The following is a 97,013-nucleotide window of genomic DNA, read 5'->3' on the forward strand; positions in this document are numbered from 1 at the left end:
CCATAAAGAAAATGGAGGAAAGTACACCGCCCTAAATTACGGCCTAACACATTCACACGGAGAATTTGTCGGTTGTCTGGATGCGGATTCTTTTGTTGAGCCGAGCACCCTTTCCAATATCATCTCGTATTTTGAAGATAAGACGATAATGTCGGTAGTTCCATCAATCATCGTTCACAGCCCGTCGACCGTCATCCAGTCGTTTCAGCAAGTCGAGTACCAATGGGGTATATTTTTGCGTAAAGTTCTTTCATATCTTGGAGCGTTATATGTTACTCCGGGTCCATTTTCTATTTTTCGCAGAGAAATATTCAATGTAATAGGAACATATACGGAAGGACACAAAACGGAAGACCTTGAGTTTGCTCTTCGTCTGCAAAAAAATCATTACAGAATCGCAAATGCTCATAGTGCGTATGTTCATACTGTGGCTCCGAAAACGCTCAAGACCCTGTATGCCCAACGTCTCCGATGGACGTATGGATTTCTTAAAAACGCTTTTGATTATCGGGAACTGTTCTTCAAGAAAGAATACGGTCACTTAGGGCTCTTTGTTCTTCCAATGGCAGCGGGAACTATTTTTACAACTCTGTATACGGTAGGAAACGTCATTTTTGAAATGCTTATGAAGGGCGTTGAAAAGTGGGTTGAAATCGCCACGGTAGGAGTGGATATCTCCTGGAAAGGCTTTCATTTTGATTGGTTTTTTCTCAATACCGACGGGATTTTATTCCTCAGTACGATATTGTCGGTCATAACCGTATTGCTTATCCTTATTGGGAAAAAGCTTGCTGTTGGAAAGATGACTTTCTCAAGAGACCTTGTTTACTTTTTTCTCCTCTTCCCTTTTATTACACCTTTATGGCTTGGAACAGCGATTTACCGCGTCGCCTTTTCAAAAAAGGTAAGTTGGAGATAGAATCATGCGAGAAGGGATTGAAATAAAAAAATATTTCTTTGTGTTGCTTATAACCACGGCAATTTTTTTTACTGCTTTTTATATTTCAAACTACCTCAATGACAAGAAACTGACCGAACTGAAAACCATTGAAAACAGAATCGCCATAGATATTCTCTCCTCCGAAACTCAGTATTCACTCCTTGCCGAGTCGTCATGTCAAAATATAGGAGCGTCTGTTCTTTCCGAGGAGCTTGGTCCTCTCGGGGAAAAACTGGCCTTCGCGGAAGAAAGCCGCGGGACAGATAATCCGGAAGTGATCGCTCTCAAAAAATCCTACTCTCTTCTTCTGATCAAAGACTACTTGCTCATGAACAAAATCAGCGAAAAATGTAAACTTGACCCTGTTTTTATTCTTTATTTCTATTCAAACGAAGGCGATTGTCCGGACTGTGTACGGGAAGGATACGTGCTTACCCGTTTGCGGGAAAAATATCCGACCCTTCGTATTTACGCGTTTGACTACAATCTCCCTCTTTCAGCGGTAAAAACACTTGTTTCGATCAAACGTATTGGCAAGGACTTGCCTGCCCTTGTTATCAACGATAAGGCCTATTATGGGCTCAGGAGTGTTGAAGAAATTGAAGCCATCATACCGGAAATCAAGGCGCTGGCGGAAACCGCCTCATCGACTCCGGGAAGATAGCATTTTGACCGGTTCACTTTCAGTGAGCCGCCTCCCAGACTTGAACTGGGGACCTTCGCTTTACAAAAGCGTTGCTCTACCAACTGAGCTAAGGCGGCGTGTTCTAAACAGTACCAAAAAGAAAAGCTTATTTCAAAGTTTCCGTTTCTTTCTCAACATTTTTCTCACTTCTCCCCTCATTCCCGTTCTTATATTCGGAAACCTGTTTCAAAAAGTCGGAATTTGTTCCGTTGTTTTTGAGGGGGTATTGCCCCCGGGAAGATTCTTTGAATGTATTATATTTTTTTTGAAGATTGTTGAGAAAATTCAAAGCGGAATTTTTTATTCTTTGAAACGCCAACTTCAGTTGGTGTTTCAAACTCCCCTCCCCTTCTCCCCGAAAAAAGAAAAAGAACGCGCTGATTTTCGGAGCAAAATAGTTATCGAAGTTTGCCAACCACAGAGAAAGCCCGAACGAGCGGCCTTGTCTGCGTTCAAACTCTTTTAGAACAAACAACCCGACAAGACATGTAAGGGAGAAAACGAAGAGTGTAAAAACTATTTTCTCCATTAGTCGATGGAAAAACGCGTAAAACGGACGACTTCCGTTTTTTCTCCGAATTTCTGAACCGCTTCTTCAATAAGATTTTGAATCGTTACTTCAGGGTTTTTAATAAATGCCTGGGCAAGCAGAACTCTTTCATTGAAATACGCATCAAGTTTCCCGGAAAGAATTTTTTCCTGAATTTCTTTCGGTTTTCCCGAAACCTCCTCGGAAAATACTTCCGTTGCCTTTGCCTTTGCGGCTTCGGGAATATCTTCTTTTTTCAAATATTCAGGATTAAGTGCCGCAACATGCATGGCAATATCATACGCAAGACGCTTGAATTCCTCGTTTCGGGCAACAAAGTCCGTTTCACAGGCAAGTTCAACAAGCACCCCCACCATTCCCGTATTGTGGATGTAAGCGGCAACGGTACCCGATTTAAGCTCGCGCGTCGCCTTTTTATCGGCAACAGCTTTGCTCTTTTTACGCAGGATGATAATCGCCTTTTCCTTGTCTCCTTGAGCTTCCTCAAGAGCCTTTTTGCATTCCATAACGGACACTCCGGTAATGTCTCGTAATTCTTTTATTTGTTCCGTAGTAATCATAGTTATTTGCCTAAAGAACCAAAAAACGTGCGCGGAAGATTAAAGATTTATTGAGATTTGACGCTTTTACCTTCCTTAAACGCTTTAATAATAGTGTCTACAAAGAAAGAGATACTTGCGATCGATGCATCGTTACCCGGCATTGCGTGTTCAACATCTTTAAGATTACAGTCGGAACCGCATAGGGCGATGACAGGAATTTTTTTGGCCTGAGCCTCAGAAACGGCAATATGCTCGCGGCGAGGATCTATTACAAAAAGCGCTGCAGGCATGTCCTTGAGAGGAACAAGTCCCGAAAACAGTTTATGCATTCGTTCGATTTTTCGGTCGAGAAGAAGCCGTTCCATTTTTGTATATTTCACAAATTCCCCTTTTTCCCTTTTGGAAAGGTGGTCTTCATACGCGGATACCTGTTTTCTTATTTGGCTGAAATTGGTAAGAATACCCCCGAGCCAACGGCCAGCGATATACGGCATTTCGATTGATTCCGCCGCTTTTCTCACAATGTCTTGTGACTCCTGTTTTCCGCCTACAAACAAAATGACACCTCCATTTCGGGCAATGTCTTTTACAAAAAGACCCGCTTCCTCGAGAGACTCGCTTGTTTTTTCAAGATTGAAAATTTCTATTTTGTTTTTAACTCCCCAAAGATATGGCTTGACCGAAGGATGACGACGAGAGCGCGTATAACCGAAATGCGCGCCGGCTTTAAACATCGCTTCAATCAAAGGATTTGGTTTTGTTGTTGTTTCCATAAGGGATTTTAATTTCTTGCTTTAGTTTTGTTGAGGATGGAATGTCGATTAAAAACTATCGGCACCCACTTCATTCACCAAAATAAAACAAGATATGGGCAAGTGTAACAGATTGTTTTTCCTTATGCAACCTGCGACTCGGGCGCGTCTTCAGGCGCGTCCAACACTTCCCTGTTACGCAATGATTCAATAATCGGACTGATATTTCCGGCGAGAATCAAGGCGATATTGTGCCATGATTCCTTTATTCGATGGTCGGTAATACGGTCCTGCAGAATATTATAGGTGCGGATTTTTTCCGACCTGTCAGCCGTCCCAACCTGGCTTTTTCTGTCTGAAGAAAATTGGGAACGCTGTTTTTCTTCTTCCATCAGGACAATCTTTGCCGCTAAAATACTCATCGCTTTTTCGCGGTTCTTAAGCTGAGTCCTTTCGGAGGTGCATCGCACGTCGATTCCGGTTGGCTTGTGTATAAGACGGACGGCCGTTTCCACCTTGTTAACATTTTGACCACCCGCACCGCCTGAACGTGAGAACTCCATTTCCAGGTCAGAAGGGTTTATTTCAATAGTCACTTTCTTCGGTATCGGCAAAATGGCAACCGAAGCGGTTGAGGTGTGAACACGTCCGGATTTTTCTGTTTCGGGAACTCTTTGGATTCGGTGAACCCCCGTCTCGAAACGTAAATCTTTGTAGGAGTTTTTCCCCTTGATTTCGAAAGATGCTTCTTTGTATCCGTTAAGCGCGCTTTTTGATTCGTCAATTACCCTGACTTCCCACCCCTGAAGTTCGGCATATTTTCTATACATTGAGGCGAGTTCAAAGGCAAACAAGGCAGCTTCTTCGCCGCCCGCACCGGCTCTAACCTCAAGAATAATCTCGTCAGGAAACGCTTCCGTTTTCTTTTCAACAAAAAGAATGTCTTCCATTTGTTTCCAGAGATTATTTTTCTGTTCCCGTATCTTTTTCAGTTCCTCATCGGCAAGCTCCTTCATGGATCCGTCTTCTGAAAGGACCTCCATTTCCTTCTCCTCTTTTTCAAAGGAAAGGAACATATCTGCAAGATATTTCGTTTTTTCGTTTGATTTGAATGCGTCTATATCCATAGCACGGACAAAACACCCGCTTGGGAGCGGGCGTGTAGTGAGTTATTTTTTCCCCGAAGAAGCTTTCTTTGTCTTCTTTTCTGATGCGGCAACACGGGCTTTGAATCGTTCCACGCGCCCTGCGATGTCTAGAACTTTTTCTTGGCCGGTATAGAACGGATGGGAAGCGCTTGAAATTTCAACTTCGTATAGGGGATATTCCTTTTTGTCATCCCACGTTCCTTTTTTGTCGGTTTGCACAGTGGAAGAAACAAGGAAACGCGTTCCGCTTGAAACGTCTAAAAAGATGACGGGTCGGTAATTTTTCGCGTGAATATCCTTTTTCATAAGGCCTCACTATATCAAAGAAAAGAATGGCTCGCAACCCGCTAAAGATTAAGCGGGTCTATCATGGTTTCCTGGATATTTTGGGCCTTTTGCATAACACCGTCGCCATAAAAGGCGTTTTGAGGTTTGTTCCAGTTTCCGCCCGCATAATATTTGAGAGCGGCTCTGCGCTCGGCGGTATACCCGCCTTCGGAAGCCCCCAAATCGGAAAGAAAGATTGCCGATGCCATAAAAGCATCACGGGGATCCCATGGATTAGGCACGCTTTTGCCAATGGCAGCCGCTATGCGTGATTTATACATACTCCACGTAGAAGGAATAAACTGTGCCGGACCCATTGCTCCTCCCCACCCTCCTTGCCACGGACAAGATAAAGGCATCGAATCAGGGTCCAAACCGAGTTCTGCGGTAATTTGAAGAAACTTCGTTTCATCGTCGCGGTTTGATTTATCATTCGGTCCCGGCATAATCGCCCGCCAGTTTTTTTCAGGCGGGTCGCCGGGACGGTTGCACGTTCCGACATTTTGACCAAGGTTCGATTCCTGCGTCAGGATGGCAAGAAGAAAAGCAGGACGGACACCGGTTTTTGCATATGCTTCGTTCGCATAATTGAGAGCTGTCCCGAACGGAATGGCTGCGGTATCACGCAGACTGAACAAGGCGGAACGGATTTGGGCGGCCCTTTTTTCACGCTCTTTAAGAACCGTTTCATAGGCCTTTTCCTGGTTTTTACTGATTGAGAGGAGGGCTTGTTTTTCGTTCTCTTTTTTCTCCACCAAGCGTTTGTCTGCTTCTATACCGGCTCTAATGTCTGTCTCTTTATCACGCCGGCTGCTTAATGTGTTTTTTTCGGTTTCCTGGATTATTTTTGTTGTCCGCAATTCCTCAAATCGTTCACTGAGAGACCGTTTAACCGAAGAATAGGCGTCGAGGTCTGAAAAAAAATCTGAGAAATTTTCTCCCGCAAGTATCACCTCTGCAAGGGAAAAAGAATCTATTTCGTTTGTTTTTCTGACAAGTTCGGCAAGAGACTCTCGTCCTTGTTCAAGATGCTCTTCAAGCTCTTTTATCGTTGCTGTTTTGACAGTGATGTCTTTGCCTAATTGCTGAATAAGAATATTCTGCGCTCGTATGTTCAATTGCGCCTTTGTGATTTCGGCATTAAGAATGGCAACATCACGTTCCAAAGAAACAGACTCTTTTTGTTTTTCACTCAAAATCCCCTGTTGTGCTTTGATCTCCGCCTCAAGAGAGGCCAGTTCCGCTCGCAACTTCGCCTCTTGGGCGGCAACCGCTTCGTCTACGGAAGTCTGCGCGGATGCCGGAAAAACAATTGCCAGGGAAAGAAACAGTGAAATAGAAATTAAACGAAAAAAATACATAGACGTATGCCTATGTATTATACCGTATGGGAAAGAGAAAACTTACCCTTTTTTGTCAGACTTTTTTTCGGACTTTTCGGCAACAGCCGGGGTTTCACCTTCAACGGCTTCTTCCTCGCCTTCCTTGGCTTCCTTTCCTTTCTTTTCAACTTCAATTTCTGAAATATCCATCGGGGTTTCTTCAATCACCTCTTCCTTGGGTTCATCCACGAGAACAATCACTTCTTCCGGGTTTTCTTGAAGGGTGACTCCGGCGGGAAGAACGATGTCTTTCGCGGTTATTTGGCTTCCAAAATTCGAAAGAGAAGAAATGTCGACTTCTATACTGTGCGGCAAATCTTTCGGAAGAGCTTCAATATGTACCTCATATAAGACCTTAACCAAGACGCCTCCGAGTTCCTTAACGGCAGTGGAAGTACCGACAAATTCAAGCGGTACATCAACGTCGATTTTTTTGCCTTTTTCAAAAACGTAAAAATCGGCGTGGCGGGGTAAGTCCGTTACCGGATCTATATCAATATCGTGTATGAGAGCTTCAAATTCCCCTTCGGGAGTTTTCACGGACACAACAGTGGACTCACCAGCATCCTTCCAAATGGAAAGAAATTGTTTCTGGGAAAGGGTAATTGGTGTTGAGGGTGTTTTCTTACCATACAGGACAGCCGGAATAAAACCCTTTTCTCTGAGAGTTTCATTTTTATCCGTTTTGATATTTCTTTTTTGTGCTTCCAACGTCAACATAAATAAAAGATATGAATTTTTGCTGCCGTTACTCGCTTGGTCCGCCTTAAGCGGATTTCGCTGCGCTAGGCAATAATGGGGTTATTATAACGGGGAAATTGGAAATGTAAAGGACGTTCACAGTCTCTTTTCCAGAGTACGAATATTTTCCTACTGGAAAATTCCTCGAGCTCCCGCCAGCCGCAGTCGCTAGTCTCTGAAAAAGAAACTGCTCACTCTCACGAAAAGAGAGATTGCGTAAGATTTTCCAAAAGAGAATACTTACTTTGACTGGGAGGAAGACTGACAAAGACTATATGTATACCAAATGCTGTTTGAGGTATTTGATTTCCCGCGCACCTTTTTTGCCGGGATTGAAAATATCAAGCGGGTCAAAGATAAGATTTGTCTCCTGAAAGAGCGCAAGTATCTTTTCGCCAAACATTTTTTTGAGATACGGCGTCCGTATGATGCCATCGTTGTGCTCGGCCGTAATCGAACCCCCATACGCAAGGACCAAGTCATACACTTTTTCAGAAAGTTCAATCACAATTTTGTGATTTTCTTCCTTTTTCATATCCATTAAAGGGATGACGTGGAAGTTCCCGCTTCCCGCATGACCGGCAACGGTGTAGACAAGTTTGTAGTCATCGAGCAGTTTCATCAACTTAGGCCAAAATTCTGGAAGATGTTCCGGATTTACAACTATATCGTCAATAAATGCTGCGGTGCGTCTGCCATGGACATGCTGGCGTAAAAGATTGAAACTTTCCCGACGAATGGTCCAGTACTTCGATGCTTCTTCGGGAGAGCGGGTAATGTGGGTTTTGAGATGGAATTTTTTTATTTGCTCCTCGACTTTTTTAAGAGTTTCCTCAAGCTGGTCTTTATCATTGCCTGCAAATTCGGCCAGTACGACAAGTTTTGGCAGACCACCCGTTAAAACCATTCCGACTTCGGGAAGGAAACTTAATATAAACTTTAAGAAATTTTTTGCCTTCATTGATTTCCAGATTCCGGGAAGAAATCTGATTGCCAATTTAAGGGTGTGGTCGTCGTAGGATTCAAGGCTTTCAGGTTGGAATTTCAAAAGTTCATTTACCAGAGGCGCTACCGGTTTTAAATCGTTGAGGAAAATGACATAGAGAAGCGAGTGTTTTTTTGTCGGTACGAGATTTAATGTCGCCTCCGTTACAATACCAAGTGTTCCTTGGGAACCGACAATTAAACGACAGAGATTGAATTTTTCTCCTTGCCACACATTCCACAGGTACAGACCCGAGGAATTTTTTTTAACCTTCGGTTTCGCCGCCATTATTGCTTCTTTATTCTGCTCAATCAGTTCATATATTTTTTTATATACATCGCCCTCAAAATCCCCCTGGCTCATTTTTCTTTGCAGTTCGTCTCTGGACAGTGGCCGCACTTCGTACTCATTGCCGTCCGCAAACACGACTTTAAGCGACTCTATGTAATCTTCCATTTTTCCGTATACAAGTGTTTTCTCACCGGCACAATTATTCCCTATCATCCCGCCGATGGCGCAAAGATTTTTTGAGGCTGGGTAGCACGGAAGCAACAAACCATGCTTAAAAGTTTCTTTTTCGAAGTCCCTATAAAATGTCCCTGGCAATACTTTAACCGTCCGAGTCACCGTATTAACCGAGGGGACACCCGATATGTGTTTACTCACATCGGCGATAATCGATTCATTGAGCGGCCCGCCCGACATATCGGTCCCGGCCGCACGGACGGTTATTGAAAGGGTTGGGTCCTCTTTTCTGTGTTCGTTTACGAATCGCACAAGATTCTTTATGTCCTCCGTGTCTTTGGGAAATACGACCAGTTTTGGCCGTACATTGATAAGGCTTGTGTCTACACTGTACGTGGCGAGTGTTGCTTCATCCTGCAACACCTCTCCTTTAAAAAATTCTTTTATCTGTTTGGAATAATCCATATTATTTTGCTGTTAACGGTTCTCTTATTTTACCACGCATCCGCGCACCACCATGCTATAATTTTTTATATGTCAAAATCCTTTGACCTCATTGCTATCGGTGACGTGGTATCCGACGCGTTCATACGCATCAGGGACGCATCCGTCAATTGCGACCTCAACACAGAGCACTGCCTTCTTTCGTTTCGCTTCGGAGACAAGATTCCGTATGAATTCGTGGAAGTTGTGCGAGCCGTGGGAAATAGCGCCAATGCCGTGGTGTCCGCCTCGCGGCTTGGTTTAAAAACCGCCTTTATATCCGATATCGGAAGCGATGAGAACGGCGAAGGATGCCTTGAGGAGTTGAAGCAAAATGCCGTTGACACGACATATATCACCACTCACTCAGGAAGAGAAACAAATTACCACTATGTACTATGGTACGAAGATGAACGAACCATCCTTGTTAAACACCAGGAGTATGAGTACGTTTTGCCGCAGTTTGAAACACCGAAATGGATTTATTTGAGTTCTCTTGCCGAAAATTCCCTGCCCTACCAGGAAGAAATTGCCGAATACCTTAAGGGACACCCTGAGGTTAAGCTTGTTTTTCAGCCCGGGACGTTTCAAATAAGACTTGGATATAAAAAACTTCAAGAGTTGTATTCATTATCATATCTCTTTTTCTGCAACGTCGATGAAGCAAAACGAATACTGTCGCTTACGGAAGAAATCGAAATCTTTCCCCTATTGAAAAAAATGCGCGAATTGGGGCCAAAAATTATGGTAATCACCGACGGACGCAAGGGTGCATACGTTTATGATGGAGAGACCGCCTGGTTTATGCCCACCTACCCGGATCCCAAACCAGCCTACGAAAGAACCGGCGCGGGGGATGCATTCGCTTCTACATTCACAAGCGCTATGATATTGGGGAAAACTATACCGGAAGCGCTTTCATGGGCTCCTATAAATTCAATGTCGGTTGTGCAGGAAATCGGAGCTCAAAAAGGACTCTTGACCCGAGAGACTCTTGAAAATTATCTGAAAATTGCCCCCCCCGATTACGCACCCCGAAAAATCTCGTAAAGAGAAAAACACTGCTTGACTCTACGTGTAAAATCTGTTTGTATATACATAGATTTCAATATCTTGGCTTGTTTAATTTGTAAAAAAGGAGGAGCGAAATGTCGTTATCGTTTTTCTTGTGCTGTACAGGTGTAGTGATAGCCACTATGGGTTTGTTGATAATGAAACTGTCTGACTTTATTGCAGAGAAAATAGAGTCTCGAAGCAATCTGAAGGGATTAGGGGAAGAAAGAATTAAAAAACTGCAAGACTATGTTGACTTTTGGGAAATTGATGTAAGGTCCGTAGTTGGAGCTCCTTTGTTCATTATAGGTGTCTTTTTGAGTTTAGGTGTTCTAATTGTAGTAGGCCGGGATGTTTTAGGACTTATAAGTTTTGTATTAGTGTCTTGTTTTTCTCCATTTCTTCTCGTTGGTCTTCTCGTTAGAAAGAAGTTAGCCGAGAAAACATGATGTGTCAGACGACCTTTGCAAGTATTGCAAAGGTCGTTTTTTTAGTCATTACAATTAGTAATCAGTTATTCCGTGGACAACAAACTCATAACAATTCTTACACAAGTGAAATTTTTTCACTTTGTTTTGTTCATCAGGTGGGCTCAAAAGAATTCCTCCAAACTCTTTAAGTTCTTGTTTGCACCTGTCGCAACGAGGAGTGATTACCATTATTATTTTTTACGCTTAATCACTTTGCGGACGGCTTTTATTATCGATTCGGTATCCATCCCATAATGCTTAATCAGCTCTTCGGGAGTGCCCGATTGACCGAAATGATCGTCGACGCCCACGAATTCAATAGGGACGGGATGATGTTTTGAAACGGATTCCGCAACAGCGCTCCCCATACCCCCGCGTATCTGGTGTTCTTCAACGGTAACAAGTGCGCCCGTTTCCTCAGCCAAAAGAGCGATACTGTCCTCATCAAGCGGTTTAACGGTTGAGAGGTTTATTACTTTTACGTCAGCCCCCTCTTTCTCTTCAAGAAATTTTGCCGCCTGCAGCACGCTATGCAAAAGTGCTCCCGTCGCAACGATTCCGACAACGGCATCGTTTCCGTGTTTGGGGACAAAATAAGTTTGAGCGCGCCCAAGAATAAAGGGGGTTTCCTTGGTGGTGATAACGGGAGTTTTTTCGCGCGCAAGACGGATATACACCGGACCGTCAATCTGCGCCGCAATCAAAGTGGCCTTTTTCGCTTCCAGCGCATCGCACGGAGAAATAACGGTAAGACGAGGAATAACACGCGTTAAGGCAATGTCTTCTATTGCCTGGTGCGTACCGCCATCAGGACCCACCGATATGCCCGCGTGCGAGCCGGCAATTTTTACGTTGCGGTCGTTATAGCAGATAGTCGTTCTGATTTGTTCCCAATTTCGTCCAGGTGAAAACATTGCGTAGGAACTTATAAAAGGAATTTTTCCCATAGCCGCCATACCCGATGCGACGGTGGCAAGGTTTTGCTCCGCAACACCGATCTGAACAAATCGTTCGGGAAATTTATTTCTGAAAAAATGCATTTGAGTTGATTCCGTGAGGTCCGCGCACAAACCGACCACACGAGTGTCGGCTTCTCCCGCGGCTAAAAGTCCCTCTCCAAATCCTTTTCGGATGGGAATTTGTTCGACATCTTTATCGAACATTTTTACATTAAGTTTTAAATCGGGATTAAGCATTTTTATTTATAGTAAGCATAGCCGAACTATTCGTGTTCACTGCGAATGCGCCCGCCGAGAGTACGAAGTTCCGCCAGCGCTTTTTGCGCCTCTTCTTTATTCGGCGGTTTTCCGTGCCATTCATACTTTCGTTCAAATTCGGCAACACCTTTTCCTGGAATTGTGTGAGCAATAATCACACTGGGTTTTTCAAAAATGGCTTTGGCTTCGTTAACCGCGTCAATAATTTCTTCAAAGTTATGTCCATCGATTTCCAATACGTGCCAGTTCCACGCTTCCCATTTTGCACGCAATGACTCAAGGGGCATGATGTCTTCGGTAAAGCCGTCAATTTGGATATTATTACGGTCCACAAAGGCAATGAGGTTACGGAGTTTTTCTTTGCCCGCAAGCATCGCCCCCTCCCACATATTTCCCGCATCATGTTCCCCATCACTCAATAGGCAGTAAATGTATCGCTGTGAAGTTTTTCCATTATCGATCCTGTCGGCAAGGGCCATGCCAACGGCTTGAGAGAGACCCGACCCGAGGGGACCGGAGCTGTTTTCAAGGAATGGCAAATATTCACGATGAGGATGCCCTTGTAACCGGGTTCCGAATTTTCTTAATGTCTTAAGCTCATCCAGGGGGAAATATCCCGCATGCGCCATTGTCGCGTAGAGTACGGGACAGATATGCCCGTTTGAAAGCACGAGCCTGTCGCGCTCCTCCCATTTCGGATTTTTCGGGTCGTGTTTAAGAATGTGAAAATAAAGAGCGGTAAAAATATCCGCCATGCCCAAAGGGCCGGCGGTATGTCCCGAACCGGCTTCAACAAGCATTCTGATTATCGATTGACGAATTTCGTTCGCCTTGAGTTCCAATCGCTTAATTGTGGAGTCGGTGATTTCGGTCATATGAGTCTACTACGGCAAGCGAGCGGCATTATGAAAGTCCTATCCTCATAATCCGCAAGTGAAGACGTAGCGAGAAGCATTCACGTATGTGAATACTTCTTATTTTAACAGATTTTGAAACTCTTCTATAGTTTCCTCTACATTTTCGCTTCCGAATATGGCCGAACCGGCAACAAGGCGGTCTGCGCCCGCCGAAATGAGTTTTTCGGCCGAATCGAGACTTACTCCCCCATCAACAGATATAAGTATTTCGGGATAAGATTTTTTTATCTGTTTGATTTTTTCTATAACCCGTTCATCAAAAGGCTCTCCCTGAAATCCGATATGCTCAATACCCATGCACTGCACGAAATCCGCATCGACAATTATGGGTGAGAGCACTTCGTTCGGCGTACCGATATCTATGGCAAATCCAATCTCAGTATAAAAAGGCAAATCTTTTCCAACCGAATGTTTTTTAAACTCTTCAATCAAAAGAGGCCAGTTGGTTTTTGATTCGATATGAAAAATAATGCGCTTTGCCCCTGCGTTAAACCAGTCTTGCCATAGGGTAAAAGGATTGAGAACCATAAGGTCCGCTTCAAAATCCATTCCTTCCCAGTGAGGAAAGCCCTTTTTTTCTTTTGCGATTTCCTGAAAGTCTTTGTCGTATGAGACGTTGTATGGCCAGGAAGGCTCGGGAGTCAGTTTGCCATCCATGACGTCAATCTGGATAAGAGGAACGAATTTGCGGACAAGAGACATTTTTGCCTGCAAGTCGTAAAAATCTTTTGGTATGATGGCCGGAATAATTTCGCGCATAGGCTTTAATGAGAAACAATGCCGTCAACCTTTCTTACACGGCGAATGTGGCGTTCTTCGGTCGGTCCCGGAAGTGCGAGCCATGTGAGTACCGCTATCCGCGCTTCTTCTTCGGAAAGAAAGCGGGCACCGAGAGAAAGAACATTCGCATCATTATGCTCACGGCTTAATCTGATTATGGAATCATTGCCTCCGTAATAAACCACTGCTCGGACTCCCTGAAAACGATTGGCAACCATTGCCTCGCCTTCCCCGGAACCCCCGAGAATGATCGCGCGGTCCACTGTGCCGCCCACAAGCGCTTGGGCCGCGGGAGCGATGTATTCCGGATAATCGTCTTCTTTATTCAACTCAAACGCCCCGCAATCGGTAATTGTGTGCCCCTCATTTTCAAGAACCAATTTGAGTTTTTCTTTAAGTTCAAAACCGGCGTGATCGGTTGCGAGAGCAATTTTCATGTCTATTTGGCAAAATGCCCTGTTTTTATCACATGCTCGACAAGTGTATATGTATACCCCACTTCATTGTCATACCACGCAAGCACTTTTACGAGATTTCCTCCAACAACGCGGGTAAGCGCGAGGTCAACGATTGAAGCGTAATGGCTGCCCAAAATATCCGAAGAAACAATCGGGTCTTCGGTTACGGTAAAAATATTTTGCCAGCGTTTTTCTTTTGCCGCTTTTCTGAAAATATCGTTTACTTCTTCCGCAGAAGTCGGGCGTTTTGAAATAAATGTAATATCGGCAATCGAACCCGCGGCAACGGGTACACGAATCGCAATGCCGTCAAAAAGTCCCTTAAGGTCTTTGACTACTTCGGTGGTAGAAATCGCCGCGCCTGTTGAAGCGGGAATAATATTTTGCGCCGCAGCCCGGCCGTTTCTGAAATCTTTGCTTCCCGGAGAGTCAACAATAGATTGTGTGGCGGTATATGCGTGGACGGTGTTAAGCAGAGCTTTTTCTATTCCTATCGTTTCGTGAAGAATTTGGATGACGGGACTGCCGGCGTTGGTTGTGCACGATGCATTTGAACTGACCTCGCATGTTTTAAGAGAGTCGTCGTTAATGCCCATGAGAACAGTAGCTTCACTTTCATCCTTCGGATTTTCTTTAACCGGAGCTGAAATAACGACTCGTTTTGCGCCAGCAGAAATGTGTGCGCGAGCTTTTTCGTACGAAGCAAAGAATCCTGTCGATTCGACAACAACATCTATGGAAAGGTCCTTCCATGGCAACTTGCCCGGGTCCTTTTCGGAGAGGCATAAAATTTCCTTGCCATCGATAACGATTTTTTTCCCGTCCTGACTTACCGAAATTGAAGAAGGGTTGACGCCATATACAGTGTCATATTTGAGAAGATACGCCATATTGGAAACATCTCCCAGGTCATTTATGGCCACGAGTTCCATTTCTTCCCTTTTGAGAGCGATTTTGAGGAATGCTCTGCCGATGCGTCCGGCTCCGTTAATGGCTACGCGTACTTTTTCGCTCATATACTTTCTTCTGGATTAGATTGATAACTCTTTTAGTATAACAACAAACGTACGAGTCTCCTACCTCTCAAAAAATTCCACAGCGGTTCCCTTTTGCACCCCGTGTTGAGCCGCAAAACCGGCGGGAACTTCGAGTACATAGCGCGCTTTGACTGACGGTTTGAATGTGTGAGGGAACGAGTCGGGAGAAATGTTTTCTTCAATATGGACAATGGTAAAGTCATTCCCTACCCAAATAATATCCAAGGGGAAAAGCATTTCTTTCATCCAGATGCCGTAGTAGTCGTCTTTGGGAAAAATAAACCACATTCCCCCGTCTATGTTTTTTCTCCCCGAAAGTCCCCGCAGAAGCTCTTCGGTACTGCGTGCGATTTCCACGTTAATTTCCGCGGAACCGATAGAAATCGTTGTTAAAGTCGGGGCCTGTACCGGATTGGAGAAAAACAGGAAAACAAGAAAAGAAAAAAACAGGATTATCAGAGAAAACACCGTAAGACGGGAGATACTCATAACCTATATAGTATATAACGACCAAAAAGCGGACTATTGTCCGCTTTTTGTTTTTCCCCATTCAATTCCGTCCCATAGTCTTTCATGCAGATAATACAGAATGATCTTAAAAAAAACTTCAAGGGCACCGATACTTGCTGTGATTCCAATATTTTGAGTAAATAAATACACAACTGAAAGCGTAACGACCACTCCGATCATCTGCCACATTACTCCCTTTGTAAAACTTCTCATTCGGGTGCTCATGCTTGCCTTGTCAAAAAAGTTACACGCATTTGTTGCGGCGCGAAATAAAGATTGACGACTTCTTGTGCTTTTTTTGAGTCAAACTGTTTGCAAGAAAAAACATCAAGATAAAAATCACCGGTCATATCGGAAAAGTGCCCTGTCACTGCGCTTGTCTCTATCAACTGCACCAAAGAATACCCTGCTGCTTTGGGGGCATGTGTGGCAAAATGCTCAATCATCGGCTCACCGTAGGCCTTCATGCCTATGGATGGAACCAACTTCTCAATAAAGGCTTTTATTGTTTTCTTGTCCGACACTTTAGACCTGTCGCCCTGCGCACAATCTAAAATTAGATGGTAACCCCAGAATTCATTGTTCATTTGTGTTTATGGTATTAATACTGCCTAAAAGTTCCTACATTTTGAATCTGAATTTTCGTAACGTTTTGATAATTAATGACACATCAATTTCAAACCTTGCTGCCGTATGATTTTCATTACAAACTAAATGTAGCATCACTGTACGATACGTAAAGGTGTTGATAACCGAACTTCTCCCTTAAGACGGGCGGCTTCGTGAATCTATTGTAAAAGCGTCAGGACCGTGAAGAAAAACAGAGAGGGTCGCGAGTGTTAAACCGAAATCCCGCACTCCTATGGCACTGTAGCCGACTGTGACAACGATTCCAGCAAGATGCAGAGCAAGAAGCAGAGCCGCTACTCGCGTAAACACGCCTAAAAGAAGTAGCGTCCCGAAGACAATTTCAAAACCACCGTTTATGTAGATAAAAATCGTCTGATAAGACATTGGTATCCAGTCGGGCAAAAACCCAAACCACGTTGATGGATTACCTATTTGGGAGAAACCGAACCACAAAAAAACCAAGCTTACGCCGATACGAACGACAACGGGAGCGAATTTTTGCATGTTATTGTTTAGCGAGTGAGAGTAATGAGTAAATTCATAATTTTCTTATTACCGAGCGAGCGACAACAACAAAGGGCAAGGCTCCTTTACTGGATGAGGTCACCTATGTAGAATTTGGCAAGTTGGGTTTCCTGTTGAGCGCTTCCGCCGTGCTGACCGACGAATGTTTCCGTCCCATCCTTCCCGCACAATTTCAAGATTTTATCGGGTCCTCCCGGGTGCTGCGGAATCCAAGAGGTCAAATCATAGACTTTCCCGCGTACTGCCGTCCAACAACTTGAGATATTGGAGTGAGTTGCAACCTGGGCCATGGTGAATCCTTGGGCCTTGGGTTCATCAGTGTTCGTATTCTGGGTATTTCCTTGAGTCGGCGTGGAATCATTGGAATCGGAAACCGGAAGAGGCTCATCGTTTGTGCCCGTAGTTATCGGAGTTCCCTCGTCCGTAGGCGCAATATTTTGATTGGCGAAAAATACCACCCCTCCGATTACTATAATGGCGACAGCGCCTAGAATAATTAAATTGGTTTTCATGTTTGTATTATTTTATGACTCTCTAATTTTTAAGATTTTAACATAAAAAACCGTTATGGCGGAGACGGCGAGATTCGGTCACAAATAATTTTTTACTAAAAATTTTCGCGACCCCGACTCGGCACCGTCGTGCCTGCGTCTTTCTCATCTCCACCCCTCACGCATTGATGTTCCACTCGAATGTCATTCAGACATACTCGTGAATCATTGCGGAGGGTAAGAGATTCGAACTCTTGGTGCCTTTCGGCACACACGCTTTCCAAGCGTGCGCACTAGACCACTATGCGAACCCTCCATTTTTCAAGCTCGGTCACAAATAATTTTTTACTAAAAATTTTCGCGACCCCGACTCGGCACCGTCGTGCCTGCGTCTTTGAAATGCTATGATAACTCGCATTTCAACACCAGACCAACTATGCGACGTCTCCTTGCTTTACGCAGAATAATACACAAAAAGGCTGATGAAGCCAAAGAAAAGAGCGAGATAAAGGGTAAATATGCCGAAAGAAAATAGAATTGGCACCGAAGTGAGAACGTACAAAAGAACGGTACAAAGACCTACACACTGTAAAACCATTTTTATCTTTCCCGTAACATGAGCCTGAACGGGAATGTGTTTGACCATTCTCCGATAGACGGCACTAATAACAATGAAAAGCTCAAGTATGGCAATCGCCCAAGCGAGAAACGCGTGCGTGTATCGCAGAAGCAAAATGAGAGTGCTTGAAACAACAAGCAGTTTGTCCGCAAACGGGTCATACATTTTCCCCCATTCGGTAATCTGGTTTCTGGTCCGGGCAAGTGCGCCGTCAACGGCATCGGAGAGAGCGGAAATTAAAAAAAGAATAGAGCCATAAAAATAAAATTCGTTGTATAAAAAATACACAACAAACGGAATGGTCATGAAGCGAAATACCGTAACCGCGTTAGGAGTTACGGTATACGGTATCAATTTCAAGAGGGTTTTTCGGAGTATTCTGTCGAAAACGGTTATTTTGGGAGAAATTTCTGTTTTAAATGTTGCTTCCATAATTAACTTTCACGAAGTGCCTTAGTGCGTTCTTCAACGGGCGGATGGGTCATGAAAAGCGCGTGCAAGCCCTTCGAAGAACCGAACGGATTGGAAATAAAGAGATGCGCAGTCGCATCGTTGGCCCGTTGCATCGGCTGTCCGTATCGGCTTATCTTTTCCAGAGCACTCGCAAGACCTTCAGGGTAACGCGTAAGCAATGCGCCGGATGCATCCGCCAGAAATTCGCGCTTTCGGGAAACAGCAAGCCGGATAAGTGTTGCCGCTATGGGAGCGAGGATGGCGAGCAAAAGACCGACAATAAGTCCTATGGCCTGTAATCCTCCACCGTTCCTATTGTTCCGGCTCCCGCCAAATCGGGCCATGCGTAAAAACATGTTGGAAAGAATGGCAATAAAACCGGCAAGAACAACCGCAATGGTGGATATGAGAATATCGCGATTTCCAATGTGAGAAAGTTCGTGAGCGACCACCCCCTCAAGTTCGGTTCGATTGAGAACAGAGAGCAGTCCTGTCGTTACTGCGACAACCGCGTGTTCTTTGTCACGTCCCGTTGCAAATGCGTTCGGCGCTTGGTCATCGACAACATAGACCTTCGGCATCGGAAGTCCCGCCGTAATGGAAAGATTTTCAACTATATTCCATAGATCGGGATTATCTTTTTTGAAAACAGGTTTCGCCCCCGTCATTGCAATCACCAGTTTGTCGGAATACCAATAGCTTCCGACGTTCATACAGAGACTTATAACAACCGCGATATAAAGAATCTCCGGAGCATTATACGCGGCAGAAAACGCCCAGCCGATAGCGATAATAATGAGAAAAAAGACGCCCATCAGAGCCCAGGTTTTTCGTACGTTGCTATCTTGATTGGTATACAGCGAAGCCATGGTTATTTTATATGGATGGCAAGCCACTCGGTTTTCGTTGCCGCGGAAGTGGAAAGAATCCGGTGTGCGGTTTTTTTCGGGATAAAAAGCGAATGGTTTTTTCTCAAGAAAACTTTCTTACCACCGACAGAAAGGGTTGCGCTTCCTTTGAGCATGAAGACAAACTCGTTGTCGCTCTGTGTAAAGATGGCGCTCCGAAAGGACTTCGGACTGACAATTTTCTTTATTTTGACAGAGGTATCGCTAAAGAGAGTTTTGAATGTTTCTCTCCTTTTCATTTTGGTTTAAAACTTTACTTCAACGGGATTTTTGGCTGCCGCCTCTTCCCCAAGGTTGAAGAATTCCATTTTCGTAAACTTGAAAAAGTTTGCGATAATATTGTTCGGAAAAGAATCGACGGCAATGTTTAAGTCGCGGACGTTCGTGTTATAAAAACGGCGTGCCGCCTGAATTTTATTTTCCGTATCCGACAATTCTCTCTGAAGTTCAAGAAAGTTTTCGTTCGCCTTAAGATTGGGATACGCTTCCGCAACCGCAAACAAGGATTTGAGGGCGCCGGTGAGCACATTCTCCGCCTTTCCTTTTTCTTCTATGTTTTGTGCGCCCATTGCCGCTGCCCGCGCTTTTGTGACGTTCTCAAAGGTGTTTGATTCATGCGCGGCATAGCCTTTGACGGTATTTACAAGGTTGGGAATAAGGTCGTAACGACGCTTAAGTTGGACATCGATGTCCGCCCAAGCTTCTTTTGCCCGAGTAATAAGCCGTACGAAACCGTTATAGGCACCCGCAAACCACACAAGAAGAGCGGCAAGAACGGCGAGTGGTATAAAGAAAATTTCCATATAATTGTAGAGAAATTAATTTTACTAAATCGTCCCTATTGTAACACAAACCTTACCGGAGAGGCATCTGTTTTTAGTATCCCATTCCGCCCATGTCGGGCATATTTGGAGTTCCTGTTTTTTCTTCCTTGGGCGCATCGGCTATTGCCGCCTCGGTCGTAAGAAGTATGGCGGCGCCTGACGCGGCATTTTCAACCGCGGTTCGGGTAACTTTTACGGGGTCGATGATTCCGGCTTTGAACATATCGGTAACAAACACATCATTGAGAGCGTCATAACCGGCGTTTTCGCCTTCGGCATTTCGTATTTTTTCAATAATTACCGAACCATCTTCCTTGCCCGCATTCATGGCAATGTTCTTGAGAGGTGCTTCAAGGGATTTTCGCAGTATTTCCCAGCCGATTTTTTCCGCCTCGGTCGTAAATGCCTTTTTCCCGGAAATTTTCTTTGCGGCCCGGATCAGAGCGCTTCCCCCGCCGGCCACTATCCCTTCGGCAATGGCGGCCTTGGTCGCGGCAACGGCATCCTCAATTTTAAGTTTGAGATATTTCATTTCGGTTTCTGTAGCGGCACCTACACGGATGACCGCCACCCCCCCGGATAATTTAGCGATTCGTTCATCCAACTTTTCAATATCAAATTTTGAGTCGCTTTGTTCCCTTTGGGTTTTTATTTGGGCAACACGGGATTCGATTTCCGCCTTTTTCCCTTTTCCTCCGACAATAACCGTCTCGTCTTTCTTTGAAATCACTTTCGTCGCGCGGCCCAGAACATTAAGGTCCGCGTTTTCAAGCTTTATTCCCAACTCTTCCGAAACAACTTTGGCGCCAATGGTCAAGGCAATATCCTGAAGCATTTCTTTCTTCCGATCGCCATATCCCGGAGCTTTGATGGCAAGAACATTAAATGTGCCGCGCAAACGATTGAGAATAAATGTCGTCAACGCCTCACCCTCAATATCTTCGGCAATAATAACAATATCTTTTCCACCCGCCTGAGAGACTTTTTCAAGAAGCGGAAGAATTTCTTTGATAGCCGAAATTTTCTTGTCGGTGACGAGAATAAGGGGGTTTTTGTATACAGCTTCCATCCGTTCGGCATCCGTAATCATGTATGGCGAAACATACCCTTTATCGAACTGCATCCCTTCAACAACTTCGGAGTCAACACCGAAAGTTTGTGATTCTTCAACGGTCACTACCCCGTCTTTGCCCACTTTTTCTATTGTATTGGCGATAATCGTTCCTATTTCCGCCGATTCCGCGGCAATTGTGGCAACTTGTTGTATTTCTTCTTTTGATTTGATGGGTTTGGCGATGTTTTTCAGGGCGGCAACCGTTTCTTTGGCGGCACTTTCAATTCCGGCGCGCACTCCCATAGCGTTAACCCCCATGGTCGTATGTTTCATTCCTTCCGAAATAAGCGCTTGAGTGATGATAACCGAGGTGGTTGTTCCGTCGCCTGCCGTATCATTCGTTTTTGTGGCAACTTCTTTGATTATTTCGGCACCCATATTCTCAAATTTATCGGCCAAAGAAATTTCTTTGGCGATAGACACACCGTCGTTTGTAATCATGGGCGCGCCATAGCCTTTGTCCAAAACGACATTTCTGCCGCGGGGCCCGATGGTAATTTTGACCGCGTCAGCTACGGCATCCACTCCGCGTTTGAGTGATTTTCGTGCATCTTCGCTGAATAGAATTTGTTTTGCCATAGTTTTTTACAATGATTATTCTTTTACAACCGCTAAAATGTTCTTCTCTTCTATGATGTAAAACTCTTCTCCGTTTATTTTTATCTCGTCATATCCGTATTTTGAAAAAACGATTTTTTGACCTTTTTTCACCCGCATCGGTACGAGTTTTCCGTCTTCATACCGCCCCTCTCCCACAGCAATCACTTTGCCCTGCTCCGGTTTTTCTTTATCGACGGTTTCAGGAATGATAATTCCCGAGTCCGTTTTTTTTACATCGGAGGTAAGGGGTTTTACAAGTACTCTGTCTCCCAAGGGCATAATTGCCTGATATGAGTCTGTCGAAGATTGTTTTTTCATAATTTTGTCTGATATTCCAGTTAAATTTTAGTGTTTGTATTGTATGACATATCCACAATGTGTCAATTCCTCAGATGGGCGCGGGGATTGATTAATTGCCACGCATCTGATATAGTCTTTTGTAATGGATTTTGCCGCAGTATTGCCGTTCACACAAATTCTCCTTGCCATCTTGCTTATCGGGGGCATTCTGCTCCAACGATCTGAAGCGAGTCTCGGGAGTGCGTTTGGCGTTGACGGATTTTCTTCCACTCGCTATGCAAGACGTGGATTTGAAAAATTGCTTTTTAACGGGACAATTGTTGTCGCGATCTTATTTATTATTTCCACATTTATAGCTCTCATATCATAGAATATTCCGGAACTTTTAAAAAACGCGGTATACGCGCTCGTTTCCGGAATTACCCTCTTTAATATTCGTGAACAAAGATTTTTACCAACCAATCCTTTCTGATAAAGAGGAAAAGGCGCCGGTGACTCACTATGTCCAGGCTCTTATGGAACGTTTCTCCCTTACCGAACGTCTTCTCTTTATTTTTCTTGCCACCGTGTGTGTTGTGACAAGTATAATGCTTGCCTCTTCGGTGAATAGCGCATTTTTGGTTGAAATACCAGCGTCCGGCGGGAGTATGAGCGAGGGTGTAATAGGGCTGCCGCGCTTTATCAATCCCCTGCTCGCAACGTCGGAAACTGACAAAGATCTGACTTCTCTTGTATACTCCGGGCTTTTAAAAGCAACCCCGGACGGCAGACTGATAAACGACTTGAGCGAATATTATACGATTTCCCCCGATGGAAGGATGTACACATTCGTTTTAAAGAAAGATATTTATTTTCATGACGGTACCCCGGTCACGGCGGAAGATGTGAAGTTTACGGTAGAAAAAGCCCAAGACCCTTTTCTAAAAAGTGCGCGACGCGCGAGTTGGGACGGGGTTGAAGTGCAGGTCAATGGAGAAAAGGAAATCAGTTTTGTGCTTAAACAGCCGTATGCCCCCTTCCTTGAAAATGCCACTATGGGGATTCTTCCAAAGCACGTGTGGAGCAGCGCCTCCGCGGAACAGTTCCCTTTCAGTAGTTTCAACGTGGAACCAATCGGTTCAGGGCCGTATATGGTAACGGCAATCAAAAGGAATTCGGGAGGGCTCCCTGTCCGTTATCACCTTACGTCTTTCAGACGATATACGCTCGGAGAAGCATATATAAAGGAAATCGTAATGAAATTTTACTCCAATGAAACCGAGCTCATTGAAGCCTACAGACAAGGCGCCGTTGATGCTATCAACGGGATTTCACCGGCTGCCACCGAAAATGTGCTGGGGAAAAAGGGAGCGACTGCAAAAACCTCCATTCTTCCGAGAGTATTCGGTATTTTCTTCAATCAAAATCAGCAAACGCTTTTTGTAAATAAGGAAATCAGGAAAGCCCTTAATGTCGGCTTAAACAAGGAACGAATCGTCGGGGAAGTACTCAAAGGATACGGCTCCGCAATTGACAGCCCAATACCTCCGGAATACATACGGGAAGCAAGTGAGAAAATTGCCACAACTACCGACAGAACGACCGCGGCGCAGGCGATACTCGAAAAGGACGGATGGAAAATCGGTGAAAGCGGTTTTATGGAAAAGAAAGGGCAAATTTTGCAGTTTTCTCTTTCCACTTCCGACGTGGCAGAGCTAAAACAGACCGCGGAAATTATAAAGGAGGAATGGGCGAACATCGGTGTTTCCGTGGATATTAAGATTTTCGAATCCGGAGATTTGAACCAAAATATCATTCGTCCGAGAAAATATGACGCGCTATTGTTCGGGGAAATCGTCGGACGGGACCTGGACTTGTTTCCTTTTTGGCATTCATCGCAGAGAAACGATCCCGGTTTAAATATAGCCCTGTACGCAAACATTACAGCAGACAAACTTCTTGATGAAGCGCGAACGGTGCTTGATCCGGTTGAGCGTGTCGAAAAATACCAAAAATTCGAGGCGGAAATTAAAAAGGATATTCCCGCCGTGTTTGTGTACTCCCCTGATTTTATTTATATAGTTTCGGACAAAATTAAAAACATAGACCTCGGTAAAATTACCGTTCCGAGCGAACGTTTCCTTGATGTACATAATTGGTATGTGCGTACGGAAAAAGTATGGGAGTTTTTCGTTCGGGAAAAAAATTCGCAAATATAAACACTAACAATTAATATTTATGACTGATCAACACACACATTCGGGAGGAAACGCCTCGGGCGCCTCTCCCTTCGGCGCTTCAAGAGATGCAAGAACCCAAGGACGTCCTCACCGACGACCATATCATGCCGGGAGCGCACCTTACGCCGGAAATACGCCTCATGGTGGGAATACCCCTCATGCCGGGAACGCGCAATCTTCCCGTCCGCAACATCACAGACGACCTTCCGCCCACAGACGAACGGGACGAAAAGCTCCCATTACACAAATAATCAGAAGAAAAGAGACGGGACCTTCAAAAAAAGAACCCAAACTCCCTGAAGTCGGAGAAAATTTTGTGCGCATCATTCCTCTCGGCGGCCTTGAAGAGGTTGGGAAAAACATGCTCGTTGTCGAAACACAGGACGATATCATTGTTTCGGACGTCGGTTTTCAGTTCGTCGGCGGAGAAGACGCGCCCGGAATTGATTACATTCTCCCTAACACCAGATATCTTGAGGAACGGAAAGAAAAAATCCGTGGAGTTTTTATTACGCACGGCCACCTCGATCACATTGGAGGAATTCCTTATATCATGGACCGCATAGGTAATCCGCCTATTTACACGGCAGAGTTGAGCGCCATGATGATAAAGAAAAGACAGGAAGAGTTCCCCCACCTTCCCGCTCTCAACATCAGAGTTATTGCTCCGTGGGAGCGCACGAAACTTGGGAAATTACATCTCACACCCTTCCCCGTTACGCACTCTATCCCCGGCTCAATGGGAGCCGTAATAGAAACGCCTCACGGGAATATCGTCATCACCGGAGACCTGAAACTTGAACATGAAGACGGCATCCCTACGGAAAAAGAAACGGAAACATTTGAAAAAATAAGTAAGGGAAAAAATCTTTTGCTCATTGCCGATTCCACAAACGCGGAAAAAGGCGGTTTTTCCATTCCCGAAAGAATAGTTAATCAAAATATCGAGAAAATAATCAAGGAGGCAAGGGGTCGTCTCATTATCGGTACGTTTGCTTCACAGTTCGACCGTATGATCCACATTATCGACTCGTGCGAGAAATACGGCAAAAAAGTGGTTACGGAAGGAAGAAGCATCAAGACAAATCTTGAGATTGCCCAGTACGAAAATCTTTTGAAAACAAAAAAAGGCACAATTATACCCGTTGAAGACATAGGCAATTATCCTCCCGACAGAGTTGTCATTCTTGCGACGGGAGCGCAAGGCGAAGAGTTTGCCGCCCTTATGCGTATCGCGACAAACAAGCACAAGACCGTTATCCTTAATGAACGCGATACTGTTGTTTTGTCCTCTTCCGTTATTCCTGGAAATGAACTTGATGTGCAGAAATTAAAAGACAATTTATACCGTCGCGCCGGAAAAATCATTCACTATCGCGCCTCGGATGTTCATTCCACGGGACATGGAAATACCGGCGAACTCATTTGGATAAACCAGAAGGTAAATGCGAAATTCTTTATGCCCGGTTATGGCTATCACTCAATGCTTCGCAGCCACGCGCAGGCGGTTATGGATGCCGGACTTTCAAAAGACCGCATCGTTATTCCGGACAACGGAATGCTGATTGATTTCGAGAAAGGAGAGAAGGTAATCGTTCATAAAGAGAAAGCACCCGTGACTCTTATGATGGTTGACGGATTCGCCGTCGGAGACACGCAAGAAGTTGTCATTAGGGACAGAAAGTCGCTCTCCCAGGACGGAATGTTCGTCATTATCGCGACTATTAACTTAAAGACCGGAAAACTCCGAAAATCCCCGGATATCATTTCGCGCGGGTTTGTCTATCTTCGTGAATCCCAGGAACTGCTTCAGCAGGCGCGTTTGATTATCAAGAAAACCGTGGAAGAGACAACACACGGAATGCACCCTATAGACTTCGATTACCTCAAGGAAAACATCACCGAAACCGTAAGCGGATTTTTGTACCAAAAAACGGCGAAGACCCCGATTGTCATTCCCGTCGTTCTGGGACTGTAACTTCTCTTGGATTTCTTTCCGCGATACAATTAATCACGTATGAATTTCCCGTTTTTTCGGAAGACGAATGACTCTCTTTCCGCTGTGTACATAGCAAACTTGCTATTGTCTTTTCACTATTTCCTTATTCTCTACATCAACTCCTCGTTTCTCAATTTGTATGTGACCGAGAAGACTGTGGGGACTCTGTATACCGCGGGTTCCGTCATCAACCTTGTACTTCTTCTTGTCGCGCCATATCTTCTTAACCTCATCGGCAACTACAGACTGGTGCTTGGATTCATAGCGCTTGAGGGAGTAGCCGTTCTTGGGCTGTCATTTGCGTCTGTACCGACATTTGCCGCCACATTTTTTCTCATTCATATAGCGGTCATAGGCATGGTCAGCTTTTGTCTTGATATTTTTGTCGAAAAATACTCCGGGAGCGAGGGCGAGACGGGGGGGATTCGTGGATTGTATCTTACCCTTTCAAATACGGCGCTGGTTATCGCTCCCTCGGTAGTTGCATTTCTTCTTCCACGGGGAGATTTTGGAGCGGTGTATCTGCTTTCTCTCCTGTTCCTCTTCCCCGCCTTCAGCCTTATAAGGAAAAAACTGAAAGGATTTTCCAATACAACACGCGTGATAAGTTTCTCCAAAGAAATGGAGCGGTATCGGAAAGACAAGAATCTAAGAAATATATTCATTGTTAACCTTGTGTTGCAGATTTTTTACGCATGGATGATTATTTATGTCCCGATATACCTGTCTTCGTACATAGGTTTTTCATGGGACAAACTTGGGCTTCTGTTCACTTTCATGCTTTTGCCTTTTCTTTTGTTTGAATTGCCGTTGGGAAAAATTGCCGACCTGTTTTTGGGAGAAAAAGAAATACTCGTTGCCGGACTTGCCATAATGGCGGCCGCTACTTCACTCGTTACATACCTTTCCACGGCCTCTTTCGTTCTTTGGGCAATTGTGTTATTCCTCACGCGCGTCGGAGCAAGTGCGGTTGAAATTATGACGGAAAGTTATTTCTTCAAACACGTCAATGCCACCGATTATGACGCCATCAGCGTGTTCCGCATGACACGCCCAATTTCTTATATCGTGGCACCTCTCATTGCGGCTCTCGCACTCAGCACACTTCCTTACCGGTTCATTTTCCTCGTCCTTGTAGGAGTCATATTACTTGCAATCGGACCAGCGCTTCGTCTTAAAGATACGCGCTAAAAATCACTCAGCAACATTTTTTACAAAGCGCTCACCTGCTTCCTGCGGCAGGTTCGCTAAACTCGTAAAATTTTTGGCCCAAGGCCAAACCAAGCAAATTTTCCTGCGAACATTGTAAAAAATGTTGTCTCGCTTTAACGGGCAGAGGGAAGGGTTTGAGAAAAATCGTAATCCTAAAATTATTTCCCCGCTTTGGCTATCTTTACTGCACTTTTGCGCACTTTTTTCACTGCTTTTTTACCTTCCGCTTCCATTTCCTTTTTTAAGTGTTTCCAGTAGTTTCCCAGCTCTTTTTCAAGGTCGGCGATTTCCTCTTTACCGATGTGTTTTGCGTTATTATAACGGGAAAGAATTTGTTTCACTATTGTTTGGTACGTATCCTTGTTGATGTCGGTAAGCACTTCAAGTTTTTCCAGGACTTCTCCCTTGGCCTTAAGCGCCCATCCTCGTATTTTAGCCCGTCTTTTTTTTGCATCCTTTGCGCCATACAAAAAATAAGCTGCGGCTGTAGCCGCAAGAGCCGAACCGACTGCGATACCAAGACCGATGTTATTTTTTTTATTCATATTATTTTTTGTTTTTTGTTTTTTTATTACTTTGTAAGCCCAAAATGCGGGTAAGAAAGTCCCCTGTTTTTTTACCCTCTTTCTTGATTGTTACACGCAATGAATGAACATCTTCAACGACCTCACTTCCTTCGTCTTTTATTTTCTTGGAAAGTCCACGTATGTCGGCCAAAATTCTTATCACATACCAAAGCGCCACCACAACAATAAGGGCAACCGCTACGACCGCAACTGTGGTTACAAAAAAGAAAGTATCGGCTCTTGTTACGGCATCCATAGGCTTTTACTGTGCATTATCCAGACATGATGTTAATTGGGACGTTTGCGTCCATCCGCATTTCCCATTTGTTTGCCGCCCGCACTGGGCATCCTGGTAACAGGCGTATTGCTCCGTCCATTCGCACGTTGTAACAACATCCTCATCCGCGCATATCTGTCCGCTACAACCGGTCGGGAGGCATTCCTTCGGCGTGTCGGAAGAAACAGCCTTGGCGCTAAATTCCACCGGCATGCGAAGTTCATCGGCATTTTCGGAAAGCCCCGATGGATTATCCTTTTCGAAAATAAGCATTCCGCGCTCGGTCGGAACGGAATTAAAGGTCAATACCGCCTTGAATGGCACGAAATCTTGAGTCATCCATTCACCCTGAGCGGTTGCGATTGCGGTAGCGATTTTATTTCCCGATGCGTCAAACAAATGTATCGGGAAAGAGGCCTCAAAGAACCAATACCCTCTTGCTTCTCCGCTTATGGTCAGAGGGCTTTTGATTGAATCCCCGGGACGCGGTACCGATACACGGATAATGTCCTGTTTCTCAATTTCATTTCCAACATCTTCCACGAATTCGGAATTTGGCGCTTTGCATTTACGCGGATAGGATTCAAGCACCGGATAACCCGCTTTTACACACTCTTCAAAACTTCGAATAGGGACATATTTTTTGTTTTGAAACACCACAAGCGCAATGACAACCGATGCGAACAGGGCCAAACAAAGAAACAATGCAAGATTTTTTCTGGATATCATGCTAAAACTTTTTTATTCCCCTGTTATCTCAGGGCAAGTATGATAATAATATTTAAAGAAATAATGACTGTCCCGATTACTCCGGTGACAAGAGCGGCAAGCATTATTTTATTCCCGTACCATGGTTCCTTGTCCGTCATAACGATTGTATTGTAACACACGGGTGCGAGGACAAAAAATTTCCGCAATAAAGGGTATTAACCGCAGGGCAAGCCCTGCACCCATTTGGTGCTCGAAGACTCGCTCTCTCCCCGTCCCAGAGGGGCGGGGTATTAAACCCTTTGTTACGACTTCGACTCGGACGCTGTGTACAATCGGAATTGTCCACGCGCTCCTCGCTTGTCGTAATAATCTAAAAAACTTTTATTTGTATACCGCTTTTCGTTTTTACCTCCGAGCCTTCTGTCTCGATTTCAATTTCCGTTTCGCTTTCAATTTTTACTTCATCGTTGTGAGAATCATCGGAGCCGCGTACCCCACTCTCGCTGTCGGACTGAAACATATTTGAGAGAAGTCCGGATGCGGTTTTCGCGTTTGCGTATGAAATATTCCACAATCGCAAGGCACTTGTGTAATCGCCTTGCGCATACGCGACCTCCGCCTGAACCGAGGTGTTTTCCGCTTCGGCAATCAAATTTTGTGCTTTATCCGTAATACCGGTTATGCGCAAAACTTTCTCCGACAACTTTAATCGTGCTTCCGTAAGTGCGATATCGGCTTTTTCCTTCATTCGATCCGCCTCTTTTTGAAGATACGTGTTTACACGGGAGGAAGAAGAAACGGAAGATGTGGCAGTACTATTATTATCATCTTCCTCAGCGGGTATCGGAAGGATGGAAGGAAAAATTTGTAATTTATGTTTTTGTTCCGCTCTCAAGAGAATCTCAAGCCTGTACGCGAGGTTAAACGCATTTTGAAGTTCAGCAAACGCCTCTCTGTACTCTTTATTATTGAGAAAAGATTTTCCGGCGGATATCCCCTCGGTTACCGTGGCGAAATCGGCTTTTACCTGAGTCATAGTTGAAGTGGAAAGGGATGTTTCAAATTTTTGTATGATTTTTGACACATCGTGCGATTTTGATTCCGCCAATTTCAGCATTCTCAAAACAGAGGATTCTTTAACATCCGCTGCTTTTACTGCTTCTTTTGAACCATCCGATGAATCATCCGGGCTGGAAGATAACGCAAGAGAGTCTTCGTTTATTTTTACAGCCACCCGAAGATTGACCGAAGCAGCCGCGGGAACAGCGTTGACGGTTTCCCTATTCTCCCTTACAACAGCAAGCATCCTCCCCGTTGAGTCATTTTCATCATCGCTGTTGCGCAACGACAAGCGGGTGAGAATTTCCTCATGGGCCTCTAGCGATGTTTCAAAGCGTGAAGTGACCTCACTCGCTCGTTCGGGGTCCCGTTCCTCAAATTCTTTTACCCTCTCAGCGACTTTTTGAGCGTGTTTTTCAAATTGTTCCGCAATTTTTTGCTCATTTGCCGCGCTTAGTTTCCCTTCCGCAGAAAGCGATGCCGCCTCAACAAGGCGCCGTTCGGCTCGCTCACTTTCCCATTGTGCTTTCGCTTCGGAAGAAAAAGTGAGAGTTTGTTTTATTTCTTCGTTCACAGATACTTTGACCGGGTACAGCAAATCTCCGGGCAGAGAACCTTCGGCGGCAAAGGACACACCGCCCCCGACAACAAGCGCGAGAATGAGTGCGATGGGCATGGGATTTCTGAGCAAGAGAAAGAAAAAACTATTTGGCCACCGGTTTTCGGGACGCAAAAGATTTTCTTTTTTTACAGGTGCGGTACGTATGGAATGTTCAAGAACCGCCTTCATATGTCCTTTTTCCTGAGACGTCATGCGGATTGTTTGTCCTATCGTATGAAGTTGTTTTTCGAAATTGTTCATAATTGTATCGCGTTGCGTAATTTGAAAAGCCCTCTGTGGATGCGGACTGAAACGACATTTTCATTTTCTCCGATAAGTTCGGCAATTTCCCTTGGCGAGAAACCGTCCATGTACCTCATCGTCACGACTTCCCGATACTTTTCAGGAAGCGTCTTGAGTGCCTTTAGGAGCCGTATCCCGTCAAAGCGAATTTCCGCCTGTTCCATTTCTCCCGTACTGTGTAAATCGGGGATGTCCCCTTCGGAAGCGTCTTCCCGCTCAAGAAATTCATCGAGGGATGTCGTTTTCTTTTTTCGGTATTCGTCGATAATCAAATTGTTTAACACTCGATAAAGAAAAGGTTTGAAATCATCGATGGTTTTCCCCTGGGCGACGTAATTCCACGTCTTTGTGAACGACTCTTGGACAAGTTCAAGCGAACGTTCCCTGTCGCCAATACGAAAGAAGCAATGCCTGAAAAGAGCATCGGAATAGTCCTCAAACGCCTGAGTAAATCGTCCCGTAACGTCCATTCTTTTGTTTCTTAGTATATAAGACGAAAAGATGTCATTTCCCTTTCACAATCAATGTACCATGATATGCATGTTCTTTTCCAGAAATGATAGGATAAAGCCAATGAAAAAAGTGGCTATTTTTGATGTCGATGGGACCGTGTTCCGTTCAAGTCTTCTGATTGAATTAACCGAACGACTGATTGAGAAAGGACTGTTCCCTTCCGCTGCCCGGAGAGAATATCAATACGAATACAAAAAATGGCATGACCGTGAAGGCAGTTACGAAGAATATATCGATAACGTCATAAAGGCGTTCATGAAATATGTACGCGGTGTGTCATATAAAGATTTTCTTGAAGCCGGGGATGAGGTGTTTGAACAGCAAAAAAACAGGACCTACCGATACACACGCGATCTTATAAAAAAATTAAAAAAGGAGAAATATTACCTTCTTGCCATTTCCCAGTCTCCCAAAGGAATCCTTGATAAGTTCTGCGCTCATATGGGATTTGATAAAATATATGGAAGAATCTATGAGCTTGGACCCGAGGATAAGTTCACAGGAAATATCGTCGACCTTCACCTTATTTCAAACAAGGCAAACATAGTAAAGCGGGCGATTGAAAAAGAAAATTTGACGCTTGAAGGATCGGTTGCCGTCGGGGATACGGAGGGAGACGTTTCAATGCTTGAGATGGTTGGACAACCTATTTGTTTCAATCCGAATATGAAACTCTACAGAGAAGCGAAACGCAACGGATGGAAAATTGTTGTTGAACGGAAAGACGTGATTTATGAAATCAATTAAAAAAGCCCGTTTCGTTAAGAAACAGGCTTTTGGGAAACAGAGCATTTTTTAAAACTGTTCAAACTTATTATTGTTAAGAGAACATCTGTAACTAAAAGCGCCGCTAACAATAAAGCAAGGCAGGAGACTGTCCACTCGTTTATCTCTGGTTTCATCCACATTAACAGAAGAGAGAGAATTGTTACCCGAGAAAGAAAGAACCCACCGAGAAGAAATATTAACGCTATCCAACCAAAGTTTAATTCCATCATAGAATTCCTCCTTTTTTTGAATAGTCTTCTATAAAATGTTTTTATAAGAACAATCTTTAACCTGTTGTCATTATACCACAATATATGGCATAAAGTCAATATCTATTATACCTATATTTTAAGCCTTAATTTAAGGAAATATAGTTTTTAAGTACTCTTATTTTATCTTTACTCGGAGACCGGGTAACACGTTTGGCATACCCCAAGGTCTTGCAGTTTTTCCAGGTATGCAATGACGGTAAGTACGAACTCCGCGTGGCTCCATGTCAGGGGCCTGACCGAAAGCGGAGAGCCGTTATATGGATGCAGTTGTTCGGATAATAAGCCCGAGGTAAGAGCGTTTTTTAATGTCCACAAAAGCGTCTCCTTTGCCCCATCAAGGTCTTCCTGGCTTTCAGCCCGGGCGATATCGTATTGTGCAAACCATAATGTGGTAATAAACCACGCATTGCCCGGCAGTCCGGACCCGACACCGTAATATACATCCCCTTCGTAGCGGGCATATCCACCTATATCCGTGTGAACACGCAACCTCTCACGAGAAATCATCATGGCTTTAAGAAGCCGTTCGTCATATGGAGACAAAACCCCGAATCTAAAAATTCCATACGCACTCGAAGCATCTATCGTCTTGTCGTAAATAATACTTCCCCGCGGAGGTACCGTAAGCATCCGGCTGAACGTGCCTTCTTTTTCGTTGTAGAGATATTTTATTATTGCCGCCTGAATTTCGTCCGCCGCCCGGTGATATTTTTTCGATTCGTTTTGCTTTCCCAAAAGAAATGCGAACTTCCCCGCCGCAATCAGTCCTCCGTACACCGCAGCGGCGGTAAAACAGGAGATGCCGTTACGTTCCTCCCACAAATCGTAACTTGGTCCCGGAAGACCGGTTTTTTTATCCCTGTATTCGACAAGAAAATCCCCCGCCCGTTTTATAAAGGAATTGTAAATACTTTCAATAAATTCGAGATTTCTCGTCACCGCGTAATGGTCCCAAAGCGTATAGAGAGATGTTGCCGTTTCGTCCTCTTGGATGGCAAGTTGTGAGACTCCGTTTCGTATCCACGGATGCCACGAACTTCCCAACGACCTGTCCGAATTATATTTGTGCAGGAGAAAACCTTCGTCGGTAAGCACTTCGTTGCAGAAAGAATAAAAGCGCGTGCTTAAATCAAAGTATCCCGCTTTGTCAAAAGCAAGGGCGGCAAACGCCGCGTCGCGCGGCCACATATAACTGTATGTGTCGCGGCCATGCTGCAGAATGGATGAGTCTCCCGAAGCGATGAGAGCTCCTCGGTTGTCCGCGTGAGTTCGCATGATAAGAAGCGATTTTTTGAACAGGTCTCCAACGCCTTCATCAAGGCCGTAGAAAACAAAACGGCGCTTGTTTACCCACGCTTTCCAAAAATCTCCCGTACTTTTCAAAAGATGGGGCGGGGTTTTTTTAAGAACGTATGAATTCAAAAGTCTCGCTTCACGCAAAGTATGAGAAGCGATAATCCAGTAGTACACTTCTCCTACTTCCTCGGCTTCAAGAGGCACCGTAAAACCCACGGTTGAATCCACTGACCCGTGTTCAATGGCGTTTTTTGAAAGTAGTCCGTCTTCGGCGTCTTTCCATGTTCCCTCTTTTCCTTCTATTTGAGAAAGGCCGACGCTGTAATCGTCGAAAGAACCTTCGTGTAAACCGAGGCCTGCAATAAAGAAAAGTCTTCTTCCTTTGTAATGAACAATTGCGTTATCCTCCGGCTGATAGTAGGCGGTGTTGCCATAACTGGAATGGGAAATTTGGAACTCTTGATTGATAAATACTTTTATTACCCGGGAAGAAGGGTGGCGGTTTTGAACGGTGATTTTCCGAAGAAAAATATTTGATTCGTTATAGACCGTATCATTAAAAAAAAGTGAAACTTTCAGGCGGTCATTGACGGCGCGAATTTCCGAAACCATTGTTTCCTTCTTGTAATCAACCGTTACATTCCAATCATCGCTTGCAAGCCACGAGAAATCGCCGTCAACCCACACGCCAATACGGTGAACAACCCCGCTTGGAGAGTGGTTGGACATACCTACATAAGGAAAATAAAAATCACGTACTTGTCCCCTGCTATCGAGAAAAACAAGTATGTTACCGTTTCCCAAAACTAGTGATCTTGCCATAATGCAAACCTATATTGAGAAATTATTTGCAGTTGTCGCAAACCGAGAGCGCCTTTATCGCCCCCGCTTTCGTTTTTGCCTTTCGCAGAGCAGTAGCGCAGTGGGAGCAACCCAGAACATTCTCAACCCAGTTTGCAAAGTCGTTGCTTCCGTTGCCCGTGTGATGAGCGAATTGCTCCTTTTTCATTCCCTGAAATGCCTTTTTGAGTTCCTCGACATTTTTGATAACGGGACCGTTATTGACCCAAAAGCACGCTTCTCCCTGCGCCTCGTTGTGACAGGTACACATCGCGGCGAACTTTTTTGTTTTTGTCTTTGTAGTACGCATATTAATTTCTAAATGTAATTATATCAGTGAGTTAATAATTTTTGTAATGTCCTCTTCACACGAAACCAAACGGGCGGAAGCGGCGCCGATTCGATTCGTTTTCTTAAATCATGAAGGACGTTCATATAGGCGATAAACGCTTCGTAAGGAGATTCGTAAGGATTAAAGTATGCATGTACATCACCGTCGGAAAACCACTTGGTACACATATAGTAGAAATGGTCCGATGTTTGCAGTTTCCGCCAATCCTCAACAAGTTTCTCGTCTCCCGTCTCAAGTACCATATCTTCAAGAGCATATATCGAACGGAGAGCGTCATGCTGAATCGGATTTGAGCGCCAGGCGGAGAGGTCCCGCTCTATGTCGGCCCATGAAACGTAATTCGGCACATCCAATTCCCCTACCGGACGCAATAGTTCAAGCGCTTCCCGGGGAGTCACAAAGTGGTTGTCCGAACGTTTGAGCATTTCTTTCGGTAAATGGCGCATAAATTCAAAAATGCCCGTGTCTTCCCACTGGTGCTCGCCAAACGTCTCGTAATCCATGAACAGGTTGATTATTTCCCCGTTGCCATGGTGAGCCTCTACCCATTTCACAAACTTGGGTGCGGTAAGAGGATAGTCTTCCCACCATTTCGCGCCAAAACGAAAAGCAATATCGTCGGAAAGTTTATAGTTTTTCAAAAGAAGCGTGAGCGGAGCGTCTTTGGCTTTGTATAGGAAATTCGGACTTCTCCACCCGAGAATATGGTCGGCGCCTTCGGCGAGCATTCCCTTGTATCCGAGCCGTGCGATTTCTTTTCCGATGTCATTGCTGTAGATAAGCTCGGTGTTCCGGAAAACCGTCGGAGTATAACCGAACAATGATTTTATTTTTTCTCTGTGTTTTTCTATCTGTTTTCTGAATTCGGCCGGGGAATGTAAAAATGCGAGCGAGTGGTAGTACGTTTCGCTTAAAATTTCCACTCTCCCCGTTTCGACGAGTTTTCTAAACGACTCAAGCACATGCGGAGCAAATTGTTCGAATTGTTCAAGTACGACTCCGGAAAATGAAAAACTTACCTTAAACTCCGGATGTTTTTGCAACAAATGAAGAAGAAGGGCGTTTGCGGGAAGATAGGATTTTTCCGCCACCTTGAGAAGTATTTTTCTGTTATTGAGGTCGGACTGCCCGTTGTCGTTGAAATAATTGTGGTCTGTACCGACGTCAAAAATTCTGTATCGTTTTACCCGATGAGGCTGGTGAACTTGAAAATAAAAACAGATATTAAGCATTGTATATGGAGAGACCAAACACTTTCTTGTATATCATCATACACTTTTCGGCAGCCTGCTTCCATGTATGTTTGATGATTTCCTGGAAACCATTTTCGGAAAGACACGACTTGAGAGATTCATGGGTGAGTACGCATACGATTTTGTTTGCCATTTCATCGACGTCCCAAAAATCAACTTTGAGCGCGTGTTTGAGTACTTCCGAAACTCCCGACTGACGAGAAATAATGACGGGGGTACCACTTGCTATAGCCTCAAGAGGAGTGATGCCGAAAGGTTCCGAAACGGAGGGCATGAGGTAAAGGTCTGCCGCTTTGTACGCCTGTACAAGCTCGTCATTTCGCAAAAATCCCGCAAACAAGACCTTGTCGCTGATACCCAAAAACGCGGCCTGGTTCATGATTTGGCCTTCCATATCCCCCGACCCGGAAATGATAAACGTTACCTTTGGATAATATTCGAGAACCTTTTTTGCGGCGGCAACGAAATAATCCGGACCTTTTTGTATGGTGATGCGTCCGACAAATAAAACAATTTTATTCCCCGATTCTTTAAGTTTCGCAATTCGGTTTTCCTCGCCTACGTGCTGGGAAAGGTATTCATCAATATCGATACCGTTGTGAACTACCTCGACTTTTTCTTCGGGTACGCCGTATCGTTTGACGATGATATCCTTCGTGTAGTTGGACACTGCAATAACGCGGTCGGCGGCGTGCATTCCCTCCCTTTCCACGTCGTAGACAAACTGATTGACGGACCGGCCGCCGGTCCTGTCAAATTCCGTCGCGTGCACGTGAACGATAAGCGGTTTCCCCGATACTTTTTTCGCTTCCATACCGGCGAGAAACGACAACCAGTCATGGGCGTGGATAACATCAAATTGTTCTTTGCGGGCGATTTCGCGTGCGCGTATTGCGTACCGTCTTACTTCCTCAAATAGCGTGTCGCCGTAAAACGCATTATCAATAAATGCCCGTTCTTTTTTATAGCTGTCGGGATTCGTGTATGGAGAAAGTAGAGACGGGATATTATGGAATACGATATCCGGAGTTTCCACGTCACCGAATATAATGCGCGCGAATCGGGATGTTGTATCTTTAAGCCGTTTCGGTAGAACAAATGTCACCTTGCTCCCCGATTGAGCCAACGCTTTGGAAAGACCGTAACAGGCAACACCCAAACCTCCACTATTGTGAGGTGGGAACTCCCAACCAAACATTAAAATTCGCACTGGTGCATGCATTCTGTTTATTCGTTTAGTAAAAGAAAACTTTCCCAACAAAAGAAAAAACGTTCCGGGTCTTTTCCCTAAACTTCTTGCTGATAATTATACAATAAGGCCGTACTTTATTATCTGTGCACAATGTTTCTGTTATACTTAAGGGGTAAAACTTCCATGGACAAATTTGAGACACATGTCGATGAGCACGGAATCGTAAACATGGCCATTAAAGGACGCGTGAGAAGGGAGGTATGGGATCAGTTCAAAAAATGGATTGAGGACACGCAAAAGATAATCAAGGAGGAATACGACAAAACCGGCAAGAAAGTTAGAGCCACCGTCGACCTTACCGACACGTCAAGCCAATATGACAGCGACACGATAGCGGCGCTTGCCTCTTTTACGAAAGCAAACGAGCCGTATATGGAAAAAACGGCGACCTTCGGAGCAAACACAATGATAAAATTCGCGGAAGACCTTGTTATCACGATTTCCGGCAGAAAAAATATCAAGGCATTCGCCACCAAAGACGAAGCCACCAAGTGGCTTCTATCGGAAAAATAGACCGCTGCATTCTGCAGCGGTCTATTTTTTTTGTTCCAAATCCAGACAGACGGAGTTGATGCAATATCGTTCACCCGTATCGGTCGGACCGTCGTCAAACACATGCCCAAGGTGAGAGTTGCATTTGGCGCATAGAATTTCGGTGCGGACCATTCCCTGAGTTTCGTCAGTCTCGCGTTTTATCGCGCCGGGCAGAGCTTTGTCGAAACTTGGCCATCCGGTTCCTGAATCAAACTTTGCATCGGAAGAAAACAGTGCGTTGCCGCACGCGGCGCAACGGAATATCCCGTCTTCTTTGGAATACATGTATTTACCCGTAAAGGGCATCTCGGTTCCCTTCTCCCGCAAGATTTTATATTGGTCTGGGGACAGTTTCTCCTTCCAGTCGTCTTCCGTTTTGGGTATACCGTTTTTCATAGTAGTTATCATATCACCAAAATCCCGCCTCTTGGCGGGATTTTGATTTTTTGACCGATAAAAAAATTATCTTCCTGTCGGCAGACCGCTTTGGGCATCACGCATCATCGTACTCATGTCAGTGAATGTAACTCCGCTTGGCAATGAAAACGTATTTGCATCTGCCGTCCACGGCTCGCACGCATAGCCCAGTTGTTGATTGTAATCGACAGACTGCTGTCCTTGGGTGCCCGATGTATCCGAAACCGCGGCTGACTCCTGTGCGCTTACCGGCATTTTGAAACCCTGATTTGTCGCTGAAGTCCATACATAGCTGTATTCCCCGTCGGCAATCATATGACTTTGAACGGTCATACCGGAGGCCATGCTTTGAAAATCTCCTCGGAGCTTTCCGTTTGCGACATACACAACCCCGGAAGATTGAGACACGTCATTTGATTCATCTACCGTGCATTTTTGGGAAATGTTTGCGGCAATGAGGTCTTTCATGGACATCTTTCCTGTCGCTTTTCCTGACGCTTGTTCGCGCACCTCTGCCGCATCTTGAAGCGTCGGTTGTGAAATCATATACGTTCCGATACCGCCGATAACCACTATTCCACCAACAAGATACATGAGGGCTGTTTTACTCATAGCGATTTAAAATATAAAAAACTTAAAAAAATAACTTGGTGCGTCCGAAATTAAAATATCGTCATGTAACCGTAAATACCGATAATCACCGAAAGAAGGATGAGAAGTCCTCTTACGTTTACTTTTTCCTTTGAGTGTTTAAAAAACCACATAGGGAGAAAAATTATTGATAATTAAGTTTATTATAGCACCTATTCCCTTCCTTTCAATTCGAGGTTCCGGGGGATTTTAAGATAATTCTTTTTTTGAGATTCGGTCATCCGTTCTACCGCGTAACGCAGGGCTGTTCTGGGCATTTGGGAAGCGTGTAGGTTCAGAAATTTTTTTTCCGACACAAGGTCTCTTTTCCCGACCTCCCGCAACATCCAACCGACGGCTTTATGGATAAGGTCATGCGTATCGCCCAAAAGCATCCGCGCAATTAAAAGCGTTTCTTCAAATCGGTTATTTTTTATGAAATAAAACGTTGAAACGATCGCGATACGCCGCTCCCACATGTTTTTTGAACGCGCCAGTTTTTGCAAAATTTTTTTTGGTTTACCAGATATATATGCTCCGACAATTTTCTCTGCCGACAAATCGACTAAATCCCAGTTATTAATATGCTTCGTTGAAGAAAGATAGAAATCGTAAATTTTCTTTTTTTCGCTCTTGCCGCCATTTTTAAAATTTTCCACAAGAATAAGAAGAGCGATGAGCCGTTCCTCATGGATTTTAGATGAAAGAAGTTTTTTTATTTCGGGGAAAGAAAGGTGGGCGTATTTTTTAGCGAGAGCCCGCGATACCGGTACGGTTATCCCAAGAAATACGTCCCCTTCTCCATATTCGCCCGGTCCCGTTTTAAAAAAGCCCTGTAAAATTTTTGCTTTCGCGGGATTTTTGAGCTTACGGAGTTCGGCTTTCAATTTATCCATCGCTTCTTCCAAGAACAATCATTATCTCCCTTTTCATCGCGACAAACGAGTATGCCCAGAGAAACGGAAGCCAGAGAGGCATGAGACCAAATAAGCTGTTGCGGGTAAACGTTTCAACTCCCGTGAAAACAAAAATCGTTTCCGCAATTGTCATAAGGCAGAATCCGAGCACAAGCATTAAAGCGTCTTTTTGTTCTTTTTTGATTCGCAAAAACAGGTCAATGAGCCCGATGTACATGAGCGTCAAAAGATAATCGTTTGGCACGACGGGAATAAACCATATCATCAGAAGCACCGGGAAGGCTTCAATAAGCATTTGTGAGAACTTTTGCATATTACTTATCTAAAAAAGCTTTTATCTTTTTCCAGAACAAGCGTGTGCGTACTTCCGAAAGCGAAAGATGTCCTCCCTTCCCCTTAAGCCACAACGCGCAGCCGTTTATTTTTGAAAATTCTTTTGACAAATGGGCATACGTCACTTCGTCATCCTTTGCATGGATAATAAAAATCTTTCTTGAGTTGAGTGTTTTTGCCTTTGCAATGGGATTAAAAAAACTTCCGTTGCCGAGTTTCCGCCAGTCCTTCTTTGAAAAACGGTATCCTTCGCCGTACGCATTGTTAAGAAATTTCTCGAGCCACGGAAGCGGTTCGGTATCGCTTTTTACCCGCCAGTCGATAACCGGCGACAGAGCAACGACTTTTTTTATATGTGTATCTTGTGAAGCAAGGATAGCGGCCGCACCCCCGAAACTTGAACCAATGACATAGATTGCCGGATTTTTGACCGAATACTTTTTACCACTCCAAAATTCGGTAAATTCCTTTGATATTCCTTTCACGACATCCGAAACGTCTTTATGCGGAGAAAGTTTGAGAAACTCCCCTCCGCTTTCCCATGTTCCCCTGTACCTTGGAAAGAAAACCCAATATCCTTTTTCGGAAAGAAAATTCATAACGGCAGACTTTGAAGGAGAGCCCGGCAACCCCCCGCACAGGATAATCGCTTTTTTTGAAGGACGAACCGGAGGAAGAAACTCGGAAACGATATCTTTCCCGAATCGGGTTCGCAAAAGAAACTTGTGTTTCGCCATACGGCCATCATAGCACCGTAAAAAGAGTGCTACAATAATTTTATGTCTTGGGTTACGCTTGCTCTCCTTTCCGCAGGATTTGCGGCCCTTGTCGCCATTTTCGGGAAAATGGGTTTGCAAGGAATAGACACGACGCTTGCCACCACCCTTCGCGCGGTTATTATGGCGGTTTTTCTCGTTGGCGTTTCACTCGCTCTTGGAAAATTTGAGGCTGTGCCCGATTTCGGGAAAAAAGCGGGGCTTATGATTGTCCTTTCCGGTCTTGCCGGAGCGCTTTCATGGCTTTTTTATTTTTCCGCGCTCAAAGCGGGTCCCGCTTCGGCGGTAGCCGCGATTGACCGATTGAGTGTCGTCTTTGTATTTATACTCGCGCTTATTTTTCTCGGAGAGACATTTACGTGGAAATCAGCACTTGGTGCACTCTTTGTCGCTTTAGGTGCGATATTGATGACGATAAAATAAAACAAGGCCAATCTACCTAGATTGGCCTTGTAAGGCAAGCAACTCATCAAATGATGGAGGCTGCAAGGAGTTGATTCTTTTCACTGAATCAAACAACTCATCACCGATTTGATGGGAATGATAAAACTCGTAATCTCTGATGCAGGAATCTTTCCTCATTTTCGACATTGCGTCTGGAAATTTCCTTCCCTCTTTCGGGCTAGAGGATTCCCTTTGCAGAAACCACTCTAAGCATGTGTTTTTGGGAGTTATAAAGTACCATGCGTCTATTCTTTCCACATTCATAGAACGAAGTTTTTCAATAATTGCCTTTCGTTCATGCAAGTACCCGTTCCATGTGTCCAAGATTAGAGTGACATCTTCCTGCTCAAGATGTTTTTTCACCCGCTCCCACATCACTTTCATCCCGTAAAAATGGCCGCCGGTATACGGGTCAAGCCATACCGAACCGAAAAGTTCCATGAGAATTTTGTCTCTGCTCACCAAGATAATTTCAGGATTAACCAAGAGACACTTTTCACACAGAGTTGATTTCCCCGCGCATTGGGGGCCTATAGTTAAAATTACTCTTTTCAAGTGGCACCTCCTTTCTACCCCTACCCTAGCAAAAGCCCGCACAAAGTCAAAAGGCGTTTTATTTTAGGCTTTTCTATGCTTAAATTGCCTATATTGCCGAATCGTCTAATGGTAGGACACATCCCTCTGGAGGATGTTATCTTGGTTCGAGTCCAAGTTCGGCAGCCAAGGTTGGAAGTATCGAGGCGACCTAATTTCCTCGAGAAACCACTTTTTCTGGCATATGCGTAATGAAAAAATAAATTCAAAGATTATTGCTCTCTGGAATAAGTATTTTAAGAATGATCCAGACGTGTATGCGCCGCTTTTCTACGACGAGTTCAGGAAGGGCGGACTGCTGTTCGTCGGGATGAATCCGTCTTTCAGCGTGCGAGGATTCAAAACGATACTTCAGAACACCGAATATAAAGACATGGATCCGTCCACATTCTTTAAGTGGAGCAACATATCCGCGAACCCAGCACTGATCGACGATTGTGTTAAGGTAGAGAACTACGCGTACGCGAACTACTCGCTCTATTTTGGTCGTCCGGTAGAGATAGCCAAGAAGGTTGGGTTAGATTGGCAACACATCGATCTTTTTCTCTATAAAGAAACCGCGCAGAATAACTTCATGGCTCGCATTACGAATAAAGAGAAGCTCAACCAGTTCGCTCTCGATCAGATCGCGCTCTTTGAAGAAGTCCTCACAAAGATTGAACCATGTTGCGTGGTGGTCACCAACGCGTTCGGATCGGAGTTATTACGGGACCATATCAAGAACGACCTATTGTGGGACGAGGAGTGCGGCTTCCATTGGTTCACCAAATCGGGCAAGAAAATACCGATGTTCTTTTCGTCAATGCTAAGCGGACAGAGAGCGCTTGATCGTTGGTCATATGAACGTTTGAAGTGGCACATCGGGCAGGCAGTAAAAAAACAATTAATATGACGGGCTGGTATTCTATCACTCCCCAATATATAATCATTCAAAATGAAAAAGCGGCTCTCGCTTTGTTCTCTCCCGAATTTCTCGGGGCATTTGCGGGGGCCTTCTTCGCCTTCCTCTTCGGTGTCATTAGTTACCATCTTATAAAGAGATACGAACGTTTCATTCTGCATCGTAATGCGCTTGTTGGATTAGAGCGTCTATTGAACGAACACTTAGACATTATTGGCCTTAACAGGGCAACTGCGCTTAGTACTCAGCGCATCCTTGAAGCCCACCGTCTTACCCACAACCGTTTACTTGAGTTGTCTGTGAGGGAAGGGTTGGACACAGACTTGGGGAACTTGGATATTGCCAATCGGTACTTTATCTACACGCGAGGAGTCCACCGAACGAATGTCGATACTCAATCTATGAATTACACTCTGACTAGGTTCGAAGATGTCATGATTGGCGGGAAACCGTTGGAAGCTGAGAATTGGCACTACATAACGGGTGCTTTCGCGCAGATTCCCGGGCATATGGATAAACTTGAGCGCGAGACAAAAGAAATTCTCTGTATCACTCGCATCCACATTGCCCGATTGGCGAGAAAGGGCATCTGGTATGCAAATACACAAAAGGAGTGGAGTGTAGAAGTAACAGACGAGGAACTCAAAAAGGAAGTCATGAAACTCGAGGAAGAAATCAGAATGGTTTCTGGCCAGCGACCCTCAATCACTAGGACATAGATGGCAAAAAATACTGAAAATAAAAAATGCATTCATTGTTTGCGAATCCCGCAGGAGATTACATTTGATCACGTAATCCCAAAATCCTGGTATTCGAAGATTACATCTAAGGATGCGCGCAAACCAAAAGCTCCGGCATGTTTTGAATGCAATCAAAAATTGGGAAGGCAAGAGAAATTTTTATCCCATATCATGTGGATGTGTATGCCAGAGGCCCATCCTTTACGGGAAGAACTAACAGAGAAGGTCTACAGAGCGTGTGGGATGGGACGCGATGGCAAACCTATTCCTGAACTTTCTAGTAAGGAAAGAGATGAACGAATAAAATATGCCAAACGGTTACTTGCTTCCACACGACCGGGTGATGATATTGAAGAAAAGAATCTTTTTCCCGGTTTTGGATTCCATGCGGGATATCCGAAAGAGATTCAACGCGCTACGTTAATACCCGAAAACCTCGTTACTGAGGTTGCTTCAAAGGTTGTTAGAGGGATCGAGTATATTCAAAAAGGAAGCGAGAGATATGTTGAGGCGCCGTATCGACTGGATGTGTTCTTTCCAAAGAAGACAACCGACTCTTCTCTTCAGGAAATCCGCGCTAAGTGCAGAGTATTCTCTGATGGCACCAACACGATCCAGAGAGGAGCTGATCCAGAAAAACCATTGGAACCGATTTACATTATTCGTCTATGGAATCAATGGGAAATTTGGGGTGTCATTATGCATGAGGAACGATACAATAAGTTGTGACCTAAGAGCGTCAGTGTCTCGTACGGAAAGCGCCTCAAGAACCCTTACGGTGTCTCACTGCTGGGGCACCAGACCTAAGAGGCCAGCCAAGTTGAGATAGGTTCGGAGTCCAGAGAATAATAAAAATGATACGCTGAAACTATGCCTTTATTATTTTATTTAATACTTGTTTGGATTTCTGAGAACGTAACTTTCAGTTGGGGTTGGTTTATTGTTGCCTTACTTTTTTCTTTAGGTAGAGCCAAAACTACATATAAATACAGATATACCAATAACCCTGATGAGGACGAAGAAGAGGTTGAGGAATAATATCCGAGGCGCATCAAAAAGCCCTACAGGGCTTGATGGTAGAATTTACGAAACCGAGGAAGTTATCAAACTTAAATGGATTTTAAAGATTTATATAACCGGGAAAAGAATGTTGTACTGTATGGGCAGTCGGTGAGGTTCCGCGTTATTAAGTATATTATTTTGTTTGGTATATTTACTGCTTTTTACACATGGCGAGGGCTCAATGATACGCTCCTGCTGCTTGCAGTACTTTTTGCCGCAAGCCTTTGTATACATTTCTTCTTCCGCTATATGTCAGAGGGGTGGACCAAATCGTGGGGGCTTTATAAACACACTTCAGTCGATAAGAAATAAGGTCCTAAGGTTTGTTAGCGGTTCAAACCGCTTTTTTGTGCTTGAATAAATAACGATAAATATATATTGACAAACGATAAGCGATAGATTAAGGTGTAAGCATGAATATAAATATGTCCGCCAAAGGCGGATCCGCCTCTGGCGGGAAAAAAAGTTCAACAATATTTCTTCAGGTAGTCGTTGTACTCATCGGCATCGTGGCGCTAGCCATTATGATTCGATTTCCCCAAACCGAAGGAAGGGCCGCAAACTTAGACCTGTTCAGCATTTACGCTGACCCGTTCATTGTGTATATGTACCTCGCGTCTATTGCGTTTTTTGTTGCGCTGTATCAGGCATTTAAATTGCTCGGGTACATTGGAAAAAATAGGGTGTTCTCGCAAGCGTCCGTGAACACGTTGCGTACAATAAAATACTGCGCAATGATACTCATCGGCTTTTTTGTGGGGGCAGAAGGCTACATTTTTATTGTCTCACGCAAAGTAGAGGAGGACATTGCAGGTGGCGTGATGATGGGTGTTATCTTAATTTTTGTCTCAACTGTCGTTGCTACTGCCGCGGCCGTGTTTGAGCGAATGTTACAAAGCGCCGTCGATATAAAGTCCGAGAACGACTTAACCGTCTAGTTCGACAAGCTCACTATAAATAATTACTATGGCAATCATCATTAACATCGACGTTATGTTGGCGAAGCGGAAGATGAGCGTCACCGAGCTTGCCGAGAAAGTCGGCATCACGATGGCCAACATTTCCGTGTTGAAAAACGGCAAAGCGAAAGCCATTCGCCTATCAACTTTGGAGGCAATTTGTAAAGCCCTGGATTGTCAGCCCGGAGATATATTGGAGTACAAAAAGAAATGAAAAACTTTCGGGTTTGAAGTTTAGAGAACCTGAGGCAAGACTCTCGGTGTTTCAGGAGATTTGATAAAATAATCTTATGACCAAAAAAGGAAACGCCACCGGTATGGTACACACGGTGCCGGCGGATTTACGAAAAGCCATTACTTCTACCCCTGCGGCGCGAGCAGTATGGGAAGATATCACACCACTCGCGCGCAATGAGTGGATTTGCTGGGTTACGTCCGGCAAAAAAGCGGAGACGAGGGGTATCCGTATCGGGAAGGCACTCTCGAAGCTTAAAGGCGGAATGCGCAGACCCTGTTGCTGGGCGGGTTGTCCTCATCGTTGAAAGCGGCTCTCCTAGGGTGAAAGCTTTGTGGAAGATGTTCATTTGCTTAAGAATGCGTTAGAGTAAGACGTGCCTAAAAAATCACCTCTTTCAGAGACTAGAGAAACACAAGAGATTATCATGCGCTTTGAAGGCGTATCTTTTTCGTATAACCACCCTATCCTGGATAAGGTGGATTTTTCCGTCCGCCGAGGAATGAAAGTCGCTATCATGGGACAAAATGGCGCCGGCAAAAGCACCATATTCAAAATCATTTCCGGAAGCCTCACTGTGGATGAAGGACTGGTGCAAAAAAATCAAAGACTCACTATCGCAACCGCCAATCAAAGTATGAGTAAAGAAGACCGCGAACTTACCGTCCGTGAATACTTTGAGCGCTGTTTTGAAGAAAAAGTGTACGACATCGACCCAAAAATCGATGCGGTGCTTGAAATCGTCAATGTTCATGCTCCTCACGACCGCCTGATTAAAACATTTTCAGGAGGCCAGCAGGCGCGCCTTCTCTTGGCCTCCGCGCTTATCCAAAATCCAGACCTGCTTCTCCTCGATGAGCCGACAAACAATCTCGATAAAGCAGGCATCGAGCATCTGACCGATTTTCTCAAGCAATACCCAAAAACCTGCATGGTGATTTCTCATGATGCAGAATTCCTGAATGCCTTCACCAAAGGAGTCCTTTACCTCGACATATATACGAGAAAGGTTGAGCAGTACGCCGGAAATTATTTTGACCTGGTGAATGAAATTTCCGCCCGAATCGAGCGCGAAAACAGAAAAAATGCCCAGCTCGCCAAAAAAATTCAAGACAACAAAGACAAAGTGAACTTTTTTGCCCAAAAGGGCGGAAAGATGCGTTTGGTGGCAAAGAAAATGCGGGAAGAAATTGAAGAGCTCGAGGAAGAGAAAGTGGATGTGCGCAAAGAAGACAGAACGATTCGTCCCTTCACTATTCCCTCTCAGCCTGACGTTATCGGCGAAATAGTGGGTATCACTTCCTACACCACCATGGACAAAAAGACTCACAAAATAAAAAAACATCTCTGCAAAATTTCCCTTAAGAGACGGCAGCATCTCTTACTTTCCGGACCGAACGGCATCGGGAAAAGCACACTTCTTGAAACGCTTGCTCAAGGCGACACCCACGGCATAAGCATCGCCGATGGAGTGCGCGTCGGGTACTATCGCCAAGATTTCTCAACTCTCGACCATGAGGAGACTGTCTATGACACCCTGAATAAAGTTATGGACAAACAAATAGAACAAAACCTGCGAAGCGTTGCCGCAGGCTTTCTTCTGTCAGCCGATGTTATGCACAAAAAAATCGGGGTGCTTTCCGACGGCCAGAAAGGACTGGTGGCCTTTGCCCAGCTCGTACTGCTTCGTCCCGGGCTTCTTATACTCGATGAGCCGACAAATCATATTAACTTCCGTCATATACCGGTTATTGCGAAAGCCCTTGATGCATACGAAGGCGCTATGATTTTGGTCAGCCACGTGCCGGAATTCGTCAAAGAGATTCGCATTGATGAGAGGCTCGATTTGGACAGATAAAAGATATAAGCATAGATATCGGAAATTTATATAACAACTTTAGCGTATGAAAAAAACACGTAACGGCTGGAAAACATGCGGCAGAGGGCACAAATTTCGCGGAAATTCCCCCTGCCCCGTGTGTTGGCCGGGGAGACTGAAGAGAAAACAGGGGAAATAAGAAACTTCCCTCCTGTGAGAACGCAACCCTTTACAATCCTAAATTAGTGATATAATCGGTGGGTAGTATTTATAAGACAATTATTAAACAATATGGCAAAAGAAAATTCCGCCTTTATGAAGCCGTTGACCGTAAGTGCCGACCTTGCAGCCGTTGTTGGCGCAGGCCCGATGCCTCGGTCTGAAGTCGTCAAAAAGCTTTGGGTGTACATAAAGAAAAACAATCTCCAGGACCCGACAAACAAGCGCAATATCAATGGGGATGAGGCTCTAAAAAAGGTTTTCGGCGGCAAAGCGACCGTTAACATGTTTGAAATGACGAAACTCGTTTCTAAACACCTTTCCTAGTCTTTACAGTTCCCTACTTGGAAAAACCCGTCTTTCTTTCTGTAAGAAAGGCGGGTTTTTTCGTCTCTATAGGAAGGTCGCAGCAAAAAATTACAATTATTATCTATGTATTTCTCACTTAAAAATATTTTTCGCACACTCGGTCTTATGTCGGTCATAGGGGCCATATTCGCTACGGTTCCCGTACTTGTTTCCGCGGACGAAGGAAATTTGCGTGGCAATATGCCGAATTTCGAAATCCACATAATCGATAACGGCAATGTTCTCGTTCGGGGGGCACAGGTCACAGCCGTCTCAGGTAATACGATTACCGCCTCAACCGCTATAGGCTCAACAACAGTCTCGTGGTTAGTAAACGTAAGCAGTTCAACAGACTTTATTCATAAATACTCGGGAAAATCGTCTCTCGCGGACATTTCCGTAGGTGACTATCTCAGTTTTTCCGGGAAAATGAATACAAGCGCTTCACAATTAACCGTCAATGCAAAGGTTATTAAAAACTGGTCGGTTGGAGAAACCCGCGCGACAGTTTCAGGAACAATAGAAAGCATTAACTCTTCGCTGCAAAACTTCGTGCTGGTAGGTAAAAAGCAAGCAACCACCACTGTTGCGGTTTCAAGCACCACTTCTATCTTCAAAAGCGGCACAACTACGCCCTTCTCTTCCCTCATAGTGGGAGATATTTTGAAGGTTTCGGGAATCTTCAGCAGCCAAAATACAATTTTGACTGCCGAGAAAATCGTAGTGAACGTCAAGGAGCAAGACGACGACAAGTCGGGAAAGGCTTTTGACAAAGATTTCTTCAAGAAATTATGGGAACGGATAGGTGAAAGGTTCGATAAGAAAAAAGATTAACCGCAAAAAAAACACCCCCTTGGGGGTGTTTTTTGTTTATGCGCATTGCCAACACACAACCGCATGCAAGTGAGGTAAAATAAGAATGATGCAGAAAAACGAAAGAGGTTTTGTTGTTCAGGTACTTATCGCCCTTATTGCCGTGTTTGTCAGCAGCGGCATTTACCTTTTTATATATTCACAAAACAGAGAGGAGCGTGTCCAGGCAAAACTTGAAAACGCCAGAGAAAAAGCGGCGGCGGAAACGCAGAGACTCGACGACCTTAAAAAAGAATTCGGAGACGCGCATCCCCTTTATGCTGCCGTCCAGAACGGATATGTGGGAATAACAAACATTCTCCGAAACGCAGATACTTTTTTTGACACTTCCGATTCGGAAAATCCAAAAATCAGAATTGAAACAAAAACTTCCGCCATAGAGGCGGATATAAACGCGAAACGCGCGCAGATTGAGAACATGCTTGCAGAGTGGAAAAAGCAGGCGTCCCTTGCCCTTGCGACAGAAACAAATGCAGCCACAATCAACTCGATACAGGCTAGTGCCACTGTGATTCAGTCATTTATAAACGAACTGGCCGCCATTGTCGGCGCGCTTACTCCGTCAAATTCAGATTTAACACAAAGCGAAATTGACGGGTACATTGAATTGCTTTCGGACGCCGCGGAGGAAATAGATGTCATTGTGGCATCTCTTGAAGCGGCAGAATCGTCTGTGGCCGATGCATCGGAAGAAACAACCACAACTACCGTTACCACCGAACAAATAGAGACTCAGGAGGACGTGGTTACGCAAGCACAGGAGGAAGTTGCCGCCCTTGAAGAGGAATTGGAAGAAATCCAATCCCAAACCGAAACCCCGGCAACAGAAGAACAGCCACAGGACACTTCTTCACAAGACGACACAACTTCCGATGGCGGTGTCGACTATACCGGAGAAAGTTCTTCCCCTGACCCGATAATTGTTGTTCCGGGTCCTCCACGATTGATTCAGGGAGCAAATAAAAACTAAGGTACAGAAAAAGCCGCCGAAATTTATCGGCGGCTTTACATATACTGATAAATCGAAAAACCGTGAGGAACATGGAGAGAGCGCGGATTTTTTCCATCCCACCGGATTTCCCCTCTTACCACAAGGTCGGTAATAAAGGGTTGCATGGCATGTTCGTAATCACTGACTTTGTACTGAAGAGATTCGGCTGTGTCGTTTTCCTTGATTGGAATACTGAGTCGAAAGAAAACGGGTCCCCTGTCATACTCGTCGGGAGTAACAAAGTGCATGCAAAGCTGCGTGTGGTCAATCTCGCCTTTGTGAAAAGCTTCTATGACCGCTTCGTGGACATAATAACCATACATCCCTTTCCCGCCAAAGCGAGGAAGAGGTCCCGGATGAATGTTGAATGTTTTTTCGGGCGGAAGCCCTTTTACATGCTTGAGCCATCCGGACAGGGCGATAAAATCGGGCTTTAGGTCATCCACTATCTTTTTGTACTCTTCTTCAACCCAAGGACCGGAAAAATACGTAAACGGAATTTTGAGTCTTTCCGCGCGTGCGCGAACTCCCCCGTTTTCACGACTGGAAACGACTCCGATAATGTCCGCGAAAAGTTTATTTTCCCGGGCATTGTGAACAAGGTTTTCAAACCCTGAACCGCCGCTTCCATCCTTAGAACCCGAAGCGAAAATTAAAAGACGTGGCTTGTCCATAGTTCCCCTTTCAAGGTTCATGTTTTTCGTATCCATAATCTTTGGTTAAGGATAGTCCAAAGGAAGAATTATGCAACTTTTATAGAAGAAGGGAAAGAAGTATACTTTAACGTATTAGCACAGGCTCTCAATAGGTAAAAACAAGGAAAAAATGAGTAATTCAACTGTAAACGGTATTATCATTTTCTTGATATTCGCCACGGTGGGCGCGGGAATAATCGCGTATCCTTCCCTTCCTCCGGAAGTCGCTTCGCATTGGGACGTAAACGGAGAAGTTAACGGATATATGCAGAAATTCTGGGGTGTTTTTCTTGTTCCGATGATAATGGCCGGTTTGTTTATTTTCTATCTCATTATTCCGACAATTGACCCATACCGCGCAAATATAGAAACATTTCGCAAACAATACAGCCTTATCTGGCTTATCGTATTCGGATTTTTGTCATATATATTCGGCTTGACGCTGGCGTGGAATGTTGGGTATCGTTTCGACTTTACCATATTTATCATTCCCGCTTTTGCCCTAATGTGGTACTTTCTTGGAGATTTTCTTAAAGATTCAAAGCGAAATTGGTTTGTTGGTATTCGTACTCCATGGACTCTTTCAAGCGACGTAGTGTGGGAAAAAACTCATCGTCTTGGAGCAACATTATTTAAATTGAGTGCATTGCTGTCTCTTTTTGGGCTCCTGATTCCCAACAACGGCATACGTTTCTTTTTCGGAGTAATTCCCGTTCTCGTCATGTCGGTTGTTGTTGTCGTGTATTCTTACGTGGTATTTAGAAAAGAAATTCGATGAAAGTCATTTCGCTTATTGTCTTTATCCTCATCGCCTATGCTGCCGGAGCCCTCGGTGCCCAGCCTGTGGCGGAATCGATTGACACATGGTACGCGGAGCTTGTTAAACCCGCGTGGAATCCCCCAAGTTTTGTTTTCGGACCCGTTTGGTTTGTTCTATACACGCTTATGGGTATTGCCGTGTGGCGTGTGTGGAACAGGCGTTACAGCAATCCTTTATCCGAAAACGCGTTTATTTTTTATGCCATGCAACTGACGCTTAATGCCGCGTGGTCCCCTTTGTTTTTCGGTCTGCATAGCCCCTTCCTGGCCTTTCTGGACATTAGCGTTCTTGCTTTCCTGGTTGCGACCACGACTGCCATATTTTGGAGAATTGACAAAACCGCGGGTAAGCTTCTTGTCCCCTATTTTTGTTGGACCGTCTTTGCGTTGGTGCTTAATCTTTCCATCTGGCAACTCAACGCTTAAAAGATATTAGGGGGTTTTCCGGTTCTCCACAGTTTTTTCCCTACAAATCCGATATAATTGACAATACCGTCAGTCTGTTTATCAATTGTTAGGCTAATCGGTTTTCATCATTAAATTGGAAATGAAAAAACTTTTATTACAGACACTTTTAATAGCAAGTGGTTTCTTTTTGGTGTCGGTAGACGCAACCGCGGCAACATACTACGTAAGAACGGACGGAGGCACGGCGACACAGTGTAGTGGCCTTGCAGATGCGGCGTATTCTGGAAGCGGGACAAACCAAAGTTGCGCTTTTAACCACCCTAACTGGGCCCTTTCTATTGTAGGAGGTAACCCGACCAAGCTCCAGGGCGGGGATACTCTCATTATTGACGGCTCGAATGGAGCCCAATATATGATGGGTTGGGGGTCACCCAATATTCCGAGCACTAGCAACTGCTATTCTGCCTGGGCTTATGATTGCGTTCAGCGTCCAGTTCCTTCAGGCCCCAGTGCCTCCCAACCAACACGAATTTTAGGGAAGGGCTGGGATAGTGGCTGTGCCGCTCCCCCACAACTCTGGGGAACTCAGCGAGTGAGTTATATTTTAAACCTCCAAGGAAGTGACAACGTCCAAATGCAATGTCTTGAGATTACTGACCATTCTAACTGTATTGAATTTGGCCCGACAAATGCCTGTAATCGAAGTACTTATCCGTTTGGAGAATGGGCAGGGACCGGTATTAAAGCATCCGACAGCGATAATGTTTTGATTAAAAATCTCAATATTCACGGGCTTCGGGCAGGTGTGCATGCTGGGCGTCTTTCTAATTGGACAATTGAAAATACCACTATCGCCAATAATTCCTTTGTCGGATGGGACGGAGATATCGGAGCAAATAATTCTTATAACACCGGAAACATAATTTTTCGAAATACCAAGATTCTCTATTCCGGTTGTGGAGAAACGTATCCCGGCAAACAGCCCTATAGTTGTTATAGCCAAAGCCAGGGGGGTTATGGGGATGGTATCGGAACTCACTTAACGGGAGGAGCGTGGGTTTTTGAAAATGTTGACATCAGTCACAATGTTTCTGATGGCCTTGACCTCCTTTATGGTGATGGCACGGGAAGTGTTACAATCCAACGTTCACGTTTTGAAGGAAATGCGGGAAATCAGGTGAAGGCTACCTCCCCCGTAACAATTGAAAACTCCGTTATCATTGGCAATTGTGGATATTTCAGCGGTCAAAGCTTTACCTCAACTAAAAATATAAGTGGCGCAAACGCCGGTTTCGACAGCTGTCGGGCAGCCGGGAATAGCATTTCGCTTAGTTATGCGAAACCAGGTACTCAGCATTCAATTTATAATTCAACTATTACAGGAAATGGTGATGTGCTTGTGCTCACAGGCGGAAGCGGGTGCAACGGAAGTGAGAAAGTCATTTCAAGAAATAATATTTTTGTGGGCGGGCCTCAGTTTTTTCCCGGAGACACATCTGATCTTTATTACGCGGCTGGAACAGGAGGAAACGGTGACGGAGCTTGTGGCGCAGTAACCCTTGATAATGATTACTCTGTTATTTGGGGCACTAAAGACGGCGCAGCAGATTGTACTGGTAAAACCAATCTCTTCTGTCAAGACCCTAAATTCGTATCTTCATTTGTTCAAAACTTTAAAGGATTACTCACTAACGTAGCCATTCAGGCTGTAAGTCCTGCCGTTAACAAAGCAACTGTGCTTGCGGGGAAATCATCACTTGATTTCAACTCTTTTGCTCGTGGAACCAGTTGGGATATTGGGGCACTTGAGTATGCTTCTGTCTCTTCCACTCCGACTCCAGTTCCTACACCAACGCCTACACCTACCCCAGCACCTACACCGACCCCAACGCCAACACCCGTACTTGATACGACGGTTCCTGTTATTTCCTCTTTTGACGTCCAGCCTCGAACTACGACCACGGGCGCTGTAACTGCAACATTTTCTGTCACCGATACCGGTGGATCCTACTTGGCTTCCGCCAAGCTATATAAAGCATTGGATAATGGTTCTACTTGCTCCTCAAGCAATAAAACAGGTTGCAACTGGGTTAGTGCTGGTTCCCTTTCCGCTCCTGCTTCTATAAATTCCTGGAGCAGTACAATGACTGATACTATCTCGTCTGCCGGAACATATTGGTATGGTCTGCATGTTCTAGATAATGCGGGTAATGACGGAAATGAACCCGCAGTCATACAAGTTGTAAGACAAAATCCAGTTCCTACACCAACGCCGGCTCCGACACCTACTCCAACGCCTGCCCCTGCTCCAGCACCCACCCCTGAAACAAAATTTGTTGCGGGAGATAGGGTACAGGTTGCTAATGGCCCCCTCAACGTACGAGCAAGTGGCTTTATTGGCGCTTCCCTCCTGGGCGTTCAACACGTAGGGGCATTGGGTATTGTAATTGGAGGCCCGGCCTCGGCTAACGGCTATCGTTGGTGGAATATAAATTACGATGAAGGTATTGATGGGTGGTCCGCTGAAGACTACCTTACAAAATTTGTTGTTCAAACACCTACTCCACTTCCGACGCCAACTCAAACGCCGGCCCCTATTGATACTTCTTTAACCAACCTATACGGCATTACAACTCAAATTGAAACATTGATAGCCCAGCTTAAGGCTTCAGGAGTTGCGGCGCGTTCAAACAGCGAACAATACATCGGTTTCGTACCCTTAAGCAGTATGAGAAGTTTAAGCAGTTCTTCAATAGGGTTTGATGTTTTTAAACTGCAATACTTCCTTATAACACAGGATAAGGGTGTAGCGACTCAGAATCTCAAGGCTACCGGAGCAACAGGATATTTCGGTTCCGTGACTAAAGCCGCACTTCTTGAATGGCAAAAGAGCGTGGGAATCAGTCCTGCCGACGGGTACTTTGGACCGCGAACAAAGACGTATCTTAAATCGATCGGTTTGTAGGAAACTTCTTATATAATCCGTATGATAAAATACTCTCTGTTACAAGCGGAGAGTATTTTTTAAAAAAATGAAAGAAACAAAAACAGCGGTATTTGGAGGAGGGTGCTTCTGGTGCACCGAGGCCATATTTAAAATGCTCAACGGTATTGTTTCCGTCGCGCCGGGATACGCGGGCGGAGAAAAAGAAAATCCGACATACGACGAGGTATGTGGCGGAACAACAGGACATGCGGAAGTGATTCGGATTGAATATGACTCCGAGAAAATTTCTTTCAGAAATCTTTTAACCGTCTTTTTTGCGACTCACGACCCGACAACACGAAATCGGCAAGGTAACGATGTGGGTACACAGTACCGTTCAATCATTCTGTATACCGATGAAAACCAGAAAAAAGAGGCGGAAACGTTTATCAGAGAATTGAATGATTCAAGCGAAGACGGAAAACCGATAGTAACCGAGATACGGCCTTTGACTAAATTCTTTGAGGCGGAAAATTACCATAAAGATTATTTTGCGCGAAATAAGGAAAATCCGTATTGCGAATTGGTAATCAATCCCAAACTTGAAAAAGTACAGAAAGAATTTGCACAATTGTTAAATGGCTAAAAAATAAAATCGCTTGACAGCGGTTTTATTTTTTTTTCGCCGCGAGAGCGGCTTCAATAAATTCCGTAAATAGAGGGTGAGGACTTAAAGGGCGCGCCTGGAATTCCGGGTGAAATTGTGTTCCAAGAAAAAACGGGTGTTTATTTTTTGGCAGTTCGGCAATTTCCATCAAGACGCCATCCGGGGACGCTCCGGAAAATACAAGACCGGCATCGGAAAACTTTTTTACATACTCAGGATTGACTTCATAGCGGTGTCTGTGCCGTTCGGAAATCTCCCCTCTTCCGTAGGCATCATATGCTATCGTTCCCTTCTTCAGAATTGCAGGGTACGCGCCAAGACGCATGGTTGCCCCATAGTTTCCATTTGCCATATGTGCTTTTTGTTCGGGCATAATATCTATTACAGGATGCTCCGTTTTTTCATCAATTTCAGTCGTGTGCGCCTTTTTGAGTCCCAACACATTGCGCGCGTACTCAACGACGGAAAGTTGCATACCGTAACAGAGACCAAGATACGGGATTTTATTTTCGCGAGCGTATTGAATGATATTGATTTTCCCCTCAACGCCCGTTGAACCGAAACCTCCGGGAACGATAATGCCGTCAAATTTTGAAAGAGCCTTTAGGGATGTTTTACTTTTTTCATAGTCTTTTGAACTGATCCATGTAAGCGTCGGTTTGACGGAAAGATTAAATGAAGAAAACTTTATCGCCTCAATCACCGAAATATATGCGTCGGAAAGCACAAAATCACCCGTGTCAAAATATTTTCCCGCAACGGCAATATTAAGCTCATGTTTTGCAGACTTCATTCGTTCAACAAAACTGCGCCATTCGCTCATGCCGTTGTCGTTTTTCGGACGTAATCTTAGAATTTTGAGTATTTTTTGACTTATTTTATCGCGTTCAAAATTGAGCGGCACATCGTAAATACTTTCGATATCGGGAGCGGAAATGACGTTCCCCGCCTGAATATTGCACGCAATACAAATTTTTTCCTTCCGTTTCTCATCAAGCGGCACCTCACTTCTCGCGATGATTATGTCCGGTTGCACTCCGTACGAATTAAGCATCCGCACGGCATTTTGCGTCGGCCGCGTTTTCATCTCCCCTATCTTGCTCGGGATGGGAAGAAACGAGACGAGGATAAACATCACATCAGTCGGATGTTTGAGTTTCAATACACGCGCCGCCTCAATAAACATAATGTTCTGATAGTCGCCAACCGTTCCCCCAAGTTCAATCAATGTAATATCGGAATTGTTCATTTCCGCCGCCTTTTGAATACGACGCGTGATTTCTTCGGTAATGTGTGGAATAGCTTCGACGCACTTTCCTTTGTATCCGAGGTTACGCTCGCGTTCAATCACGTGCTTATAGACCATGCCGCTCGTAATATAATCCTCGGAGCGCAGCGAGAGTCCCATAAAGCGCTCGTAGTTGCCCATATCCTGGTCGGATTCCATTCCGGAATTCAAAACAAACACCTCACCGTGTTCGGTGGGGTTCATCGTCCCCGCGTCAACATTTAAATACGGGTCGACTTTAATGGGGTTTACCGCAAACCCTTTTGCCTGAAGAATTTTACCGATAGAAGAAGATGCGATTCCCTTGCCGACTCCCGACATCACTCCCCCGATTACGAATATATACTTGTGTTTTTTCTGTGCCACGGCGTAATGTGTGAAAACGGATGTCCCGCGTCCTTTATTTGTTTAAATACCTCATGACCGCCAGATAACTTGATAGCGCACCAATGACAATTCCCGATGTAACAATGACTAAAAACATCTGCCCGAAGTTGCTCAAGTAATACTCAAATACGTTAAGCCCAATAAAGAATCCCGCGGTTATGTCTCCGAGCCAAAACGTAATCGGGTAAAAAAGAATAAGGGTAATAATGGCGGCGACAAATCCGTATATTATTCCGCCTACCACAAACGGGCCGCGCACGTATGAACCGCTTGCCCCCACAAGCCGCATAACACCTATCTCCTCTCTTGAGATGTAAATAACAAGGCGTATCGTGTTGAACGTGATGAGAACGGAAATAATGACAAGCACGATAGTAAGGACAAATCCCAATTTATCGGCAGAATTGATAATCTTTGTCAGTCTATCGATTGCGGCCTTATTTTGGAAATAATTTATTTTGTCCACAATCGGTGAACCCTCTTTTGAGAGTATGTTGTCTCCCTCAAGGAATTTCGCGACCCCTTCATACTGGGAAGGTTCCGAGGCGCGAATATTAAGCACCGCCCCTAAAGGATTGTCCGTTAGTTCTTCGAGCGCCTGAATGGTAAATTGGTCGTCTTTGTGCCGTTCTTTGAAATCCTCAAGCGCCTGCTCGCGGGACACATATGTAACTTCGTTTACTTCCGGAAGCGTTTCGAGACGCGCCTTAATCGACAAAATGTCGTCTTCAGCGGCGGAAGTTACGAAATATACGTTGACATCCACCTTATTCCTGATTTCGGTAAGGGTTGAATCGAGAATCGCTCCGAGAAAGATGATGGAGCCGATAACGGAAAGTGTGACCACCATAATCAAAACCGAGGAAAGCGACACGAAACCGTTTCTCCAAAAACTGAAGAATCCCGATTTAAGTATTCTTTTTGTTGTAGTTAAAAACATGGTTTAAAGTGTATATCTTCCCGACGGGTCATCGCGGATTATTTTCCCCGCCTCCATAGTAATGACGCGTTTCCCGATGGAATCGACGACTCCCTTGTTGTGCGTCGTAAGAATTACGGTTGTGCCCAAGTCGTTTATTTTTTTAAGCAATTGAATAATATCGTACGTATTTATGGGGTCGAGGTTTCCCGTCGGCTCATCGGCAACAATTACATCAGGCTGATTGACGATAGCACGCGCAATCGCCACTCGTTGTTTTTCCCCGCCGGAAAGTTCGCGCGGAAAACTCCACACTTTCTTTCCAAGGTCAACAAGTTCCAGAACATGCGGAACGTCGGACTCTATATCTACGTCATCTTTGCCCGACGCCTCCATGGCAAACGCGATGTTTTCGTAAACGGTTTTGTCCGGCAAAAGTTTAAAGTCTTGAAAAACAGTTCCGATGCGGCGGCGCAGTTGCGTCATTTCATCACCGCGGAGCGCGTGAATGTCGGTCGATTCAAAGAAAACTTTTCCGTCACTGGGATGTTCTTCGGCCAAAAGAAGCTTGATGAGAGTAGTTTTACCGGCACCAGAGTGGCCGACTATCGACAAAAATTCTTTGGGCTCAACAGAGAGCGTCACTCCACTCAGTGCGACGGAATCGTCCGTGTAAACCTTTGAAACTTTATCGAAATAAATCATAACTATCCTATAAGTATATAGGTATCGGCTACCCTTTTCAAATGTGGCGATTTAGAGCCCTTTTTCAGCCTCTATGAACTCGTCGAGGTCCCCTTCAAGCACCCTGTCAATGTCACGTATTTCAACTTCGGTACGGTGGTCTTTAATCATTTTATACGGATGCAGCACATAAGAGCGTATTTGGTTGCCCCATTCAATTTCCGTCGTCTTGCTTATGTACATTCCTTCCTGTTCCACCATTCTTTTTTCTTCAAGCGCCTTAAAAATCTTTCCTTTTAAAATTACCAGAGCTTTTTCACGGTTTTGAGCCTGACTGCGTTCCGATTCTACGTGAACGGAAAGTTTCGTTGGAATATGCACGACACGAACCGCCGTTTCCCGCTTGTTTACGTTCTGTCCTCCAGGCCCGCTTGAACGTGTGAACTCAACGGACAATTGGTCTTCGGGAATTTCAATTTCTCCTGTCTTATCGAACTTGGGAATCACTTCAACAAGAGCAAATGACGTGTGACGTAGTTTTTTTGCGTTAAAAGGAGAAATGCGTACAAGGCGGTGCACACCGGATTCATTTTTAAGTGTGCCGTACACACCCTTGCCGTTTATTTCAATCGTAATATTCCGGTATCCTCCGTGGTCATTTTCATTGCTGTGTAAAATTGTGTACGTCCATCCGCTTTTCCCGATAAATTTTTCATACATTGAAAGAAGAATACGCGCAAAATCCTCTGCATCGTCTCCTCCCGCACCGGCAAACAAGGAGAGTATTGCGTCCCCTTTGTCATATTTGCCTATGCCCGCCTGTTCGTCTTTGAGACGTTGAACTTCTTTGATAATCGCCTGCGCGCGCGTTTTATCGCTCCAAAATTCGGGAGATGTCATTTGCTCTTCAAGTTCTTTGATTTTCTGCTGGGCTTCTTCGGTAGTCATATGCGATAACTCTAGCAAAAATGCCCTATCCTTGCCATGTAAAAGAAAAAGGCAAGAAATCATATTTCTTGCCTTTGAAGCAAAATTATTTGTCCTTGGAAATCCAGGTACCTGAAATGATGATTTCTTTCCTTTTGTTTTTTAAAACAACTGTTGAACCTTGGATAGAAAGCGCATAGTGCCCTTCCCATTTATCAATGACGCTCCCGTCGGCCGCGTATGCAATGACTTCGCGGTCTTTGGCAGGAGAGGTAAAGCCGTTTACTTCACGCCCTGTTGATTCTTCGGTGCAACCTGCCAGTAATACCATAAAACATGTGAGTAAAATGAGTTTGCCTTTCATTCCGCCCCCTTTCCCCTCCTTTGTTTGTACAAGTTCCCGATTAAGACACTACCAGAAAAAGGTGAATAATCAAGTTATGCCTCTTGCGTGATATCGCGGTGAAACCACCACCCGCCGATAAAGAGTGCAAGATAAACGACAACGGATGCTCCAATGACAAATACCAGATTGCCGCTCACGAGAGCATTGCCAAACAAGATACCGATTGTCGTCCCGGGCGTGTGAAGCGCCATCATGGAAACAAGGAAAAGGGGAAAAGAAATTTTTGTGAGCCCTGCCGCATAGGCAAAAATTTCCGGAAGTCCCGCAAACGCAAGACGGGCTTTGAAAAATGTCGAAGGTTTCGCACTTCGTGCAAGTATTTTTTCAAAAAAAGGTATCTGGGCTTTCGGTATAAAAAACGTGACGATTGAACGTCCGAAAAAACGACTCAGGTAAAATGCGACGGAAAACCCGAGAACATCCCCGATGAACGTAAACAAAAGGCCTTTCCAAAAACCGAAAGCCACGCCGGCAATGGCGTAAATGGGACCACCTCCAAGCGGCACGACAATTATCGTCGTCATCTTGAGAACAATAACGGCAAGCGGGGCCCAAATTCCTGCGGTTTTGACGATTTCCCCAAGACGGTCAATGCCAATCACAATCGTAATCCAGTAGGCACAGCCGATGGTGATAAAGAAAAAAATTATATTTTTTAAAGCGTCGCGAAGCGACGCTTTCTCTCCTTCCCCATTTTCGGACACAGGTGTTTCCATTTTTGGAGCCGCCTCCGAGAGTTGAACTCGGGACCTACACGTTACGAATGTGTTGCTCTACCAACTGAGCTAAGGCGGCGTGTATTCTTCTGCTATCTGCTAAAACCAACTACAGTATTACGTTTCTTTGTTATCAGCCAAAACAGCTAAAGCGGCGTATATCCTTCTGCTACCTGCTAAACCAAGTACAGTATTACATTTTTTATTATCAGCCAAAACAGCTAAAGCGGTTTATTTTTTGTACTGGAGCCGTTGGTCGGATTTGAACCGACGACCTACTCCTTACCATGGAGTTGCTCTACCAACTGAGCTACAACGGCAAATGAGGAGCAAAGAGGGGGCGTTTACGACCGCTCTTTCTCCGAATGCCACCGTTGCAAGCTTTGCTTACAACGAGCGAAACGTAAGCCTGCATATTAGTATATCAGGCAAGTTTTTTCAAACCGTTTTTAATCCAAACCCTGTCTAATAAGGTTAAGTTTTTCTATCATGGACAATGAAGCATCCCCGTTAACCACCTGTTTTTTTGAATAGAAATTAAGAAGTTCAACACTGCCTTTTATATGAGCCTTGATTAGTCCTTCAAGAATTTTTATCCTTCGTTTAATTTGTTTCGTCGGCTTGGTTTCATACTTATCTAGAAGTCCATTGAGTTCTTTTATTTCCGCTTTCAGGACATTGAAGCTTATAAGCAATGTTTTTTTCACAAGAAATCCCTTAATAAGACCATCTGTGTAATACTGCTCGACATCAGAAATAAGTTCGTCTATAAGTTCAAGTGCGGTCTTATCTTCTTCAATCGGCAAAGGATCGCTTACTTGGGTTGGATTGTCTTCACTTGAAGAAGTGAGAGTAATGGAATAGCCAATTTTTTCTCCCGAAGAAATCGTTCCTCCTTTAACAACGCTATTGTCACTGTTTTCATCAACATAAGAAACAACCATATGATACTCGCCGTCCCCTATCCCCGATAATTCGACTTTGTAATTTCCGTCTTCGGCGTCGGGAATCAAAATGAACTTTGGCCCCAGCGGGTCACTTGTGCCGTCATAAAATGCCTCGGGGACTTCAGTGACATCTTTGGTTATGATTTTTTCATCAGGTGCCGTAATTTTTACGTCCACAGGTGAAGCAAACCAAAAAGAAAGTATTTTGTCCGGCTCGTGGTAAGGCGAAAATTCAATGCCTGTCGGCTCAAAATCAAGACGCTCTAGGATAAGATTTATCGCCTGTGTTGGTAGTTCCTCATGGGCGACATTTTCTATCGTCCGTTGTCGAAAACAAGCCACACCATCACAGTCAAGTATCACTTGAGCAAATACAGGCTGTGTGAGAATAGCCAGTAATTTTTTAAACGGTGATTCCTCATTCCATACAGGCGTCGGGTCGTATGGTTCAATATCGGAAATTTCAAAAAGTGAACTTTCAAGAAGCACCGTGTTGTCCCCCATTGCCGAATCTTGCACAGGTTTTTGTGGGTCAGGAATTCCATCTGCCCACAGTTTCGTTTCATTAGGTCCACGTAGAACGACAGGAATAAGAGATAGCGTATTGAGTCCCGCGCTTCCGATATTGGTGATTTCTCTTACTCCCAAGAAAAGCGGTTCCAGTCCGTTCGGTGGTTCCCCGATATCAAGATTTGCCAAGAAATTGTTTTGTTCATACATTTCGGTTGGAAAAGTAAATATGCCGGTATTTTTATCCTGTATGTAGATGTATAGGGGAAGAAGTTCTTTTATGGAAGGTACGAAAGTATGAATTACGTCGTATTTATCATTTACCGATTGGCTTATCACATTTAGGAACCCAAGGTAACCATTTAAGAGAGTTTTTTGGATTCTTGGCCAGTGGTCAGGTATCTGTGCACCTTCCCAAATAGTATATGCATCGGAAGAACCATAATTGGGTGTACCAAGCATGAAAAACTGGTCAACATCGTTACGGTAAAAATCACCCTGAATATATGAACGGGCAACCAGTCCACCCATGCTGTGGGCAATGATGTCCACCTTTCCTGTCAAAGAATGTTCTAACGCTTTATCTATGGTAGGAATCAGATAATCTGTAACCGAATTTGAATTATTTTTTCTCCAGTCATAAAAAGCAATGAATAAAGTCTGGTCCAGAACATACCCTTTTTCTTCCATGGCACGAATGAGATTGTCGTAATTTTCTACATATGGGAAAAAGCCCCATTGTGTGTTGACTGTGCCATTTTCAAAAAAGACGTCGGGGTTCCATGAAGTACCAAGACCAGGAACTATGACTATCGGTTCTAATTCAACTGATTGTCCCGAAACATGAACGGAAGAAAGTAAGACAAGAAGAAGAATGGACAGGGTTAAATTTTTTTTCATATCTTAGAAATATTTTATTAATTGGCCGAATGCCCACGGTACGAGAATATTCATAAATAACCAAATAATACCAAAAAACATGGCGACGGCTAAAGCGAGAGAAATAAATCCCCGCAAAACTGTGTAGCGGCCGTGTAGTCCCGAAACATAAAAAACCGAAAAAGGCCAAACAAGAAGAAGGGATTCCCCAGCGTACGTGTATCCGTCATCTATAGCATTGGTAACATAAGTAAAACCCTCAAATCTTCCTAAATAACGAGAGATAACCTCTCCCAAAAGCAGGATACAAACGTAGTAAAATAAAAAAGAACTAACGTATGCCCCTAAAATGTGGTACCACCGTGTTGGACGAAAACGCTTGAGGGTGATGACAATAAACGGAAGCAGAATAAAAAACAGAGTAATGGCAAAAACTATCCATTGAATAATTTCTGCAAATGCCGATCCTTGCCAAAAAGGTCTCATGTCGTTTTTGATTATATAAAATAACTAAGTATTAAAAGAATCATACTCATTATAAAAAAACGATAGTACGACGTCGGGAAAGGCCCGAACCAGTTTGGATGCCAAGGAATATTTTCTTTATTGAATTTCCCAAGTCCAAAATTCGGGTTGAGAACAAACCAGAGATAATCTTCAATAATCCAAAAGAGAAAATAGAGGGAGGCGATGCGCAATTCCCACGCAAATGACCACTCACCCGCTAGAAAGAAAGGAAAATGAAAAAAAGCATACACGGACGCAAACATCCAAGTATGAAAGCCGGTTAGGGGTGACTTACCCCAAAACAGCTTCATTGCCTTAAATTTTTTACGCCACGTCGGCAGGTTCTCCGCCCAGCCGTGCCTACCCTCAATATTTATCTCCAACTTTGCGACGCAATACGCGACAATAGGAATGAACGCGAGCGCGCGAAGGAGAGTTTCGTCAATCATGTTTATTCTTCCGAGTAAATTAACGTATTGGGATAGGAATTATGCCATGTCCCCCATTGCACCTCCACAGGCTTAAACACTTCGCCCGTTTCCGCATGAGTCATAATAATTCCGCCGTTATACGCGGGAGAAGGCCCGATAATTACGGGTTCTCCGAGCAGAGTATCGTAGATAACGTCTTTATCCCTGAATGCGGACAGAGGATAGGCTTTTTGCACCCCCCCGATTGAAAATCCGTAGACCGTTTCTTCTGAAAGCACTCCGTCAATTTCTTTTTGTTCCGGAATGACGGTTTGGGATGCGTCCAACTCTTGAGAATCGTTCGGAGTATTTTTGAGTGCTTGCGGGAAAAAAGAAAGACCAAAAAGAATAAGGCCGAGAAAAACAAGAACCGTGATAAGCCGTATGAGATTTTCTTTTAGCTCGGTCATTTTATCTAGTATAGCAAATGTGCACAAACCTTGTGCATACCCTTCTTTCGTGATATATTTCGCCCATTATCCGAGAGACAATCCCCGACCAGGCGGATTCTCCACGGACAGGTCGCGGGATGGAGCAACAGTAGCTCGAAAGGCTCATAACCTTTAGACCCTGGTGCAAATCCAGGTCCCGCAACACTTCAACTCGCTTCGCTCGTTCAGTGCGGGCAAGGCGAAGTGTCCCGAGCATAGTCGAGGGACAAGCAAAAATCCACGCAAAGAGTGCGTGGATTTTGGTTGAAATATCTACTTACTAGTTATTTATATCTATATAAAACATCTGATATATGTTAATATACTATCATATATGGCGAAATCTAAAGAAAAGTTATTTGCACACACGTTACGTAGGGAAGGAAAGAGTATTCTTTATATTTCACAACAACTTAACATAGCTAAAAGCACAGTAAGTGTTTGGTGCAAAGACATTACACTCACCTCTTTTCAGAAGTCACAATTACACAAAAATTCAATCATCGCGGGACATAAAGGAAGAATGATTGGCGCAATGCAAAATCATCTCAAAAAATTACAGACCATAGAAACATACCGAATCGAGGCAGAGAAAAATGTTGGCAGATTGTCAGCTCGTGAACAATTGCTATTAGGAACAGCCCTGTATTGGGCTGAAGGAGGGAGAAAAAGTTCTGGATTTTCTTTTGTAAATTCTGACCCAAACATGATAGCATTCATCAGTAAGTGGCTCCAGGGAAGTTTTCAGATACAAAAAGAAGATTTTATACCTAGAATTTATATAAATGAGCTTCACAAACCCCGAGCAGAAAAAATATTGAAATTTTGGTCTGCTCTGCTACAATTACCCAGAAATCAATTCCGTCGTATTTCTTTTATCAAAACCAAGCAGAAAAAGATGTATGAAAATTATGACAATTATTATGGTATGCTGGCTCTAAAAATCAGAAGAAGTACCAATTTGAAATACAAAGTGATGGGATTGATAGGAGCAATTAAAAATTAAACACGCCGACGTAGCTCAGTGGTAGAGCACTTCACTCATAAAGAAGCGGTCGCAGGTTCAATCCCTGCCGTCGGCACCAGGTGAATACAAGACAGTAACAGGTTTTTTTGATAAAGTGTTCCCTGTGCCGTTTTTGTTCCTCATTTGCGGGAGTAAGCAAAAGCTTGCTACCGCGACGCTCGGAATTAAAGAATATGCTAGGCATGCTCTTTATTCCTCGCTTGCGGGAGTAGCTCAACTGGTTAGAGCATCCGCCTGTCACGCGGAAGGTTGCGGGTTCAAGTCCCGTCTCTCGCGCATCGCCAAAAACCACTACCATAATGGTAGTGGTTTTTGTGAGACGGGACTTGAAAGCCGGAGCACGACGACGCGAGGCGGGGTCGCGCAAATTTTTAGTAAAAAATTATGCGTGACCAAGTTCCCAAATAAAAATCTTCTTGGCCAAGTATCTCTCTCGCAAAAAGAAAAAGGTCTTTCACTTTTAGTGAAAGACCTTTTTTGCCACTCAATTACGAGAGGGGCTGTACATGGAACGGGAGAAACAGTCTCCGTAAACTTCGTTGAGACCCATTTCTTTCAGAATCACAACACAAATTTCTATATCCATCTTCTCCCTCATCTTGGACGCTTCGATTTGCCGAAGAAGTTCAAGGCTTTCATCCTTTCGTATTACTCCGTCTTTTATCGCAACTTCGACATGCAGACGGGCATTGCTTTTGGAAAAAACGATGATACCTTTTTCCCCTGGCGAAAGAAACAGAAAACCGAATTCTTTCGTCTTTTCGCAGTGCACGAAATATGGAGCAAATTTTGCAAGGGGTTGAGACATGGACACCTCCTTTTTATATGTGACGAGCAAAAACCTACTCTCTACTCTAACACATTTTATTAAAAAATCAAGCCGTTATTTTGCAAAAAGAATGGCCCCTTCAATCAAAAAGATTGAAGGGGCCATAAAACATAATTACAGGGGGTTTTACGCTGAGATCAGCGTAGGTTCGATCAACTTCGCGTAAATCACGAGGTCCATGGAAGAAAGCTCTCCCAAACACGAATGATTGATCCGGTTGATGAGAAAGAGAAGTTCTCTCTTTCCGATGACTTCCATCTCACAGGCGTACATCGCGTATGCCCGAGCCGCCGCTTTGGAAAAGACAGGTACCGGTTTTCGAAAGAATGATGTTTTCTTTCGGAAACTGAACCTGCCGATTCGGGCTGACAGATCGAGTACGTAGTGTCTCCTGCAGTCACCAACCTTAAAAACAACTCCTTTTACTGCACATTCTGCCTGTTGTTTCATACTCCCCCTCCTTGCTGATGTGTTGAACTGTAACTGTACTACTCCTGAGATTAATTATATCAGTTTCAAGAGATAAAGTCAACCAAAAATCAAGAAAAACGTTGATACGCCTAGATATAATAGAACTCTTCAAAAACTTTTTTATATAGTTCGATAGTGCGTCTTGCCTCCCTTTGGTTTAAAAGAAAATCCGAACCTTCGTGAGCAACGGCATTTCTGATTTTGTGGGCCTCCCAGGCGTAATCAAGAGTTTCAAAATCGCTCGGTTCAACGTTTTTGAGTTTTTCTCCTATCGTTTCACCGTCATAGCCCATTTTGTCCAGGACTTCTTCAAGCATAATGTCCGCTTCCAAAATCGCCAGTTTCCAGTCTGAAGCGGTGTCGGATTCTATAAGTTTGAGAACCTGTTCCCATTTTTCATTAAGCAAATGCTCGGGGCGAGAGTCCGTAATGGCAATTGAAACACCTTTCTGCGGAAACAGCTCTTTGTGTTCTTCCGCCCGAATCATATTTGTCTTTCTTGTAAAATGGGCCCAACCGACAATAAAAATTGCCGAGAAAATTATAGAGAGGATTTTGAGAAGAGGAAGAATGTCTCCGAATACCTCTTGTGCGTGCTCAAAAAAACCCAGCCCGACACGGACAAAAAGGCTCTCAAGAAGTCGCCTGACCGCATCGACAACAGCGAGGAGTACGAGACCAATTACTCCGATTTCAATGGCAATCGCCACCGGATCGCTTGTTGTTGGTTTTTTCTCTTCTTCCGCCATGTGTTTTATTATACTTCACCCAGAAAACGTTTACCGACGGCAAAAAGAATATTCTCTGCGGCATGGGGGGCCATGATTTGGAGTCCGAGAGGAAGATTACTTCCGTCACGGAGAGCTGTCCCCGAGGGAATTGAAATTGCCGGGATTCCGACAATGTTTGCGGTTACGGTAAAAATATCGGCAAGATACATTGAAAGCGGGTCTCCGGACTTCTCCCCTATTTTAAATGCCGGAGAGGGAGCCGTCGGCGTTATCACCGCGTCCACTTTTTCAAAAGCATTTGTAAAATCACGAGCGATAAGCGAGCGGACGGTATTGGCTTTGTTGTAATACGCATCGTAGTAACCGGAAGAAAGAACGTATGTGCCAAGCATAATACGACGGCGAACTTCGCGGCCAAACCCTTCTCGTCGGGTAATCAGATACTCTTCAAGCAAATCTTTACCCTCTTTTCTCAAACCGTATTTCACTCCGTCAAAACGGGCAAGGTTTGAAGACACTTCTGCGGGCATTAAAACGTAGTAGGAAGCCAAAGAGTACATGATGTTTTGAAGCGAAATTTCTTTGATTGTGTAGCCTAAAGACGTCAGTTTTTTGATAGAGTCCTCAAAATTTTTCTTCACGTCTTCATCCATACCTTTCGTTTCCAGAATTTCTTTCGGTACTCCGATTATCATGTTCTTTTTCTCTTTCCGCGGCGGATATGTTCCGTCAGGGTACGTCGTACTGTCATAGGGGTCTTGGCCTTTCATTGCATTAAACAGTATTTCCGCATCATCCACAGTGCGGGTGATGGGACCGATAACATCAAGAGAAGAACCCATGGCCATAAGTCCGTGACGGGAAACGCTTCCGTATGTCGGTTTAAGACCCACGCATCCGCAAAAACTTGCGGGCTGCCGTATTGAGCCTCCGGTGTCAGAACCCAGAGCGGCAAGAGCGAGTCCCCCACCCACCGCCGCGGCGGAACCGCCCGATGAGCCTCCGGGAACACGAGTGAGGTCGTGTGGGTTTTTTGTTACGCCAAAAGCGGAATTTTCCGTCGAACCTCCCATGGCAAATTCGTCCATGTTGGTACGACCCAAAAAGACGGCATCTTCGTTGATGATTTTTTGGGCCGCAGTCGCCGTATACGGCGCGGTGTAATTTTCAAGAATTTTTGATGCCGCGGACGCCTTCTTTCCCTTAATCAGAATATTGTCTTTAATGGCAAGCGGAATGCCGGTAAGCGCACCCGCTTCCCCATTTTCTATTTTTTTCTGAGCGGTTTCGGTTTGTTTGTCTATGTCGGAATATATTTCAAGATAGGCGTTGAGATCCTTATTTTTTTCTTTTGCAACGTCAAGAAAGGCGTGAACAAGTTCGGACACTGAAAAATCTTTGGTACAAAGACGTTCGTGGGCGGTGCGTATCGAGAGATGTGTGAGGTCTGAGGCCATGCGTTTAGAGAATATTTTTTACTTTCAGTTCGTTGTTGTCCCCCTTTTCGGGAAATTCGGCGACAATTTCTTTCGTGTATGCGCCACTTTCGTGGGGATTCTCGTCTTCGCGCATAACATTTTTAAGCATATTGTCGGAAGACGATTTCTTGTCGTCAAGAGAAGACACGACATTTTTTATTTGTTCGACATAGCCCAAAATCGAGTCGATTTCTTTGGCAAATTGTTCAACTTCTTCATCGCTTACCTTCATACGCGACAGCCCCGCGAGTTTTTTAACCTCTTCTTTGGTAATCATAGGCTTAAGTGTACGGAGAAAAAATACCCATGTAAAGAACCGCTCAATAATATTTCCTGCAAAGCGCTCACCTGCTTCCAGCGATAGGTTCGCTAAACTCAGAAAATTTTTGGCTCAAAGCCAAACCGAGCAAATTTTCCTGCGAACATTGCAGAAAATATTGTTTCGCTTTGACGGGAAGAAGAAGATAACAACACCCTTAGTTTATGGAGAGTTTTCTGGTATAAAAAAGGGCGGTCTTTTTTAAAAAGACCGCCCGGTTGGGTTTATGCGTTACTTACTTTGGTGTAACGCGTGGCACCCAAAACCAATTAAAAGGTTTTACAGTGAGGAAGGGTTATGTGTTTTTTTATTCGCCGGCCACCCGGCTACTTCGGATTGCCACCTGATGTACTGCAGAACTTGTGCATCCGCATCCTCCTTTCTCTGTCTTTTGCAGTAAAATCTAGAAGAGACTATACCACAGAAATTAAATTTTAATCAATCCTGTGTTATGCGCTTTTCTTAATACCACTCTCTTTCATGCGCTTACCGAGGGCGCATATACTCGGGCAACAAGACTTTGATTTCTTCCATGAGGCGTTGTTTTTGCCGAGTCAGATTTTCACGAGATAAATCAATGGGAAGCGGAATGGTATACGGTTTTCCGAAACGGATTTCTATGGGGACAGGCGTGATACCCTTTCCCTCTTTGGGAAATGCTTTGTCACTCCCAATGATTGCCGCGGGGACAATCGTGCAATTACTGCTTATTGCGATTGAAGCCGCTCCCCATCCGCCTTCTTTCAACACACCGTCTTTACTGCGGGTGCCCTCCGGGAAAATGACAACGCAGTCCCCGGCCGCGAGAGCCATGACGGCCTCCGTAATTGTCCGCCTTGGTCGGGTCTCATCAACGCAAATAGTGCCAACCGTTGTCATGAACCAATTGAGAAAAGGATGTTTGAAGAGCCTTTTCTTGGCCATTGAGTGCACCATTCTCCGCGGAATGCTTGAATGCACAACCGGCGCGTCCAAATAGCTTGTGTGGTTGCAGGCAATGAGAACACCCCCCTGCTTCGGAAATGTCTCTCTCCCGCTCACCTTAAGACGAAACACGAGGCACGCAAGAGCATATACGGACGTATTTGCTGTGCGATATACGATTCTTCTCCATATATTAAGTTTCACTTTTCCCTCCTTTACGTAGAAATTACAAAGAACTTTTTGTTAGAGGAGAGTATATCAGAGGCAAGAGAGTAATCAACCTTTTTGAATCATGTCGAGAAATGCCCGTTCGGTAAGGACAGAGACACCCAGTGTTTGCGCTTTTCCCAATTTTGACCCAGGTTTTTCTCCGGCAACGAGATAGTCGAGCGTTTTTGAAACGGATTCCAAAACTTTTCCACCGGATTTTCGGATTCTTTCTTTCGCCTCGTCCCGAGACAATAAAGAAAGCGTGCCGGTTAATACGAATGTTTTTCCTGAAAGCGCGCCCTTCGCGGCAGAATGTTTTTGCACGTGAACGTGAGAAAGAAGACCGTCTACGATTTTTTTATTATGCGCGTCGGAAAACCAGTCGGATACGGACGTGGCTACTATCGGTCCGATACCTGATAAGCGCTCAAGTTCTGCAAAAGATGCATGCTGCAGATTGGCAAGCGTGCCGAATGTGTCAGCCAGGTCATTAGCCACCCCTTCTCCCACATGAGGAATGGAGAGTGCGATTAAAAACCTCGGAAACGAAATGTCTTTGGCACTTTCGATTGAGTTAATGATATTTTCTGATGATTTATCTCCGAAACGGGGCAATGCCGAAAGCTCGTCTTTGGTCAGGGAAAAAATATCCTGATAGGAGGAGATGAGCTGGTGTTCCAGTAAAGCGTCAATGATTTTGGGGCCGAGACCTTCGATGTTGAACGCTTTTTTTGACGTGAAGTGGTACAGTTTTCTTTTCTGCTGGGCAAAGGAGTTTTTGTTTACACAACGCCACGCCGCTTCACCGGGGATTCTTTCAATGGCGCCATTTCCTCCGCATTCGGAAACCCTGTCGGGGAAACGATATTGTTTTTCTTTCCCCGTACGCATCCCCCCGACAACGGAAACAATGTCGGGAATAACATCGCCGGCTTTTTGCAAAATAACCGTATCCCCGATACGGACATCAAGCCGCCTGATTTCATCTTCGTTATGTAATGTGGCTCGGGCGACAACGCTCCCCGCAACCCGTACCGGTTTAAGTTCGGCGACAGGAGTCAGGATGCCGGTACGCCCGATTTGGAGAACAATATCTTCCACAATGGTTGTTACCTGCTCTGCCGGAAACTTGAGTGCTATGGCAAAGCGTGGAGATTTTCCGGTATACCCAAGCACTTCCTGATATGCCCGTTCGTTGACTTTAATGACAATACCGTCAAGCAAATAGTCTTCTTTAGTCGATTTTTTCTGCCACTCTTTCCAATACGTCACAACTTCTTCGATATTTTTACAGTGGCGAAAATTTGGATTTGTTTTAAATCCCAAGGTCCGGAGAAGTTTCAATTCATCGTACTGCGTCGCCAGAATCGGGTTTTGGAATGAGGCAATATCATAAATAAAAGTATCCAGATTTCGTTCTTCGACAATTTTCGGGTCAAGCTGTCGGATTGAACCGGCCGCGACATTACGCGGATTGGCATACAGCGGAAGATTTCTTTTTTTCTGGAGAGCGTTCAGTTTTTGGAAATTTGATTTGCTCAACCACACTTCCCCCTCAACGACAACGCCAACATTTTGTGTAAGGGTAATGGGCACAGATTGGATAGTTTTTACGTTTGCAGTAACATTTTCCCCCACCTTCCCGTCTCCGCGCGTAGCGGCCGTTTGAAGCACGCCTTTTTCGTACGTGAGGACAATTTTAAGACCGTCGATTTTCAGTTCGCATGTATACGTGGGAGTTATTTCTCGTCCCAGACGGTTTTTAAGAAAACGCCTGACCCGCGCATCAAATTCTTTTGCGTCTTCTTCCGTAAACGCATCATCAAAAGACCACTGAGAAACAGCGTGGGTGATTTTGGAAAATTCTTTGAGAGGCTCGCCGGCAACTCTTTGGGACGGTGAGTCGGAAGTAATGAGTCCCGGATACTGCTTTTCTATATTGGAAAGTTCGTATTTTAGGGAATCAAGCGCTTCGGGAGAAATCGTTTCCTTATCCAAGACATGATATTCGTACCGGTATTTTTCAACCGTTTCTTTCAGACGCTCATAGCGCTCTTTAATCTCTTTGGGCACAGCAACGCCATGTTTCTTTTCCGACATAGCATCATTATCCCCTATTCTAGTCTCCAGACAAGGGGTGCACGCAGTTGACGATTTGGCTTAGAACCGTGTCGAGGTCATCATAATCGGGCGCTTCAAAATAGAACGCATTACCGTCCACATCTGGGCTATCGGGTGCCGCGAAGCTCGCTATATCATCATTGATATGTTCGCCACAATTGATATACCCCGGGCAGTCGGCCTGGACCGAAGGAATGTTGATTCCGATTGCGAATATGTCTATACCGGCAGAACGGGCGGCGTCCGCCTCAACTACCGCTTTCCCCATGGCAATTTGCCTTCGCGCCAAACCTTGAGGTGTATCGGTTCCAACGTCTCTTGGCGTCATGTTGTATTCTTGATTGCTTTGTCCGGGCCGATGGTCGGCATCGTTAAACAAATTATTTCCGTCAAAATCCTGGCGCATACATGAATAATACTGCGTACTTCCTCCGTCAGTAATCACGATAATGTAATCGGGGGATTCGTTATCCGGACGGTCGTACGTCGACGTATAGTTGTAATTATTGGGTGCGGTCGTGCTTATCGGACTTCCGTCAGCCGTTTCGAAAGCGGCACATAATGCCAAGAAGCTCGGACCACCTACCACAGGACATGTTGCAGGGTTATCATCTGAAGTCGGACAGTGTTCCATCTGAAATCCACGCGCGGTTTGACTTATTGTCTGGTTTTCATTTACAAGAGTTACGGATTGCCCGTAAGAAACGTAATCAGGAACATCGGTTGTGAGGTTTGATGAGAAAAACGGTGACCCGGACATAGCCGAATCGGTATACAGGTTAAGGCGACCTCGCTCAAATATACTTGTCGAACCTCTGTCAAACCCGCTTGTACCAAAACCATCGCATGTAGCCACGTATATGTTGTATTCCCCTGGCGGAATTTCAGGTAAAGGCGTACTTGCTGTTTTGTAGTGTCCACCGCCGCCAAGACTATCATTGACTCCTATCGAAGTCTTAACATTATGGGGAAATTGAACGACAACTCTGTCCGGACCACCCGCCAGAGGACAGTAGAGCCAATTCTCGGTAGGAACCTGCTGATTTCCCAATTCGGCACGGGCAAATTGTATGCCAGCCGCCAAGTTTGTGTAGTCTTCGTACAAGCCGTATTGGAAAAGGTCATTTTCAATACCTGAAAGAATTTGTGCCTTATCACCCGTTAGGTGGGTTATCATATTTGCCCGTGACCCAAATTGGACAATGCCCAAGTGGACGCCAGTTTCCGACGGATTAAGCGTATTTACAAACTGTGTGAGTGCGGATTTTATGAAAGCCAAATCATCCGCCTGAACACTTGAAGAAAGGTCGAGGACAAACATGATATCCGGCCGATATGAACAAATCCCATACGCCTGGAGGTTTTGTTGGCGTTCATATTTTCTTAACGCATTTAATTCGTCCGTATTATATCCCTTAGAGTCGATATCCAGATGAAAAATACCCGGCTGTCTCTCTACTCTCACTACGGAAAAATAAGGGTACTGAAATGTTTGCGGTCCGATTTCATAGTCGTGGCCAAAAGAAAATTCAAAAACCGAAGACGCGTGATTGGAATCCCAAGAAAAAGACTCTTCATTACAGGAAATGGTAAACGGTGTTTCAGGAGTGAAATTTTTTCTATCAAGCAAGCTCCAATAACGAGCGCATTCGGAACCCGCTTCTCCGGCGTAATATGCGAGTTGCGATTCACGTACCGCGGTTGAGAGCACGAAACTTCGTGTGGTAATCGATGCGATGGAAAGACCGAGGGAAAGAACAACCGATGCGATAACTATCGCGATAAGAAGCGTAATACCGTGTTCTTTTTTTTCTATGCGATTAAAAACTCTCATAGGACGGTGTTATAAATATTTGTTTTCAGAGTAAATGTTTTTGTTTGCAGGAAGGAATTTTTCCATGAAATCGTTACAGCCACTACCGCTTCGTCTTCGGTCGCGCCAGTACTCAAAGGAACAATTACCACCGTCCTCGTAAACCTGCTATCGGTCCACTGCGCACCCTCGTCATATCCATAGGCTCCGGTCGTGCTATTAAACTTGAGGGGGGGACACCCCGATGAAGCGCACGCGAGAGCTTGCAACGGACCGGTGTGTGTATACGTAGTATCGATGGCGCATCCGTCGCTACTTGTACAGGCTGAGTCGAGTTCCTCGAGCCACTCTACCCCGCTACTTGGATTTAAAACCGAGTCGAGGGTGTTTTGTTTCTTTTTTGCAACAACATATTCAACGGCATCCTGAGCAAGATAGGCTGCGATAACCTGGTCTCGTGCAAGGGCGGTAATACCGATGCCTTGGGAGGCAATATAGAGCGGTGCGGTGATGGCCCCCATAAGAACCGTTATGGCGACGAGTGTCTCAACAAGAGTAAATCCGTCGGAAACTTTCTTTTGAAAGTTTTGGTGGATAAGTCCTTTTTTTGCGTGATGTATCATACGTGTTTATAAGTCGGTAAAACGTTGTGTAATGGTCGTTTGGATGTTAAAGACCGCTTTTTCCTCGCCTTTTATCCTCGTTTCCGCGCGCAATATCATGAGTACTTTCGACTGGATACCGTCACGGGGGTCGGCACCGCTTATGTAAAATTTTAAATCATTTATTGTAACGGCAGGGTCGGTAAGCGTAATGAACGATGTGCCACCATCAACAGATTTATGTACAGCGTTTCCGTTTAAGCGGTAAATAACCTGGTCGGAAGGTGACAATACATCCCCCGTCGGCGGTTCAAACGCAATATATGTTCCGTCAAGACAGTTACGGAAAGTTCCTATACCATTATTTCCCGCCGCGATTTGTGCCGTTAAGTCGGATTCGGAACCGCAGTTGTACAGCCTCCCGTCACGGGCACTGCGTACGATTTCTTCAATCGAAAAATCAAGGTTGTCGACAATTGCTCTTGTTGCCTGGGCTCTTCGGTGCGCATCGGTGATAAGAAATAGGGCGGTTATGGCAATAAAAGCGACAATCATGAAAATTCCCAAAGAAACAAGCGTCTCTACAAGCGTGTACCCTTTATTTGTTTGAGAAAATTTCGTCATTTTAATTTCAGTATATCATTACTCGCAATCGGCACTTCTTGTAATGTACATGCGCCCGCTCTCCCACACACAAACAAGACGACGCGCTTCACCGCGCGGAGAATAGATTTCAAAAGAAGCGCCTATCGGGTTGACTCCGGCCACACTCGCCTCTATCTGCGGAGAAAGTGAGCGAGGAAACGTAACCGTCACGGAAGGAGCGGTCTGAGGAAAACCGAGCACCTCCGTAAAAAAAACATTGAGTAGGCCGCTCTGTGTATCATATGTTTGCAATTCTTCACCCGTATCGTATTGCCCATCCTGGTTTGCATCATTGAAGATAAGATACTCCGTTGAATTATCGGTAAAAAATATCCCATACCAGCCTGAAAAATCGTCAGAGCCCGGCTGTATTTCCTTTACCGAAGTCGCATAGACCTGGGCTTCTCTCAGAGTCAGAATAATTTCGTTTGCAAATTTGTCGGCAAGAATATTTTCATCGTAACTGCGGTAATTAAACAAGACAACCCCAATGACAAAAGTCATGATGGCGATGCTTACCAAAAGCTCCGTGAGCGTAAACCCGCTTGAAACTCTCTTTTGAAAATTTTGGTGGGTAAAACCTCGTTGTTGGAAAAATTGAGATATTTTCATTACACGTTGAGAAAAAAGGCGCTTACCGAAACATTAAAGAAAAAAACAAGCACCATACCAAGGATTAAAAATGGGCCGAAAGGAATTTCACTTTTCATTGTAAGCTTTTTACCGCCGAAGGACCAGCTGGGTATTCGTTGGAGAAGAATCAACAAAAGACTGACCGCGGCGCCAATCCAAAATGAGAGGACAATCGCATCAAAACCTCCCCGAAGACCGAGAAAAAAACCGATGCCAAGAGCGAGTTTCCCGTCGCCCAATCCCATCCACTCACCTTTTGATAAAAACCACAGAAGAAAAAAGGGTGTAAAAAAAATCGGACCAGCCAACAGATACGGGATATGCCCCGCAAACCCGTCAACAAATACGCCCCAGACAACATCCCCAAGAGAAAGAAAAATAAACAAAAAAACAAGAAGGTCGGGAATAATCATGTGCTTAAAGTCATAGACGGTAATAGCAAGCAGGATACTCCATATGACGGAATAAAAGACAAAGGCGAAGGAAAAGCCGTATGTCATAAACAAGAGCAGAAAAAAAAGGCCCGACAAGAATTCAACCGTCGGATACTGGAAAGAAATCGGAGCTCGACAGTTTTGGCATTTCCCCTTCAGAACAAAGAAACTTGCAATCGGTATGAGCTCAAGGGGTGAAAGCGTTTTACCGCATTGAGGACAATGGGACCTTCCTAGAATCGATTCCTTTCCATAACGCGCGATAACAACATTTAAAAAACTGCCGATGATTGTCCCGAAAATAAAAACAAAAAAATAAAGAAGGGATTGCGAAGGCAGCATACGCTCTTATCGGTTAAAAAATTTAATTACAAGCAAGATCGTTTGCGTTTGTCAGCGCCGCGGTACCCGCGCCACTCACAGCCGTGTAGGGTGTGGCACCACCGCCTTGTGTGCTTCTTGAGACTCCGGTACTGTCGACACACCATGCACCTCCTGAACGAAGCGGGGCTGCCGCTGCCCAGTTGTTTGCCGCACCGGATGCCGGTTTGCCACAAACGTCAGAGGTTTCATTGCCCGCCCCGGCAAAACTCGCGGCATTAAGGGCAAGCATTACGGTTTGATTTTGGGTAACGCTGTTTGCCGCACACACTGCGTCGTAGTCGCCGTCAGTGTCGTAGATAAGTTCTGCTTGAGAACGCACTCCGGCAAGATTTTCTTTCACAGCGGCATCATACCCACGGACACGCGCGGCATTAAGGCTTGCCAAAACAATTGACGACAAAAGGCTGATGATTGAAATCACGACCAAAAGCTCGATAAGCGTAAATCCGGTTTCGTGTTTATTTGTATTCATACACTTTTAAACCCCGCGCAAATTCCACTACACCCATTATACCTCCCGTAAAGGAAAACAAAAACCACCGCTTACGCGGTGGTTTTTGTTTATGAGATCTAAAATTTAGTTACAAGCGACGTCGTTTGCATCAGTTAAAGCCGGTGTAGCTCCTGAAGTCACGCCCGTGTACGCTGTACCGCTTGAGTTCGCCAAACGGGAAACACCCGTTGAGTCGACACACCATGCACCTCCTGAACGAAGCGGGGCTGCCGCTGCCCAGTTGTTTGCCGCACCGGATGCCGGCGCACCGCAAACATCTGAAGTGGTGTCACCTGCTCCTGCTGAACTTGCCGCGTTTAGGGCGTTGAGAACTGTTGTGTTCTGTGTAACGCTGTTTGCCGCACACACTGCGTCGTAGTCGCCGTCAGTGTCGTAGATAAGTTCTGCTTGAGCGCGGATACCGTTAAGGTTTGCCTTCACAGCCGCGTCATTACCCTTGATACGAGCCTGGTTGAGACTTGCCAAAACAACGGAAGAAAGTATACCGATGATGGCAATAACAACCAAGAGTTCGATAAGTGTAAAACCTTTGTTTTTCTGTGACATTGTATAAATGATTTCTTAATAAACTTTTATTTCGACCGGCCCTCTCGCGAGACGCCGCTTTTTAAAAAAAGCTTTGTGCATTCATTATATAACTATATGGATAAAGGAAAAAGGCCTTTGTTGATATCTCGATATTACTCGATATCAATCCTGAGTGGAGTCGAAGGACTGACAACTAGGAAAGCGTTGCGACGTCGTAAATAGGTATGAGAACAGCAGCCAAAAGGATACCCACTCCGACACCCAAAACAACAACCATAAGAGGTTCAATAAGACTAATGAGAGTATCGACGGCATTTGTCACCTCGCGTTGGTAGAACTTGGCCATCGTGTTTAAAATATTGCCCAATTCTCCAGTCTCTTCACCCACCTTCACCATCTGCACCATAATCGTGGGTACTTCGGAGTAATTAACAAGGGATGCGGAAAAAACACTCCCTCCTTTGACCGCCTCAAGGCTTTCAGCCAATATTTTTCGGTAGAGAGCGCTCCCTACAACTGATGAGGTGACCTCTATCGCGCGAAGCATAGGAATACCCGAGGCAATCATCGTGCTCATGTTGTCAGCGACCCGCGAGAGAAACAGTTTTTTGTACAAATCACCGAGATAGGGGACGTTTAACCGGAACCTGTCAAATGCCAAAGCACCTTCGGGAGTTTGTATGTATTTCCCCAAGAAAAAACCTCCCACAATAAGAAAGACCAAGAGAAAAATTCCGTAATGTATGAAAAAGTCGCTCGTCCATATGACAAGTTTGGTATAAATCGGCAATTCCCTCCCCGATTCAATGAGAATGGCGGTTATTTTGGGAATTATCATGGTAAGCATTAAAGACATAACAGCTACAAAAACCGCTATGACAAAGGCGGGGTAAATAAGAGCCCCCCGAACTTTTGAGGCGACTTCGTACGTTCGGTCAAGATAATCGGCCAAATAATTGAATATTTCGTCAAGCCGCCCCGATTCTTCTCCGGAACGGACCATGTTAACGTAAAAATCGGAAAAAACATCGGGATGTTTTGCAAGTGATTGAGATATGGAACTTCCCGACTGCAGGTCATTCGCGACCTGGTCGAGAGTTTCCCGCAAAATTTTGTTCTCCGCCTCGTTGGCAAGAAGTTTAAAAATTCGGAGGGCTGGTACTTTTGCCTCAAACAGCGTCGACATTTGCCGTGACAGGATGACGATGTCTCGGGCGGATACATAGTGAAAAGATGAAAACCATCCCAATGATTTTCTTTCTTCAATCGGGACAATGGATGATAGGACAACACCCTGGTTTTGCAGAGAATTAATGGCCGCATCAATATTGATGGACTCGATTGTCCCTTTTCGCTCCTCCCCCGCTTTGTTTACGCCTTGATAACTAAATAACATATGTGTCTAGAGCATTCTCTCAAGAATCTTTTGGTTAACCGCATGCAGAAAAGCATTTTCAACAGTAATATCGCCTTTACGGACAAGGTCCGCGAGACATCGGTTAAGGTCAATCATTCCTTCCTGTGAGCTTGTTTCAATGACAGTGCTGATTTCGTGTGTTCGTCCTTCGCGAATCAGGTTTGAGACGGCACTGTTTGAAATAAGCAGTTCGTACGCCGGCACAAGACCTCCGGAAATACGGGGAATGAGACGCTGCGAAAAAATACCGATAAGACTTCCCGAAAGCTGAGTCCGAATTTGGTCCTGTTGTTGGGCCGGGAATGAGTCGATGATTCGGTCAATCGTCTGGGAAGCGGTATTGGTATGAAGTGTTGAGAAAACAAGGTGTCCGGTTTCCGCCGCGGTAACCGCCGTCGACATTGTTTCCGGGTCACGCATTTCACCTATCATCAGCACGTCAACATCCTGACGAAAAACGCTATGAAGCGCGGTATGGAAACTTCGCGTGTCATATTTGACTTCTCGCTGGTCAATAATTGATTTTTTGGGTTCAAAAACGTACTCAATTGGGTCTTCAACGGTAATAATGTGCTCAAGACGCGAAGTATTTATCATATCGATAAGTGTTGCCAATGTCGTACTCTTTCCTTGCCCCGTTGGTCCGACAACAAGAAAGAATCCCTGTTGCTTTCGTACAAACAATTCAAGGGATTGCGGCAAACCAAGTTCTTCAAGACTGCGGATTTGTCTCGGGATAAGCCGGAGTGCGATGCTTATTTTCCCCTGCTGGTAAAAAGCGTTGCCTCGGAAACGGGCTTTTTCTTTAAACACATACGCAAAGTCCACTTCTCTTTTCTCCGTGAGTACTTGGCTTTGCTCGGCGGTTAGAATTATCTGCATGAATCCGGTGATGTCAGCCCTTGTAAGCGGAGTTTTTTTGACAAGCGGAATAAGAAATCCGCCGACACGGAATGTCGGGTGGCGGCCTTCGGATAAATGAAGGTCGGAACCATCCTCGTTTATGATGGTTTCAAAAAGTTCTTCAAGCTCTTTCTTATAGTCCATCGTTTAAAAAGATTAATTACCTGTCCTTGGCTTTAACAATCTTGAGTACCTCCTCTACGACTTCCGAAGGAATCGTCGTCGCTTTGACAATGTATCCGTCGGCACCGAGCGTCTTTGCTTCGGAAACATCACTTTCCCCTCCCTGATTGGTAAGCATGACAACCGCCGCATGCGGAGCAAGATTTTCTTTTTTGACTGTTCTCAAAAGTTCTTTTCCATCAATTGTCGGCATAATGATGTCGAGAAGGAGGGCGTCGGGATTAAACCCACTGCGGAGCTGGGCGAGTGCTTCTGTCCCCCCTGGCGCAGTGCTTACATCGAAACCGTTTTTCCCGAATTTCATGGAATACATGTTCAGGAGAAACTTATCATCGTCAACTATTAAGATTTTATATTTTTTCCCGTTTTCCATTAAGAAGTATACAGATATGTGCGTCTATATTTCCCCTTTAAAAAACGCGCGAATCCACCATTAACTATATCACATTGTACTCTCCTAGAGACCGTTTATTTCCTCAAAAGGGATGATGCGCGAAAACGCTTTCGAAATTGCGTCTTCCTTCATTGTCATCATTCCGTTTTTTCGGGCTATTTTCCAAATTTCCGTCTCGGTGGGATTTTTCAAAACCGCATTTTCCAACTCTTTGTCCATTTCAAGCATTTCCATGACCGCCACACGGCCACGGACTCCCGATGGACATCCGGGAGCAGGAGCGACCCCGTACATTTGTTTTCCGAACGGAATCTCTTTTTTGTATTCCTCGGGAAGGTCGGCAAACTGCTTTTCCATCATCATGGCAATACCACCATCAACGGATATCGGTCTTCCCGCCCCTGGACAAAACATGCGGACAAGACGCTGAGCCATCGCCAACACAAGCGTAGGACCAATGAGATACGGGTCAACTCCCATGTCGATAAGACGCGGAATAGCACCAATGGCGTTATTTGTGTGAACGGTAGAAAGCACAAGGTGGCCGGTAAGTGCGGCTTGAATTGCAAGTTGGGCAGTTTCTTTGTCGCGAATTTCACCAACCATGATAATGTCAGGGTCTTGTCGAAGGGTCGTGCGAAGACCATTCGCAAACGTATACCCTATTTCCGGATGGACCTGAGATTGATTGATACCGTCAATACTGTATTCAATAGGGTCTTCGAGGCTCAAAACATTTTTGGTCTCTTTGTCTATTTCATTCAACATGGCGTAAAGAGTCGTGGTTTTTCCGGAGCCCGTCGGGCCGGAAATGAGAATCAACCCGTATGGACGTTTAATCGCTCGACGTATCGTTTCCAAGTTTCTTTTACTTAACCCGAGGTCGGTCAATTTCTTCACTCCCTTTTCCTGGTCAAGGATTCTCATCACTACCTTTTCTCCGTAAAAAGTCGGGAAAGTGGAGACACGAAAATCAATCTGACGCCCGTCAATTTTCGCGGAAAATCTTCCATCTTGGGGTTTTCGTTTCTCATCGAGCCGCATATTCGCAAGAATCTTAATTCGGGCAACAACGGCGGAGTGCACCTTCTTAGGGAGCACGAGACTCGTGTTCAGCACACCGTCAACTCGGAAACGGACACGGACCGTATCACGAGTATGCTCAAGATGGACGTCAGACGTATCGCCTTCGGTCGCATATCGCAAGATGGTCGCGACTATCTTTGTTACAGGAGCATCTTCGGTTACCTGGACCTCATCTGTCGCATTTTTTTTTGTATCCGTCCCGGCCGTTTCCGCTATTTCATCCCCTTGCAATTCACCCTCAAGCTCATCGAGTGCCTCAGTCACTTCTTTCGACAGCCCTTTGTACATTTTGAGGACTTTTTCAAAATCTTCCTCCGAAATAAGGAATATCTTGAACGGCATGTTAATTTTTGTCGATATAAAGGTAAGCGCGTCTCTCGCTTCAATATTGTCAGGGTCGGTCATTCCAACCTCAAGCACCCCATCGGAAACTCCGAGAGGAACGAAACGGTAGTGCGAAGCCGACTCTTCGGGAATATACTCAAGAACGGTTGTTTGTATTTCTTCGTCACCCAAAAAGCGGACAGGAATATTGAGGTGCTCTCCCTTGCTTTCGATAATATCGCGCTCAGGAATTCCCATATCAACGAGCGTTTCCTCAAGAGGCTTTCCCGAAGTGCTTGCTTTACGTCGAATAGCCGGAATGTCTTCTTCCCGGATAATGTTTTTTCGCGCAAGAATCTCGAGTATACCCATAAAGGTTAATAAAAACCGATTACGTTTTTAAAAAATAAATTAACGGAAAGACGCAAAGGGATTCGGCCTCCCCACCGGCTGTGACGGAATGACAAGTTCGAATTCCGCAAGCCTTTGAAATTCGGAAGTAGAAAACAAAGAACCATCCAAGGAAACGTTTTCAAGGCGACGCAATGTTGTTATCACCTCCTGCCCGACAGCGGTTATAGGCTGAGCGGAAGATTGGGGAATGATTTTGAAAAATGCGGTATATATCCATAATCCCACACCCGCAAGAACCGCAAGAACCAGCGCTCCGGCATTTTTCTGAAAAAAGTTTTGGTTATTGTCGTTCATAGCCTTTGGTTAAGGGAGCCAATAAGTTTTTATGGTTATTTCATATGTGTGCGTAGTTCCTGCCGCCGATGCGTCAAATGAAACCTCGGGAAAATCAACAAGGCGAAGATTCGACTCGAGGCTGTCGATAAACTGAAGGAATTTTACGTATGTGGTTGAAAAAGAAAAGGTCATGGAAAGTGTACGAAACGTGTCCGAAGAAGAGTCCGTGATGTTCCCGCCCACCTCGCTACCCGGCTGTCCTTCCTGAATACGAATAGCTTTTATGGCAATGTCGTATTTCTCCGCTATACCGTTAATCTCGGCGGCAAGTTTTACGTTATCAATATTGTGAGGAACCATTTTTTCAAGACGGGACAAGTCGGAGCCTGAAAAGGTATTGTATTTGTTTACAAGCACGGTTTTAGTTTCTTCAAGCTTTTTTGCACTGTCGAGAGCGCGGACATAATCCGACTCTTCGGATTGAAGCGTGCGAATCTCAGCGTACGTCGGGTCGATATACACGTAAAAAAGCGCGACGGAGAGAATTATGAGAAGAAGTGGAAGGATGCTTTTCATGGCGTTTTAATAAGGGAATCCCTCAAGAGAAAGGGTTTGAAAGGTGTCTTTATAAAGAAGGTCGCGGGCGTTAAAAACAAGACTCAATCTGAATACCACATTCCCATCGGGGTCAAGGTCAAGATTCGAAAAGACGGAACGTTTCACCGATTTGTTTGTGGATAAAATATCAGATTGGAGAACGAGAGTTGTATAATTTCTCGCCTTCCCTTTCATAAAGACCGCGACATCCCCGTCAAGAGGAAGAATTTCGTAACTGAAATCGGTAAATTGAACATTCTGAACAGTTAATGACTGCAGCAATTCAAAAAAAGCGGAAACGGAAAGGTGCTGGGACAGAAGCGAACGGGCGGCTTTGAGACGGTTGTCGAGATCGATAAGTTCATTTATTAAATCCGTGTTAAAAGAGGCTCGAAGTTCTGACAACTCCATATCAAGACTTTGTATCCGGTTGGAAAGATAGCTTTTATAAGAAAAAACCGCCGCGCCGGCAAGAATCGCCACGACAAAAACAATGACACCGACAAATGACATGAGGCCCGCCGGTTCTTTTTTACCAGTGGCGGCTGTATGAGTAATCCGGGTCGTTCCGGAAACAACCGGTTTTTGGGGTATGAATGTTGTTTTTTGAAATCGAGGATCCATAAGGAACAAACTACTTCTCTAGTATATCACGCACTAAAGATGCTATTCAAACTCCTGAAGACGTCGCAACGCGACGCCGACAGCAACGGCGAATTCCGGTCCAACCGTTTTCAATACTCCATCAAGAAATGCAGGTGCTTCAACCTTGGAAAAGGGATCTCCAGAAACAATTTCCGACTGAAACGCCTTGTGGGCACGGTCTTTAAACCCAGAAAGCCCCACTCCGCCTCCGACAAGAACGATTTTACTTATGTTTTTTGAATATTTTTTCTGATAGGCATAAAGCACTCGGCTTGCTTCCGAAAAAACGTAATCGAGTATCAGGGAAACGGCTTCCATCACCTCCCTGTTGTCGCTATTACCTCCAAGGTTTGGATCCCGTTTCAATACTTCGGCTTTGTCCATCGGAACTGCCAGGGCTTTTGATATGGCAAGCGTTACATCTTGAGATCCCCTATTTATCGTGTGGGAACTTCGTATGACTCCCTTTTCGACAATGTACAGTTTGGTAAGCGCCGCTCCCATATCAAAAATCATGACAGGTGTGGTTTCTTGATCGAGCGAAGAGCGCATCGTACTGAATATTTCTATTTCAAAAAAACTTGCATTGAGAAGACCTTTTTTGACGATGTCTTGGTATTTGGCAATTGATTCGTTGTGGATGGCGACGATTAACACATCCCTCATTCCTCCGACGGGTTTCTGCGCGTTTGCCGAAACCGGTTCTTCAAGCGCATATGAACTGTCCGGAATAACCGACCAGTCAAGTGTTACCTCTGAAATCGGTACGGGAATGTATTTCCTAGCTTCAATGGGAATCATACCGGCAAGCTGTGCATCGGGAACAGCGGGCATCGGAACAACGGTCAGCAGACTTGCACTGAAAGGTATGGCGATACCGCACCGTCGGTTTGTGATTCCCGCTTCTTTTATGACATCATTGAGAGCCTCAACCACTTTCTCGACAGGAAGATTGGTCGCCCGGCCGATTTCCAGGCCTGCATACGGGCCTAGTGCAAGCGCGCCGTACGTATCAAGCATCGCCTTGTTGCCTTTCTGGCTTAACTGCACAATCTTGATTGCCGAGGAACCTATGTCAATCCCAATAACGGACTTTTGAGTTTGTCCAAAAAGATTTTTGAATTTTTTCAAAAAGGAAGCCATTTCGCTATAATCTTCTAGTATAACATAATGATGAGCCATTTTTCCCATGAATAACCGTATGTTACGCCTTATATTCCAGTTCTTCTTTCCCATACCCCCTCAAGTGCAAAAACTTGAGGAAATGAGCGTAGAAGACTATCTTCGCGTGTTGGAACCGGCAGACAGGAACACCGGAAATATGCACGTGTTGTGGAAGTATGCGGACACACTCGTTAAAACCGCCGTTTGGGAAATAAAGTATGCGAGAAATAATTGCATCGCGGAAAAGGTGGGAGAAATAGCACATGCTCACATAGCAAGCGAATGTGAAGACAGTATGATTTTTGAAAATCAAAAACAAATAGTGCTTATACCTATCCCCTCCTCGAAAAGCAAACGTTTTAAAAAGGGATATAACCAGACGGAACTTTTATGCGAAATGATTAAAAAATTCGATAAAGAAAATTTATTTGAATACAGAAAGGATGTGCTCGTGAGAATAAGGGAAACCGTTCCGCAGACAAGAACAAAAACCAGAAAGGACCGTGAGAAAAATCCAAAAAATTCTTTCGGAGTGGTATATTCGCAAGACGTCCGCGGAAAAACTGTCGTGCTTATCGACGATGTTATGACAACCGGAAGCACCTTAAAAGAAGCGACGCGGGTCCTCAAAGAAGCGGGTGTCGGGAAAGTGAAACCGTTTGTTATCGCGCATTAAAATCAAATGTGGTAAAGTCTCTCTATTCAAACGGAGAGGTGGCTGAGCTGGTCGAAAGCGCCTCACTGCTAACGAGGTAGGGGCCCTTAAAGTCCCTCGCGGGTTCGAATCCCGCCCTCTCCGCAAAATCTAAAGCCCGAACAGGGCTTTTTGATTTTGCGAGAGAGGAGCTGTATGCTTGAGCATGCAGCGTGCGGGATTCGAAAGGAAATTTGCTGTTTTGTCAGCAGGTAAAACCAAATTTCCGGGGTCGAGGAGAAATTTTACGACAGTAAAATTTCGAGGTGACCGAATCCCTCCCAGCTAAGTTTTCAAATTAATTCATATTTTCCTGACACTAATGTCTTCCGAAACAAAAAAACTGCTTGAAAAATTTGCTGCAAATGCGAATTGGCGTATGCCAGGATGCTCTAAGGATATGGAACGATTCTGGGACTTTGTCATTTCAGCCTATCGTCATGGCGAGCACAATATCTCTTTGGATGAATTTCTCGGAACACTCGACACCAACGCAAAGAGCAAAGAAATACCCGATGAATCAAAATTTTCCGAGAAAAAAAAGAAGGTGTCCTACAAGATGTTTATGTTCAGTACATACGAGAACGGTATCGAGCTCTTGCGCAAATTTGAGGAAAGACAAAAACCAAAAACAAAATGACAAAACCAATTTTGTACATCCTTGATTTGGAAAGTACGCTTACTCCGGAAATTTGGGTAACAGTTTCCCAAAAAAGTGGTGTTCAAGATTTACGCGTGACAACACGCGACATTCCCGATTACAACGCTCTCATGCGCATGCGAATCGAAATATGCAGAAAAAATAATCTGGCGCTCACGCGTATTCAGGAAATTATAAAAACAATCGAACCGCTTCCAGGCGCTATTGATTTTCTTTCACACCTGAAAAGCCAAGGGCCTGTTATCATTCTCTCCGATACGTTTTACCAATTTGCAACACCTCTGATTAAGAAGTTCGATTTTCCGGCGCTTTTTTGTCACTCTCTCTCGACAGATAAGGAAGGCTTCATTGCTGATTTTCATCTGCGGAAAGATGGGGGTAAGCGTGAAGCAGTTGCAGCACTCAAGGGCCTGGGATTTTACGTCGTGGCTATTGGAGATTCTCATAACGATACGGCAATGCTTTTTGAGGCAGATAAAGGGTTTTTTATACATGCTCCGGAAACAATTGCGAAGGAATTCCCGCAATTCCCTTCTTTTACGTCATATCAGGAGCTGAGAAAGTCACTTGAAGAACTTGCGTTTGAAAATGCCCAAGCGTAGGATGTGAGAAGAAAATTTCTTTGGAAACAGGAGAAAGGAGGTAAGAAATGGGAAAAGAGTTGCGTTGGGGTCCTATTGAAATCGTTTTGGATTTCCTTATCGAGCACACGCTTGTTGAAAACTTGCCTGTCACAGACGGCATTTTTGTTTTCGGCCATATCCAACCATTAGTGGCACATCATGCCGCCCGCCTTTGGAAGGAAAAAAAATCGGACAAGATGATAATTGTCGGGGATAAGGGAAACTATCCCATACCTCCCACTTTTTCCACAAAAGCCGATTTTTACGCCGCCCTTGTAAAAGAAAGGGGGGTGCCGGAAAGTGCTCTCATTCTAGAAAGAGAGTCCGGTAACGTTCTGGAAAATGTTTTGTTCGGATTAAAAACCTGCCACACGTTTGATTTCTTTCCAAAAAGTCTTACATTGTGCGCTCTTCCTCCGCTCCTGAAAAGATGCGGGGCGACGTTTCAAAAACAGTTCCCCGATATTCTTGTTTACAAAAGCGCCTTTTCTATGCCGTCCGAGTGGTTTGTCGACGGAAGAATGGTACGCCTCTTGGGAGAAATGGACAGGTTAAGAAAATACGCAAAAAAAGAAGACATTGTTAAAGTGGAGATTCCAAAACATGTTCTTTCCGCAGAGAGAAAGATGAGGAAGATGTTCGCGCCCTGACATTATACATGTCGGGGCGTTTTTTATTTTTTTATAGCAGGAACAACAGCCCGAAACAAAGGTTCAATACCTCGGGGCTTACCCCAAGAAACCTTTATTTTTTGCGTGAGAGACAGCCGCGCGAAAGAGATTTCGTATGCCAAGTATAATCCCCACACCCCACACAAAAACAAAAACGGCAGGACGGAAAAAAGGAAACTGGGTAAGAAAAAGGGCACCCAAAAGAAAAGCAAGCAATGTGGGAAATACGTTTTTCGTAAGGTCGGGTAACAAAGTATCGGGTGTTTTTTTAGACCAATCCTTTTCTGACAAAAGGTTTTTTAAAACAAATCCGAGAAAAACATAGCAGAGCAGTACAAATATTTGAGGCAGTACCCCGGGCAATGCGTCGGGACGGAGGAGAAATGTGAGGGCAAGATACAAAAGAACAAGCAGAAATACAAAGAGACCGAATGATTTGGACAATACAATTTCCGAGAAGTCACTTTTTCTCTGGTGTATCAAAAGAAATATCCCGCATAAAACCGCAAGTACCACTGCAATTGAGATACCCAGGTCACTTATGATTTGCTCGGGCAAGCGTACATTGACCGAGGCATGAAACGTCCCAAGCACAAAAGCCGTCACCAAGAGATGTTCGCGTGAAGAAAACAATTCCGGCATTGCCCGTGAAAGTCCTTTGCCTATTTCTCCCCCACCAAGGACAAACCGCTCGGAAAGAGCGAGCGGGACAATAAAAGACATAATCGGGTGAAGCCACAGGACAAGCATTAGCGTTTCAATAAGAGCGACTCCGCCCAGGGAGAAAATCGGCTCACCCCATGTGGGATTCCATATGACCTTGGTGATATACGCTTCATAGAAACCAAACAGAACGCCGGCGACAAACAAGGAATCGAAAAGACGTTTCGGATTGGAGCGAAAGACCAAACTGCCAAGCACCAAAATATGCAAACCATAAATGAGGAGAATAAGGGGTGTGTTCCCCGAGGTAAAGGCGGCAGGGGTTGAACCGGATATCGCTTCGGCGAAAAAAACCGATAGCACAACCGCCAGAAGCCAAAATGAAATTTTGGTTTTCATTTTCTTAATTGTATATCAGAAGATAAATAATGATATGAATTATTATAGTAAAAACAGGATTGTCTTGTGACAATCCTGTTTTCAGGAAAAAAGAAAGTAGCGGTCAGGTGGGCTGGAAATTTGCTTCGAACAAAGCGATTTCTTCTCCAAAATAAGTCTCAATGAATTTTTCGTGCGCATCGCTGTCTGAGTACCCCTTAATGAGACTTACAATCTGGTTTTGAAATTCTTTTTCACGAATGTGAAGCAAACGAATTCCATCGCCGTTGATTGTTGTCTCTTCGAAAATTCTCGGTATCACACCCCTCAAGACCCTTGAGAGGCCTCTCAGTTGGTCCGAAGAGACGTGTCTTTTGTTCATTTCCTCTGTCGCAACGGAATACATGGGACACCTCCTTTCTCTGCTATTTCCAAATAACTATTCTAAGGGTTCATTAGAGTAAAATTTTCATTCTTTGTCAACAGGTATTTCAGGTCCGGTGTAACAAATTTGTTATCATTAATGTTTGCTGTAGCCCCGCATTGTGTGTACAGAAACTCAAAGATGAAAAAAGATTTGTTCATAATTTTCATAAGTATAGTAATAGCTGTTATGCTCGCCCAAACGGGAGCGTTGCACGCACTTCTCGAAAAAACAAAAGATTTTGGTATCCTGCAAAGTTTTGTCGCCGGGTTCTTTTTTACATCCGTATTCACCATCGCCCCGGCGATGGTTGCCATCGCCGAGTTGGCAAAAATAGAATCATTATGGATTCTTGTTCCATTCGGAGGCCTTGGGGCCGTTGTGGGCGATATGATTATTTTTCTTTTTGTACGGGAACGACTGTCAAAAGATATGACGGCTGTTATCGGAAAAATTGTCGGCCGATTTAAATATCGTGCCCTTGTCAGGTCTCTCAATTTCAAACCGCTCCGATGGATTAATCCGATACTTGGTGCTCTTATTATCGCCTCTCCTCTCCCCGATGAAATAGGTCTTGCCTTTTTAGGTTTTTCAAAAATCCGTCCCGTGATTGTTATACCGCTTGTGTTTTTGTTCAATTCATTTGGAATCCTTGCCGTTGGACTCGTCGCACAGGCATTGTAGACTTCCCGTATGGATAGAAAGGGGTTTGCAAAAGAAATCTGGCGTTATTATCGAAAGCATAAGCGGAGTTTCCCGTGGAGAAAAACGAAAAACCCTTATCGAATTCTTGTCTCCGAAGTTATGCTCCAACAAACGCAAGCGGAACGCGTCATCCCCAAATATGAACAGTTTTTAAAGGAGTTCCCAAATTTTTCCTCCCTTGCACAATCACCTCTTTCAAAGGTGCTTCGCGTCTGGAAAGGTCTTGGGTACAACCGAAGAGCACTATATCTCAAAAAAACCGCCAAGATTGTTCTGGAGCGCCATGGCGGAAAAATGCCAAGAAAAAAAGAAAGTTTGCTTTTACTGCCCGGAATCGGAGAAGCAACCGCCGGAGATATCCTTGCTTTTGCATGGAATATCCCATCGGTCGTCATAGAGACCAATATCCGGTCAGTTTTTATTCATTTTTTCTTTCTGCGTGAGCAAAGAGTTTCGGACAAAGAAATCGCTATTTTGGTAAAAGAAACATTGCCTAAAAAAAATGTACGGGAATGGTACTATGCCCTTATGGATTACGGAGCGCATCTTAAAGAAAAAGAAAATCCTTCACGACAGAGTGCACACCACACAAAACAATCCCCCTTTAAGGGCTCGAACCGCCAACTTCGCTCGGCACTTCTTCAATACATTCTTGAAAATACACCCGTCAATACAAAGAAAATATTTTCCGTTTTTTCCTCTCACCATAAAGAACAAGTAAAAAGAAACATCGAGGCAATGGCAAAGGAAAGTCTTATTCGAATCAAAAACGGAATGTGCCGGATATAATAGGAGTATGAATCTTTTCTCCCCCATTGAAACAGAGTTTCGTCTTCTCCCGCCTCAGAAAAAGGCATTAAAAAAACTGGGCATTGAAACCATTCAAGACCTTTTGTTTTATTTTCCCGTTCGCTACGGAGACACCGCCCAAGGAAAAATAATTAAAGACCTGGTCGCAGGTGATAGCGCGCTTGTGTATGGGAAAATTCTTCAGATTTCTTTACGTAAGGGGTTTAAAAGCAAAATACCCATGGCTGAAGCAAAAATAGAAGACGGAACAGGAAGTGTCAAGGCGGTGTGGTTTCATCAGCCATATATTGCAAAAATTATTCATGAAGGAGCGTTTGTAAAAATTGAAGGAAAAGTTTCCGACCGGAAAGGCGCGCTGTATTTCAGCAACCCGGAAATCGAAGAGGTCCAAACCGTACCAACAATAGTCGGCGATTCTTTGTTCGGAAAGAGTGAAAACGGAACGTTATATCCCGTCTATCGGGAGAGCCGAGGAATTTCATCACGTTGGTTTTTTCATTCAATCAGAAAAGTATTTGAGTCCGGAATTTTAAAAGAGATAGAGGATCCGATTCCGGAAGATATTTTAAAAAAATATCATCTTCCCACTCTTACAACCGCTCTCGTTTGGATTCATTCTCCCCGAAAAGAAAACGACAGTCTTGCGGCGCGGAAACGGTTCGCTTTTGAAGAGGTTTTTTTCATACAGTTACAGAAACAGCGGGACAAGAAAGAATATGAGCACTATGCCGGATTTCCGATATCAAAAAGCGGAAATGATGTGCGCTCTTTTGTAAAGCGATTGCCGTTTTCCTTAACCAACGCCCAAGAAAAAGCGGTCGAAAATATTTTTTCGGATTTCAAAAAAGATACCCCAATGAGCAGGCTTCTTGAAGGAGATGTGGGTTCGGGAAAAACCGCCGTGGCCGCAATTACTTCTTATGCCGTTGCGACAACGACGCCGCATAACCAAGATTATGGAAATTTGCAGGTCGCGTATATGGCTCCAACGGAAATTCTCGCCGAACAGCATTTCAATTCCTTTATAGAACTTTTTTCTCACCTACCCCTTTCAATCGGACTTATCACGGGCAGCGGATGCAAAAAATTTCCTTCAAAAGTAAACCCCAAAAAGCCGACAGATATCTCACGGACACAACTTTCGAAATGGGTAAAAAACGGAGAAATCGCCATGGTTATCGGGACTCATACGCTTATCCAAAAAAGCGTCGAATTCAAAAATTTGGCCTTCGTCATTATCGATGAACAGCACAGATTCGGCACGATGCAACGAAAAAATTTGCGGCATAAAAAGGACATGGTGCTCCCCCATCTCCTTTCCATGACGGCAACGCCCATTCCTCGCACACTTGCCCTTACCATATACGGGGATCTTGACCTTACACTTTTGGATGAAAACCCACCCGGGAGAAAACCGATTCAAACGGAAATCGTTTTGCCAGGCAAGAGAGATACGGCGTATGAAAAAGTGAGAGAGGAAATCGGGCATGGCAGACAGGCGTATATCATATGTCCGCGCATTGATGAACCGGATCCGACAAAAGAAATGGCAGTGATCGCAAAATCGGTTACCGAAGAAGCAAAACGCCTTAAAAAAGAAGTATTCAAAAAAGAATCGATTGCGGTTCTGCACGGCAAAATGACAAAAATCGAAAAGGAGAGCGTGATGCGTGACTTCAAGGATGGAAAAACGGATATTCTTATCGCAACATCAGTGGTTGAAGTGGGCGTCAATGTGCCGAATGCAACTGTCATACTTATTGAGGGAGCGGAACGTTTCGGACTCGCCCAACTTCACCAACTGCGCGGACGCGTTTTGCGAAGTACCCATCAAGCCTACTGTTTTGTTTTCACTGAAAACAGAAGTAAAGGAACATTTGAGCGCTTACAGGCTTTGCTCAAGGCAAGGAATGGTTTTGAACTTGCAGAATTAGATTTAGCTCAACGGGGCTCGGGCGAATTATCAGGCAGGAAACAGTGGGGGCTCTCCGACCTTGGGATGGAAGCGATACGGAATATGAAAATGGTAGAAGCCGCCCGGAATGAAGCATCATCAATTATCGACACAGACCCCGTATTAATCGCCCATCCTCTTCTCAAAAAAAGAGTGGAGAATTCAGAACAGAAAATTCATTTTGAGTAAGAGCCGCTCAACAATATTTTTTGCAAAGCACTCACCTGCTTCCAGGGGCAGGTTCGCTAAACTCGGAAAATTTTTGGCCCAAAGCCAAACCAAGCAAATTTTCCTGCGAACATTGCAAAAAATATTGTTTCGCTTTGACTAGAAGAAGTCGGAAGATTTGAAAAAACCAATTTTGAGCAGAATGGTGTATTCTGGTAGGATAACTTCCATGCACGTGTAGCTCAATGGTAGAGCCGTCGTCTTATACACGACTGGTTCCAGGTTCGAGTCCTGGCACGTGCACAAGGTAAAAATCTCCACTACTGGAGATTTTTTCGCACTTGTGCAAGACGGAGGCATGTTTTTTCTGCTGAAAAAACAGCTGAGGCGGGGTGAGAAGCGAATACGTGGAGCTTCGCAAGACCGGACTGAACGAAGATGGAGGAGGTGGGCTCGCGGGTTTTGCTAGCAAGCAAAAACCTGTGAGGTGGAAATTTTGTGAGTGTCCGACGAACAAAATATTCCTGACCACAAATCAGAACCGAGTCCTGGCACCTTCACTAAGACTGTTTCTCTTCGGTTTTACTAAAGCCTTTCTTCCCTACTTTGAGATCGGTAACATCAATCAGACCGTTGACTAATTGGGACAGCGTTTCAAGCACACCGCTTGTTTTTTCAAGGTGGGCATTCAAATCGACTTCTCTTCCCTCTTTTTTTGCTCTCTCAACCTCCTCGACATGACCTTTCGCAATCGTCAGAGGGGTACGTAAGTTGTGTTGAGCGGCAAGAATAAAATCGGTTTTTGTTTTATCCAGTTCTTCCAACTCCCTTCGAGCTTGTTTTTCAACCTCATATGCGGCACGAACTTCTTTTGTCTGCTCGGCGACTTTAGCTTCAAGATTCTGGTTTAGGTCGGCAAGCTGGTCTTTCTGTCTTACTTCGTTAACAATACTGCGCAGAGAAAAAAGACCGAACACAATACTTAAAACAAAAACCAAAACACTCGGGAACAGATTTTCTGAATTTCCAGAGAGAAATACCTGTGCGCCTAGGAGCGCCCAGATACCGAATATGAAAAGTTCCGCCGTAACAACTTTAAGGTTGAAGAGGTGAAATTTGGTGATGCTATAAAAGATACCGATAACAAATAGTGGAATGAGATATGTGCCGATAGGAAAAACATAAATACCGTAATAAAACAAATATTGCGTTCCTCCACCCAATGCGGCAACAATGCCTGACCACAGAACAAAATCAACCGGTGGACGTTTGATTTTTTCTACTTTTTGCCGCAACCACATCCATGAGGCTATACCGGCCGTAAAACAGGAAAAGAAATACGCGACATAAACATTAAAAATGATGCCGGGCGTCTGTTGTGCCCAGAAACTGACATATGGAATCGGGCCACCGCCAATAAACATAATCCGAGTATTGAAAAAGGCATCTGAAACAAAGAATGAGATGAGGACTGCTCCAAGAACATAGACCGACCATCTAATCAAACTGAAAGACTTTTTGAGAATCGGTTCGGCATAGGTAAGGGAAAAATCAAGAAAAGAAGAGGACGTAAGGATAAGACCTATTTTTGCAATTGTAAAAAATTTAAGGGCAAGAGCCGGGTCGCTTGTGACTTGGGCAAGGAAAAAGAAAAGAGCCCATTCCAGAACCCCGAATGAAAACACTGTAATTACTCGTGCACCACGATCTCGAATAGCCGCCGTAAACACAAGGAATAAGAAAATTCCACCGGCGCTCAGGACATTAAGGACAAGAGAAATGTTGTAAATAAGCGGCCAATCCATAATCTTTTATTCTACTCCTTTTTACTAAATCCTTCCCTCCCCACTTTCAAATCCGTGACATCAATGAGGCCGTTCACCAGGTTTGAAAGGGTTTCGAGCACCCCTTTGGTTTTATCCAAATATTCTTTGAGGTCAACAGTTTTGCCATCTTGAAGATGCGACTCCGTTTCCTCGACATACCCTTTGGCAATCGTGATCGGGGTGCGGAGATTGTGCTGACTTGCGAGGATAAATTCGTTTTTGGCTTCGTTTAACTTTTCAAGCTGAAGACGGGCTTCTTTTTCCACTTCATACGCTGTGCGGATTTCCTTTGTTTGTTCGTCGACTTTTTCTTTAAGGTTTTTGTTTAGGTAGTCCAGTTCGGCGTTAAGTTCGGCCAGTTTTTCCTTTTGTTTTTCCTCGCGTATTCCTGAACGGATAATCAAGATACCAATGACAACAAATGAAAGGAAAAGGATGGCATCGGAAATGTCCAATTGCCCGGTTTGGGTATTGAGCGCGATTTTTCCAAGCAAGAATATCCATAAGATTAATGTAAGAACTTCTACGGCAATGACCCTTATGTTAAAGAGACCGTGTTTAAACATGGCGTACCCCATCATCACAATCATGAAAGAAAGAACGATAATAGGGGGTATTACGGGTACTCCGTAAAAAACAAGAAAAGCAGTCGAGCCGCCAATATTGCCGAATGTTGTTCCTATAAGAACATATATGATTTGGGATTTTTTAACGGGACCAAATTGTTTAAAGTAGATAATCGGCAGTGTATATGCGGCAACAAAATATGCTACCCACAGAAAAAGAAACGGGTGGAAAAGAATTCCTCCCAGCGGCCAGTACGGAATAAAAACAGTCGGCTGCGGATTCGTGATGAAGAGAGGTGTCGGGTAAAAAACATCAAGCAAAGCGAATAAAGTAAAGACTATGTAGCCAAACCAAAGCATTTTCCGGTATTTTTTTGTTTCCCCTAACAAGACGACAATAAAATGAAAAAAGGTAATGGCAATGAAGCACACCGGAGCAAGCGTGATACGCGACCCAAGCAATGCTCCTTCCGGAGTATTTGACTGAAGTAAAAATGCGTACGTGATACTCCAGGCGGCAATAACCCAAGCAAATCGGGCATACCCCACACTTATCGGGTCTTTTCTGTTCTGCACATAGATAAAAGTGCCGAACATGAAACTTGAAAAAAAGTTAATAAGGGCAGAGAGGCTGTAGAAATTTATATGAGAAAAATCCATGTCTTTATTCTATTCCTTTTTACTGAAGCCCTCTTTGCCCACCTTGAGGTCTGTGACGTCGACGAGGCCATTAACAAGTTGCGCAAGGATATCGAGAGAGTTCTTCGTTTTGTCGACAAAGGTCTTAAGCTTTGAATTTCCAAGGCTTTCGGTTTCAATACCGATTTCGTCAACATAGCCTTTGGTAATTGTTAGTGGAGTACGAAGATTATGCTGGCTTGCTAGGATAAATTCGTTTTTGGCCTCGTTTAACTTTTCAAGGCCGACGCGGGCTTCCTTTTCCACCTCATACGCCTTACGGATTTCTTTTGTCTGCTCGGCAACTTTTTCTTTAAGGTTTTTGTTTAGATAGTCCAGTTCGGCGTTA

The 97,013-nt window shown here is 44.6% G+C and carries 113 protein-coding genes and 9 tRNA genes (1 of these 122 only partly in view); 40 read left to right on the plus strand and 82 right to left on the minus strand.

The features are described 5' to 3' along the window. Both Q8O71_00295 and Q8O71_00300 read left to right on the plus strand, forming a co-directional pair. Positions 1 to 919, plus strand: partial view of a glycosyltransferase family 2 protein gene (locus Q8O71_00295; protein ID MDP2704834.1) — the 3' portion only. The gene continues 323 nt to the left of window position 1, outside the view; only the last 919 of its 1,242 coding nucleotides appear in the window; its start codon lies off the left edge, out of view; the stop codon is at positions 917 to 919. 4 nt (positions 920 to 923) lie between these two features. Continuing rightward, complete coding sequence (locus Q8O71_00300) at positions 924 to 1,604, plus strand: hypothetical protein (protein MDP2704835.1); 681 nt, start codon at positions 924 to 926, stop codon at positions 1,602 to 1,604. A 25-nt stretch (positions 1,605 to 1,629) separates the two neighbouring features. Here Q8O71_00300 and Q8O71_00305 read toward each other — a convergent pair. The 9 genes from Q8O71_00305 to Q8O71_00345 all read right to left on the minus strand — a co-directional run bounded on the left by Q8O71_00305 (position 1,630) and on the right by Q8O71_00345 (position 8,982). Further along, a tRNA-Thr gene (locus Q8O71_00305) sits at positions 1,630 to 1,702 on the minus strand. Between the two features lie 29 nt (positions 1,703 to 1,731). Then, entirely contained in the window at positions 1,732 to 2,154 is a 423-nt protein-coding gene (locus tag Q8O71_00310; protein ID MDP2704836.1) for a hypothetical protein, read from the minus strand. After that, positions 2,154 to 2,735, minus strand: a complete 582-nt coding sequence (tsf, locus tag Q8O71_00315) for an elongation factor Ts (GenBank protein ID MDP2704837.1) — start codon at positions 2,733 to 2,735, stop codon at positions 2,154 to 2,156. Before tsf ends, Q8O71_00310 begins: the two co-directional genes overlap by 1 nt. A gap of 47 nt (positions 2,736 to 2,782) precedes the next feature. Beyond that, positions 2,783 to 3,490 carry a 30S ribosomal protein S2 gene (gene rpsB, locus Q8O71_00320; protein ID MDP2704838.1) on the minus strand — a complete coding sequence of 236 codons (708 nt, stop codon included), beginning with the start codon at positions 3,488 to 3,490 and terminating at the stop codon, positions 2,783 to 2,785. Between the two features lie 122 nt (positions 3,491 to 3,612). Further along, positions 3,613 to 4,596: a PCRF domain-containing protein gene (locus Q8O71_00325; protein ID MDP2704839.1), complete on the minus strand. Its 984-nt coding sequence runs from the start codon at positions 4,594 to 4,596 to the stop codon at positions 3,613 to 3,615. Between the two features lie 42 nt (positions 4,597 to 4,638). Beyond that, on the minus strand, positions 4,639 to 4,923 hold the full coding sequence (locus Q8O71_00330) for a type B 50S ribosomal protein L31 (GenBank protein ID MDP2704840.1): 285 nt from the start codon (positions 4,921 to 4,923) through the stop codon (positions 4,639 to 4,641). Between the two features lie 41 nt (positions 4,924 to 4,964). Continuing rightward, entirely contained in the window at positions 4,965 to 6,305 is a 1,341-nt protein-coding gene (locus tag Q8O71_00335) for a lytic murein transglycosylase (protein MDP2704841.1), read from the minus strand. Between the two features lie 42 nt (positions 6,306 to 6,347). Then, positions 6,348 to 7,046: a 50S ribosomal protein L25 gene (locus Q8O71_00340; GenBank protein MDP2704842.1), complete on the minus strand. Its 699-nt coding sequence runs from the start codon at positions 7,044 to 7,046 to the stop codon at positions 6,348 to 6,350. A gap of 292 nt (positions 7,047 to 7,338) precedes the next feature. Continuing rightward, positions 7,339 to 8,982, minus strand: a complete 1,644-nt coding sequence (locus Q8O71_00345; protein ID MDP2704843.1) for an FAD-binding oxidoreductase — start codon at positions 8,980 to 8,982, stop codon at positions 7,339 to 7,341. A 69-nt stretch (positions 8,983 to 9,051) separates the two neighbouring features. On the opposite strand from Q8O71_00345, the gene Q8O71_00350 reads away from it, so the two are divergent. Together Q8O71_00350 and Q8O71_00355 are read left to right on the plus strand one after the other, a co-directional pair. Further along, a complete protein-coding gene (locus Q8O71_00350; protein ID MDP2704844.1) occupies positions 9,052 to 10,050 on the plus strand; it encodes a carbohydrate kinase family protein in 999 nt (332 codons plus the stop codon). A gap of 98 nt (positions 10,051 to 10,148) precedes the next feature. Continuing rightward, a complete protein-coding gene (locus Q8O71_00355) occupies positions 10,149 to 10,502 on the plus strand; it encodes a hypothetical protein (GenBank protein ID MDP2704845.1) in 354 nt (117 codons plus the stop codon). A gap of 212 nt (positions 10,503 to 10,714) precedes the next feature. On the opposite strand, the gene Q8O71_00360 is transcribed toward Q8O71_00355, so the two are convergent. The 17 genes from Q8O71_00360 to Q8O71_00440 all read right to left on the minus strand — a co-directional run bounded on the left by Q8O71_00360 (position 10,715) and on the right by Q8O71_00440 (position 21,924). Further along, the gene (locus Q8O71_00360) at positions 10,715 to 11,719 is read right to left on the minus strand and encodes a transketolase C-terminal domain-containing protein (protein MDP2704846.1); all 1,005 of its coding nucleotides are present in this window, start codon (positions 11,717 to 11,719) and stop codon (positions 10,715 to 10,717) included. A 26-nt stretch (positions 11,720 to 11,745) separates the two neighbouring features. Further along, on the minus strand, positions 11,746 to 12,615 hold the full coding sequence (locus Q8O71_00365) for a transketolase (GenBank protein MDP2704847.1): 870 nt from the start codon (positions 12,613 to 12,615) through the stop codon (positions 11,746 to 11,748). A gap of 99 nt (positions 12,616 to 12,714) precedes the next feature. After that, positions 12,715 to 13,416: a hypothetical protein gene (locus tag Q8O71_00370; GenBank protein MDP2704848.1), complete on the minus strand. Its 702-nt coding sequence runs from the start codon at positions 13,414 to 13,416 to the stop codon at positions 12,715 to 12,717. 5 nt (positions 13,417 to 13,421) lie between these two features. After that, positions 13,422 to 13,874, minus strand: coding sequence for an RpiB/LacA/LacB family sugar-phosphate isomerase (locus Q8O71_00375; GenBank protein ID MDP2704849.1), 453 nt, complete (start codon positions 13,872 to 13,874; stop codon positions 13,422 to 13,424). A 2-nt stretch (positions 13,875 to 13,876) separates the two neighbouring features. Beyond that, the gene (gene gap / locus Q8O71_00380; protein MDP2704850.1) at positions 13,877 to 14,911 is read right to left on the minus strand and encodes a type I glyceraldehyde-3-phosphate dehydrogenase; all 1,035 of its coding nucleotides are present in this window, start codon (positions 14,909 to 14,911) and stop codon (positions 13,877 to 13,879) included. Between the two features lie 60 nt (positions 14,912 to 14,971). Next, positions 14,972 to 15,421, minus strand: a complete 450-nt coding sequence (locus tag Q8O71_00385; protein MDP2704851.1) for a DUF192 domain-containing protein — start codon at positions 15,419 to 15,421, stop codon at positions 14,972 to 14,974. Between the two features lie 33 nt (positions 15,422 to 15,454). Continuing rightward, a complete protein-coding gene (locus Q8O71_00390) occupies positions 15,455 to 15,631 on the minus strand; it encodes a DUF2061 domain-containing protein (GenBank protein ID MDP2704852.1) in 177 nt (58 codons plus the stop codon). Between the two features lie 32 nt (positions 15,632 to 15,663). Next, positions 15,664 to 16,029, minus strand: a complete 366-nt coding sequence (locus Q8O71_00395; protein ID MDP2704853.1) for an S-adenosylmethionine decarboxylase — start codon at positions 16,027 to 16,029, stop codon at positions 15,664 to 15,666. Between the two features lie 178 nt (positions 16,030 to 16,207). Further along, a complete protein-coding gene (locus Q8O71_00400; protein ID MDP2704854.1) occupies positions 16,208 to 16,576 on the minus strand; it encodes a DoxX family membrane protein in 369 nt (122 codons plus the stop codon). 86 nt (positions 16,577 to 16,662) lie between these two features. Next, positions 16,663 to 17,109 carry a cytochrome b5-like heme/steroid binding domain-containing protein gene (locus tag Q8O71_00405; GenBank protein MDP2704855.1) on the minus strand — a complete coding sequence of 149 codons (447 nt, stop codon included), beginning with the start codon at positions 17,107 to 17,109 and terminating at the stop codon, positions 16,663 to 16,665. Between the two features lie 210 nt (positions 17,110 to 17,319). Then, positions 17,320 to 17,404: transfer RNA gene (locus Q8O71_00410), tRNA-Ser, on the minus strand. Positions 17,405 to 17,542: 138 nt separating this feature from the next. Further along, positions 17,543 to 18,139, minus strand: coding sequence for a CDP-alcohol phosphatidyltransferase family protein (locus Q8O71_00415; GenBank protein ID MDP2704856.1), 597 nt, complete (start codon positions 18,137 to 18,139; stop codon positions 17,543 to 17,545). Between the two features lie 2 nt (positions 18,140 to 18,141). After that, the gene (locus Q8O71_00420; GenBank protein MDP2704857.1) at positions 18,142 to 19,029 is read right to left on the minus strand and encodes a M48 family metalloprotease; all 888 of its coding nucleotides are present in this window, start codon (positions 19,027 to 19,029) and stop codon (positions 18,142 to 18,144) included. 2 nt (positions 19,030 to 19,031) lie between these two features. Beyond that, entirely contained in the window at positions 19,032 to 19,307 is a 276-nt protein-coding gene (locus Q8O71_00425) for a cupin domain-containing protein (protein ID MDP2704858.1), read from the minus strand. 6 nt (positions 19,308 to 19,313) lie between these two features. Beyond that, a complete protein-coding gene (locus tag Q8O71_00430) occupies positions 19,314 to 19,871 on the minus strand; it encodes a LemA family protein (protein ID MDP2704859.1) in 558 nt (185 codons plus the stop codon). A gap of 73 nt (positions 19,872 to 19,944) precedes the next feature. After that, positions 19,945 to 21,585, minus strand: coding sequence for a chaperonin GroEL (gene groL, locus Q8O71_00435; protein ID MDP2704860.1), 1,641 nt, complete (start codon positions 21,583 to 21,585; stop codon positions 19,945 to 19,947). Between the two features lie 15 nt (positions 21,586 to 21,600). Beyond that, complete coding sequence (locus tag Q8O71_00440; GenBank protein MDP2704861.1) at positions 21,601 to 21,924, minus strand: co-chaperone GroES; 324 nt, start codon at positions 21,922 to 21,924, stop codon at positions 21,601 to 21,603. A 124-nt stretch (positions 21,925 to 22,048) separates the two neighbouring features. Between Q8O71_00440 and secG the strand changes: the two genes are divergently transcribed. The 4 genes from secG to Q8O71_00460 all read left to right on the plus strand — a co-directional run bounded on the left by secG (position 22,049) and on the right by Q8O71_00460 (position 27,315). Continuing rightward, positions 22,049 to 22,276 carry a preprotein translocase subunit SecG gene (gene secG, locus Q8O71_00445; protein MDP2704862.1) on the plus strand — a complete coding sequence of 76 codons (228 nt, stop codon included), beginning with the start codon at positions 22,049 to 22,051 and terminating at the stop codon, positions 22,274 to 22,276. Between the two features lie 67 nt (positions 22,277 to 22,343). After that, positions 22,344 to 24,104: an ABC transporter substrate-binding protein gene (locus Q8O71_00450; GenBank protein MDP2704863.1), complete on the plus strand. Its 1,761-nt coding sequence runs from the start codon at positions 22,344 to 22,346 to the stop codon at positions 24,102 to 24,104. Between the two features lie 19 nt (positions 24,105 to 24,123). After that, complete coding sequence (locus tag Q8O71_00455) at positions 24,124 to 26,103, plus strand: ribonuclease J (GenBank protein MDP2704864.1); 1,980 nt, start codon at positions 24,124 to 24,126, stop codon at positions 26,101 to 26,103. A gap of 39 nt (positions 26,104 to 26,142) precedes the next feature. Further along, positions 26,143 to 27,315 (plus strand): MFS transporter, encoded by a 1,173-nt coding sequence (locus Q8O71_00460; protein MDP2704865.1) that lies wholly within the window; start codon positions 26,143 to 26,145, stop codon positions 27,313 to 27,315. A gap of 179 nt (positions 27,316 to 27,494) precedes the next feature. Here Q8O71_00460 and Q8O71_00465 read toward each other — a convergent pair whose 3' ends face one another. The 5 genes from Q8O71_00465 to Q8O71_00485 form a co-directional block, all read right to left on the minus strand. Then, on the minus strand, positions 27,495 to 27,881 hold the full coding sequence (locus Q8O71_00465) for a hypothetical protein (GenBank protein ID MDP2704866.1): 387 nt from the start codon (positions 27,879 to 27,881) through the stop codon (positions 27,495 to 27,497). Between the two features lies 1 nt (position 27,882). After that, the gene (locus tag Q8O71_00470; protein MDP2704867.1) at positions 27,883 to 28,158 is read right to left on the minus strand and encodes a hypothetical protein; all 276 of its coding nucleotides are present in this window, start codon (positions 28,156 to 28,158) and stop codon (positions 27,883 to 27,885) included. A gap of 6 nt (positions 28,159 to 28,164) precedes the next feature. Beyond that, positions 28,165 to 28,908, minus strand: coding sequence for a Gmad2 immunoglobulin-like domain-containing protein (locus Q8O71_00475; protein MDP2704868.1), 744 nt, complete (start codon positions 28,906 to 28,908; stop codon positions 28,165 to 28,167). Positions 28,909 to 29,260: 352 nt separating this feature from the next. Next, a complete protein-coding gene (locus tag Q8O71_00480) occupies positions 29,261 to 30,811 on the minus strand; it encodes a DUF5667 domain-containing protein (GenBank protein ID MDP2704869.1) in 1,551 nt (516 codons plus the stop codon). Next, positions 30,808 to 31,323: an RNA polymerase sigma factor gene (locus Q8O71_00485; protein MDP2704870.1), complete on the minus strand. Its 516-nt coding sequence runs from the start codon at positions 31,321 to 31,323 to the stop codon at positions 30,808 to 30,810. Before Q8O71_00485 ends, Q8O71_00480 begins: the two co-directional genes overlap by 4 nt. A gap of 103 nt (positions 31,324 to 31,426) precedes the next feature. Here Q8O71_00485 and Q8O71_00490 point away from each other — a divergent pair, with 103 nt between their 5' ends. Next, complete coding sequence (locus Q8O71_00490) at positions 31,427 to 32,113, plus strand: HAD-IB family hydrolase (protein ID MDP2704871.1); 687 nt, start codon at positions 31,427 to 31,429, stop codon at positions 32,111 to 32,113. Positions 32,114 to 32,127: 14 nt separating this feature from the next. On the opposite strand, the gene Q8O71_00495 is transcribed toward Q8O71_00490, so the two are convergent. The 5 genes from Q8O71_00495 to Q8O71_00515 all read right to left on the minus strand — a co-directional run bounded on the left by Q8O71_00495 (position 32,128) and on the right by Q8O71_00515 (position 37,369). Then, a complete protein-coding gene (locus Q8O71_00495; GenBank protein MDP2704872.1) occupies positions 32,128 to 32,364 on the minus strand; it encodes a hypothetical protein in 237 nt (78 codons plus the stop codon). Positions 32,365 to 32,532: 168 nt separating this feature from the next. After that, positions 32,533 to 34,524 (minus strand): glycoside hydrolase family 15 protein, encoded by a 1,992-nt coding sequence (locus Q8O71_00500; GenBank protein ID MDP2704873.1) that lies wholly within the window; start codon positions 34,522 to 34,524, stop codon positions 32,533 to 32,535. Between the two features lie 22 nt (positions 34,525 to 34,546). Continuing rightward, the gene (locus Q8O71_00505; GenBank protein MDP2704874.1) at positions 34,547 to 34,852 is read right to left on the minus strand and encodes a hypothetical protein; all 306 of its coding nucleotides are present in this window, start codon (positions 34,850 to 34,852) and stop codon (positions 34,547 to 34,549) included. A 23-nt stretch (positions 34,853 to 34,875) separates the two neighbouring features. Then, on the minus strand, positions 34,876 to 36,126 hold the full coding sequence (locus tag Q8O71_00510) for a glycoside hydrolase family 57 protein (GenBank protein ID MDP2704875.1): 1,251 nt from the start codon (positions 36,124 to 36,126) through the stop codon (positions 34,876 to 34,878). Then, positions 36,119 to 37,369, minus strand: coding sequence for a glycosyltransferase family 4 protein (locus Q8O71_00515; GenBank protein ID MDP2704876.1), 1,251 nt, complete (start codon positions 37,367 to 37,369; stop codon positions 36,119 to 36,121). Before Q8O71_00515 ends, Q8O71_00510 begins: the two co-directional genes overlap by 8 nt. A 153-nt stretch (positions 37,370 to 37,522) precedes the next feature. On the opposite strand from Q8O71_00515, the gene Q8O71_00520 reads away from it, so the two are divergent. Then, entirely contained in the window at positions 37,523 to 37,912 is a 390-nt protein-coding gene (locus tag Q8O71_00520; GenBank protein MDP2704877.1) for an STAS/SEC14 domain-containing protein, read from the plus strand. A 21-nt stretch (positions 37,913 to 37,933) separates the two neighbouring features. Here the strand turns inward: Q8O71_00520 and msrB are convergent, their stop codons facing one another. The 5 genes from msrB to Q8O71_00545 all read right to left on the minus strand — a co-directional run bounded on the left by msrB (position 37,934) and on the right by Q8O71_00545 (position 40,967). Beyond that, positions 37,934 to 38,329, minus strand: a complete 396-nt coding sequence (gene msrB, locus Q8O71_00525; protein ID MDP2704878.1) for a peptide-methionine (R)-S-oxide reductase MsrB — start codon at positions 38,327 to 38,329, stop codon at positions 37,934 to 37,936. A gap of 66 nt (positions 38,330 to 38,395) precedes the next feature. Then, positions 38,396 to 38,962 (minus strand): hypothetical protein, encoded by a 567-nt coding sequence (locus Q8O71_00530; protein ID MDP2704879.1) that lies wholly within the window; start codon positions 38,960 to 38,962, stop codon positions 38,396 to 38,398. Positions 38,963 to 39,153: 191 nt separating this feature from the next. Continuing rightward, positions 39,154 to 39,876: a DNA alkylation repair protein gene (locus Q8O71_00535; GenBank protein MDP2704880.1), complete on the minus strand. Its 723-nt coding sequence runs from the start codon at positions 39,874 to 39,876 to the stop codon at positions 39,154 to 39,156. Then, complete coding sequence (locus Q8O71_00540; protein ID MDP2704881.1) at positions 39,869 to 40,210, minus strand: DUF2878 family protein; 342 nt, start codon at positions 40,208 to 40,210, stop codon at positions 39,869 to 39,871. The genes Q8O71_00535 and Q8O71_00540 overlap by 8 nt, the downstream gene beginning before the upstream one ends. A gap of 1 nt (position 40,211) precedes the next feature. Further along, positions 40,212 to 40,967 carry a prolyl oligopeptidase family serine peptidase gene (locus Q8O71_00545; GenBank protein MDP2704882.1) on the minus strand — a complete coding sequence of 252 codons (756 nt, stop codon included), beginning with the start codon at positions 40,965 to 40,967 and terminating at the stop codon, positions 40,212 to 40,214. Positions 40,968 to 41,009: 42 nt separating this feature from the next. On the opposite strand from Q8O71_00545, the gene Q8O71_00550 reads away from it, so the two are divergent. Beyond that, positions 41,010 to 41,429, plus strand: a complete 420-nt coding sequence (locus tag Q8O71_00550; GenBank protein ID MDP2704883.1) for an EamA family transporter — start codon at positions 41,010 to 41,012, stop codon at positions 41,427 to 41,429. A gap of 12 nt (positions 41,430 to 41,441) precedes the next feature. Here Q8O71_00550 and Q8O71_00555 read toward each other — a convergent pair whose 3' ends face one another. Then, entirely contained in the window at positions 41,442 to 42,047 is a 606-nt protein-coding gene (locus Q8O71_00555) for an AAA family ATPase (GenBank protein ID MDP2704884.1), read from the minus strand. Positions 42,048 to 42,099: 52 nt separating this feature from the next. Between Q8O71_00555 and Q8O71_00560 the strand changes: the two genes are divergently transcribed. The 13 genes from Q8O71_00560 to Q8O71_00620 all read left to right on the plus strand — a co-directional run bounded on the left by Q8O71_00560 (position 42,100) and on the right by Q8O71_00620 (position 50,170). Further along, a tRNA-Gln gene (locus tag Q8O71_00560) sits at positions 42,100 to 42,173 on the plus strand. Between the two features lie 55 nt (positions 42,174 to 42,228). Then, a complete protein-coding gene (locus tag Q8O71_00565; GenBank protein ID MDP2704885.1) occupies positions 42,229 to 42,936 on the plus strand; it encodes a hypothetical protein in 708 nt (235 codons plus the stop codon). Continuing rightward, positions 42,897 to 43,664: a hypothetical protein gene (locus Q8O71_00570; protein ID MDP2704886.1), complete on the plus strand. Its 768-nt coding sequence runs from the start codon at positions 42,897 to 42,899 to the stop codon at positions 43,662 to 43,664. Before Q8O71_00565 ends, Q8O71_00570 begins: the two co-directional genes overlap by 40 nt. After that, positions 43,665 to 44,414, plus strand: coding sequence for a hypothetical protein (locus Q8O71_00575; GenBank protein MDP2704887.1), 750 nt, complete (start codon positions 43,665 to 43,667; stop codon positions 44,412 to 44,414). Between the two features lie 141 nt (positions 44,415 to 44,555). After that, positions 44,556 to 44,723 (plus strand): hypothetical protein, encoded by a 168-nt coding sequence (locus tag Q8O71_00580; GenBank protein MDP2704888.1) that lies wholly within the window; start codon positions 44,556 to 44,558, stop codon positions 44,721 to 44,723. Positions 44,724 to 44,798: 75 nt separating this feature from the next. Beyond that, positions 44,799 to 45,059, plus strand: a complete 261-nt coding sequence (locus tag Q8O71_00585; protein MDP2704889.1) for a hypothetical protein — start codon at positions 44,799 to 44,801, stop codon at positions 45,057 to 45,059. A gap of 101 nt (positions 45,060 to 45,160) precedes the next feature. Then, positions 45,161 to 45,685: a DUF2975 domain-containing protein gene (locus Q8O71_00590; GenBank protein MDP2704890.1), complete on the plus strand. Its 525-nt coding sequence runs from the start codon at positions 45,161 to 45,163 to the stop codon at positions 45,683 to 45,685. Between the two features lie 28 nt (positions 45,686 to 45,713). Then, positions 45,714 to 45,920, plus strand: a complete 207-nt coding sequence (locus Q8O71_00595) for a helix-turn-helix transcriptional regulator (protein MDP2704891.1) — start codon at positions 45,714 to 45,716, stop codon at positions 45,918 to 45,920. Positions 45,921 to 45,996: 76 nt separating this feature from the next. Further along, a complete protein-coding gene (locus tag Q8O71_00600; protein ID MDP2704892.1) occupies positions 45,997 to 46,248 on the plus strand; it encodes a YdeI/OmpD-associated family protein in 252 nt (83 codons plus the stop codon). A gap of 69 nt (positions 46,249 to 46,317) precedes the next feature. After that, positions 46,318 to 47,799 carry an ABC-F family ATP-binding cassette domain-containing protein gene (locus tag Q8O71_00605; GenBank protein MDP2704893.1) on the plus strand — a complete coding sequence of 494 codons (1,482 nt, stop codon included), beginning with the start codon at positions 46,318 to 46,320 and terminating at the stop codon, positions 47,797 to 47,799. Positions 47,800 to 48,051: 252 nt separating this feature from the next. Further along, positions 48,052 to 48,306, plus strand: a complete 255-nt coding sequence (locus Q8O71_00610; protein MDP2704894.1) for an SWIB/MDM2 domain-containing protein — start codon at positions 48,052 to 48,054, stop codon at positions 48,304 to 48,306. A gap of 105 nt (positions 48,307 to 48,411) precedes the next feature. After that, on the plus strand, positions 48,412 to 49,161 hold the full coding sequence (locus Q8O71_00615) for a DUF5666 domain-containing protein (protein MDP2704895.1): 750 nt from the start codon (positions 48,412 to 48,414) through the stop codon (positions 49,159 to 49,161). A gap of 85 nt (positions 49,162 to 49,246) precedes the next feature. Next, the gene (locus Q8O71_00620; GenBank protein MDP2704896.1) at positions 49,247 to 50,170 is read left to right on the plus strand and encodes a hypothetical protein; all 924 of its coding nucleotides are present in this window, start codon (positions 49,247 to 49,249) and stop codon (positions 50,168 to 50,170) included. A gap of 35 nt (positions 50,171 to 50,205) precedes the next feature. Here Q8O71_00620 and Q8O71_00625 read toward each other — a convergent pair whose 3' ends face one another. Further along, the gene (locus Q8O71_00625) at positions 50,206 to 50,901 is read right to left on the minus strand and encodes a formyltransferase family protein (GenBank protein MDP2704897.1); all 696 of its coding nucleotides are present in this window, start codon (positions 50,899 to 50,901) and stop codon (positions 50,206 to 50,208) included. 115 nt (positions 50,902 to 51,016) lie between these two features. On the opposite strand from Q8O71_00625, the gene Q8O71_00630 reads away from it, so the two are divergent. The 4 genes from Q8O71_00630 (at position 51,017) to msrA (ending at position 55,685) form a co-directional block, all read left to right on the plus strand. Continuing rightward, positions 51,017 to 51,664, plus strand: coding sequence for a DUF1648 domain-containing protein (locus Q8O71_00630; GenBank protein MDP2704898.1), 648 nt, complete (start codon positions 51,017 to 51,019; stop codon positions 51,662 to 51,664). Then, a complete protein-coding gene (locus Q8O71_00635) occupies positions 51,661 to 52,131 on the plus strand; it encodes a TspO/MBR family protein (protein ID MDP2704899.1) in 471 nt (156 codons plus the stop codon). Before Q8O71_00630 ends, Q8O71_00635 begins: the two co-directional genes overlap by 4 nt. 121 nt (positions 52,132 to 52,252) lie before the next feature. Continuing rightward, positions 52,253 to 55,078 (plus strand): hypothetical protein, encoded by a 2,826-nt coding sequence (locus tag Q8O71_00640; protein MDP2704900.1) that lies wholly within the window; start codon positions 52,253 to 52,255, stop codon positions 55,076 to 55,078. 67 nt (positions 55,079 to 55,145) lie between these two features. After that, positions 55,146 to 55,685, plus strand: a complete 540-nt coding sequence (gene msrA, locus Q8O71_00645; protein ID MDP2704901.1) for a peptide-methionine (S)-S-oxide reductase MsrA — start codon at positions 55,146 to 55,148, stop codon at positions 55,683 to 55,685. Positions 55,686 to 55,710: 25 nt separating this feature from the next. Here msrA and Q8O71_00650 read toward each other — a convergent pair whose 3' ends face one another. The 12 genes from Q8O71_00650 to Q8O71_00705 all read right to left on the minus strand — a co-directional run bounded on the left by Q8O71_00650 (position 55,711) and on the right by Q8O71_00705 (position 64,756). Further along, a complete protein-coding gene (locus Q8O71_00650; GenBank protein MDP2704902.1) occupies positions 55,711 to 57,360 on the minus strand; it encodes a CTP synthase in 1,650 nt (549 codons plus the stop codon). A gap of 34 nt (positions 57,361 to 57,394) precedes the next feature. After that, positions 57,395 to 58,321 (minus strand): permease-like cell division protein FtsX, encoded by a 927-nt coding sequence (locus Q8O71_00655; protein MDP2704903.1) that lies wholly within the window; start codon positions 58,319 to 58,321, stop codon positions 57,395 to 57,397. 3 nt (positions 58,322 to 58,324) lie between these two features. Next, on the minus strand, positions 58,325 to 59,005 hold the full coding sequence (ftsE, locus tag Q8O71_00660) for a cell division ATP-binding protein FtsE (GenBank protein MDP2704904.1): 681 nt from the start codon (positions 59,003 to 59,005) through the stop codon (positions 58,325 to 58,327). A gap of 51 nt (positions 59,006 to 59,056) precedes the next feature. After that, positions 59,057 to 59,932, minus strand: coding sequence for a PCRF domain-containing protein (locus Q8O71_00665; GenBank protein ID MDP2704905.1), 876 nt, complete (start codon positions 59,930 to 59,932; stop codon positions 59,057 to 59,059). Between the two features lie 85 nt (positions 59,933 to 60,017). After that, positions 60,018 to 60,242, minus strand: coding sequence for a hypothetical protein (locus Q8O71_00670; protein ID MDP2704906.1), 225 nt, complete (start codon positions 60,240 to 60,242; stop codon positions 60,018 to 60,020). Between the two features lie 107 nt (positions 60,243 to 60,349). Continuing rightward, entirely contained in the window at positions 60,350 to 61,033 is a 684-nt protein-coding gene (locus Q8O71_00675; GenBank protein ID MDP2704907.1) for a VTT domain-containing protein, read from the minus strand. Positions 61,034 to 61,036: 3 nt separating this feature from the next. After that, positions 61,037 to 61,112: transfer RNA gene (locus Q8O71_00680), tRNA-Thr, on the minus strand. 165 nt (positions 61,113 to 61,277) lie between these two features. Then, positions 61,278 to 61,353 (minus strand) — tRNA-Thr (locus Q8O71_00685). Positions 61,354 to 61,482: 129 nt separating this feature from the next. Further along, positions 61,483 to 63,390 (minus strand): hypothetical protein, encoded by a 1,908-nt coding sequence (locus Q8O71_00690; GenBank protein ID MDP2704908.1) that lies wholly within the window; start codon positions 63,388 to 63,390, stop codon positions 61,483 to 61,485. A gap of 3 nt (positions 63,391 to 63,393) precedes the next feature. Then, positions 63,394 to 63,855: a hypothetical protein gene (locus tag Q8O71_00695; protein ID MDP2704909.1), complete on the minus strand. Its 462-nt coding sequence runs from the start codon at positions 63,853 to 63,855 to the stop codon at positions 63,394 to 63,396. 11 nt (positions 63,856 to 63,866) lie between these two features. After that, positions 63,867 to 64,325 (minus strand): hypothetical protein, encoded by a 459-nt coding sequence (locus tag Q8O71_00700; protein ID MDP2704910.1) that lies wholly within the window; start codon positions 64,323 to 64,325, stop codon positions 63,867 to 63,869. A 2-nt stretch (positions 64,326 to 64,327) separates the two neighbouring features. Next, positions 64,328 to 64,756 (minus strand): hypothetical protein, encoded by a 429-nt coding sequence (locus tag Q8O71_00705; GenBank protein MDP2704911.1) that lies wholly within the window; start codon positions 64,754 to 64,756, stop codon positions 64,328 to 64,330. Between the two features lie 355 nt (positions 64,757 to 65,111). On the opposite strand from Q8O71_00705, the gene Q8O71_00710 reads away from it, so the two are divergent. The 3 genes from Q8O71_00710 (at position 65,112) to Q8O71_00720 (ending at position 66,080) form a co-directional block, all read left to right on the plus strand. Further along, the gene (locus tag Q8O71_00710; protein MDP2704912.1) at positions 65,112 to 65,783 is read left to right on the plus strand and encodes a hypothetical protein; all 672 of its coding nucleotides are present in this window, start codon (positions 65,112 to 65,114) and stop codon (positions 65,781 to 65,783) included. A gap of 4 nt (positions 65,784 to 65,787) precedes the next feature. Then, positions 65,788 to 65,862 (plus strand) — tRNA-Met (locus Q8O71_00715). A 144-nt stretch (positions 65,863 to 66,006) separates the two neighbouring features. Next, positions 66,007 to 66,080: transfer RNA gene (locus tag Q8O71_00720), tRNA-Asp, on the plus strand. Positions 66,081 to 66,288: 208 nt separating this feature from the next. Here Q8O71_00720 and Q8O71_00725 read toward each other — a convergent pair. From Q8O71_00725 to pilM, 22 genes are all read right to left on the minus strand, one after another. Continuing rightward, a complete protein-coding gene (locus Q8O71_00725) occupies positions 66,289 to 66,612 on the minus strand; it encodes a hypothetical protein (GenBank protein MDP2704913.1) in 324 nt (107 codons plus the stop codon). A 147-nt stretch (positions 66,613 to 66,759) separates the two neighbouring features. Further along, on the minus strand, positions 66,760 to 67,083 hold the full coding sequence (locus tag Q8O71_00730) for a hypothetical protein (GenBank protein ID MDP2704914.1): 324 nt from the start codon (positions 67,081 to 67,083) through the stop codon (positions 66,760 to 66,762). 110 nt (positions 67,084 to 67,193) lie between these two features. Beyond that, complete coding sequence (locus Q8O71_00735; GenBank protein ID MDP2704915.1) at positions 67,194 to 67,853, minus strand: hypothetical protein; 660 nt, start codon at positions 67,851 to 67,853, stop codon at positions 67,194 to 67,196. An 8-nt stretch (positions 67,854 to 67,861) separates the two neighbouring features. After that, positions 67,862 to 69,292, minus strand: a complete 1,431-nt coding sequence (gatA, locus tag Q8O71_00740) for an Asp-tRNA(Asn)/Glu-tRNA(Gln) amidotransferase subunit GatA (protein ID MDP2704916.1) — start codon at positions 69,290 to 69,292, stop codon at positions 67,862 to 67,864. Between the two features lie 4 nt (positions 69,293 to 69,296). Then, positions 69,297 to 69,590: an Asp-tRNA(Asn)/Glu-tRNA(Gln) amidotransferase subunit GatC gene (gatC, locus tag Q8O71_00745; protein MDP2704917.1), complete on the minus strand. Its 294-nt coding sequence runs from the start codon at positions 69,588 to 69,590 to the stop codon at positions 69,297 to 69,299. A 528-nt stretch (positions 69,591 to 70,118) separates the two neighbouring features. Next, positions 70,119 to 70,760, minus strand: a complete 642-nt coding sequence (locus tag Q8O71_00750; protein ID MDP2704918.1) for a lysophospholipid acyltransferase family protein — start codon at positions 70,758 to 70,760, stop codon at positions 70,119 to 70,121. A gap of 72 nt (positions 70,761 to 70,832) precedes the next feature. Then, complete coding sequence (gene ligA / locus Q8O71_00755; protein ID MDP2704919.1) at positions 70,833 to 72,866, minus strand: NAD-dependent DNA ligase LigA; 2,034 nt, start codon at positions 72,864 to 72,866, stop codon at positions 70,833 to 70,835. A 19-nt stretch (positions 72,867 to 72,885) separates the two neighbouring features. After that, on the minus strand, positions 72,886 to 74,721 hold the full coding sequence (locus Q8O71_00760; GenBank protein MDP2704920.1) for a VWA domain-containing protein: 1,836 nt from the start codon (positions 74,719 to 74,721) through the stop codon (positions 72,886 to 72,888). Further along, complete coding sequence (locus Q8O71_00765; GenBank protein ID MDP2704921.1) at positions 74,718 to 75,323, minus strand: hypothetical protein; 606 nt, start codon at positions 75,321 to 75,323, stop codon at positions 74,718 to 74,720. Before Q8O71_00765 ends, Q8O71_00760 begins: the two co-directional genes overlap by 4 nt. 6 nt (positions 75,324 to 75,329) lie before the next feature. Beyond that, entirely contained in the window at positions 75,330 to 75,926 is a 597-nt protein-coding gene (locus Q8O71_00770) for a type II secretion system protein (protein MDP2704922.1), read from the minus strand. Between the two features lie 18 nt (positions 75,927 to 75,944). Continuing rightward, positions 75,945 to 76,559: a prepilin-type N-terminal cleavage/methylation domain-containing protein gene (locus Q8O71_00775; protein MDP2704923.1), complete on the minus strand. Its 615-nt coding sequence runs from the start codon at positions 76,557 to 76,559 to the stop codon at positions 75,945 to 75,947. Further along, positions 76,559 to 77,356, minus strand: coding sequence for a prepilin peptidase (locus tag Q8O71_00780; protein MDP2704924.1), 798 nt, complete (start codon positions 77,354 to 77,356; stop codon positions 76,559 to 76,561). The genes Q8O71_00775 and Q8O71_00780 overlap by 1 nt, the downstream gene beginning before the upstream one ends. A 22-nt stretch (positions 77,357 to 77,378) precedes the next feature. After that, positions 77,379 to 77,870 (minus strand): prepilin-type N-terminal cleavage/methylation domain-containing protein, encoded by a 492-nt coding sequence (locus tag Q8O71_00785; GenBank protein ID MDP2704925.1) that lies wholly within the window; start codon positions 77,868 to 77,870, stop codon positions 77,379 to 77,381. A gap of 105 nt (positions 77,871 to 77,975) precedes the next feature. Further along, positions 77,976 to 78,458, minus strand: a complete 483-nt coding sequence (locus Q8O71_00790; GenBank protein ID MDP2704926.1) for a type II secretion system protein — start codon at positions 78,456 to 78,458, stop codon at positions 77,976 to 77,978. 175 nt (positions 78,459 to 78,633) lie between these two features. Continuing rightward, complete coding sequence (locus Q8O71_00795) at positions 78,634 to 79,836, minus strand: type II secretion system F family protein (GenBank protein MDP2704927.1); 1,203 nt, start codon at positions 79,834 to 79,836, stop codon at positions 78,634 to 78,636. Positions 79,837 to 79,842: 6 nt separating this feature from the next. Beyond that, the gene (locus Q8O71_00800; protein MDP2704928.1) at positions 79,843 to 80,904 is read right to left on the minus strand and encodes a PilT/PilU family type 4a pilus ATPase; all 1,062 of its coding nucleotides are present in this window, start codon (positions 80,902 to 80,904) and stop codon (positions 79,843 to 79,845) included. A gap of 16 nt (positions 80,905 to 80,920) precedes the next feature. Continuing rightward, positions 80,921 to 81,316, minus strand: coding sequence for a response regulator (locus Q8O71_00805; protein ID MDP2704929.1), 396 nt, complete (start codon positions 81,314 to 81,316; stop codon positions 80,921 to 80,923). Positions 81,317 to 81,400: 84 nt separating this feature from the next. Continuing rightward, positions 81,401 to 83,119, minus strand: coding sequence for a GspE/PulE family protein (locus Q8O71_00810; protein MDP2704930.1), 1,719 nt, complete (start codon positions 83,117 to 83,119; stop codon positions 81,401 to 81,403). A gap of 39 nt (positions 83,120 to 83,158) precedes the next feature. Further along, complete coding sequence (locus Q8O71_00815) at positions 83,159 to 83,455, minus strand: hypothetical protein (GenBank protein MDP2704931.1); 297 nt, start codon at positions 83,453 to 83,455, stop codon at positions 83,159 to 83,161. Between the two features lie 9 nt (positions 83,456 to 83,464). Then, the gene (locus Q8O71_00820; GenBank protein ID MDP2704932.1) at positions 83,465 to 84,013 is read right to left on the minus strand and encodes a hypothetical protein; all 549 of its coding nucleotides are present in this window, start codon (positions 84,011 to 84,013) and stop codon (positions 83,465 to 83,467) included. 6 nt (positions 84,014 to 84,019) lie between these two features. Beyond that, positions 84,020 to 84,658, minus strand: a complete 639-nt coding sequence (locus Q8O71_00825; GenBank protein MDP2704933.1) for a hypothetical protein — start codon at positions 84,656 to 84,658, stop codon at positions 84,020 to 84,022. Between the two features lie 42 nt (positions 84,659 to 84,700). Further along, positions 84,701 to 85,822, minus strand: a complete 1,122-nt coding sequence (pilM, locus tag Q8O71_00830) for a type IV pilus assembly protein PilM (GenBank protein ID MDP2704934.1) — start codon at positions 85,820 to 85,822, stop codon at positions 84,701 to 84,703. A gap of 58 nt (positions 85,823 to 85,880) precedes the next feature. Here pilM and Q8O71_00835 point away from each other — a divergent pair, with 58 nt between their 5' ends. The 5 genes from Q8O71_00835 (at position 85,881) to Q8O71_00855 (ending at position 88,471) form a co-directional block, all read left to right on the plus strand. Further along, the gene (locus tag Q8O71_00835) at positions 85,881 to 86,519 is read left to right on the plus strand and encodes a phosphoribosyltransferase family protein (protein MDP2704935.1); all 639 of its coding nucleotides are present in this window, start codon (positions 85,881 to 85,883) and stop codon (positions 86,517 to 86,519) included. A gap of 32 nt (positions 86,520 to 86,551) precedes the next feature. Continuing rightward, positions 86,552 to 86,642 (plus strand) — tRNA-Ser (locus Q8O71_00840). 217 nt (positions 86,643 to 86,859) lie between these two features. Beyond that, the gene (locus tag Q8O71_00845; protein ID MDP2704936.1) at positions 86,860 to 87,177 is read left to right on the plus strand and encodes a hypothetical protein; all 318 of its coding nucleotides are present in this window, start codon (positions 86,860 to 86,862) and stop codon (positions 87,175 to 87,177) included. After that, on the plus strand, positions 87,174 to 87,800 hold the full coding sequence (gene thrH, locus Q8O71_00850) for a bifunctional phosphoserine phosphatase/homoserine phosphotransferase ThrH (protein ID MDP2704937.1): 627 nt from the start codon (positions 87,174 to 87,176) through the stop codon (positions 87,798 to 87,800). The genes Q8O71_00845 and thrH overlap by 4 nt, the downstream gene beginning before the upstream one ends. Positions 87,801 to 87,847: 47 nt before the next feature. Continuing rightward, a complete protein-coding gene (locus tag Q8O71_00855; protein MDP2704938.1) occupies positions 87,848 to 88,471 on the plus strand; it encodes a YdcF family protein in 624 nt (207 codons plus the stop codon). Positions 88,472 to 88,549: 78 nt separating this feature from the next. On the opposite strand, the gene Q8O71_00860 is transcribed toward Q8O71_00855, so the two are convergent. Together Q8O71_00860 and Q8O71_00865 are read right to left on the minus strand one after the other, a co-directional pair. Continuing rightward, positions 88,550 to 89,554 carry a hypothetical protein gene (locus Q8O71_00860; protein MDP2704939.1) on the minus strand — a complete coding sequence of 335 codons (1,005 nt, stop codon included), beginning with the start codon at positions 89,552 to 89,554 and terminating at the stop codon, positions 88,550 to 88,552. 103 nt (positions 89,555 to 89,657) lie between these two features. After that, entirely contained in the window at positions 89,658 to 89,939 is a 282-nt protein-coding gene (locus Q8O71_00865; protein ID MDP2704940.1) for a hypothetical protein, read from the minus strand. A 159-nt stretch (positions 89,940 to 90,098) separates the two neighbouring features. Between Q8O71_00865 and Q8O71_00870 the strand changes: the two genes are divergently transcribed. From Q8O71_00870 to Q8O71_00885, 4 genes are all read left to right on the plus strand, one after another. Next, positions 90,099 to 90,641, plus strand: coding sequence for a hypothetical protein (locus Q8O71_00870; GenBank protein MDP2704941.1), 543 nt, complete (start codon positions 90,099 to 90,101; stop codon positions 90,639 to 90,641). Between the two features lie 9 nt (positions 90,642 to 90,650). Continuing rightward, positions 90,651 to 91,451 carry an A/G-specific adenine glycosylase gene (locus Q8O71_00875; GenBank protein MDP2704942.1) on the plus strand — a complete coding sequence of 267 codons (801 nt, stop codon included), beginning with the start codon at positions 90,651 to 90,653 and terminating at the stop codon, positions 91,449 to 91,451. A gap of 7 nt (positions 91,452 to 91,458) precedes the next feature. Next, positions 91,459 to 93,615 carry an ATP-dependent DNA helicase RecG gene (gene recG / locus Q8O71_00880; protein MDP2704943.1) on the plus strand — a complete coding sequence of 719 codons (2,157 nt, stop codon included), beginning with the start codon at positions 91,459 to 91,461 and terminating at the stop codon, positions 93,613 to 93,615. 210 nt (positions 93,616 to 93,825) lie between these two features. Continuing rightward, positions 93,826 to 93,897, plus strand: a tRNA-Ile gene (locus tag Q8O71_00885). Positions 93,898 to 94,154: 257 nt separating this feature from the next. Here Q8O71_00885 and Q8O71_00890 read toward each other — a convergent pair. From Q8O71_00890 to Q8O71_00900, 3 genes are all read right to left on the minus strand, one after another. After that, on the minus strand, positions 94,155 to 95,399 hold the full coding sequence (locus Q8O71_00890) for a histidine kinase N-terminal 7TM domain-containing protein (protein MDP2704944.1): 1,245 nt from the start codon (positions 95,397 to 95,399) through the stop codon (positions 94,155 to 94,157). 11 nt (positions 95,400 to 95,410) lie between these two features. After that, a complete protein-coding gene (locus Q8O71_00895) occupies positions 95,411 to 96,646 on the minus strand; it encodes a histidine kinase N-terminal 7TM domain-containing protein (GenBank protein MDP2704945.1) in 1,236 nt (411 codons plus the stop codon). Positions 96,647 to 96,655: 9 nt separating this feature from the next. After that, positions 96,656 to 97,013 (minus strand): hypothetical protein (locus tag Q8O71_00900; GenBank protein ID MDP2704946.1); only part of this gene is annotated, 358 nt, incomplete at its 5' end.

Source organism: bacterium (assembly GCA_030690305.1).
Taxonomy (GTDB): domain Bacteria; phylum Patescibacteriota; class Minisyncoccia; order Phycocordibacterales; family JAGLPS01; genus JBBUCK01.

Bases quoted from the DNA above. Each gene is read 5' to 3' on its own strand.
- Q8O71_00520 (MDP2704877.1), top strand. From the start codon at position 37,523: ATGGACAAATTTGAGACACATGTCGATGAGCACGGAATCGTAAACATG.
- Q8O71_00505 (MDP2704874.1), bottom strand. From the start codon at position 34,852: ATGCGTACTACAAAGACAAAAACAAAAAAGTTCGCCGCGATGTGTACC.
- Q8O71_00340 (MDP2704842.1), bottom strand. From the start codon at position 7,046: ATGTTGACGTTGGAAGCACAAAAAAGAAATATCAAAACGGATAAAAAT.
- Q8O71_00350 (MDP2704844.1), top strand. From the start codon at position 9,052: ATGTCAAAATCCTTTGACCTCATTGCTATCGGTGACGTGGTATCCGAC.
- secG (MDP2704862.1), top strand. From the start codon at position 22,049: ATGGATTTTGCCGCAGTATTGCCGTTCACACAAATTCTCCTTGCCATC.
- Q8O71_00725 (MDP2704913.1), bottom strand. From the start codon at position 66,612: ATGTCTCAACCCCTTGCAAAATTTGCTCCATATTTCGTGCACTGCGAA.
- Q8O71_00610 (MDP2704894.1), top strand. From the start codon at position 48,052: ATGGCAAAAGAAAATTCCGCCTTTATGAAGCCGTTGACCGTAAGTGCC.
- Q8O71_00735 (MDP2704915.1), bottom strand. From the start codon at position 67,853: ATGGCGGAAGAAGAGAAAAAACCAACAACAAGCGATCCGGTGGCGATT.
- Q8O71_00360 (MDP2704846.1), bottom strand. From the start codon at position 11,719: ATGCTTAATCCCGATTTAAAACTTAATGTAAAAATGTTCGATAAAGAT.
- Q8O71_00395 (MDP2704853.1), bottom strand. From the start codon at position 16,029: ATGAACAATGAATTCTGGGGTTACCATCTAATTTTAGATTGTGCGCAG.
- gatC (MDP2704917.1), bottom strand. From the start codon at position 69,590: ATGATTACCAAAGAAGAGGTTAAAAAACTCGCGGGGCTGTCGCGTATG.
- Q8O71_00615 (MDP2704895.1), top strand. From the start codon at position 48,412: ATGTATTTCTCACTTAAAAATATTTTTCGCACACTCGGTCTTATGTCG.
- Q8O71_00535 (MDP2704880.1), bottom strand. From the start codon at position 39,876: ATGGATAAATTGAAAGCCGAACTCCGTAAGCTCAAAAATCCCGCGAAA.
- Q8O71_00775 (MDP2704923.1), bottom strand. From the start codon at position 76,559: ATGAAAATATCTCAATTTTTCCAACAACGAGGTTTTACCCACCAAAAT.
- Q8O71_00495 (MDP2704872.1), bottom strand. From the start codon at position 32,364: ATGATGGAATTAAACTTTGGTTGGATAGCGTTAATATTTCTTCTCGGT.
- Q8O71_00475 (MDP2704868.1), bottom strand. From the start codon at position 28,908: ATGATATCCAGAAAAAATCTTGCATTGTTTCTTTGTTTGGCCCTGTTC.
- pilM (MDP2704934.1), bottom strand. From the start codon at position 85,822: ATGGCTTCCTTTTTGAAAAAATTCAAAAATCTTTTTGGACAAACTCAA.
- Q8O71_00545 (MDP2704882.1), bottom strand. From the start codon at position 40,967: ATGGCGAAACACAAGTTTCTTTTGCGAACCCGATTCGGGAAAGATATC.
- Q8O71_00355 (MDP2704845.1), top strand. From the start codon at position 10,149: ATGTCGTTATCGTTTTTCTTGTGCTGTACAGGTGTAGTGATAGCCACT.
- Q8O71_00630 (MDP2704898.1), top strand. From the start codon at position 51,017: ATGAGTAATTCAACTGTAAACGGTATTATCATTTTCTTGATATTCGCC.
- Q8O71_00620 (MDP2704896.1), top strand. From the start codon at position 49,247: ATGATGCAGAAAAACGAAAGAGGTTTTGTTGTTCAGGTACTTATCGCC.
- Q8O71_00695 (MDP2704909.1), bottom strand. From the start codon at position 63,855: ATGAGACCTTTTTGGCAAGGATCGGCATTTGCAGAAATTATTCAATGG.
- Q8O71_00480 (MDP2704869.1), bottom strand. From the start codon at position 30,811: ATGAACAATTTCGAAAAACAACTTCATACGATAGGACAAACAATCCGC.
- Q8O71_00675 (MDP2704907.1), bottom strand. From the start codon at position 61,033: ATGGAAACACCTGTGTCCGAAAATGGGGAAGGAGAGAAAGCGTCGCTT.
- ligA (MDP2704919.1), bottom strand. From the start codon at position 72,866: ATGTCGGAAAAGAAACATGGCGTTGCTGTGCCCAAAGAGATTAAAGAG.
- Q8O71_00485 (MDP2704870.1), bottom strand. From the start codon at position 31,323: ATGGACGTTACGGGACGATTTACTCAGGCGTTTGAGGACTATTCCGAT.
- Q8O71_00490 (MDP2704871.1), top strand. From the start codon at position 31,427: ATGAAAAAAGTGGCTATTTTTGATGTCGATGGGACCGTGTTCCGTTCA.
- ftsE (MDP2704904.1), bottom strand. From the start codon at position 59,005: ATGATTTATTTCGATAAAGTTTCAAAGGTTTACACGGACGATTCCGTC.
- Q8O71_00730 (MDP2704914.1), bottom strand. From the start codon at position 67,083: ATGAAACAACAGGCAGAATGTGCAGTAAAAGGAGTTGTTTTTAAGGTT.
- Q8O71_00625 (MDP2704897.1), bottom strand. From the start codon at position 50,901: ATGGATACGAAAAACATGAACCTTGAAAGGGGAACTATGGACAAGCCA.
- Q8O71_00805 (MDP2704929.1), bottom strand. From the start codon at position 81,316: ATGGAAAACGGGAAAAAATATAAAATCTTAATAGTTGACGATGATAAG.
- Q8O71_00855 (MDP2704938.1), top strand. From the start codon at position 87,848: ATGGGAAAAGAGTTGCGTTGGGGTCCTATTGAAATCGTTTTGGATTTC.
- Q8O71_00765 (MDP2704921.1), bottom strand. From the start codon at position 75,323: ATGATACATCACGCAAAAAAAGGACTTATCCACCAAAACTTTCAAAAG.
- Q8O71_00565 (MDP2704885.1), top strand. From the start codon at position 42,229: ATGCGTAATGAAAAAATAAATTCAAAGATTATTGCTCTCTGGAATAAG.
- Q8O71_00585 (MDP2704889.1), top strand. From the start codon at position 44,799: ATGGATTTTAAAGATTTATATAACCGGGAAAAGAATGTTGTACTGTAT.
- Q8O71_00465 (MDP2704866.1), bottom strand. From the start codon at position 27,881: ATGAATAAAAAAAATAACATCGGTCTTGGTATCGCAGTCGGTTCGGCT.
- Q8O71_00540 (MDP2704881.1), bottom strand. From the start codon at position 40,210: ATGCAAAAGTTCTCACAAATGCTTATTGAAGCCTTCCCGGTGCTTCTG.
- Q8O71_00345 (MDP2704843.1), bottom strand. From the start codon at position 8,982: ATGGATTATTCCAAACAGATAAAAGAATTTTTTAAAGGAGAGGTGTTG.
- msrA (MDP2704901.1), top strand. From the start codon at position 55,146: ATGAAAGAAACAAAAACAGCGGTATTTGGAGGAGGGTGCTTCTGGTGC.
- Q8O71_00580 (MDP2704888.1), top strand. From the start codon at position 44,556: ATGCCTTTATTATTTTATTTAATACTTGTTTGGATTTCTGAGAACGTA.
- Q8O71_00800 (MDP2704928.1), bottom strand. From the start codon at position 80,904: ATGGACTATAAGAAAGAGCTTGAAGAACTTTTTGAAACCATCATAAAC.
- Q8O71_00420 (MDP2704857.1), bottom strand. From the start codon at position 19,029: ATGGCTTCGCTGTATACCAATCAAGATAGCAACGTACGAAAAACCTGG.
- Q8O71_00865 (MDP2704940.1), bottom strand. From the start codon at position 89,939: ATGTATTCCGTTGCGACAGAGGAAATGAACAAAAGACACGTCTCTTCG.
- Q8O71_00595 (MDP2704891.1), top strand. From the start codon at position 45,714: ATGGCAATCATCATTAACATCGACGTTATGTTGGCGAAGCGGAAGATG.
- tsf (MDP2704837.1), bottom strand. From the start codon at position 2,735: ATGATTACTACGGAACAAATAAAAGAATTACGAGACATTACCGGAGTG.
- Q8O71_00330 (MDP2704840.1), bottom strand. From the start codon at position 4,923: ATGAAAAAGGATATTCACGCGAAAAATTACCGACCCGTCATCTTTTTA.
- Q8O71_00515 (MDP2704876.1), bottom strand. From the start codon at position 37,369: ATGCATGCACCAGTGCGAATTTTAATGTTTGGTTGGGAGTTCCCACCT.
- Q8O71_00665 (MDP2704905.1), bottom strand. From the start codon at position 59,932: ATGACTACCGAAGAAGCCCAGCAGAAAATCAAAGAACTTGAAGAGCAA.
- groL (MDP2704860.1), bottom strand. From the start codon at position 21,585: ATGGCAAAACAAATTCTATTCAGCGAAGATGCACGAAAATCACTCAAA.
- Q8O71_00460 (MDP2704865.1), top strand. From the start codon at position 26,143: ATGAATTTCCCGTTTTTTCGGAAGACGAATGACTCTCTTTCCGCTGTG.
- Q8O71_00530 (MDP2704879.1), bottom strand. From the start codon at position 38,962: ATGAGTAAAACAGCCCTCATGTATCTTGTTGGTGGAATAGTGGTTATC.
- gatA (MDP2704916.1), bottom strand. From the start codon at position 69,292: ATGGCCTCAGACCTCACACATCTCTCGATACGCACCGCCCACGAACGT.
- Q8O71_00455 (MDP2704864.1), top strand. From the start codon at position 24,124: ATGACTGATCAACACACACATTCGGGAGGAAACGCCTCGGGCGCCTCT.
- Q8O71_00550 (MDP2704883.1), top strand. From the start codon at position 41,010: ATGTCTTGGGTTACGCTTGCTCTCCTTTCCGCAGGATTTGCGGCCCTT.
- Q8O71_00815 (MDP2704931.1), bottom strand. From the start codon at position 83,455: ATGAACGACAATAACCAAAACTTTTTTCAGAAAAATGCCGGAGCGCTG.
- Q8O71_00710 (MDP2704912.1), top strand. From the start codon at position 65,112: ATGGCGAAATCTAAAGAAAAGTTATTTGCACACACGTTACGTAGGGAA.
- Q8O71_00310 (MDP2704836.1), bottom strand. From the start codon at position 2,154: ATGGAGAAAATAGTTTTTACACTCTTCGTTTTCTCCCTTACATGTCTT.
- Q8O71_00500 (MDP2704873.1), bottom strand. From the start codon at position 34,524: ATGGCAAGATCACTAGTTTTGGGAAACGGTAACATACTTGTTTTTCTC.
- Q8O71_00400 (MDP2704854.1), bottom strand. From the start codon at position 16,576: ATGCAAAAATTCGCTCCCGTTGTCGTTCGTATCGGCGTAAGCTTGGTT.
- Q8O71_00655 (MDP2704903.1), bottom strand. From the start codon at position 58,321: ATGTTTTTAACTACAACAAAAAGAATACTTAAATCGGGATTCTTCAGT.
- Q8O71_00430 (MDP2704859.1), bottom strand. From the start codon at position 19,871: ATGGAAATTTTCTTTATACCACTCGCCGTTCTTGCCGCTCTTCTTGTG.
- Q8O71_00760 (MDP2704920.1), bottom strand. From the start codon at position 74,721: ATGAGAGTTTTTAATCGCATAGAAAAAAAAGAACACGGTATTACGCTT.
- Q8O71_00470 (MDP2704867.1), bottom strand. From the start codon at position 28,158: ATGGATGCCGTAACAAGAGCCGATACTTTCTTTTTTGTAACCACAGTT.
- Q8O71_00820 (MDP2704932.1), bottom strand. From the start codon at position 84,013: ATGAAAAGCATCCTTCCACTTCTTCTCATAATTCTCTCCGTCGCGCTT.
- Q8O71_00875 (MDP2704942.1), top strand. From the start codon at position 90,651: ATGGATAGAAAGGGGTTTGCAAAAGAAATCTGGCGTTATTATCGAAAG.
- Q8O71_00405 (MDP2704855.1), bottom strand. From the start codon at position 17,109: ATGAAAACCAATTTAATTATTCTAGGCGCTGTCGCCATTATAGTAATC.
- Q8O71_00415 (MDP2704856.1), bottom strand. From the start codon at position 18,139: ATGGAAGCAACATTTAAAACAGAAATTTCTCCCAAAATAACCGTTTTC.
- Q8O71_00640 (MDP2704900.1), top strand. From the start codon at position 52,253: ATGAAAAAACTTTTATTACAGACACTTTTAATAGCAAGTGGTTTCTTT.
- Q8O71_00810 (MDP2704930.1), bottom strand. From the start codon at position 83,119: ATGGGTATACTCGAGATTCTTGCGCGAAAAAACATTATCCGGGAAGAA.
- Q8O71_00600 (MDP2704892.1), top strand. From the start codon at position 45,997: ATGACCAAAAAAGGAAACGCCACCGGTATGGTACACACGGTGCCGGCG.
- Q8O71_00300 (MDP2704835.1), top strand. From the start codon at position 924: ATGCGAGAAGGGATTGAAATAAAAAAATATTTCTTTGTGTTGCTTATA.
- rpsB (MDP2704838.1), bottom strand. From the start codon at position 3,490: ATGGAAACAACAACAAAACCAAATCCTTTGATTGAAGCGATGTTTAAA.
- Q8O71_00690 (MDP2704908.1), bottom strand. From the start codon at position 63,390: ATGAAAAAAAATTTAACCCTGTCCATTCTTCTTCTTGTCTTACTTTCT.
- Q8O71_00510 (MDP2704875.1), bottom strand. From the start codon at position 36,126: ATGCTTAATATCTGTTTTTATTTTCAAGTTCACCAGCCTCATCGGGTA.
- Q8O71_00390 (MDP2704852.1), bottom strand. From the start codon at position 15,631: ATGTGGCAGATGATCGGAGTGGTCGTTACGCTTTCAGTTGTGTATTTA.
- Q8O71_00785 (MDP2704925.1), bottom strand. From the start codon at position 77,870: ATGAATACAAATAAACACGAAACCGGATTTACGCTTATCGAGCTTTTG.
- Q8O71_00365 (MDP2704847.1), bottom strand. From the start codon at position 12,615: ATGACCGAAATCACCGACTCCACAATTAAGCGATTGGAACTCAAGGCG.
- Q8O71_00670 (MDP2704906.1), bottom strand. From the start codon at position 60,242: ATGGTATTACTGGCAGGTTGCACCGAAGAATCAACAGGGCGTGAAGTA.
- Q8O71_00440 (MDP2704861.1), bottom strand. From the start codon at position 21,924: ATGAAAAAACAATCTTCGACAGACTCATATCAGGCAATTATGCCCTTG.
- Q8O71_00325 (MDP2704839.1), bottom strand. From the start codon at position 4,596: ATGGATATAGACGCATTCAAATCAAACGAAAAAACGAAATATCTTGCA.
- Q8O71_00705 (MDP2704911.1), bottom strand. From the start codon at position 64,756: ATGACCGAGCTAAAAGAAAATCTCATACGGCTTATCACGGTTCTTGTT.
- thrH (MDP2704937.1), top strand. From the start codon at position 87,174: ATGACAAAACCAATTTTGTACATCCTTGATTTGGAAAGTACGCTTACT.
- Q8O71_00375 (MDP2704849.1), bottom strand. From the start codon at position 13,874: ATGAAAATTGCTCTCGCAACCGATCACGCCGGTTTTGAACTTAAAGAA.
- Q8O71_00790 (MDP2704926.1), bottom strand. From the start codon at position 78,458: ATGTCACAGAAAAACAAAGGTTTTACACTTATCGAACTCTTGGTTGTT.
- Q8O71_00870 (MDP2704941.1), top strand. From the start codon at position 90,099: ATGAAAAAAGATTTGTTCATAATTTTCATAAGTATAGTAATAGCTGTT.
- Q8O71_00385 (MDP2704851.1), bottom strand. From the start codon at position 15,421: ATGAGTATCTCCCGTCTTACGGTGTTTTCTCTGATAATCCTGTTTTTT.
- Q8O71_00780 (MDP2704924.1), bottom strand. From the start codon at position 77,356: ATGCTGCCTTCGCAATCCCTTCTTTATTTTTTTGTTTTTATTTTCGGG.
- Q8O71_00825 (MDP2704933.1), bottom strand. From the start codon at position 84,658: ATGGATCCTCGATTTCAAAAAACAACATTCATACCCCAAAAACCGGTT.
- Q8O71_00635 (MDP2704899.1), top strand. From the start codon at position 51,661: ATGAAAGTCATTTCGCTTATTGTCTTTATCCTCATCGCCTATGCTGCC.
- Q8O71_00700 (MDP2704910.1), bottom strand. From the start codon at position 64,325: ATGATTGACGAAACTCTCCTTCGCGCGCTCGCGTTCATTCCTATTGTC.
- Q8O71_00845 (MDP2704936.1), top strand. From the start codon at position 86,860: ATGTCTTCCGAAACAAAAAAACTGCTTGAAAAATTTGCTGCAAATGCG.
- Q8O71_00895 (MDP2704945.1), bottom strand. From the start codon at position 96,646: ATGGATTTTTCTCATATAAATTTCTACAGCCTCTCTGCCCTTATTAAC.
- Q8O71_00860 (MDP2704939.1), bottom strand. From the start codon at position 89,554: ATGAAAACCAAAATTTCATTTTGGCTTCTGGCGGTTGTGCTATCGGTT.
- Q8O71_00425 (MDP2704858.1), bottom strand. From the start codon at position 19,307: ATGAAAAGGAGAGAAACATTCAAAACTCTCTTTAGCGATACCTCTGTC.
- msrB (MDP2704878.1), bottom strand. From the start codon at position 38,329: ATGAAAAACGGTATACCCAAAACGGAAGACGACTGGAAGGAGAAACTG.
- Q8O71_00335 (MDP2704841.1), bottom strand. From the start codon at position 6,305: ATGTATTTTTTTCGTTTAATTTCTATTTCACTGTTTCTTTCCCTGGCA.
- recG (MDP2704943.1), top strand. From the start codon at position 91,459: ATGAATCTTTTCTCCCCCATTGAAACAGAGTTTCGTCTTCTCCCGCCT.
- Q8O71_00890 (MDP2704944.1), bottom strand. From the start codon at position 95,399: ATGGATTGGCCGCTTATTTACAACATTTCTCTTGTCCTTAATGTCCTG.
- Q8O71_00835 (MDP2704935.1), top strand. From the start codon at position 85,881: ATGTTACGCCTTATATTCCAGTTCTTCTTTCCCATACCCCCTCAAGTG.
- gap (MDP2704850.1), bottom strand. From the start codon at position 14,911: ATGAGCGAAAAAGTACGCGTAGCCATTAACGGAGCCGGACGCATCGGC.
- Q8O71_00575 (MDP2704887.1), top strand. From the start codon at position 43,665: ATGGCAAAAAATACTGAAAATAAAAAATGCATTCATTGTTTGCGAATC.
- Q8O71_00770 (MDP2704922.1), bottom strand. From the start codon at position 75,926: ATGACGAAATTTTCTCAAACAAATAAAGGGTACACGCTTGTAGAGACG.
- Q8O71_00370 (MDP2704848.1), bottom strand. From the start codon at position 13,416: ATGCGCGAAATTATTCCGGCCATCATACCAAAAGATTTTTACGACTTG.
- Q8O71_00590 (MDP2704890.1), top strand. From the start codon at position 45,161: ATGAATATAAATATGTCCGCCAAAGGCGGATCCGCCTCTGGCGGGAAA.
- Q8O71_00795 (MDP2704927.1), bottom strand. From the start codon at position 79,836: ATGTTATTTAGTTATCAAGGCGTAAACAAAGCGGGGGAGGAGCGAAAA.